104 protein-coding genes and 2 tRNA genes (1 of these 106 only partly in view) are annotated in these 113013 nt (G+C 72.5%); 33 read left to right on the top strand and 73 right to left on the bottom strand.

Features of this window, described 5'->3' with window-relative positions; translation table 11 throughout:
* From LCD35_RS02110 to LCD35_RS02090, 5 genes are all read right to left on the bottom strand, one after another.
* Positions 1-395, bottom strand: partial view of a PLP-dependent aminotransferase family protein gene (locus tag LCD35_RS02110; protein WP_225043627.1) — the beginning only. The gene continues 1180 nt to the left of window position 1, outside the view; the window shows 395 of its 1575 coding nt (coding positions 1-395); it begins with the start codon at positions 393-395; its stop codon lies beyond the left edge, outside the window.
* A gap of 70 nt (positions 396-465) precedes the next feature.
* Positions 466-942, bottom strand: coding sequence for a cysteine dioxygenase family protein (locus LCD35_RS02105; RefSeq protein WP_224959237.1), 477 nt, complete (start codon positions 940-942; stop codon positions 466-468).
* Positions 943-1369: 427 nt separating this feature from the next.
* Entirely contained in the window at positions 1370-2473 is a 1104-nt protein-coding gene (locus tag LCD35_RS02100; protein WP_224959238.1) for a cystathionine gamma-lyase, read from the bottom strand.
* 91 nt (positions 2474-2564) lie between these two features.
* Positions 2565-3584: an NAD(P)H-dependent glycerol-3-phosphate dehydrogenase gene (locus LCD35_RS02095; RefSeq protein WP_224959239.1), complete on the bottom strand. Its 1020-nt coding sequence runs from the start codon at positions 3582-3584 to the stop codon at positions 2565-2567.
* Positions 3571-4356, bottom strand: coding sequence for a 1-acyl-sn-glycerol-3-phosphate acyltransferase (locus LCD35_RS02090; RefSeq protein WP_224967109.1), 786 nt, complete (start codon positions 4354-4356; stop codon positions 3571-3573). The genes LCD35_RS02095 and LCD35_RS02090 overlap by 14 nt, the downstream gene beginning before the upstream one ends.
* 122 nt (positions 4357-4478) lie before the next feature.
* On the opposite strand from LCD35_RS02090, the gene cofC reads away from it, so the two are divergent.
* Positions 4479-5111: a 2-phospho-L-lactate guanylyltransferase gene (gene cofC, locus LCD35_RS02085; protein ID WP_225043626.1), complete on the top strand. Its 633-nt coding sequence runs from the start codon at positions 4479-4481 to the stop codon at positions 5109-5111.
* Positions 5112-5195: 84 nt separating this feature from the next.
* On the opposite strand, the gene LCD35_RS02080 is transcribed toward cofC, so the two are convergent.
* Positions 5196-5729, bottom strand: a complete 534-nt coding sequence (locus LCD35_RS02080) for a hypothetical protein (protein WP_225043642.1) — start codon at positions 5727-5729, stop codon at positions 5196-5198.
* 115 nt (positions 5730-5844) lie between these two features.
* Here LCD35_RS02080 and LCD35_RS02075 point away from each other — a divergent pair, with 115 nt between their 5' ends.
* Complete coding sequence (locus LCD35_RS02075) at positions 5845-7926, top strand: RNA degradosome polyphosphate kinase (RefSeq protein ID WP_258347646.1); 2082 nt, start codon at positions 5845-5847, stop codon at positions 7924-7926.
* On the top strand, positions 7923-9065 hold the full coding sequence (locus LCD35_RS02070; RefSeq protein WP_225043625.1) for an NUDIX hydrolase: 1143 nt from the start codon (positions 7923-7925) through the stop codon (positions 9063-9065). The genes LCD35_RS02075 and LCD35_RS02070 overlap by 4 nt, the downstream gene beginning before the upstream one ends.
* A gap of 353 nt (positions 9066-9418) precedes the next feature.
* Here LCD35_RS02070 and LCD35_RS02065 read toward each other — a convergent pair whose 3' ends face one another.
* The 3 genes from LCD35_RS02065 to leuC form a co-directional block, all read right to left on the bottom strand.
* On the bottom strand, positions 9419-10270 hold the full coding sequence (locus LCD35_RS02065; RefSeq protein WP_225043624.1) for an HU family DNA-binding protein: 852 nt from the start codon (positions 10268-10270) through the stop codon (positions 9419-9421).
* 228 nt (positions 10271-10498) lie between these two features.
* On the bottom strand, positions 10499-11101 hold the full coding sequence (gene leuD / locus LCD35_RS02060; RefSeq protein WP_224959245.1) for a 3-isopropylmalate dehydratase small subunit: 603 nt from the start codon (positions 11099-11101) through the stop codon (positions 10499-10501).
* Positions 11102-11131: 30 nt separating this feature from the next.
* Positions 11132-12535 (bottom strand): 3-isopropylmalate dehydratase large subunit, encoded by a 1404-nt coding sequence (leuC, locus tag LCD35_RS02055; RefSeq protein ID WP_224959246.1) that lies wholly within the window; start codon positions 12533-12535, stop codon positions 11132-11134.
* 96 nt (positions 12536-12631) lie between these two features.
* Here leuC and LCD35_RS02050 point away from each other — a divergent pair, with 96 nt between their 5' ends.
* Positions 12632-13333, top strand: coding sequence for an IclR family transcriptional regulator (locus LCD35_RS02050; protein WP_224959247.1), 702 nt, complete (start codon positions 12632-12634; stop codon positions 13331-13333).
* A 137-nt stretch (positions 13334-13470) separates the two neighbouring features.
* Here the strand turns inward: LCD35_RS02050 and LCD35_RS02045 are convergent.
* The 4 genes from LCD35_RS02045 to gltX all read right to left on the bottom strand — a co-directional run bounded on the left by LCD35_RS02045 (position 13471) and on the right by gltX (position 16303).
* A tRNA-Glu gene (locus LCD35_RS02045) sits at positions 13471-13543 on the bottom strand.
* 31 nt (positions 13544-13574) lie between these two features.
* A tRNA-Gln gene (locus LCD35_RS02040) sits at positions 13575-13646 on the bottom strand.
* Positions 13647-13849: 203 nt separating this feature from the next.
* The gene (locus LCD35_RS02035) at positions 13850-14668 is read right to left on the bottom strand and encodes an HAD family hydrolase (RefSeq protein ID WP_224968628.1); all 819 of its coding nucleotides are present in this window, start codon (positions 14666-14668) and stop codon (positions 13850-13852) included.
* A gap of 141 nt (positions 14669-14809) precedes the next feature.
* Positions 14810-16303, bottom strand: coding sequence for a glutamate--tRNA ligase (gene gltX / locus LCD35_RS02030; protein ID WP_225043623.1), 1494 nt, complete (start codon positions 16301-16303; stop codon positions 14810-14812).
* A 133-nt stretch (positions 16304-16436) separates the two neighbouring features.
* Here gltX and LCD35_RS02025 point away from each other — a divergent pair, with 133 nt between their 5' ends.
* Positions 16437-17672, top strand: coding sequence for an FAD-dependent oxidoreductase (locus LCD35_RS02025; RefSeq protein WP_225043622.1), 1236 nt, complete (start codon positions 16437-16439; stop codon positions 17670-17672).
* Between the two features lie 132 nt (positions 17673-17804).
* On the opposite strand, the gene LCD35_RS02020 is transcribed toward LCD35_RS02025, so the two are convergent.
* From LCD35_RS02020 to LCD35_RS01995, 6 genes are all read right to left on the bottom strand, one after another.
* Positions 17805-18581, bottom strand: a complete 777-nt coding sequence (locus LCD35_RS02020; RefSeq protein ID WP_225043621.1) for a fumarylacetoacetate hydrolase family protein — start codon at positions 18579-18581, stop codon at positions 17805-17807.
* A gap of 61 nt (positions 18582-18642) precedes the next feature.
* The gene (gene cimA, locus LCD35_RS02015) at positions 18643-20310 is read right to left on the bottom strand and encodes a citramalate synthase (protein ID WP_224956489.1); all 1668 of its coding nucleotides are present in this window, start codon (positions 20308-20310) and stop codon (positions 18643-18645) included.
* 317 nt (positions 20311-20627) lie between these two features.
* Positions 20628-21671: a 3-isopropylmalate dehydrogenase gene (locus tag LCD35_RS02010; RefSeq protein ID WP_224956488.1), complete on the bottom strand. Its 1044-nt coding sequence runs from the start codon at positions 21669-21671 to the stop codon at positions 20628-20630.
* A 235-nt stretch (positions 21672-21906) separates the two neighbouring features.
* Positions 21907-23496 (bottom strand): phosphoglycerate dehydrogenase, encoded by a 1590-nt coding sequence (gene serA, locus LCD35_RS02005; RefSeq protein WP_224956487.1) that lies wholly within the window; start codon positions 23494-23496, stop codon positions 21907-21909.
* A 216-nt stretch (positions 23497-23712) separates the two neighbouring features.
* Positions 23713-23973, bottom strand: coding sequence for a DUF397 domain-containing protein (locus LCD35_RS02000; RefSeq protein WP_373690015.1), 261 nt, complete (start codon positions 23971-23973; stop codon positions 23713-23715).
* 111 nt (positions 23974-24084) lie between these two features.
* Positions 24085-24993: a DMT family transporter gene (locus tag LCD35_RS01995; RefSeq protein WP_224968636.1), complete on the bottom strand. Its 909-nt coding sequence runs from the start codon at positions 24991-24993 to the stop codon at positions 24085-24087.
* Between the two features lie 69 nt (positions 24994-25062).
* Between LCD35_RS01995 and LCD35_RS01990 the strand changes: the two genes are divergently transcribed.
* Complete coding sequence (locus LCD35_RS01990; RefSeq protein ID WP_224977489.1) at positions 25063-25920, top strand: LysR family transcriptional regulator; 858 nt, start codon at positions 25063-25065, stop codon at positions 25918-25920.
* Positions 25921-26229: 309 nt separating this feature from the next.
* Here LCD35_RS01990 and ilvC read toward each other — a convergent pair whose 3' ends face one another.
* The 3 genes from ilvC to LCD35_RS01975 all read right to left on the bottom strand — a co-directional run bounded on the left by ilvC (position 26230) and on the right by LCD35_RS01975 (position 29698).
* A complete protein-coding gene (ilvC, locus tag LCD35_RS01985; RefSeq protein WP_224956484.1) occupies positions 26230-27225 on the bottom strand; it encodes a ketol-acid reductoisomerase in 996 nt (331 codons plus the stop codon).
* 125 nt (positions 27226-27350) lie between these two features.
* Positions 27351-27857 (bottom strand): acetolactate synthase small subunit, encoded by a 507-nt coding sequence (gene ilvN / locus LCD35_RS01980; protein WP_224956483.1) that lies wholly within the window; start codon positions 27855-27857, stop codon positions 27351-27353.
* An 8-nt stretch (positions 27858-27865) separates the two neighbouring features.
* Positions 27866-29698, bottom strand: a complete 1833-nt coding sequence (locus LCD35_RS01975; protein ID WP_224956482.1) for an acetolactate synthase large subunit — start codon at positions 29696-29698, stop codon at positions 27866-27868.
* Between the two features lie 574 nt (positions 29699-30272).
* Between LCD35_RS01975 and LCD35_RS30370 the strand changes: the two genes are divergently transcribed.
* Together LCD35_RS30370 and ilvD are read left to right on the top strand one after the other, a co-directional pair.
* On the top strand, positions 30273-31133 hold the full coding sequence (locus LCD35_RS30370) for a PH domain-containing protein (RefSeq protein ID WP_224966759.1): 861 nt from the start codon (positions 30273-30275) through the stop codon (positions 31131-31133).
* A 230-nt stretch (positions 31134-31363) separates the two neighbouring features.
* Complete coding sequence (gene ilvD / locus LCD35_RS01965; RefSeq protein WP_224956481.1) at positions 31364-33208, top strand: dihydroxy-acid dehydratase; 1845 nt, start codon at positions 31364-31366, stop codon at positions 33206-33208.
* A gap of 236 nt (positions 33209-33444) precedes the next feature.
* Here the strand turns inward: ilvD and LCD35_RS01960 are convergent, their stop codons facing one another.
* Positions 33445-34167: a DoxX family protein gene (locus LCD35_RS01960; RefSeq protein ID WP_224956471.1), complete on the bottom strand. Its 723-nt coding sequence runs from the start codon at positions 34165-34167 to the stop codon at positions 33445-33447.
* Positions 34168-34558: 391 nt separating this feature from the next.
* Here LCD35_RS01960 and LCD35_RS01955 point away from each other — a divergent pair, with 391 nt between their 5' ends.
* The 3 genes from LCD35_RS01955 to LCD35_RS01945 all read left to right on the top strand — a co-directional run bounded on the left by LCD35_RS01955 (position 34559) and on the right by LCD35_RS01945 (position 37960).
* Positions 34559-35734 carry a sorbosone dehydrogenase family protein gene (locus LCD35_RS01955; RefSeq protein WP_224966758.1) on the top strand — a complete coding sequence of 392 codons (1176 nt, stop codon included), beginning with the start codon at positions 34559-34561 and terminating at the stop codon, positions 35732-35734.
* A gap of 145 nt (positions 35735-35879) precedes the next feature.
* Entirely contained in the window at positions 35880-37370 is a 1491-nt protein-coding gene (locus LCD35_RS01950) for a potassium/proton antiporter (protein ID WP_374108022.1), read from the top strand.
* Positions 37371-37402: 32 nt separating this feature from the next.
* Positions 37403-37960, top strand: a complete 558-nt coding sequence (locus LCD35_RS01945; protein WP_224977491.1) for a sugar O-acetyltransferase — start codon at positions 37403-37405, stop codon at positions 37958-37960.
* A gap of 63 nt (positions 37961-38023) precedes the next feature.
* Here the strand turns inward: LCD35_RS01945 and gatB are convergent, their stop codons facing one another.
* Genes gatB through gatC form a run of 4 tightly spaced genes read right to left on the bottom strand, consistent with a single transcriptional unit; the run spans position 38024 to position 41557 of the window.
* A complete protein-coding gene (gene gatB / locus LCD35_RS01940) occupies positions 38024-39529 on the bottom strand; it encodes an Asp-tRNA(Asn)/Glu-tRNA(Gln) amidotransferase subunit GatB (protein ID WP_224956467.1) in 1506 nt (501 codons plus the stop codon).
* Positions 39526-39723: a hypothetical protein gene (locus LCD35_RS01935; protein ID WP_224956466.1), complete on the bottom strand. Its 198-nt coding sequence runs from the start codon at positions 39721-39723 to the stop codon at positions 39526-39528. The genes gatB and LCD35_RS01935 overlap by 4 nt, the downstream gene beginning before the upstream one ends.
* A complete protein-coding gene (gene gatA, locus LCD35_RS01930) occupies positions 39723-41258 on the bottom strand; it encodes an Asp-tRNA(Asn)/Glu-tRNA(Gln) amidotransferase subunit GatA (protein WP_224956464.1) in 1536 nt (511 codons plus the stop codon). Before gatA ends, LCD35_RS01935 begins: the two co-directional genes overlap by 1 nt.
* Positions 41258-41557, bottom strand: a complete 300-nt coding sequence (gene gatC / locus LCD35_RS01925) for an Asp-tRNA(Asn)/Glu-tRNA(Gln) amidotransferase subunit GatC (RefSeq protein WP_224956462.1) — start codon at positions 41555-41557, stop codon at positions 41258-41260. Before gatC ends, gatA begins: the two co-directional genes overlap by 1 nt.
* A 391-nt stretch (positions 41558-41948) precedes the next feature.
* On the opposite strand from gatC, the gene LCD35_RS01920 reads away from it, so the two are divergent.
* On the top strand, positions 41949-42602 hold the full coding sequence (locus LCD35_RS01920; protein WP_224956480.1) for an amino acid-binding protein: 654 nt from the start codon (positions 41949-41951) through the stop codon (positions 42600-42602).
* Between the two features lie 257 nt (positions 42603-42859).
* On the opposite strand, the gene ligA is transcribed toward LCD35_RS01920, so the two are convergent.
* The 4 genes from ligA to LCD35_RS01900 all read right to left on the bottom strand — a co-directional run bounded on the left by ligA (position 42860) and on the right by LCD35_RS01900 (position 48157).
* Entirely contained in the window at positions 42860-44974 is a 2115-nt protein-coding gene (gene ligA / locus LCD35_RS01915; RefSeq protein WP_225043639.1) for an NAD-dependent DNA ligase LigA, read from the bottom strand.
* A gap of 250 nt (positions 44975-45224) precedes the next feature.
* On the bottom strand, positions 45225-45908 hold the full coding sequence (locus tag LCD35_RS01910) for a hypothetical protein (protein WP_224966755.1): 684 nt from the start codon (positions 45906-45908) through the stop codon (positions 45225-45227).
* Between the two features lie 66 nt (positions 45909-45974).
* Positions 45975-47039: a DUF6461 domain-containing protein gene (locus tag LCD35_RS01905; RefSeq protein ID WP_224956457.1), complete on the bottom strand. Its 1065-nt coding sequence runs from the start codon at positions 47037-47039 to the stop codon at positions 45975-45977.
* An 86-nt stretch (positions 47040-47125) separates the two neighbouring features.
* Positions 47126-48157 (bottom strand): methionine synthase, encoded by a 1032-nt coding sequence (locus tag LCD35_RS01900; RefSeq protein ID WP_224956455.1) that lies wholly within the window; start codon positions 48155-48157, stop codon positions 47126-47128.
* Between the two features lie 128 nt (positions 48158-48285).
* Between LCD35_RS01900 and LCD35_RS01895 the strand changes: the two genes are divergently transcribed.
* Entirely contained in the window at positions 48286-49254 is a 969-nt protein-coding gene (locus LCD35_RS01895) for an ABC transporter substrate-binding protein (RefSeq protein WP_224956454.1), read from the top strand.
* A 117-nt stretch (positions 49255-49371) separates the two neighbouring features.
* Here the strand turns inward: LCD35_RS01895 and mnmA are convergent, their stop codons facing one another.
* From mnmA to LCD35_RS30270, 3 genes are read right to left on the bottom strand one after another with little or no spacing between them, the layout of a single operon-like run.
* Positions 49372-50460, bottom strand: a complete 1089-nt coding sequence (mnmA, locus tag LCD35_RS01890) for a tRNA 2-thiouridine(34) synthase MnmA (RefSeq protein WP_224956453.1) — start codon at positions 50458-50460, stop codon at positions 49372-49374.
* A 4-nt stretch (positions 50461-50464) separates the two neighbouring features.
* Positions 50465-51697: a cysteine desulfurase family protein gene (locus LCD35_RS01885; protein ID WP_224956452.1), complete on the bottom strand. Its 1233-nt coding sequence runs from the start codon at positions 51695-51697 to the stop codon at positions 50465-50467.
* Between the two features lie 55 nt (positions 51698-51752).
* Complete coding sequence (locus tag LCD35_RS30270) at positions 51753-53324, bottom strand: MFS transporter (RefSeq protein WP_308016867.1); 1572 nt, start codon at positions 53322-53324, stop codon at positions 51753-51755.
* A gap of 140 nt (positions 53325-53464) precedes the next feature.
* Between LCD35_RS30270 and LCD35_RS01870 the strand changes: the two genes are divergently transcribed.
* The gene (locus tag LCD35_RS01870) at positions 53465-54094 is read left to right on the top strand and encodes an SRPBCC family protein (protein ID WP_225043620.1); all 630 of its coding nucleotides are present in this window, start codon (positions 53465-53467) and stop codon (positions 54092-54094) included.
* Between the two features lie 47 nt (positions 54095-54141).
* Entirely contained in the window at positions 54142-54915 is a 774-nt protein-coding gene (locus LCD35_RS01865) for a class I SAM-dependent methyltransferase (RefSeq protein WP_225043619.1), read from the top strand.
* A 115-nt stretch (positions 54916-55030) separates the two neighbouring features.
* On the opposite strand, the gene LCD35_RS01860 is transcribed toward LCD35_RS01865, so the two are convergent.
* Together LCD35_RS01860 and LCD35_RS01855 are read right to left on the bottom strand one after the other, a co-directional pair.
* Positions 55031-55882 carry a 1-acyl-sn-glycerol-3-phosphate acyltransferase gene (locus tag LCD35_RS01860; RefSeq protein WP_224956449.1) on the bottom strand — a complete coding sequence of 284 codons (852 nt, stop codon included), beginning with the start codon at positions 55880-55882 and terminating at the stop codon, positions 55031-55033.
* Positions 55879-56658 (bottom strand): GNAT family N-acetyltransferase, encoded by a 780-nt coding sequence (locus LCD35_RS01855; protein WP_224977495.1) that lies wholly within the window; start codon positions 56656-56658, stop codon positions 55879-55881. Before LCD35_RS01855 ends, LCD35_RS01860 begins: the two co-directional genes overlap by 4 nt.
* A gap of 140 nt (positions 56659-56798) precedes the next feature.
* Here LCD35_RS01855 and rnhA point away from each other — a divergent pair, with 140 nt between their 5' ends.
* The gene (rnhA, locus tag LCD35_RS01850) at positions 56799-57254 is read left to right on the top strand and encodes a ribonuclease HI (protein WP_224956447.1); all 456 of its coding nucleotides are present in this window, start codon (positions 56799-56801) and stop codon (positions 57252-57254) included.
* A gap of 108 nt (positions 57255-57362) precedes the next feature.
* Here rnhA and LCD35_RS01845 read toward each other — a convergent pair whose 3' ends face one another.
* Both LCD35_RS01845 and LCD35_RS01840 read right to left on the bottom strand, forming a co-directional pair.
* On the bottom strand, positions 57363-58322 hold the full coding sequence (locus LCD35_RS01845) for an electron transfer flavoprotein subunit alpha/FixB family protein (RefSeq protein ID WP_225043618.1): 960 nt from the start codon (positions 58320-58322) through the stop codon (positions 57363-57365).
* A gap of 28 nt (positions 58323-58350) precedes the next feature.
* Positions 58351-59133, bottom strand: a complete 783-nt coding sequence (locus LCD35_RS01840) for an electron transfer flavoprotein subunit beta/FixA family protein (protein WP_224956445.1) — start codon at positions 59131-59133, stop codon at positions 58351-58353.
* 306 nt (positions 59134-59439) lie between these two features.
* On the opposite strand from LCD35_RS01840, the gene LCD35_RS01835 reads away from it, so the two are divergent.
* The gene (locus LCD35_RS01835) at positions 59440-60285 is read left to right on the top strand and encodes a DegV family protein (RefSeq protein ID WP_224956444.1); all 846 of its coding nucleotides are present in this window, start codon (positions 59440-59442) and stop codon (positions 60283-60285) included.
* Here the strand turns inward: LCD35_RS01835 and hrpA are convergent, their stop codons facing one another.
* The 3 genes from hrpA to LCD35_RS01820 form a co-directional block, all read right to left on the bottom strand.
* Positions 60286-64236, bottom strand: coding sequence for an ATP-dependent RNA helicase HrpA (hrpA, locus tag LCD35_RS01830; RefSeq protein ID WP_225043617.1), 3951 nt, complete (start codon positions 64234-64236; stop codon positions 60286-60288).
* A gap of 128 nt (positions 64237-64364) precedes the next feature.
* Positions 64365-65123 (bottom strand): tyrosine-protein phosphatase, encoded by a 759-nt coding sequence (locus LCD35_RS01825; RefSeq protein ID WP_225043616.1) that lies wholly within the window; start codon positions 65121-65123, stop codon positions 64365-64367.
* Positions 65124-65220: 97 nt separating this feature from the next.
* Positions 65221-66702: a neutral zinc metallopeptidase gene (locus LCD35_RS01820; protein ID WP_224956441.1), complete on the bottom strand. Its 1482-nt coding sequence runs from the start codon at positions 66700-66702 to the stop codon at positions 65221-65223.
* Between the two features lie 228 nt (positions 66703-66930).
* On the opposite strand from LCD35_RS01820, the gene LCD35_RS01815 reads away from it, so the two are divergent.
* Positions 66931-68088 carry a hypothetical protein gene (locus tag LCD35_RS01815; RefSeq protein ID WP_224977498.1) on the top strand — a complete coding sequence of 386 codons (1158 nt, stop codon included), beginning with the start codon at positions 66931-66933 and terminating at the stop codon, positions 68086-68088.
* A 19-nt stretch (positions 68089-68107) separates the two neighbouring features.
* On the opposite strand, the gene glgP is transcribed toward LCD35_RS01815, so the two are convergent.
* Positions 68108-70657 (bottom strand): alpha-glucan family phosphorylase, encoded by a 2550-nt coding sequence (gene glgP, locus LCD35_RS01810; protein WP_224956439.1) that lies wholly within the window; start codon positions 70655-70657, stop codon positions 68108-68110.
* Between the two features lie 167 nt (positions 70658-70824).
* On the opposite strand from glgP, the gene LCD35_RS01805 reads away from it, so the two are divergent.
* The 6 genes from LCD35_RS01805 to LCD35_RS01780 all read left to right on the top strand — a co-directional run bounded on the left by LCD35_RS01805 (position 70825) and on the right by LCD35_RS01780 (position 76822).
* Positions 70825-72102 carry a neutral zinc metallopeptidase gene (locus tag LCD35_RS01805; RefSeq protein ID WP_225043615.1) on the top strand — a complete coding sequence of 426 codons (1278 nt, stop codon included), beginning with the start codon at positions 70825-70827 and terminating at the stop codon, positions 72100-72102.
* A gap of 471 nt (positions 72103-72573) precedes the next feature.
* Positions 72574-73164: a cysteine dioxygenase family protein gene (locus LCD35_RS01800; RefSeq protein ID WP_224966745.1), complete on the top strand. Its 591-nt coding sequence runs from the start codon at positions 72574-72576 to the stop codon at positions 73162-73164.
* On the top strand, positions 73161-73616 hold the full coding sequence (locus tag LCD35_RS01795; RefSeq protein ID WP_224956434.1) for a rhodanese-like domain-containing protein: 456 nt from the start codon (positions 73161-73163) through the stop codon (positions 73614-73616). The genes LCD35_RS01800 and LCD35_RS01795 overlap by 4 nt, the downstream gene beginning before the upstream one ends.
* 229 nt (positions 73617-73845) lie before the next feature.
* Positions 73846-74613 carry an ABC transporter ATP-binding protein gene (locus tag LCD35_RS01790; RefSeq protein ID WP_224956478.1) on the top strand — a complete coding sequence of 256 codons (768 nt, stop codon included), beginning with the start codon at positions 73846-73848 and terminating at the stop codon, positions 74611-74613.
* A gap of 144 nt (positions 74614-74757) precedes the next feature.
* Positions 74758-75540, top strand: a complete 783-nt coding sequence (locus LCD35_RS01785) for an enoyl-CoA hydratase/isomerase family protein (RefSeq protein ID WP_224956433.1) — start codon at positions 74758-74760, stop codon at positions 75538-75540.
* Positions 75541-75643: 103 nt separating this feature from the next.
* Positions 75644-76822 (top strand): class I SAM-dependent methyltransferase, encoded by a 1179-nt coding sequence (locus LCD35_RS01780; protein ID WP_224956432.1) that lies wholly within the window; start codon positions 75644-75646, stop codon positions 76820-76822.
* Here the strand turns inward: LCD35_RS01780 and LCD35_RS01775 are convergent, their stop codons facing one another.
* The 10 genes from LCD35_RS01775 to nucS all read right to left on the bottom strand — a co-directional run bounded on the left by LCD35_RS01775 (position 76823) and on the right by nucS (position 86952).
* On the bottom strand, positions 76823-77572 hold the full coding sequence (locus LCD35_RS01775) for an alpha/beta hydrolase (protein WP_224956431.1): 750 nt from the start codon (positions 77570-77572) through the stop codon (positions 76823-76825).
* Positions 77573-77688: 116 nt separating this feature from the next.
* Positions 77689-78003 (bottom strand): hypothetical protein, encoded by a 315-nt coding sequence (locus tag LCD35_RS01770; RefSeq protein ID WP_224956430.1) that lies wholly within the window; start codon positions 78001-78003, stop codon positions 77689-77691.
* A gap of 32 nt (positions 78004-78035) precedes the next feature.
* Positions 78036-79007, bottom strand: coding sequence for a DUF3558 family protein (locus LCD35_RS01765; RefSeq protein ID WP_224956429.1), 972 nt, complete (start codon positions 79005-79007; stop codon positions 78036-78038).
* A 251-nt stretch (positions 79008-79258) separates the two neighbouring features.
* Complete coding sequence (dhaM, locus tag LCD35_RS01760) at positions 79259-79930, bottom strand: dihydroxyacetone kinase phosphoryl donor subunit DhaM (RefSeq protein ID WP_224956428.1); 672 nt, start codon at positions 79928-79930, stop codon at positions 79259-79261.
* Complete coding sequence (dhaL, locus tag LCD35_RS01755) at positions 79930-80559, bottom strand: dihydroxyacetone kinase subunit DhaL (protein WP_224956426.1); 630 nt, start codon at positions 80557-80559, stop codon at positions 79930-79932. Before dhaL ends, dhaM begins: the two co-directional genes overlap by 1 nt.
* A gap of 17 nt (positions 80560-80576) precedes the next feature.
* Positions 80577-81572 carry a dihydroxyacetone kinase subunit DhaK gene (gene dhaK / locus LCD35_RS01750; protein ID WP_224956425.1) on the bottom strand — a complete coding sequence of 332 codons (996 nt, stop codon included), beginning with the start codon at positions 81570-81572 and terminating at the stop codon, positions 80577-80579.
* Between the two features lie 386 nt (positions 81573-81958).
* On the bottom strand, positions 81959-83473 hold the full coding sequence (locus LCD35_RS01745) for an aldehyde dehydrogenase family protein (RefSeq protein WP_225043614.1): 1515 nt from the start codon (positions 83471-83473) through the stop codon (positions 81959-81961).
* A 317-nt stretch (positions 83474-83790) separates the two neighbouring features.
* Positions 83791-84057 carry a hypothetical protein gene (locus LCD35_RS01740; protein ID WP_224956423.1) on the bottom strand — a complete coding sequence of 89 codons (267 nt, stop codon included), beginning with the start codon at positions 84055-84057 and terminating at the stop codon, positions 83791-83793.
* Between the two features lie 13 nt (positions 84058-84070).
* The gene (locus tag LCD35_RS01735) at positions 84071-85753 is read right to left on the bottom strand and encodes a sodium:solute symporter family protein (RefSeq protein WP_224966743.1); all 1683 of its coding nucleotides are present in this window, start codon (positions 85751-85753) and stop codon (positions 84071-84073) included.
* A gap of 539 nt (positions 85754-86292) precedes the next feature.
* Positions 86293-86952 carry an endonuclease NucS gene (gene nucS / locus LCD35_RS01730; protein ID WP_224956421.1) on the bottom strand — a complete coding sequence of 220 codons (660 nt, stop codon included), beginning with the start codon at positions 86950-86952 and terminating at the stop codon, positions 86293-86295.
* A gap of 107 nt (positions 86953-87059) precedes the next feature.
* Between nucS and LCD35_RS01725 the strand changes: the two genes are divergently transcribed.
* The 3 genes from LCD35_RS01725 (at position 87060) to LCD35_RS01715 (ending at position 89829) form a co-directional block, all read left to right on the top strand.
* Entirely contained in the window at positions 87060-88448 is a 1389-nt protein-coding gene (locus LCD35_RS01725; RefSeq protein ID WP_224956420.1) for an amino acid permease, read from the top strand.
* A gap of 103 nt (positions 88449-88551) precedes the next feature.
* Positions 88552-89085, top strand: a complete 534-nt coding sequence (locus tag LCD35_RS01720) for an NUDIX hydrolase (protein ID WP_224956419.1) — start codon at positions 88552-88554, stop codon at positions 89083-89085.
* A gap of 99 nt (positions 89086-89184) precedes the next feature.
* Positions 89185-89829 (top strand): LysE family translocator, encoded by a 645-nt coding sequence (locus tag LCD35_RS01715; RefSeq protein ID WP_224956417.1) that lies wholly within the window; start codon positions 89185-89187, stop codon positions 89827-89829.
* Between the two features lie 109 nt (positions 89830-89938).
* On the opposite strand, the gene murA is transcribed toward LCD35_RS01715, so the two are convergent.
* Positions 89939-91195, bottom strand: a complete 1257-nt coding sequence (gene murA, locus LCD35_RS01710) for a UDP-N-acetylglucosamine 1-carboxyvinyltransferase (protein ID WP_224956415.1) — start codon at positions 91193-91195, stop codon at positions 89939-89941.
* Positions 91196-91345: 150 nt separating this feature from the next.
* Between murA and LCD35_RS01705 the strand changes: the two genes are divergently transcribed.
* Entirely contained in the window at positions 91346-91918 is a 573-nt protein-coding gene (locus tag LCD35_RS01705; RefSeq protein WP_224966742.1) for a cob(I)yrinic acid a,c-diamide adenosyltransferase, read from the top strand.
* 4 nt (positions 91919-91922) lie between these two features.
* On the opposite strand, the gene LCD35_RS01700 is transcribed toward LCD35_RS01705, so the two are convergent.
* The gene (locus LCD35_RS01700) at positions 91923-92393 is read right to left on the bottom strand and encodes a GNAT family N-acetyltransferase (RefSeq protein ID WP_224977500.1); all 471 of its coding nucleotides are present in this window, start codon (positions 92391-92393) and stop codon (positions 91923-91925) included.
* 19 nt (positions 92394-92412) lie between these two features.
* Entirely contained in the window at positions 92413-92904 is a 492-nt protein-coding gene (locus tag LCD35_RS01695) for a GNAT family N-acetyltransferase (RefSeq protein WP_224956412.1), read from the bottom strand.
* Positions 92905-92975: 71 nt separating this feature from the next.
* On the opposite strand from LCD35_RS01695, the gene LCD35_RS01690 reads away from it, so the two are divergent.
* Positions 92976-93893 carry a LysR family transcriptional regulator gene (locus LCD35_RS01690; RefSeq protein WP_224956411.1) on the top strand — a complete coding sequence of 306 codons (918 nt, stop codon included), beginning with the start codon at positions 92976-92978 and terminating at the stop codon, positions 93891-93893.
* A 101-nt stretch (positions 93894-93994) separates the two neighbouring features.
* On the opposite strand, the gene LCD35_RS01685 is transcribed toward LCD35_RS01690, so the two are convergent.
* The 12 genes from LCD35_RS01685 to LCD35_RS01630 all read right to left on the bottom strand — a co-directional run bounded on the left by LCD35_RS01685 (position 93995) and on the right by LCD35_RS01630 (position 104496).
* Entirely contained in the window at positions 93995-94447 is a 453-nt protein-coding gene (locus tag LCD35_RS01685) for a DUF2550 domain-containing protein (RefSeq protein ID WP_224956410.1), read from the bottom strand.
* Positions 94448-94460: 13 nt separating this feature from the next.
* Positions 94461-94826 (bottom strand): F0F1 ATP synthase subunit epsilon, encoded by a 366-nt coding sequence (locus LCD35_RS01680; RefSeq protein ID WP_224956409.1) that lies wholly within the window; start codon positions 94824-94826, stop codon positions 94461-94463.
* Positions 94827-95071: 245 nt separating this feature from the next.
* On the bottom strand, positions 95072-96505 hold the full coding sequence (gene atpD / locus LCD35_RS01675) for a F0F1 ATP synthase subunit beta (RefSeq protein ID WP_224956408.1): 1434 nt from the start codon (positions 96503-96505) through the stop codon (positions 95072-95074).
* A 1-nt stretch (position 96506) separates the two neighbouring features.
* Entirely contained in the window at positions 96507-97430 is a 924-nt protein-coding gene (locus LCD35_RS01670) for a F0F1 ATP synthase subunit gamma (protein WP_224956406.1), read from the bottom strand.
* Between the two features lie 10 nt (positions 97431-97440).
* On the bottom strand, positions 97441-99084 hold the full coding sequence (gene atpA, locus LCD35_RS01665; RefSeq protein WP_224956403.1) for a F0F1 ATP synthase subunit alpha: 1644 nt from the start codon (positions 99082-99084) through the stop codon (positions 97441-97443).
* Positions 99085-99147: 63 nt separating this feature from the next.
* Positions 99148-99978: a F0F1 ATP synthase subunit delta gene (locus tag LCD35_RS01660; protein WP_224956401.1), complete on the bottom strand. Its 831-nt coding sequence runs from the start codon at positions 99976-99978 to the stop codon at positions 99148-99150.
* A 72-nt stretch (positions 99979-100050) separates the two neighbouring features.
* Positions 100051-100608, bottom strand: a complete 558-nt coding sequence (locus tag LCD35_RS01655) for a F0F1 ATP synthase subunit B (RefSeq protein WP_224956477.1) — start codon at positions 100606-100608, stop codon at positions 100051-100053.
* Positions 100609-100645: 37 nt separating this feature from the next.
* Positions 100646-100903, bottom strand: a complete 258-nt coding sequence (locus LCD35_RS01650; RefSeq protein ID WP_308011215.1) for an ATP F0F1 synthase subunit C — start codon at positions 100901-100903, stop codon at positions 100646-100648.
* A gap of 62 nt (positions 100904-100965) precedes the next feature.
* Positions 100966-101745, bottom strand: a complete 780-nt coding sequence (gene atpB, locus LCD35_RS01645) for a F0F1 ATP synthase subunit A (RefSeq protein WP_224956399.1) — start codon at positions 101743-101745, stop codon at positions 100966-100968.
* A 231-nt stretch (positions 101746-101976) separates the two neighbouring features.
* Positions 101977-102432: a hypothetical protein gene (locus LCD35_RS01640; protein WP_224956396.1), complete on the bottom strand. Its 456-nt coding sequence runs from the start codon at positions 102430-102432 to the stop codon at positions 101977-101979.
* Positions 102432-103607, bottom strand: a complete 1176-nt coding sequence (locus LCD35_RS01635; RefSeq protein WP_224956394.1) for a glycosyltransferase family 4 protein — start codon at positions 103605-103607, stop codon at positions 102432-102434. Before LCD35_RS01635 ends, LCD35_RS01640 begins: the two co-directional genes overlap by 1 nt.
* Positions 103608-103845: 238 nt before the next feature.
* Positions 103846-104496, bottom strand: coding sequence for an L-threonylcarbamoyladenylate synthase (locus tag LCD35_RS01630; protein ID WP_224956392.1), 651 nt, complete (start codon positions 104494-104496; stop codon positions 103846-103848).
* A 255-nt stretch (positions 104497-104751) separates the two neighbouring features.
* Here LCD35_RS01630 and LCD35_RS01625 point away from each other — a divergent pair, with 255 nt between their 5' ends.
* The gene (locus LCD35_RS01625; protein ID WP_224966735.1) at positions 104752-105621 is read left to right on the top strand and encodes an alpha/beta fold hydrolase; all 870 of its coding nucleotides are present in this window, start codon (positions 104752-104754) and stop codon (positions 105619-105621) included.
* Between the two features lie 62 nt (positions 105622-105683).
* Here LCD35_RS01625 and LCD35_RS01620 read toward each other — a convergent pair whose 3' ends face one another.
* The 4 genes from LCD35_RS01620 to LCD35_RS01605 are packed head-to-tail and all read right to left on the bottom strand — an operon-like array spanning position 105684 to position 109516.
* On the bottom strand, positions 105684-106643 hold the full coding sequence (locus tag LCD35_RS01620) for an ABC transporter substrate-binding protein (RefSeq protein WP_224956474.1): 960 nt from the start codon (positions 106641-106643) through the stop codon (positions 105684-105686).
* Positions 106644-106699: 56 nt separating this feature from the next.
* Positions 106700-107743 (bottom strand): ABC transporter permease, encoded by a 1044-nt coding sequence (locus LCD35_RS01615; protein ID WP_224956389.1) that lies wholly within the window; start codon positions 107741-107743, stop codon positions 106700-106702.
* On the bottom strand, positions 107743-108507 hold the full coding sequence (locus LCD35_RS01610; RefSeq protein ID WP_224966734.1) for an ATP-binding cassette domain-containing protein: 765 nt from the start codon (positions 108505-108507) through the stop codon (positions 107743-107745). The genes LCD35_RS01615 and LCD35_RS01610 overlap by 1 nt, the downstream gene beginning before the upstream one ends.
* A 34-nt stretch (positions 108508-108541) precedes the next feature.
* The gene (locus LCD35_RS01605) at positions 108542-109516 is read right to left on the bottom strand and encodes a LacI family DNA-binding transcriptional regulator (protein WP_224956387.1); all 975 of its coding nucleotides are present in this window, start codon (positions 109514-109516) and stop codon (positions 108542-108544) included.
* Between the two features lie 357 nt (positions 109517-109873).
* Between LCD35_RS01605 and LCD35_RS01600 the strand changes: the two genes are divergently transcribed.
* Complete coding sequence (locus LCD35_RS01600) at positions 109874-110233, top strand: DUF3817 domain-containing protein (RefSeq protein ID WP_225043613.1); 360 nt, start codon at positions 109874-109876, stop codon at positions 110231-110233.
* 108 nt (positions 110234-110341) lie between these two features.
* Here the strand turns inward: LCD35_RS01600 and LCD35_RS01595 are convergent, their stop codons facing one another.
* On the bottom strand, positions 110342-110842 hold the full coding sequence (locus tag LCD35_RS01595) for a MarR family winged helix-turn-helix transcriptional regulator (RefSeq protein WP_224956385.1): 501 nt from the start codon (positions 110840-110842) through the stop codon (positions 110342-110344).
* Positions 110843-110965: 123 nt separating this feature from the next.
* Between LCD35_RS01595 and LCD35_RS01590 the strand changes: the two genes are divergently transcribed.
* The gene (locus LCD35_RS01590; protein WP_224956384.1) at positions 110966-111271 is read left to right on the top strand and encodes an MTH1187 family thiamine-binding protein; all 306 of its coding nucleotides are present in this window, start codon (positions 110966-110968) and stop codon (positions 111269-111271) included.
* Positions 111272-111330: 59 nt separating this feature from the next.
* On the opposite strand, the gene LCD35_RS01585 is transcribed toward LCD35_RS01590, so the two are convergent.
* Complete coding sequence (locus tag LCD35_RS01585; RefSeq protein ID WP_224956382.1) at positions 111331-111591, bottom strand: hypothetical protein; 261 nt, start codon at positions 111589-111591, stop codon at positions 111331-111333.
* Between the two features lie 349 nt (positions 111592-111940).
* On the opposite strand from LCD35_RS01585, the gene trxA reads away from it, so the two are divergent.
* Positions 111941-112858 carry a thioredoxin gene (gene trxA, locus LCD35_RS01580; RefSeq protein ID WP_225043638.1) on the top strand — a complete coding sequence of 306 codons (918 nt, stop codon included), beginning with the start codon at positions 111941-111943 and terminating at the stop codon, positions 112856-112858.
* Positions 112859-113013 lie beyond the last annotated feature (155 nt).

Here is a 113013-nt window from a genome sequence, read left to right as displayed (position 1 = left end):
CACGGGGGCGGCCCCGGCCGCGGGGCCCCCCCCCCCCCCCCCCCCCCCCCCCCCCGGGGGGGGGGGGCCCCCCCCCCCGCCGCGAACTCCGCCGGGGTGCCGGGCGCTCCGGGCGGCGCGGTGGTGACGTAAGTGCCGGAGCCGTGCCTGCCGACGATCCAGCCCTCGGCGTGCAGCTGTTCGTAGGCGGCGGCGGTGACGGTGCGGCTGACGCCGAGGTGCCGGGCCAGCGCGCGCGTCGAGGGCAGCCGATCGCCCCCGCGGAGCTGGCCGAGCGCGGCGGCGCGGCGCAGCGCGTCGGCCAGCTGCACCGCCAGCGGACGGGCGTCGTCGCGGCGCAGTTCGACGGCCGGTTCCAGCAGCGGCGACCTCGCCGCGGGCACCGGATGTGGCATCTCAGGATTCCTCCCGCTCGGCCTCCCGATGATGCCACCGCGCGCCCGCCACGGGGACGGGCGTCCCCGGTCAGAGCCGGGTGAGGCCGCCCACCGGGTGCAGCGAGTACGGCGTCATCCGGGTCCGGCCGGGGCGGTAGACGTGGATGGTGACCGCGGGGTCCGGCCCGTCGTTGCGCACCTGGTGCACGTGGTCGGGGCCGAACACGCGGGACTGCCCGGTCTCCAGCGCGTGCCACTCCTCGACGGGTCCGGTGGGCGTGCTGCGCACGACGCGTTCGGTGACGCTGCCGGAGACGAGGGTGAACGCCCCGGCGGCACCGCCGTGGTCGTGCAGTTCGGTGCGCTGACCGGGCAGCCAGCTCAGCAGCCAGGCCTCGTGGGTGGCGGTGCGTTCCAGCAGTCCGGCCCAGCGCTGTTCGGGGTCGTAGCGCAGCAGGTGCGCCCAGCCGAGCCGGTCGGCGGCGAGTTCGCGGGCGATCCGCACGGGGTGCGCGATGGCGCGGTCGGCGACGGCGGCGATGGTGTCAGGGGGTACGGCGAACACGGGGAATCCTCGGTGGTCGTGCGGTCGGAGGCCGGGTGGTGGCGGTGACGTGTCCCGGCGCGCGATCGGCGGGCCGCCCGGACCTGCCGCCGGGCGGGCGGCGTTCCGGTGGATGTCGCGGATCGGGCGGTGTGGCGGCGCGGTCTCGGGGACGGCGCGGTCCAGACCTCTTCGGGAGGCAGCTGGTTCAGCGGGTCTCGCGGGGTCCGGGTCTCACCACGGCAGCGGGATCGATCACCGCTGCAGACAAAGCGCGCTCGCCACCCGGCGCAGGTCGATGTGACCTCGTCCATCGGTCATGGCTCGCAACACGCCGCGTAGTGAACCAGCGCCGAAGGGAACCCGTCAAGCCGATTGCGCCCGCGTCACACCACCGGGTAAGCGGCACCGAGCGTGATCACTCCGAGGAGGCTCAGGAAGAGGTGGCTCAGGAGAGCGCCGCGAGGACGTCGGCGACGAGGTCGTCCGGGTCCTCGCACCCGGCGGAGAACCGCACGAAGCCCGGCGCCACCGGATCGCCCCACTGGGCGCGCCGGTCCACCGTGCTGTGCAGCCCGCCGAAGCTGGTGGCGGCCACGACCAGCTCGCTGCGGCGGACGAACTCGGCGACGGCGTCGGCGTCGGCGAGCTCGAAGCGGAACACCCCGCCCCAGCGCCGCATCTGCGCGCTCGCCAGCTCGTGCGCCGGGTCGTCCGGCAGCCCCGGCCAGCGCAACCCGGTGACCGCGGGGTGCCCGCGCAGCGCCGCCACCAGCGCGGCCGCGTTCGACGCCTGCCGGGCGAGCCGCAGGTCGAGGGTGCCGAGGCTGCGGTGCGCCAGCCAGGTCTCGAAGGGGCCGGGGATGGAACCGGAGAGGGTGCGGGCCCGCCGCAGCCGCGCCGCCAGCTCCGCGTCGGCGGTGGAGACGTGCCCGAGCAGCACGTCGCTGTGCCCGGTCAGGGCCTTGGTGTCGCTGGCGATCGCGAGGTCGGCGCCGAGTTCCAGGGGCCGCTGCCCGAGCGGCGTCGCGGTGGTGTTGTCCACCGCCAGCAGCGCGCCGGCCCGGTGCGCGAGCCGGGCGAGCGCGGCGACGTCGCAGACGTCGAGGCCCGGGTTGGACGGGGTTTCGAGCAGCACCAGCCGCACCCCGTCGAACAGCTCCGGCGGCCACGGGCCGGTGGTGGGGATCTCCTGCACGCGCAGCGAGAGCTCGGCGAGCTCCTCGTGCACGAACTGCCGGGTCGCGTAGTAGCCGTCGCTGGGCACCAGCAGCCCGTCCCCGGCGCGCAGCACCGCCCGCAGCACGGTGCTGATCGCGGCCATGCCGGAGGGCAGCAGCACGCACTCCCCGCCGTCCAGCTCGCCGATGGCGCTCTCCAGCGCCCGCCAGGTGGGGTTCCCGGCGCGGCCGTAGAAGTCGGCCGCCGGGTCGCCGAGGTGGTAGGGCGCGGCGAACACCGGGCCGGGCGCGAGCGGTGTCCCGGGTTCCGGGTCGCCGTGCCCGCCGTGCACGCAGCGGGTGCCGTCGCCGTACCGGGTGCCGTCGTCCACTGCCGACCTCCTCGCGCTCGTCCGCCCCGAACGGGCGGCCGGTCGCAATCTAACCCCGCAGGTCCGCGAACTCCGCCGGTCGAGCGGAGGGTCACTCCGGTTTCGGGTCGCGCCCCAGCAGCATCGCGGCACCGGGCGCGGGCGCGAGCCCTTCGTGGCAGACGCGGTGCACGACCTCGGTGATCGGCATCTCCACGCCGTGGCGGGCGGCGAGCGCCCGGATGGACGAGCAGGACTTGACGCCTTCGGCGACCTGCCCGTGGGTGGCGTCCTGCGCCTGCTCCAGGGTTTCGCCGCGGCCGAGGCGTTCGCCGAACGTCCGGTTCCGGGACAGCGGCGAGGTGCAGGTGGCGACCAGGTCGCCGAGCCCGGCGAGCCCGGCGAAGGTCATCGGTTCCGCGCCGAGCGCCGCGCCCAGCCGCGTCGTCTCGGCGAGGCCGCGGGTGATCAGCGAGGACATCGTGTTGTGCCCGAACCCGAGCCCGGCGGCCATGCCGCAGGCCAGCGCCATCACGTTCTTGCAGGCCCCGGCGAGTTCGATGCCCACCAGGTCGGTGTTGGTGTAGGGACGGAAGTAGCCGGTGGAGCAGGCGGCCTGCAGCGCGACCGCGCGGTCGTGGTCGGTGCAGGCGACGACGGTGGCGGTGGGCTGCTCGGCGGCGATCTCCTTGGCGAGGTTCGGGCCGGACACCACGGCGACCTGCGCCATCGGCACGTCGGCGACCTCGGCGACGACCTCGCTCATCCGCTTGAGGGTGCTGAGCTCGACGCCCTTGGCGAGGCTGACCAGGGTCGCGCCGGGCGGCAGCAGCGGCTGCCAGCCGGCCAGGTTCTCCCGCAGCGTCTGGCTGGGCACCGCGAGCACCACGGCGTCGGCCCCGTGCATGGCCGCCGCCGCGTCGTCGGTGGCGCGCAGCGATGCGGGCAGCGGCACGCCCGGCAGGTAGCCGGGGTTGTGGTGTTCGGTGTTGATCCGCTCGGCGATCTCGGCGCGGCGGGCCCACAGCGCGACGTCGCTGCCCGCGTCGGCGAGGACCTTCGCGAAGGTGGTGCCCCAGGACCCGGCGCCCAGCACCGCGATCCGCTGCGCGGCGGGCTCAGGCCCGGTCATCGTCGTTCCGGGGTTCGCGGCGGCGCACCGGGGAGTAGAAGCCGGCGGGCGGCTGCTCCTCGCGGATCTCGCCGAGGAGGTCGCGCACCCGGCCCATGGCCAGCTCGCTGATCTCGCGCAGCACCTGCGGGTCGGCGGCACGGCCCCGGTACTCGCCGAGGTCGAGGGGTTCGCCGATGCGCACGTGCACGGTCTTGCGCGGGAACGGGCGGAACTTCTTCGCGTAGTGGTCGTAGATGCCGCGGGTGCCCCAGCGGGCGGCGGGCACGATCGGCACGTCGTGCTCCAGGGCGAGCCGGGCCACGCCCGCCTTCGGCGTCATCGGCCAGCCGTCGGGGTCCCTGGTGACCGTCCCGTCCGGGTAGATGATCACGATCTTGCCGTCTTCGAGGGAGCCGTGCGCGGCTTCCAGGCTCTTGCGCGCGTCCGCGGTCTGCCGGAACACGGGGATCTGCTCGACGCCGGTGAGGACGTTGCGCAGCACGGGCACGTTCCACAGCGTGTTCTTGGCCATGAACCGCGGGATCCGCGCCGCGCGGTGCACGGTGACGGCGTCGTAGATCGGGTCCAGGTGGGACACGTGGTTGAGCACCAGCAGCGCCGGGCCGGTCGCGGGGACGTTCGCCAGCCCGTGCACCCGGACTCGGGAGAGCAGCGCGGTCAGCGGGTAGAACACGATCGCGGCGAGCCGCAGCCAGAACCGGCCCATCGCCGTCGGCGGCCGTTCCTTGGTGTGCTTGCGCGGCCGTTTGAGGCTTGCCGGTTCCACCACGCGCGTCTCCTCTCGCCCTCAAGAGCGGCTGTCAAGTTACCTGGCCCACGCGTTCGCCCGGCGAGCGGTGCGGTCGCGGCGGGCATACTCGAAGATCGACGGGCGGAGCGGAGGATGGCGGGATGAGCCTCGGAGTGTCCTTGCTGGTGCCGATGAAGCCGCTGCACCTGGCGAAGTCGCGGTTGCGCGGCGATCGGCCCGCCGAGCGGCACGCGGACCTGGTCAGCGCGATCGCGCACGACGCGGTGGACGCCGCGCGCCGCACCCGGGGCGTGCGGGAGGTGCTGGTGGTGACCTCGGACCCGCTGCTGGCCGGGTCGTTCGCGGCGGTGGGCGTCGAGGTGGTGCCGGACGATCCGGCGGCGGGCCTGAACCCGGCGCTGGAGCACGGCGCGCGGGTGCTGCGGCGGCGCGGGGCGCGGGTCGGCGCGTTGCAGGCGGACCTGCCCGCGCTGCGCCCGGCGGAGCTGGCCGCGGCGCTGGAGCTCGCCGGACCGCACCGCGCCTTCTGCGCCGATCACCTGGGGACCGGGACGACGCTGCTGCTGGCCGGGGTGGACGGTGCGCTCGATCCGCGGTTCGGGCCGGGGTCGGCCGCGGCGCACGAGGCGTCCGGTGCGCGGCGGCTGGACGGCGGCTGGGAGTCGCTGCGCTGCGATGTGGACACCGCCGAGGACCTGCGGCGGGCGACGGGCATCGGGCTCGGGGAACGCACCTCGGCGTGGCTGGCCGGGGCTGCCGGACACCCGCGCTGACCTGTGTGGTGTTCCCGCCGACAAAGGTCGAACCGCGGCGACCGGATGGGTGAGAATGGGCCCCGTGAGTACCGACAGCAGCGATCACGAGACCACTCCACCAGCGCGCCGCCGGACCTCGTCGACCGCCGGGTCCGCCGGTGCTCGCCGGAACGCGCCGAAGGCCGGCCGCGGGAGCCGGGCGGCGGTTCCGGGAGCGTCCGGTGCGGACGCGACGGGCGGGTCGGCCGGTTCGGCGGGCGCCGCGGAGCCCGCCGCCGGAGCCGGTGCGGTCGAGTCGGAGGCGACCGCACCGGGTGCGCAGCGCCGGAGCGCGGCGAAGTCCGGGACGACCGGCTCGCGGTCCACCGCGAAGTCCACGACCGCGAAGAAGCGGGCCACCGGGTCCACGAGCAGGTCCGGTGCCGCGCCGCGGGCCGGGGCGAAGTCGAGCGGATCGAGCGGGGCGGCCGGATCGAGCGGAACCGCCGGATCGAGCGGGGCGGCGACCTCGGGCGCGGCGGCGACCAGGCGCAAGACCACCGCGGCGAAGTCCGCGCCCCCCACCGGATCCCGCACCACGGGCCGCACCGCGACCACCAGGACCGCGAAGTCCGCGGCGGGGACGACCGCAGGCACCGGCTCCACCGCGCGCCGGGCCGCTGCGGAACCCACCGCGCCGCCGCCCGCCCGCAACGGGGCGAAGACCACGATCGGCGGTGACGGTGCCCGGGTACCGGCCGCTCCCCCCGCGGTGACCCGCGCGGCCGCCAGCACCGACCTGCCCGACGACCGCTACCTGAACCGCGAGCTGTCCTGGCTGGACTTCAACGCCCGGGTGCTGGCCGTCGCCGAGGACCCCTCGCAGCCGGTCCTGGAGCGCGCCAAGTTCCTCGCGATCTTCGCGTCCAACCTGGACGAGTTCTACATGGTGCGCGTCGCCGGCCTGAAGCGCCGGGAGGAGACCGGCCTGTCGGTGCGCAGCGCGGACGGGCTCACCCCGCACGAGCAGCTGACCCGGATCTCGGCGCGGAACCAGGAGCTGACGAAGAAGCTGGGCCGCACGTTCCTCGACGAGCTGCTGCCGGAGCTGGAGGCCAACGGCATCCGCATCCAGCGCTGGAACATGCTCGCCGAAGCCGAGCAGCAGGTGCTGGGCCGGTACTTCGACGACCACATCTTCCCGGTGCTCACCCCGCTCGCGGTGGACCCGGCGCACCCGTTCCCGTACATCTCGGGGCTGTCGCTGAACCTCGCGGTGACCGTCAGCGACCCGGAGGAGGGCCTGCGCCGCTTCGCCAGGGTGAAGGTGCCGGACAACGTGCCGCGGCTGATCCGGGTGGAGGCGGACCGGGAGCAGGAGCGGGCGACGTTCCTGCCCCTGGAGGAGCTCATCGCCGCGCACCTGGACAAGTTGTTCCCCGGCATGGACATCAGCGACCACCACATCTTCCGGGTGACGCGCAACGCGGACCTGGAAGTGGAGGAGGACCGCGACGAGGACCTGCTGCAGGCGATGGAGCGGGAGCTGGCGCGGCGCCGGTTCGGCCCGCCGGTGCGCCTGGAGGTCACCGACACGATGAGCGACACGATGCTCGAACTGCTGCTGCGCGAGCTGGAGGTCGACGAGCACGACGTGGTGGAGGTGCCGGGCCTGCTGGACCTGTCCTGCCTGTTCCAGCTGGACAAGCTGCAGCGCCCCGAGCTGAAGAACCCGCCCTTCGTGCCCGCCACCCACCCGGCGTTCGCCGAGGGGCAGACGCCGAAGAGCATCTTCGCGACGCTGCGCGAGGGCGACGTGCTGGTGCACCACCCGTACGACGCGTTCTCCACCTCGGTGCAGCGCTTCATAGAGCAGGCGGCCGCCGACCCGCACGTGCTGGCCATCAAGCAGACCCTGTACCGCACCTCCGGTGACTCGCCGATCGTGAACGCGCTGATCGACGCGGCGGAGGCCGGCAAGCAGGTGGTGGCGCTGGTCGAGCTGAAGGCCCGGTTCGACGAGCAGGCGAACATCAAGTGGGCGCGCACCCTGGAGCGTGCCGGGGTGCACGTGGTGTACGGCCTGGTGGGGCTCAAGACGCACTGCAAGACGGCGCTGGTGGTGCGCCAGGAGGGTTCGGCGATCCGCCGCTACTGCCACCTGGGCACCGGCAACTACAACCCGAAGACGGCCCGCACCTACGAGGACCTGGGGCTGCTGACGGCGGCGCCGGAGGTGGGCGCGGACCTCACGGACCTGTTCAACGTGCTCACCGGCTACGCCCGGCACAGCACCTACCGGCGGATCCTGGTGTCCCCGCACGGGATCCGGCTCGGCATCGTGGAACGCATCGAGGCGGAGGCGGCGCGCGCCCGCACCGGCCTGCCGTGCGGGATCCGGATGAAGGTCAACTCGCTGGTCGACGAGCAGATCATCGACGCGCTGTACCGCGCTTCGCTGGCGGGCGTGCCGATCCGGATCGTGGTGCGCGGCATCTGCGCGCTGCAGGCCGGGGTGGCGGGCCTCAGCGAGAACATCGAGGTCCGTTCGATCCTGGGCCGGTTCCTGGAGCACTCCAGGGTGTTCCACTTCGTCGGCATCGACGAGCGCTGGATCGGCAGCGCGGACATGATGCACCGCAACCTGGACCGCCGGATCGAGACGCAGGTGCGGGTGGTGGACCCGAAGCTGACCGAGCAGCTGGACGCGATGATGGATTCGGCGCTGGACGCGCAGACGCGCTGCTGGGTGCTCAACGCGAAGGGCGATTGGGAGGCCTCGCCGCGCAGCGGTGAGCAGGTCCAGGACCACCAGGCGGAGATGCTGCGCCAGCACGGGGCGAAGGTGTCATGACGGCCCAGCACGAACCGGAGCGGCGGACGAACAGCAGCGGCAGGCTGCCGGTGACGGTGCGCGCCGCGGGCGCGGTGCTGTGGCGGCCCGGCACCGGTGCGGCGCCCGAGGTGGCCGTGGTGCACCGGCCCCGCTACGACGATTGGTCGCTGCCGAAGGGGAAGCTCGACCCGGGCGAGACGTCGGCGCACGCCGCGGTGCGGGAGGTGTGGGAGGAGACCGGGTTCGGCTGCGTGCTGTCCGGTTTCCTCGGCCGGGTGCACTACGAGGTGCCCGGGCCCGGCGGCCGCACCGGCAAGCGGGTGGACTACTTCACGGCCCGCGCCGGGGACGGCGATTTCGCGCCGAACGACGAGGTCGACGAGCTGGTGTGGGTGGCGCTGCCGAAGGCGCGGGAGCTGCTGAGCTACCCGCAGGACCGGCAGGTGCTGGACGAGTTCGCGGCGCTGCCGGACGATCCGGTGACGGTGTTGCTGGTGCGGCACGCGAAAGCCGGGCGACGAGCGGAGTTCGACGGCGACGACGCGCTGCGCCCGCTGTCGGGCACCGGCCGCAGGCAGCGGGACGCGCTGCACTCGTGGCTGCCGCTGTTCGGGCCGGAACGGGTGTACTCGGCGCCGCGGGTGCGCTGCGAGGAGACGGTGCGGCCGGTCGCCGCGGGCCTGGGCATCGAGGTGGCCGTGGAACCGCTGCTGTCCGAGGAGGGCTACAAGGCCGACCCGGAGGCCGCCGTACACCGGTTCCTGCGCATCGCGGCGGGTTCCGGCACGGCCGTGGTGTGCAGCCAGGGCGGGGTGATCCCGGACCTGGTGGCCCGGCTGGCGCGGTCTGCCGAGCGCGCACCGGAGAACTTCGGGCCGGGGAGTTCCGCGCCGGAGGGTTCGGGGACGGGAGCTCTCGGGCCGGACGGCGCGGATCCGGGCGGCTCGGCGCCGCGGGGTGCCATCGTGCGGAACGGGGTGCTGCGCGACGGTTCGCGCAGCAGGAGCACCGGCCGCGGTGAGCGGGGCGATCCGGCGAGCGCCAAGGGCAGCGTGTGGACGTTGCGGTTCAGCCGGGACGCGCACTCGGGCAACGGTTCGGGACCGCGGCTGCGCCTGGTGTCGGCGGACTATTTGGCGGATCCGTCCGGCCGCTGACCCGAGCTCCGCGGTTCCGCCCGGCCGCTGGTTCATCCGGCCGCTGACCCGTTCGCCGGGATTCGGAGTTCGCCGCACCGGACCGCTCGGGACACCGGCACCGCCGGCGCCCGGGCGGATTCCGCGGAACACCCCGGAACGGCGATGATCCCGGCCCGATCGCACTGGGCGATCGTGCCGGGATCATCGCGGAATGCTCGCGGAGCAGTGCTCGCGCACGGCCGCGGCGCCCGTGGACCGGGTACCGGGGCCGCCCGCCGCTCCGCCGCCGCGCCTGGCGCGGATGACGCCGCGCGGTGTGCGTGAACGCCACCCGTGCCCGCCGTGGTCCGGCTCGCTCAGGCGGCGAGCGCTCACTTCTTGGCGGTCTTGCGCGTGGTCTTGCCGGTGGAGGCCTTGGCCGTCGAGGTCTGGCCGCTGGTCTTGGCCGCCGAGGTCTTCGAGGCGGTGGACTTGGCGGTGGACTTCGACGCGGCGGCCTTCGGCGCGGCCTTGGTGGCGGTGGCCTTCTTCGGCGCCGCCTTGGTGGCGGTGCTCTTGGCGGCCGTGCTCTTGGTCGCCGTGCTCTTGGGGGCGGCCTTGGCGGCGGTACCTGTCTTGGCGGTGCTCGCCTTCGCGGCGGACGCCTTGGTCCCGGTGGACTTGGCCGCGGTGGCCTTGGTGCCCGCGGCGGCCTTCGGCGCGGCCTTGGTGGCGGCCGGCTTGGCGCTGGACCGCGTGGCGGCGGCCTTCTTCGGCGCGGTCTTGGTCGCGGCGGCCGTCTTGGCGGTGCTCGCCTTGGTGCCGGCGGCCTTGGTGGCGGGCGCCTTGGTGGCGGTGCTCGCGGTCTTCGCCGCGGCGCGGCCGGTGCCCGCGGTCTTGGTGGCGGTGGCGCGGGTGCCCGCGGACTTGGTGCCCGCCGACTTCGCCGCGGTCGCGCGGGGCAGTTTCCGGCTGCCGCCGACGACTTCCTTGAACTGGGTGCCGGCGCGGAAGGCCGGGACGTTGGTCTTCTTCACCTTGACGGCTTCGCCGGTCCGCGGGTTGCGCGCGGTGCGGGCGGCACGTGCGCGCTTCTCGAAGACGCCGAAGCCGGTGATGTTGACCTTCTCGCCCTTGTTGACGTTGCGGACGATGAGGTCCACGACGCCTTCCACCGCCTGACTGGCGGTCTTCTTGTCGCCGAGGCGTTCCGCGAGTGCCTCGATGAGTTGGGCCTTGTTCACTTCAGTCCCTCCCAGGACAACAACGGCCCCGTCGGGCCGACTCGAAACCCACGGTAAAGCCCCGAACTGCCGAATGCCATTCGCCACGCCTCATTTTTTCGTTGGGGCGTGGGGGCTTTCGGCGGCTCGGGGCTCGTCGCGCCGGTTTCCCGGTGAGGTTGTGAACACCGGCCGCGAATCGGTTCTTCCCTGCGCAGAAAGGAGAATCCGCTTCGCGGCCGGAGCCGATCAGCCCGCGCGGGCGGGCAGCGTCGCGGGTTTGAAGGAAGGCCGGGTTTTTTCGTACGTGTCGATCGTCTCGGCGTGGCGCAGCGTCAAACCGATGTCGTCGAGGCCTTCCAGCAACCGCCAGCGGGTGTAGTCGTCGATGCCGAACGGCACCGTGAGGTCCTTCGCCTGCACGGTCCGCTCGACGAGGTCGACGGTCACCTCGGTGCCGGGTTCGTTCTCCAGCAACTTCCAGAGCAGTTCCACATCGGACTGCGCGCACTCGGCGGCGAGCAGTCCCTGCTTGCCGGAGTTGCCGCGGAAGATGTCGGCGAACCGGGAGGAGATGACCACCCGGAAGCCGTAGTCCTTGAGCGCCCAGACGGCGTGCTCGCGGGACGATCCGGTGCCGAAGTCCGGCCCGGCGACCAGCACGCTGCCGTTCCGGTACGCGTCGTTGTTGAGCACGAAGGTCTCGTCGCCGCGCCATCCGGCGAACAACGCGTCCTCGAACCCGGTCCGCGCGACCCGTTTGAGGTACACGGCGGGGATGATCTGGTCAGTGTCCACGTTGGACCGCCGCAGCGGAACGCCGACGCCGGTGTGCTCGGTGAACGGTTCCATCGAACGTTGCTCCTTTCGGGTCGTGGTGGCTCAGTCGAGGTCTTCGGGCGAGGACAGGGTGCCGCGGACGGCGGTCGCGGCCGCCACCAGCGGGGAGACCAGGTGGGTGCGCCCGCCCTTGCCCTGCCGCCCTTCGAAGTTCCGGTTGGAGGTGGAGGCGCTGCGCTCCCCGGGAGCGAGCTGGTCGGGATTCATGCCGAGGCACATGGAGCAGCCCGCGGAACGCCATTCGGCGCCGGCCGCGGTGAAGACCTCGTCGAGTCCTTCGGTCTCGGCCTGCAGCCGGACCTTCATCGAGCCGGGGACGACGAGCATCCGCACGTCCTGGGCGACCTTGCGGCCGTCCAGGACGCCCGCTGCGGCCCGCAGGTCCTCGATGCGGCCGTTGGTGCAGGAACCGAGGAAGACGGTGTCCACGGCGACTTCGCGCAGCGGAGTGCCGCCTTCCAGGCCCATGTAGTCGAGCGCCTTCTCGACGGCGTAGCGCTCGGCGTCGTCGCCGATGTCCGCGGGATCGGGGATCCGCTCCCCCAGCGGCAGGCCCTGCCCGGGGTTGGTGCCCCAGGTGACGAACGGGGTGAGCGCGTCGGCGTCGATGGTGACCTCGGCGTCGAATTCGGCGCCCTCGTCGGTCCGCAGCGTCTTCCAGTACTCGACGGCGGCGTCCCAGTCGGCGCCTTCCGGCGCGTGCGGGCGTCCCTTGAGGTATTCGAAGGTCGTCTCGTCGGGGGCGATCATCCCGGCGCGGGCGCCCGCTTCGATCGACATGTTGCAGATCGTCATGCGGGCTTCCATGGACAGCTGCCGGATCGCTTCGCCGCGGTACTCCAGGACGTAGCCCTGCCCGCCGCCGGTGCCGATCTTGGCGATGACGGCGAGGATGACGTCCTTGCTCGTGACTCCGGGGCGCAGCGTGCCCTCGACGTTGACGGCCATCGTCTTGAACGGGCGCAGCGGCAGCGTCTGGGTGGCGAGGACGTGCTCCACCTCGGAGGTGCCGATGCCGAACGCGAGCGCGCCGAACGCGCCGTGGGTGGAGGTGTGGCTGTCGCCGCACACCACCGTGGTGCCGGGCTGGGTGAGCCCCAGCTGCGGCCCCACCACGTGCACGATGCCCTGCTCCGCGTCGCCCATCGGGTGCAGGCGGACGCCGAACTCCTCGCAGTTGCGCCGCAAGGTGTCCACCTGGGTGCGCGAGACGGGGTCCGCGATCGGCAGGTCGATGCCGGTGGTGGGCACGTTGTGGTCCTCGGTGGCGATCGTGAGATCGGGCCGCCGGACGGGGCGGCCTGCCAGCCGCAGCCCTTCGAACGCCTGCGGGCTGGTGACTTCGTGCACGAGGTGGAGGTCGATGTAGAGCAGGTCGGGTTCGTGGCCTTCACCTCGGCGCACGATGTGGCCTTCCCAGACCTTCTCCGCGAGCGTGTTGCCCATCGCTCCTCCCCATCGAGATGTGGTGGTCGCACCCCGGTTCCGGGGCACTGTCCCAAAGAGTGGACTTCTCAGATATCGAGAAGTTAATATCGGTACGTGGGACAGCATAGCGGTATCGGAGTGTTGGACAAGGCAGTGGCCGTGCTGCAGGCGGTGGCCGGTGAGCCGTGCGGTTTGACGGAGTTGTGCGGCCGGACGGGCCTGCCGCGGGCGACCGCGCACCGGCTGGCGGTGGGCCTGGAGGTGCACCGCCTGCTGCGCCGCGGTTCGGACGGCCGGTGGCGGCCGGGCGCCGCGCTGGCGGAGCTGGCCGGTGGCGCGGTGGATCCGCTGCTGGAGGCGGCCTCGACGGTGCTGCCCAAATTGCGGGACATCACGGGCGAGAGCGTGCAGTTGTACCGCCGGGACGGCATGCAGCGCCTGTGCATCGCCTCGGCGGAGCCGCCGAGCGGCTTGCGGGACACGGTGCCGGTGGGGAGCACGTTGCCGATGGTGGCGGGTTCGGGCGCGAAGGTCCTCGCGGCGTGGGCGGATCCGGCCACCCAGCGCGCGGTCCTGTCGGAGGCGGTGTTCGGCGAGCGCACCCTGCTGGAGGTCCGCCGCCGCGGCTGGGCGCAGAGCGTCGCGGAGCGCGAGTCCGGAGTGGCCAGCGTCTCGGCCCCCGTCCGCGATTCCCAGGGCACGGTGGTAGCGGCCATCTCGGTCTCCGGCCCCATCGACCGCATGGGCAGGAGGCCAGGAGCCCGCTGGGCCCAAGACCTCCTAGCAGCCACCGAAGGCCTCCAAAACCGCCTCTGACCCCACCGCCCCACCACGACCCACCCGCCAACGGCCGAGGCCGAGGCCGAGGCCGAGGCCGAGAAACCCAACCCCACCAGAACAACAACCCCAACAAAGGAAAGCCCCGCTTCCCAAAGGAAGCGGGGCTTTCGACGTAGCCCCGACGGGATTCGAACCCGCGCTACCGGCGTGAGAGGCCGGCGTCCTAGGCCGCTAGACGACGGGGCCCTAGAACGAACGATCATTGCTGATCGTTCCGCTGGGGTACCAGGACTCGAACCTAGACTAACTGAACCAGAATCAGTCGTGCTGCCGATTACACCATACCCCATCGGCTTCGGCGTTCAGCGGTGTTGGTCCGGGCTTCTGGAGGAAGTCCGACTCTTTGCCGCTGTCCGCCTTGCTGATGAAAATAGTAGAGCATGGCCCGCGGGGCCGTGACAGCACCCCCCTCTTCGGATGACTTCCCTGGTGGGGGTGGGTCCGGGGCGCTGTCCGGTCGGCGTCGTCGCCGGCGTCGCGGGCCGGGCTCGTTCAGCCGCTGAGCGCGCCGAGGCGCGGTCTCCCGATGTCCGGGTGGGACCGGTCCGCCGGAGTCGGGGCGGGGGCGTGCTGGCCGGGGATCCCGGGCGCGAAGGGCAGTTCGCAGACGAGGAGTTCGGGGAGTTCCGCGAGGCTGGTGATCATGGACACGCCGTCGGGCGGGGTGTGCTCGGTTCCGCCGCGGTTGAGCCAGACGCCGTGCAGTCCGGCGTCAGCGGCGCCGAGGGCGTCGGTGTCGAGCCGGTCGCCGACGTGGACGACTTCGTGCGGGGCGGCGCCGAGGGATTCGCAGGCGGCGTGGAAGATCCGCGGATCGGGTTTGGCGATGCCGAGTTCGCCGGAGATGACGAGGCTGTCGAAGACGCCGGCGAGCCCGGTGCGGCTGATCTTCTTGCGCTGGTAGGCGCTGGGCGCGTTGGTGATGACGGCGAGTTGGAGGCCTGCGGCGCGCAGCCAGTCGAGGCAGGGCACGGCGTCGTCGAAGAGGCACCAGGCGGCTTGCATGGCGGCCATGCGGCGGTTTTCGCGGGCGGCGGCTTCGGCGTCGCTGAGCCGTTCGCCGAAGGCGGCGAAGAAGGCGCGGGTGCGTTCGCGGCACATGGTGGCGAAGTCGAGTTCGCCCGCGACGTAGCGCTCGTAGTGCTCTTCGGTGGTGTGTCGCCACACGGGCCAGGCGGCGTCGTTGCCGATGAGGGCGCGGAGGCCGAGGCGGGAGGAGGCTGCGTTGTCGAGCAGGGTGTCGTCGATGTCGAGGCACACGGCTTTGACGTGGCCGGGTGGGGCGATCTCTGGGTGCGGCGCGGATGTCACCCCGAGAGGCTAGGTGTTCACCGGCGGTGCCCGACTCGGCCAAGCCGGTGATAGTCGTTGGCTGACACGGTTTAGTGCACGCGCCGGTACCGGGTGACGTCCATTGCGGACATCACCCGGTCGCCGGAATCGTGCTGCTGATCAGCCCAGTGCGCGCCGGAGGCGCTGGAGCGAGATGTCCCGCCCGAGCAGTTCCATCGATTCGTACAGCGGCGGCGACACGGTGCGACCGGTGACGGCGACGCGGACGGGCGCGAAGGCCTTGCGCGGTTTGATGCCGAGTCCGTCCACGACGGACTCCTTGAGCGCCGCTTCGATGGCTTCGGTGGTCCAGCCGTCGAGGGCGTCGAGGGCGCCGATGGCGGCTTCGAGGACGGGCCGCGCGTCGTCGCCGAGGGCCTTCTGCGCGGAGGCCTCTTCGGGTTCGAACTCGTCGCCCGCGAACAGGAACCGCATCATGCCGACGGCGTCGGAGAGCACGATGAGCCGTTCCTGCACGAGGGGTGCGGCGGCGCGCACGGTGTCGAGCTGCTGCTCGGTGGGTTCGGCGTCGAGCACGCCGCCCGCGACGAGGTAGGGCACGACGCGCTGCACGAAGTCGTCGGGGGCGAGGGCCCGCAGGTGCGCCGAGTTGATGGCGTCGGCCTTCTTCTGGTCGAACCGCGCGGGGTTGCTGCTCACGCTGCCGATGTCGAAGGCCTCGACCATCTCGTCGAGGGTGAACACGTCGCGGTCGTCGGCGATGGACCAGCCGAGCAGCGCCAGGTAGTTGAGCAGCCCTTCGGGCAGGAATCCGCGGTCCCGGTGGTGGAACAGGTTGGACTGCGGGTCGCGCTTGGAGAGCTTCTTGTTGCCTTCGCCCATGACGAACGGCAGGTGCCCGAAGGCGGGGGTGAAGTCGGTGACGCCGATGCGCTGGAGCGCTTCGTAGAGCGCGATCTGGCGCGGGGTGGAGGAGAGCAGGTCCTCGCCGCGCAGCACGTGGGTGATGCGCATGAGCGCGTCGTCGACGGGGTTGGTGAGGGTGTAGAGCGCGTCACCGCTGCCGCGGACGAGCACCGGGTCGGGCACCGTGCCCGCGCGGAAGGTGATCTCGCCGCGGACGAGGTCGTCGAAGGTGATGTCGTGGTCCGGCATCCGCAGCCGCAGCACGGGGGTGCGGCCTTCGGCGCGGTGGGCGGCCTTCTGCTCGTCGGTGAGGTCGCGGTCGAAGTTGTCGTAGCCGAGCTTGGGGTCGCGGCCGGCGGCCTTGTGCCGGGCTTCGACCTCTTCCGGCGTGGAGTACGCCTCGTAGAGCTCGCCGGCGGCCAGCAGGCGCTGGGCGATGTCGGCGTAGACGTCCTTGCGCTCGCTCTGCCGGTAGGGGCCGTGCTCGCCGCCGACACCGGGACCTTCGTCCCAGTCGAGGCCGAGCCAGCGCAGCGCTTCGAGCAGCGCGTCGTAGGACTCCTGGCTGTCCCGGCTGGCGTCGGTGTCCTCGATGCGGAACACGAGGCTGCCGCGGTGGTGCCGGGCGAAGGCCCAGTTGAACAGGGCGGTGCGGATCAGCCCGACGTGCGGCGTGCCGGTGGGCGACGGGCAGAACCGGGCGCGGACGGTTCCTGGCGCTGGGGTGGCGAACTCTGGCGTGCTCATGACCCGCCCACCATATCGGGCGGGGCGGGGTGGTTGACCAGCGAGTCCGGGAGGAGCACCCTGGAGTTATTCAACGTCCGTTGAATATCGACCGGATGTTCGTGCAGCGCCGCACCGGCTGGGAGTGATCGGGATGGAACGCACCACCTGCTGCGTCATCGGAGGCGGACCCGCGGGCATGGTCCTGGGGCTGCTGCTGGCCCGCTCCGGGGTGCGGGTCACCGTCCTGGAGAAGCACGGCGACTTCCTGCGGGACTTCCGCGGCGACACGGTGCACCCGACGACCCTGCAGCTCATGGACGACCTCGGCCTGGCGGAGCGGTTCGCCGCGCTGCCGCAGCGCAAGGTGGAGACGGTGCGGCTGCCCGTCGGCGAGGACGGCGAACTCGTCACCATCGGGGACTTCCGGCTGCTCCCGATCAAGTACAACCACATCGCGCTGGTCCCGCAGTGGGATCTGCTGGACCTGCTCGCCGAGGAGGCGAAGCAGGAGGACGGTTTCGCGCTGCGGATGCGCACCGAGGTCACCGGGCTCATCCGGGAGGGCGGCCGGGTCAACGGCGTGCACTACCGCGCGGCCGACGGCACCACCGGGGAACTGCGCGCCGACATCACCGTCGCCTGCGACGGACGGGATTCGCTCGCCCGGCGGCTGCCGGAGCTCGGGCTGCGGGACTTCCCCACTCCGATGGACGTGCGCTGGTTCCGGGTGCCGCGCCGGGAGGACGACCCCTCCGGGCTGGTCGGACTGGTCCGGGACCGCACGTTCACCGCGCTGATCGACCGCGGCGACTACTACCAGACGGCCTCGATCATCGCGAAGGACACCGATGCCGACGGCAGGTCCGGGCCGATCGAGGAGTTCAACCGGCGGCTGCGCCACCTCGTGCCCTGGTTCGACGACGGCCGCGAGCTGGTCGGCGAGTGGGCGGACGTGAAGCTGCTGCACGTCACCCTCGACCGGTTGCGCAAGTGGCACGTGCCGGGGCTGCTGTGCATCGGGGACGCGGCGCACGCCATGTCCCCGGTCGGCGGCATCGGCATCAACCTGGCCGTGCAGGACGCGGTCGCCGCGGCCCGGCACCTGGCGCGGCCGCTGCGCGAGGGCCGGTTGCGGCGCAGGCACGTGGCGGCGATCCAGCGCAGGCGCTGGCCGACGACCGTGCTGATCCAGGGATTGCAGAAGGTGTTGCACCGCAACGTGGTCGAGCCCGCGCTGCGCGGTGCCATCGACTTCGGGGGCCGGACCCGGCTGCCGCGCCCGATCCGGTTGATCACGCGGCTGCCCGCGCTGCGCGTGCTCCCGCCCTACCTGCTCGCCTACGGCGCTCTTCGCGAACGCCCTCCGGCTCGCTGGTCGTCTCGTTGAGGGGGTGGGTGGCGGAACCTCAGCTGGTGGTCCGGTTGCGTGCGTGGTCGTTGGCTCAGCGCTTCGCGCTGACAGGAAAGGATCGGGGACGGACACTGCCCGCCGCTCTGGGCGGGCGGCGGGCAGTGCGGGTCACTGCACCGGGTTGGTGAGGGTGCCGAGGCCGTCGATGGAGACGGAGACCGACTGGCCGGACTTCATCGGCCCCACCCCGGCGGGGGTGCCGGTGAGGATGACGTCGCCGGGCAGCAGCGTCATGATCCGCGACACCCAGGACACCAGGCCCGCCACGTCGTGCAGCATCAGCGAGGTCCGCGACTCCTGGTGGAGCTCGCCGTCCAGCTCGGTGCGCAGCCCCAGGTCGGCGGGGTCCACGGCGGTGTCGATCCACGGCCCCAGCGGGCAGAACGTGTCGTAGCCCTTGGCCCGCGTCCACTGCCCGTCGGCCTGCTGCTGGTCGCGCGCGGTGACGTCGTTGGCGATCGTGTAGCCGAGGACCACCTCGGCGCCGCGCGCCTCCGGCACGTCCTTGCACGGCTGGCCGATGACGGCGGCCAGCTCGCCCTCGAAGTCGACGCGCTCCGAGTTCGGCGGCAGCTTGATCGGTGCGTTCGGGCTCGTGACCGAAGTCGACGGCTTCATGAAGATCACCGGGTTCGCCGGCGCCTCCCCGCCCATCTCCTTCGCGTGGTCGGCGTAGTTCTTGCCGACGCAGACGACCTTGCTGGGCAGGATCGGGGCGAGCAGCCGGACGTCGGCCATCGGCCACTTGCGCCCGGTGAAGGTGGGGTCGCCGAACGGGTGCTGGTCGATCTCGATGGCCAGCACCTTCTCCTTCGGCGCGGACGGATCGGGTTCCAGCGCGACGAACGACACCCCGTCGGAGTGGGCGACTCGGGCCAGGCGCACGGCGGACCTCTTTTCGTTCCCGGTTGTTCCACGTGGCCCGCGCGGGGCGGGCCGGACCAGCCTATGCGGTCGCGGCGGCCGGGCCCGTCGCCGGTCGGCCCGCGTTCGCGTTGCGGCGCAACGCCTTGTACGCGAGGGCGTCGCGGAGCGCGAGCCAGCTGGCCTCGACGATGTTGCCGTGCACGCCGACGGTGGTCCACTCCTCGTGGTCGTCCCGGGATTCCACCAGCACCCGGGTGACCGCGTCGGTGCCGGAGGCGTCGGTGAGGATGCGGACCTTGTAGTCCACCAGCGCCACCTCGTCCAGCCACGGCAGGTGCGGCACCAGCGCCTCGCGCAGCGCCGCGTCCAGCGCGTTCACCGGGCCGTTGCCCTCGGCGGTGGCGATCACCCGGGTTCCGGCGACGTGCACCTTCACCGTGGCCTCGGAGACGACGGCGCCGTCGGGGCGGTGGTCCAGCAGCACCCGGTAGGACTCCAGCTCGAACGGCGCCTCCGGTACCGCGGACCGCTCCCCCGCCGCGTCGAGTTCGCGGCGCAGCAGCAGTTCCAGCGAGGCGTCGGCGGCCTCGAAGGACCAGCCGCGCGCCTCCAGCTCCTTGACCCTGCGCACCGCGCCGCCGACCGCGTCGGGCGCCCCGGACAGGTCCACGCCGAGTTCGGCGCCCTTGAGCTCCAGGCTGGCGCGCCCGGCCATCTCGGTGACCAGCACCCGCATCTCGTTGCCGACCACGGCCGGGTCCAGGTGGTTGTACAGCTCCGGGTCGACCTTGATCGCGCTCGCGTGCAGCCCCGCCTTGTGCGCGAACGTGGAAGCGCCCACGTACGCCTGGTGCGCATCGGGGGCGAGGTTGGCGATCTCGGCGAGCGCGTGCGAGACGCGGGTCAGCTCGGTCAGCCGCCCGTCCGGCAGCACCGGCATGCCGAGCTTGGTCCGGAGGTTCCCGACGACCGAGAACAGGTCCGCGTTGCCCGCGCGCTCGCCGTAACCGTTGGCGGTGCACTGCACGTGGCTGGCGCCGGCCTGCACGGCGGCGACCGAGTTGGCGACGGCGCAGGCGGTGTCGTCCTGGCAGTGGATGCCGACGCGGAACCCGGTGCGCGCCACGACCTCCCGCACGGTGTCGGCGAGCCCGGTCGGCAGCTGCCCGCCGTTGGTGTCGCACAGCACGGCGAGGTCGGCGCCGGCGGTGACGGCGGCGTCGAGCACCCGCAGCGCGTGGTCCGGGTCGTGGGCGTAGCCGTCGAAGAAGTGCTCGGCGTCCACGAACACCCGGCGACCCTCGCCGACGAGGTGGCGCACCGTGTCGGCGATCATCGCGCGGTTCTCCTCGGCGCTGGTGCGCAACGCGCGCTCCACGTGCCTGCGGTCGGCCTTGGCGACGAGGGTGATGACGGATGCGCCGGAGTCGAGCAGCGCCCGCACCTGCGGGTCCTCCTGCGCGGGCACGCCCGCCCGGCGGGTGGCGCCGAAGGCGACGAGCGCGGCGTGCCGCAGGTCGAGCTCACCGGCGGCGGCGCGGGCGAAGAACTCGGTGTCCTTGGGCAGCGCGCCGGGCCAGCCTCCTTCGACGAAGCCGACGCCGAGCGAGTCCAGCAGCCGCGCGACGGCGAGCTTGTCGGTGACCGAGAAGGAGATGCCTTCCCGCTGGGCTCCGTCGCGCAGCGTGGTGTCGTAGACGTGGAAGTCGTCGCCGAGCGGGGTGCCGGCCGGGGTCGTGCGGGTCACTTGGGGTCTCCTGCGGGCTGTCGGGTGTCTCGTGCGGCGGAGCCGCCTGGTGCCGAACCGCCCCCGGAACATGAAAAAGACCCCCCGCGTGGATGCGAGAGGTCTGCGCGCCGGGGGTGCGGAATCCGTCACCCGGCGCGCGCTCCGATAATGATCATGGTCGTGGTGGCCACGCCCGCATGCTGCCACACCGCACCGGCCCGGCACCACCCGCCGGTTCCCCGATCCGCCCAGGTGGAACGCGTCCGAGGTCCGCACCCGGAGACGAGGGCGGGGGGCTCCCCGGAGTGGGGAGGCGCCCGTCCTGGACCCGGAGATCAGGGTTGCTGGGCCACCTCGCGGGAGGACACCAGCGCGGCGAGCCGGTCGCCGACGGCGAACGTCGCTCCCGGTGCCGAGTGGTCCCGCGTCGCCAGGTCGAAGGCCACGGAGGCCTCCACCCGGCGTGCCGCCTCGGTCTGCCCGACGTGGTCGAGCAACAGCGCCACCGACAGCACCGCGGCCGTCGGGTCCGCCGAACCGTGCCCGGCGATGTCCGGCGCGCTGCCGTGCACCGGCTCGAACATGCTCGGGTTCCGCCGCGTCGCGTCGATGTTGCCGCTGGCGGCGAGACCGATCCCACCGGTCACCGCACCGGCCAGGTCGGTGATGATGTCGCCGAACAGGTTGTCGGTGACCACCACGTCGAACCGGCTCGGGTCGGTCACCAGGTGGATCGTCGTCGCGTCCACGTGCTGGTAGGCGACCGTCACGTCGGGGTGTTGCAGCGAGACCTCCTCGACCACCCGGGACCACAACGATCCGGCGTGGGTGAGGACGTTGGTCTTGTGCACCAGCGTGAGGTGCTTGCGCGGCCGGGACGCGGCGCGGGCGAACGCGTCGCGCACCACCCGCTCCACGCCGAACGCCGTGTTGAGGCTGACCTCGGTGGCGATCTCGTGGGTCGTGTCCTTGCGCAGCAGACCGCCGTTGCCCGCGTAGGGGCCTTCGGTGCCTTCGCGCACCACCACCATGTCGATCTCACCCGGGTCGTTGACCGGGCTCTTCACCCCCGGGTACAGCCGGGCGGGGCGGAGGTTGACGTGGTGGTCGAGCTCGAAGCGCAGCCGCAGCAGCAGCCCGCGCTCCAGGATTCCGCTCGGCACCGAGGGGTCGCCGACCGCGCCGAGCAGGATCGCGTCGTGCTGGCGGAGTTCGGTCAGCACCGATTCCGGCAGCAGCTCACCGGTCGCGTGCCAGCGGGCGGCTCCCAGGTCGTATCGAGTGATCTCGGTATCGGGAACGACCTCACCGAGGACCTTGAGCGCCTCGGCCACCACCTCCGGCCCGATCCCGTCACCGGGGATCACAGCGAGCCGCATGTACACACCTCCCGACTACCACCCCGACCCGCGGGGCTCGAACTGTTGCGCCGAAGGCTACCGGCAAGGCCACGCGGGCAGGCACGCCGGACCCACCAAGTGGTCGAGGCATCCCGGTTGGCGGGACACCCGAACGAGTGACGCAGGTGAGCGGGGTGGCGAAAAGGGCCGCCCACAGGTGTGCGACGGCCCCTTTTCCGGCAACGGCGAACCCGAAACCTCGCCGGTCAGCCGATCACTCGAAGTCCACGGTCCGGACCGTGCGAGCGCCGACGGCCGCGCCGATCGGCTCCAGCACGCCCGCCTCCACCGGGCGGTCCACCCGCAGCAGCATGATCGCGTCGGAGCCCTCGGCGGTCTGGCTGACCGTGGCCGCCTCGATGTTCACGCCGACCTCGCCCAGCAGGGTGCCGACCTTGCCCATCACGCCCGGGCGGTCCGGGTACTCCAGCAGCAGCACGCTGCCCTCGGCCCGCAGGTCGAAGTGGCGGCCGTTGACCTCGATCAGCTTCTCCACCAGGTCGGTGCCCGACAGCGCGCCCGACACGACCGCCGAACGGCCGTCGGCGAGCGTCGCGCGCACCGAGACGACGCTGCGGTGGTTCGGGCTCTCCGAGGTGGTCTTCACCTCGACCTGCACCCCGAGGTCCTCGGCCAGCTGCGGCGCGTTGACGAAGGTGACCTGGCTGTCCACGGCACCGGAGAACACGCCGCGCAGCGCCGCGAGCTGCAGCACCGAGACGTCTTCGTGCGCGAGCTCGCCGCGCGCCTCGACGGTCACCGAGGTCGGCGTGCTGCCGAGCACGGCGGCCAGCAGCTGGCCCAGCTTCTGGGTCAGCGGCAGGTACGGGCGCACCTCTTCGCCGACGGCACCGCCCTGCACGTTCACCGCGTCCGGCACGAAGTCGCCGCGCAGCGCCAGCAGCACCGAGCGGGCCACGTCGGTGCCCGCGCGGTCCTGCGCCTCGGTGGTGGAGGCGCCCAGGTGCGGGGTGGCGACCACGTTGGTCAGCTCGAACAGCGGGCTGGAGGTGGTCGGCTCCGTCTTGTAGACGTCGATGCCGGCACCGCCGATGTGGCCGCTGCGGATCGCCTCGGCCAGCGCCTCCTCGTCCACCAGGCCACCGCGGGCGGCGTTGATGACGATGAGGCCCTGCTTGGCCTTCTTGAGCTCCTCCGCGCCGATCAGGCCGAGGGTCTCGGCGGTCTTCGGCAGGTGGATGGAGATCGCGTCGGCGCGCGCCAGCAGGTCTTCCAGGCTGACCAGCTCGATGCCCAGCTGCGCGGCGCGCGCGGCCGAGACGTAGGGGTCGTAGGCGATGAGCTTGGTGCCGAAGGCCGCGATGCGCTGCGCGAACAGCTGGCCGATCTTGCCGAGGCCGACGACGCCGATGGTCTTGCCGTTGAGCTCGATGCCGCTGAAGGAGCTGCGCTTCCACTCCCCCGCGCGCAGGCTCGCGTCCGCGGCGGCCACGTTGCGGGCCACCGCCAGCAGCAGCGCCAGCGCGTGCTCGGCGGCGGAGACGATGTTCGAGGTGGGCGCGTTGACGACCATCACGCCGCGCTCGGTGGCGGCGGGCACCTCGACGTTGTCCAGGCCGACGCCGGCGCGGGCGACGACCTTGAGCTTGCCGGTCGCGCCGAGGACTTCGGCGTCCACCTTGGTGGCGGAGCGGACCAGCAGCGCGTCGGCGTCGGCGACGGCCTCCAGCAGCGCCGGCCGGTCCGTGCCGTCGACGTGGCGGATCTCGACCTCTTCTCCGAGGGCTTCCAGCACGGAGGGGGCCAGCTTCTCGGCGATCAGGACGACAGGACGGTTGGTCACGGGCGCGCTCCATTGAGAGGGATCACGGTCGTAGCTGGGCACGGCGTTGTACCCGGACGGTCAGCGAGTTTAACGGGAGATTGAGAACTCGTTCACAAGGGTGTGACGCATCCCAACCCCACCGCGCGCCGCCCCGGGCGTCCGCGCGAGCGGCCCGACCGGATCGAAGGCGGGAGGATGAACCGGCAGCTCAGCGGCTGCGCGTGCGGTCGGGGATCACGGCTCGTCGAATTCGCCGTCCTTGGCCCCCGCGACGAAGGCGTCCCATTCCTCGGGCGTGAACACGAGGACGGGTCCTTCCGGCTCGGCGCCGTTGCGCATGCCGATGTAGCCGTCGACGAAGGCGATCTCCACGCCCGGTTCGTCGTCGTCCTCGGTGCTGGTGATCCACTCGGCGTCGGTGAAGTCCAGCTTGTGCCGGATGTGCGCCTTGTCGTCCACCGGTTCGTCCACGGTGGTGTTGGTCTCTTCGCTCACGCCCGGCACGATACCGCTCACCGGCGGTGCCCTTCGATCGCGTGAACGGGTGGCCGGTCCCCCGGACGCCGACGCGTCCGGGCCCTCCGGTGACGCCCCGCTGCGCGGTCGTCAACGGCGGGCCGCGCGGGGCCCGGCGAGCACGGCGACCGCGTTCGCCGCCACGATCACCCCGATCGCCACCCACTCCAGCGGTCCGGGCCGCTGGCCCAGCACGACGAGGCCGACCACCGCGGCGAGCACCGGGTTGACGCTCATGAAGACGCCGAAGAAGTTCGCGGGCACCCGGCGCAGCGCGAACAGGTCCGCGACGAACGGCACCACCGAGGACAGCACTCCCGCGGCGACCGCGCAGCCGAGCGCGGCGGGCGTCGGCGGGTGCTGCCAGAGCACCGCGATGCCGATCGGCAGGTACAGCAGCCCGGAGACGCCCGCCGCGGCCGCCGAGCCCTGCGCGCCGGGCACCCGGCGCCCCACGGTCCGGTTCAGCAGCACGTAGCAGCCCCAGCAGACCGCGGCCAGCAGCGCCAGCCCGATGCCCGCGTAGTCGGTGCTGGGCTGCGGCCGGGTCAGCACCACCACGGCGGCCCCGGCGGCGAGGGCGCAGCCGAGGTCGACGGCGCGCCGCGAGGTCAGCAGCGCCACCGCCAGCGGCCCGAGGAATTCGAGGGTGACGGCGAGGCCGAGCCCGACGCGGTCGATGGCGGTGTACAGCGAGAGGTTCATGGTGGCGAACACGGCGGCCAGGCCCAGCACCGGCCACCACTGCCGCGCGGTGAACGAGCGCAGCCGCGGCCGCCCGGCGACCAGCAGCACCACGGCCGCCACCCACTGCCGCACCGCCACCACCCCGGCGGGCCCGACGACGGGGAACGCGAGCGCCCCGGTGGCGGCGCCGAACTGGTTCGACAGCCCGCCGCCGAGCATCAGCGCCACCCCGGCCGCCCGCCCGGTTCCCGCGGTCCCGGTGTCCGCGGTGGTGGTCCCGATGGCCGGTTCGAGGCGTTCCGTCGTCGTCATGACCGCGAGCATCGGGCCGCCGCGGCGCCGGGCAAAATGCACCGGGACCACCATCCATACGCTGGAGTCATGGATGTGGAGTTGCGGCAGCTGCGCTGCCTGGTGGCGATCGCGGACGCCGGGACGTTCACCGACGCCGCGATCGAGCTCGGCGTGTCGCAGGCGGCGGTCTCGCGCACGCTGCGCTCGCTGGAGCGCGCGCTCGGCGTCCGGCTGCTGGACCGCACCAGCCGCAGCTGCGTCCCGACCACGGCGGGCGCGCGGGTGCTGGCCCGCGCCCGGCACCTGCTGGCCGAGGCGGAGGAGCTGGCGCGGGAGGCCACCGGCGGCCACGCCCGGCTGCGCCTCGGGCACGCGTGGTCGGCGGTGGGGCGGCACACCAAGGAGTTCCAGCGCCGCTGGGCGGCCGAGCACCCGGACGTTGCGCTGCACCTGGTGCGCACCAACACGCACACCGGCGGCCTCGCCGAGGGCGCCTGCGATCTGGCGGTGGTGCGGGCCGGGGTGGATTCCGCGCGCTACGGGCACGCGACGGTGGGGCACGAGCGGCGCTACGTGGCGCTGGCGGGCGACGACCCGTGGGCGCGGCGGCGTTCGGTGCCGCTGGGCGAGATCCGGGACCGGGTGCTGGTGGTGGACCGCCGCACCGGCACCACCACCGCGGACCTGTGGCCGCCGGAGCAGCGCCCGGTGCTGGAGCAGACGCACGACATCGACGACTGGCTGGCGGCGATCGCGACCGGCCGCTGCGTGGGGATCACCCCGCACGGCACGGTCGCCCAGTACCGCCGCGACGGCATCACCTACCGCCCGGTCCGCGACGCGCCCCCGGTCCCCGTCCAGGTCATCTGGCCCCGCAACGACCCCCACCCCGCGACCAGCGCCGTGGTCGACCTCCTCACCACCCTCTACGCGAAGAAGCCCTGACACCCCCGTCCTGTCAGCGGCGAAGCCGATGAGCGGAGACCACACACGCAGCAGGACCACCCGCGGGTTCTCAGCGCTTTCCTCGCGAGGACAGCGTTTTCTCATGTGGCGGAGCCACCTGTGAAAACGATCCCGCAGCGAGGAAAGCGCTGAGGTTCCGCCACCCCACCCCGGATCAAGAAGACCCCGGGGAAAAAACGCCGAAGGCCCGGTGATCCCTTGTGAGGATCCCGGGCCTTCCCGACCGCTCACCCGCCGTCGATCGGACGGCGCGCGGCGTGCTGGTTCAGTTCAGCGGTGCGCCGATGCTCACTTCCCGGTCCAGGACATGAGGGCGCGGAGTTTCTTGCCGACCTCTTCGATCTGGTGGTCGTTGCCGGCCTGCTGCAGCTTGGTGAAGTGGGGGCGGCCGGCCTCGTCCTCGGCGACCCATTCCTTCGCGAAGGTGCCGTCCTGGATCTCGCCGAGGATCTTCTGCATGGATTCCTTGACGTGCGCGTCGACGACGCGCGGGCCGCGGGTGAGGTCGCCGTACTCGGCGGTGTCGGAGCAGGAGTAGCGCTGCCCGGCGATGCCGCCCTCCCACATGAGGTCGACGATCAGCTTCAGCTCGTGCAGCACCTCGAAGTAGGCGATCTCGGGCTGGTAGCCGGCCTCGACGAGGACCTCGAAACCGGTCTGCACGAGGGCGCTGGCACCACCGCAGAGGACGGCCTGCTCACCGAACAGGTCGGTCTCGGTCTCCTCCTTGAAGGTGGTCTTGATGACGCCGGCGCGGGCGCCGCCGATGCCCGCGGCGTAGGACAGCGCCAGCGCCTGCGCGTTGCCGGAGGCGTCCTGCTCGATGGCGATCAGACACGGCACGCCCTTGCCGTCGACGAACTGGCGGCGCACCAGGTGGCCGGGACCCTTGGGAGCGACCATGGCGACGTCGACGTCCGACGGCGGCTGGATCAGGCCGTAGCGGATGTTGAAGCCGTGGCCGAAGAAGAGCGCGTCGCCGCTCTTGAGGTTGGGGGCGACGTCGTTGGCGTAGATCTCCCGCTGCTTGGTGTCCGGCGCCAGGATCATGATCACGTCGGCTTCGGCGGAGGCCTCGGCCGGGGTCAGCACCCGCAGGCCCTCTTCCTCGGCCTTGGCGCGGGACTTCGATCCCTCGGGCAGGCCGATGCGAACGTCCACACCGGAGTCGCGCAGGCTCAGCGCGTGCGCGTGGCCCTGGCTGCCGTAGCCGATGACCGCGACCTTGCGGCCCTGCACGATGCTGAGGTCGGCGTCGGCGTCGTAGAAGATCTCAGTTGCCATGATGGTTTCCGTGTTCCTTTCGGGACTTCTCGAATTGTTCTGCCCGCGGGGGCCGTCCCGGTCGCGGCGGGACGGCCGCCCGCCGGTGCGCGCCGACGATCTCCCGGCGGCGCCGGGGACCGGGGTCAGCGCACCGCGGTGGCGGTGATGGAGCGGGGTCCGCGGCCGATGGCGATCGCCCCGGACTGCACCATCTCCCGGATACCGTAGGGCTCCAGCATGCGCAGCAGCGCGCCCAGCTTCTCGCCGTCGCCGGTGGCTTCGACGGTCAGCGCCTCCGGGGAGACGTCGACGACCTTGGCCCGGAACAGCTGGACGGTTTCCAGCACCTGGCTGCGCACGGAGGCGTCCGCGCGCACCTTGACCAGGAGCAGTTCGCGCTGGACCGCGACCTCCGGTTCCAGCTCCACGATCTTGATCACGTTGACGAGCTTGTTGAGCTGCTTGGTGACCTGTTCGAGGGGCTGGTCGCTGACCGCGACCACGATCGTCATCCGGGAGATCTCCGGGTGCTCGGTCGGGCCGACGGCCAGGGATTCGATGTTGAAGCTGCGGCGGGAGAACAGCCCGGAGACGCGGGCGAGCGCGCCCGGCACGTTCTCCACCAGCACGCTGAGAGTGTGTCGGCTCATGGGTGCGGTCACCCCTCGTCTTCGTCGAACAGCGGGCGGATTCCGCGCGCCGCCATGATCTCGTCGTTGCCGGTTCCCGCGGCCACCATGGGCCACACCTGCGCGTCCTTGCCCACCACGAAGTCGATCACGACGGGTCGGTCGTTGATCTCCATCGCCTGCTGGATGACGCTGTCGACGTCCTCCCGGGATTCGCACCGCAGGCCCGCGCAGCCGAGCGCTTCGGCCAGCAGCTTGAAGTCGGGGATGCGGTGCTTGTGGGTGCCGAGGTCACTGTGTGAGTAGCGCTCGGCGTAGAACAGGCTCTGCCACTGCCGGACCATACCGAGGTTGCCGTTGTTGATGACGGCCACCTTGATCGGCAGTTCCTCGATGGCGCAGGTCGCGAGCTCCTGGTTGGTCATCTGGAAGCAGCCGTCGCCGTCGATCGCCCACACCTGGGTGCCGGGCAGTCCGGCCTTGGCGCCCATCGCGGCGGGCACCGAGTAGCCCATGGTGCCGAGACCGCCGGAGTTCAACCAGGTCCGGGGGTTCTCGTAGTTGATGAACTGGGCCGCCCACATCTGATGCTGGCCGACGCCCGCGCAGTACACCGCCTCCGGCCCGGCCAGCGCCCCGAGCCGCTCGATGACGTACTCGGGGGCGAGGCTGCCGTCGGCGGGCCACTCGTAGCCGAGGGGGAAGGTGTCGCGCCAGCTGCTCAGCTGCGTCCACCACGGGCCGAGGTCGGCGGTGCCGCCCGCTTCGGTGGCGGTGGCGACGGCGTCGATGAGCTCGGCGATGACCTCCTTGCAGTCGCCGACGATCGGCACGTCGGCGTTGCGGTTCTTGGAGATCTCGGCCGGGTCGATGTCGGCGTGCACGACCTTCGCCTCCGGCGCGAAGGAGGACAGCTGCCCGGTGACCCGGTCGTCGAACCGGGCGCCGAGCGCGATCAGCAGGTCGGAGCGCTGCATCGCGGCGACCGCGGCGACGGTGCCGTGCATGCCGGGCATGCCCAGGTGCAGCGGGTGCGAGTCGGGGAACGCGCCGCGGGCCATCAGGGTCGTGACGACCGGGATGCCGGTGGTCTCGGCGAGCTCGCGGAGCCGCTCGGTCGCCTCGGCCTTGAGCACGCCACCACCGACGTAGAGCACGGGCCGCTGCGCCGCGGTGATCAGCTTCGCGGCTTCGCGGACCTGCTTGCCGTGCGGCTTGCTGGTCGGCCGGTAGCCGGGCAGCTTCATCTCCGGGGGCCAGGAGAAGGTGGTCGCGGTCTGCTGGACGTCCTTCGGGATGTCCACCAGGACCGGCCCGGGACGTCCGGACGAGGCGATGTAGAAGGCCTCGGCGATGGTGCGCGGGATGTCCTCGGCCTTGGTGACCAGGAAGTTGTGCTTGGTGATCGGCAGCGTGATGCCGCAGATGTCGGCTTCCTGGAAGGCGTCGGTGCCGATCAGGCTGGTCGACTGCTGGCCGGTGATCGCGACGATCGGGACCGAGTCCATCTGCGCGTCGGCGAGCGCGGTGACCAAGTTCGTCGCGCCGGGACCGGAGGTCGCCATGCACACGCCGACCTTGCCGGTGGCCTGGGCGTAACCGGTGGCGGCGTGCCCGGCGCCCTGCTCGTGCCGGACCAGCACGTGCCGGACCTTCGTGGAGTCGAGCAGCGGGTCGTAGGCAGGCAGGATCGTGCCGCCGGGGATGCCGAAGACGATCTCGGCGCCGACGGACTCCAGCGACCGGACGAGCGACTGCGCGCCGGTGACCTGCACTGGAGCGTCGTTGGTCGGTGCTGGTTTGGGACGGTGTCCCGGCGGCGGTGCCGGGACCGGGCTCTGCCTGGTGTGGGCGCTGGTCATCGAGTTCGCCTCTGTCCGAACGGTGGTGGTCGGTGAGTGGGCACGAAAAAACCCCCGCCGGGCCGGATAGGACCGTACGAGGGTTGGCGCGTCGTCGCTGCGGAGCTTCCTCAGGCGTCGACGCGCCGGGGAAGTACGAGAATGTCGTGCAGTCGCAGCATGACGAGGACGTTAACGGCCCGGACGCCGCGAGGTCAAACCATGCGGGAAGATCCTCCCGCATGCTGGACACCGGAGGCCCGGGCGGAGCCGCGCACCGCCCGGTGTTCCCGCAGGTCGGGAGCATGCCGCGCGCATTCGGCGGAACCCGGTGTGGCGTACGTCGCTCCGCCGCCGCGGGTCCGCGCGGCCCGGTCGCGACACCGGGCGCACCGCGTCCCCGCACTCCCGCCACCAGCAGGGACGCTGCGGGCGTCCCGCGCGCGGGTGAGAGCATCGAGGGGTGAGCGAGACACCTGCGGCACCCGAGCCGCCCGGCCCCGGCCGCGGCGAGCGCGACACCGGGCGCACCGGCTCCCCCGCGGAGCCCGGGGCCGCGGGGCCGGAACGCGCAGAGGCAGAGGGGACCCGCGAAGTGAGCACGTCCGAGGACCAGGGCACGACCGGCACCGCCACCCGGGAGGACGCGGCGGAACCCGGCGTCGCGCCGGCCACCGAGGCGACCGGCCCCGATGCGCCCGAGGGCTCCGGCGCCGCCGGGCAGCCCCGCACCGCCGAGGGATCCAGCACCGGAGACTCCGGCACCGACGACTTCGGCATCGGGAGCTCCGGCACCGCCGAGCCCGCCGGACCGGCCGCGACGCCCGTCCCGCGCGCCGCCGGGCGTGCCAAGGCGCTGCCGAAGTCGCTGACCTTCCAGCTGACCCGGACCTCGCTGCTCGCGGTGTTCGCGGTGACGATCTCGGTCACGCCGATCGCCTTCGCCGAGCCGTTCCCGCAGCTGCTGCCCACCTACCTGATCCCGCTGGCGCTCGCCTACGTGATCGTGCGGCCGCGCACCGTGGTCACCGCCGAGCGGATCACCGTGCGCCGCTTGTTCGGCCGCACCGGGTTCGGCTGGGACGAGCTGGCCTCGCTGCGCCTGGACGAGCGGCGCTGGGTGCGGGCCGTGCTCGGCTCCGGCGCGGAGATCGCGCTCCCGGCGATCCGGGTGCGGGACGTGGGCCGGCTGGCCGAGCTCAGCGGCGGCCGCGTCCCCGACCCGAACGCCGCGCCGAGCGCTCCGGAGCCCGACGGCGCCACCGCCGAGGCCCGGGACGCGGCGGACGAGGGCACCGGGTCCGCGACCGACGCCGAATCCGCCGCCACCGCTGGAGATGCCGCCTCCGGATCTCCGACCACCGCGGGCACCGAGGCCACCGGTGCCGAGTCCGCCGCCGAGCCGTCCACCGACGAGCCCGGCGCCGACGGCACCTCCCGCGAGTCCGCGGGCTGATCCCCGCTCGCACCGGCGGTGCCCGTTCCGAACCGGGCGCCGCCGGCGCCGTCCGCTCCCCGGTACCGGCCGAGGCCTGCGTCACGAACGCCCGGGGAGCGCGAACCGGTCACCTCCGGCGCCGCCGGGCAGGAGTAGCGTCGAGGTCACCGCAGTTCGTCCCCCCACTCACGAGGTGGGCGTCTTTTCGCCGTCCCGACGCGAATTCAGCGAGAGAACCGAGAAGGACCATGCCCCAGTTGCGCTCCCGCACCACCACCCACGGACGGAACGCCGCAGGCGCCCGTTCGCTGTGGCGTGCCACCGGCATGACCGACGACGACTTCGGCAAGCCGATCGTGGCCATCGCCAACTCCTACACCCAGTTCGTGCCCGGTCACGTGCACCTCCGCGACCTCGGCGACGTGGTGGCCGAGACGATCCGCGAAGCGGGCGGTGTGCCGCGGGAGTTCCACACGATCGCGGTGGACGACGGCATCGCCATGGGCCACAGCGGGATGCTCTACTCGCTGCCCTCGCGCGAGATCATCGCCGACTCGGTGGAATACATGGTCAACGCGCACCAGGCGGACGCGCTGGTGTGCATCTCGAACTGCGACAAGATCACGCCGGGCATGCTGAACGCCGCGATGCGGCTCAACGTGCCGACGGTGTTCGTCTCCGGTGGCCCGATGGAGGCCGGGAAGGCCGTGGTCGTGGAGGGCGTCGCGCAGGCGCCGACCGACCTGATCACCACGATCTCCGCGTCGGCGAACTCCGCGGTCGACGACGACGGGCTCAGCGAGGTGGAGCGCTCCGCCTGCCCGACCTGCGGCTCCTGCTCCGGCATGTTCACCGCGAACTCGATGAACTGCCTCACCGAGGCCTTGGGCCTCGCGCTGCCCGGCAACGGTTCCACGCTGGCCACGCACGCCGCGCGCCGCGCCCTGTTCGAGGAGGCCGGGCGCACCGTCGTGCGGATCTCGAAGCGCTGGTACCAGGAGGACGACGACTCGGTCCTGCCGCGCTCGGTCGCGAACAAGAAGGCGTTCGAGAACGCGATGGCGCTGGACATGGCGATGGGCGGCTCCACGAACACGGTGCTGCACACGCTGGCCGCCGCCCGCGAGGGCGAAATCGACTTCGAGCTCTCGGACATCGAGCGGATCAGCCGCCAGGTGCCGTGCCTGTCGAAGGTCGCGCCGAACTCCGACTACCACATGGAGGACGTGCACCGAGCCGGCGGCATCTCCGCGATCATGGGTGAGCTGGACCGCGCGGAGCTGCTGCACCGCGACGTGTCCTCGGTGCACAGCGCCAGCCTCACCGAGTGGCTGGACCGCTGGGACGTGCGCGGCGCATCGCCCTCCCAAGAAGCGCTCGACCTGTTCCACGCCGCGCCCGGCGGAGTCCGCACCACGCAGGCGTTCTCCACCGAGAACCGCTGGTCCTCGCTGGACACCGACGCCGCGGGCGGCTGCATCCGCGACTTCGAGCACGCCTACACCGCGGACGGCGGGCTGGCGGTGTTGCGCGGCAACCTCGCCGAGGACGGTGCGGTCGTGAAGACCGCGGGCGTCGAGGAGGAGCTGTGGCACTTCCAGGGCCCGGCGCGGGTGCTGGAGAGCCAGGAGCAGGCCGTCGCCGCGATCCTGCAGAAGAAGATCGAGCCCGGTGACGTGCTGGTGATCCGCTACGAGGGCCCCTCCGGCGGACCGGGCATGCAGGAGATGCTGCACCCGACCGCGTTCCTGAAGGGCTCCGGTCTCGGCAAGAAGTGCGCGCTGATCACCGACGGCCGGTTCTCCGGCGGTTCCTCCGGGCTGTCCATCGGGCACATCTCGCCGGAGGCGGGCAACGGCGGCGTGATCGGCCTCGTCGAGGAGGGCGACCAGATCCTCATCGACGTGCGGGAGCGCACGCTGCAGCTGCTCGTCGACGACGAGGTGCTGGCCGAGCGGCGCGCCAAGATGGAGAGCAGCGAGCACCCGTGGCAGCCGGTGTCCCGCGAGCGCAAGGTGACCTCGGCGCTGCGCGCCTACGCGCGGCTGGCCACCTCCGCCTCGCACGGCGCCGTCCGAGACGTCTCCAAGTAGGACCGCGAACGTGCCGAGGGGGGGGGGGGGGCGGGGGGGCCCCCCGGGGGGGGGGGGGGGGGGGGGGCCCCCCGGGCCCCGGGGCGGGGCTGCCCCACCGCCGGGCGCCTGGCGCCCCCCCTACCGGGACCAAGGCGCCCGCCCTTCGGGCCCCGCGGCGGGGTGCGCGTTGGCCCCGGCCCGTCGCTTTTCGTCGGAGGACGCGGAGCCGCCGAGGACCGGCGCTCCGCCGGACATCAGGACCTCAGCAGGACCAGCACCGCCGCCGCGGAACCCGCCGCGATCACCAGGCAGATGAAGCCGCTGACCAGCGGGTGCCGGAACCAGGACCGCCCGTTGTCCAGCGCGACCCGGCCGGGTCCGGTGAACATCAGGCACAGCGCGATGGCGATCAGGACGACCGGGTACTCGTAGCCGCCCTCCTGGTCGAAGAACGGGCCGGGCAGCTTCATCGACACGATGGCGCTGGCCATCACGCCGACGATGCCCGCGGCCGCCAGCGGCGTGAACAGGCCCAGCACGAGCAGTGCGCCCGCGCCGAGCTCGGTCCCGCCGGTGACCAGGGACAGCACCGCGCTCTGCTCGAACCCGGCCTTGGCCAGGCTCTGCGCGAACTTCTCCGGGCCGGAACCGCCGAGCACGCCGAACAGCTTCTGCGCGCCGTGCGCGGCGAAGATGCCGCCGACGACCAGGCGCAGCACCAGCAGGCCCAGATCGGTGCCTGCGTTCCACGCGAACGGCTTGCGGTCGTCGAGCTCTTCGTAGAAGTCGGCACCGGAGCCGCGGTCCACCACGGCGGTCGCGTTCGCATCGCTGTACGCGGCGTCGTCGTAGTAGTCGTAGTCGTAGTCCTGCACGCCGAGGCCCTGGGTTCCCGTAGGCCCGTCGGCGGACTTCTTCCCGCCGCGCTGCGGACGCTCGTCTCGGTGTCCGCTGGGGCGATCGTCGTGAATGCTCACGGCGCAGAAGGTTAAGGCATCACGCACTGCCGAAGCGACCCTTTCGGGTGAACCTTTTCCGAGGGGAATTCCACGGAGATCGCGTTGTTCCGGCATTCGCCAGAATGCGGTACCGGACTCGTGAATTCTTCGTTTCCGCAGGTGCCGGCGATGCGCCGCGCGACTCGGACGGTTCCGGATCGACCGCCCGGACCGGTCTCGCGGCGCGGACCGGTTCCGGATCGGCGACCGCGGTCTCATCCGGAATTGCTGCATTCGGTGGCGCTCGCGCGGCTGCACGGCGGGTTCCGCGGAACGGACGTTCCCGGCGGGTGGGATTCCGGGCGGCGCGACGCTCGGCCCGCCGGGTGCTCACCCGGTGTTCACGGCGCGGCCGATACCCTCGGCACTCGTGGCAGCCCAGCGCACCTCCCCCGCCGGTCGCCGTCCTCGCGCGCGGACGGCGGGAGCGCTGCTGGCCGCGATCGCGCTCGGCGGCTGCGCCCAGTTCCCCGACGAGCACCCCGGTGCCTGGCGCGACCAGCCGTCGCTGGAACCGCAGGCCGGCCCGCAGCCGTCGATCGAGCAGCCCGCGCCGCCGCCACCGCCACCGGGACGGCCCACCGAGGACGTGCCCGCGGTGCCCATCGGCTGCATCGACCCGGACCCGGCGGTCGTCGCGACCTGCCTCGACCCGGTCGGCGCCATCACCGTGCTGCCCGACGGCCGCGGCGCGCTGGTCGGCGAACGCGCCACCGGCCGCATCCTGCGCGTCGAGCAGGACGCCGAACCCGTCGAGATCGCCCGGGTGCCGGTGGACCGCTCCGGCGGTGGCGGGCTGACCGGGCTGGCGCTGTCCCCGAGCTACCAGGAGGACGAGCTCGTCTACGCGTACGCCAGCGTCGGCGGCGAGAACCAGGTGCTGCGGGTCGCGCCGGGCGACAGCCCGAAACCGGTGCTCACCGGCATTCCGAAGGGCTCCACCGGCAACGCGGGGGCGCTGCTCGACGACGGGCGCGGCGCGCTGCTGGTCGCCACCGGCGACGCGGGCGACCGCGCGAACGCGGCGAACCCGGGATCGCTGGCGGGCAAGGTGTTGCGCATCGACGGCTTCGGCGCGCCCGCCGCGGGCAACCCCGACCCGAAGTCCCGGGTGGTCGCCTCCGGCGTCTCCGATCCCGGCGGGCTGTGCGGGGCGGCCGAGACCGGCGGCTACTGGCTGACCGACCGCGGCGCGACCCGGGACGCGCTGCACCGCGTCGAGTTCGGCACCGCGCTCGGCGAACCCGCCTGGAGCTGGCCGGACCGGCCCGGCGTGGCCGGTTGCGCCGCCGGACCGGCCTCCGTGGTCGTGGCGCTGACCGACGCGGCGGCGCTGTACGCGCTCAACCCCGGCCCGGACGGCACCTTCACCGGCCAGCCCGCCAAGGTGATGGAGAAGACCTACGGGCGCTTCTCCGCCGCCGCGAACGGCCCGGACGGGCTGCTGTGGCTGGGCACCTCGAACAAGTCCGGCGGCGCGCCCGTGCCCAGCGACGACCGGGCGATCCGGATCGAACCTCCCTCCGGCGACACCGGCAAGGACTGACCCGGGGCCGAAGGCCTGACGGGTCCGCCCCCTCGCCGCTGCGAGGGGGTGACCGGAGCAGGACGAACCCGGCCATGGTCCACTCAGGACGCGTCCCGGCCCGAGGCCGGCGGCGCGCCGGTGGCGGAACGGAACAGCGATGACCTTGGAGCAGCTGTACACGACGCTGCTGGCGGGTGGGCTCGTGCTGCTGGCAGCCATCCTCGCCACCCGCGCGGCGGCGCGCTTCGGCCTGCCCGCGCTGCTGCTGTTCCTCGCGCTGGGCCTGGTCATCGGCGAGGACGGGCTCGGCCTGCACTTCGACGACGCGCAGCTCGCGCAGGACCTGGGCACCGCCGCGCTCGCCGTCATCCTCGTCGAAGGCGGCCTCACCACCCGCTGGTCGGACGTGAAACCGCTGCTCGCGCCCAGCGGGCTGCTCGCCACCGCCGGGGTCGCGGTCAGCGTCGTCGTCACCGCCGCGGGCGCGCACCTGCTCATCGGGCTCCCCTGGCAGGCTTCGCTGCTGCTCGGCGCGGTCGTGTCCTCCACCGACGCGGCCGCGGTGTTCTCGGTGCTGCGCACCCTGCCGGTGCCGCGTCGGGTCTCCGGGATGCTGGAGGCCGAATCCGGCTTCAACGACGCGCCGACGGTGATCCTGGTGCTGCTGTTCAGCACCGTGCCGCTGGAGTTCCACCCGCTGGAAGTGGCCGGGGACGTGCTCTACGAACTGGGCGCGGGCGCCGTGATCGGCCTGCTCGTCGGCCGGGCCGGGGCGTGGGTGCTGCACCGGGTGGCGCTGCCCGCGTCCGGGCTGTACCCGGTGGCGATGTTCGGGCTCGGCGTGGTCGCGTTCGCCGCCTCCGGCGCGGTGGACGCGTCCGGGTTCCTCGCCGCGTTCCTGTCCGGTCTGGTGCTCGCGAACTCCGGGCTGCCGCACCGCGCCTCGGTGCGCTCGTTCGCCGAAGGGCTCGGGTGGCTCGCGCAGATCGGGCTGTTCGTGCTGCTGGGCCTGCTGGTCACCCCGCACGAGCTGCTGCCGGAGCTGCTGCCCGCGCTGGTGGTGGGGCTGGTGCTGCTGCTGGTGGCGCGACCGCTGTCGGTGCTGGTGTCGCTGCTGCCGTTCCGGGTGCCGCTGCGGGAGCAGGCGTTCGTGTCCTGGGCAGGCCTGCGCGGCGCGGTACCGATCGTGCTGGCCACCTTCCCGGTGGTGGCGGGCGTGCCGGGCAGCGACCGGGTGCTGAACGTGGTGTTCGTGCTGGTCGCGGTGTTCACCCTGGTGCAGGGCCCCGGGCTGCTGGGCCTGGCCCGCGCGCTCGGGCTGGTGCGGGCGGACGCGGCGCGGGAGATCCAGGTGGAGGTGGCGCCGCTGGACGTGCTCGACGCGGAGCTGCTGACCGTGTCGGTGCCGCCGGGCTCGCAGCTGCACTACGTGATGCTGCGGGAGCTGCGGCTGCCGGACCCCAGCGCCATCACCCTGATCATCCGCGGCGGCACCTCCTTCGTGCCGGAACCGGGGACGCGGCTGCGCACCGGCGACGACCTGCTCATCATGACCACCGCGGGAGCGCGCACCGCCACCGAGCACCGGCTGCGCGCCGTGAGCCGCCGCGGCCGCATGGCCCACTGGTTCGGCGAGGACGGCGCCCCCGACTGACCCGCGCGGCACCGCGACGGGACGATGCGGGCATGGGTGAGCACAAGGAGCGGATGCTGCGCGGGGAGCCGTACCAGGACGGCGATCCGGAACTCCTCGCCGAGCGCAGGCGCTGCCAGGAACTGCTGGACGACTTCAACGCGACGAGGGCAGGTGAGGAGCAGCGGCGGCAGGACGTCCTCGGCAGGCTGCTCGGGCGGCTGGGCACCGGATCGTGGATCATGCCGCGCTTCCAGTGCGACTACGGGTACTTGATCAGCCTGGGGGACAACAGCTTCCTCAACTACGACGCGATCCTGCTGGACTGCGCGCCGATCAGCATCGGGGACGACGTGTCCATCGGGCCGCGCGTCCAGCTGCTCACCGCGCTGCACCCGATGACCGACCACCAGGCCCGGCGGGAGCGCTGGGAGACGGCGGCGCCGATCAGCATCGGCAACAACGCGTGGCTGGGCGGCGGTGTGATCGTCTGCCCGGGCGTGACCATCGGCGACGACGTGGTGATCGGCGCGGGCAGCGTCGTCACCCGAGACGTCCCAGACCGCGTCTCCGCAGCGGGAAACCCCTGTCGCGTGATCCGCGCGCTCTAGCCCTCAACGCCGAACGGGCCGCCCGTCCCGGAGGACGAGCGGCCCGCTGCCGGTCGGACGGTGCTACTGGCCGCAGGCGGCGAGGATGAGCTCGCGGACCCGCTTGGCGTCGGCCTTGCCGCCGGTGGACTTCATGACCGCACCGACGACGGCGCCCGCGGCCTGCACCTTGCCGCCGCGGATCTTGTCCGCCACGTCGGGCTGCGCGGCCAGGGCCTCGTCGATCGCGGCCTGCAGCGCGGAGTCGTCGGAGACGACCTCCAGGCCCTGCGCGGCGACGACCTCGTCCGGCTCGCCCTGCCCGTCGAGCACGCCGTCGACGACCTGGCGGGCCAGCTTGTTCGTCAGCTTGCCCTCGGCGACGAGCGCGATGACCCGCGCCAGCTGCGCCGGCGTGATCGCGAGCTCGGTGAGCTCGACGCCGCGGGTGTTGGCCTGCTGCGACAGGTAGGCCACCCACCAGGACCGCGCCTCGGCGGGCGGGGCTCCGGCGTCCACGGTGGCCGCGACGAGGTCGAGCGCCCCGGCGTTGACCAGGTCGCGCAGCTCCTCGTCGGAGAGCTTCCACTCGTCCTGGACGCGCTTGCGGCGCTCCCAGGGCAGCTCGGGCAGGGTCCGGGACAGCTCCTCGACCCACTCGCGGGACGGCGCGATCGGAGTCAGGTCCGGCTCCGGGAAGTACCGGTAGTCCTCGGAGGTCTCCTTCTTGCGCCCCGCCGAGGTCGTCGCGGTCGACTCGTCGAAGTGCCGGGTCTCCTGGCGGATCTCGCCGCCGGAGGTCAGCACCGCGGCGTGCCTGCGCATCTCGTGGCGCACCGCGCGTTCCACGCTGCGCAGCGAGTTGACGTTCTTCGTCTCGGTGCGGGTGCCGAACTCGGTGGTGCCCTTCGGCATCAGCGAGACGTTCGCGTCGCAGCGCAGCGAACCCTGGTCCATCCGCACGTCGGAGACGTCCAGCGAGCGCAGCAGGTCGCGCAGCGCGGCCACGTAGGCCCGCGCCACCTCGGGAGCGCGCTCCCCGGCGCCGACGATCGGCTTGGTGACGATCTCCACCAGCGGCACGCCCGCGCGGTTGTAGTCCAGCAACGAGTGCTCGGCGCCGTGGATGCGGCCGGTGGCACCGCCGACGTGCAGCGACTTGCCGGTGTCCTCCTCCATGTGCGCCCGCTCGATGTCGACGCGGAAGGTCTCGCCGTCGTCGAGCACCACGTCGAGGTGACCGTCGAAGACGATCGGCTCGTCGTACTGCGAGGTCTGGAAGTTCTTCGGCTGGTCCGGGTAGAAGTAGTTCTTCCGCGCGAACCGGCACCACTCGGCGACCTGGCAGTTCAGCGCCAGCCCGATGCGGATCGCCGATTCCACCGCCTTGCCGTTGACGACGGGCAGCGCGCCGGGCAGGCCCAGGCACACCGGGCACACCTGCGTGTTCGGCTCGGCGCCGAACTCGTTGGCGCAGCCGCAGAACATCTTGGTGGCCGTGGACAGCTCCACGTGCACCTCGAGGCCGAGGACCGGGTCGAACCGCTCCAGGACCTCGTCGTAGTCCATGATCTCGGCGACCGCGGTCACTGGCCGTCCTCCCCCTTGCGCAGGGTGCGGATGGCGAGCGCGGTGCCGGTGATCAGGCCGAGCGCGGTGATGATCGAGTCGGCCATCGCGAGCCGGTCGCCGTTCGCCTTGGCCTCGCGGAGGCTCGCGCGCAGGCCGTAGGCCGCGGAGAGCACGGATGCGAGCTGGAACGCCGCCTTCAGTTTCTGGTTCATCACGCCACCTCCAGGGCGGGGACACGGTCGAGCAGCGGGCCGCCCTGGGCGGCGTCGCGCGCGGTCTCGTAGGCGGCGCCGACCCGGTAGAGCCGGTCGTCGGCCAGCGCCGGGGCCATGATCTGCAGACCCACCGGCAGGCCGTCCTCATCGGACAGTCCACTGGGGAGGCTCATGGCCGCGTTGCCCGCCAGGTTCGACGGGATGGTGCACAGGTCCGCCAGGTACATCGCCAGCGGGTCGTCGGTGCGCTCGCCGATCGGGAACGCCGTGGTGGGCGTCGTCGGCGACACCAGCACGTCCACCTGCTCGAAGGCGGCGGCGAAGTCGCGGGTGATCAGCGTCCGCACCTTCTGCGCCTGCCCGTAGTAGGCGTCGTAGTAGCCGGAGGACAGCGCGTAGGTGCCGAGCATGATGCGCCGCTTCACCTCGGGCCCGAACCCGGCTTCGCGGGTCAGCGACATGACCTCTTCGGCGCTGCGGCTGCCGTCGTCGCCGACGCGCAGGCCGTAGCGCATCGCGTCGAACCGGGCCAGGTTCGAGGAGCACTCGCTCGGCGCGATCAGGTAGTAGGCGCCCATCGCGTACTCGAAGTGCGGGCAGGAGACCTCGACGACCTCGGCACCCAGCTTCGCGAGCTGCTCGACGGCGGTGCGGAACGAGCGCTCCACGCCGGGCTGGTAGCCGTCCCCGGCGAACTCGCGGACCACGCCGACCTTCACCCCGGTGAGGTCCCCGGCGGCGCCATCGCGGGCGGCGGCCACGACCTGCGGCACCGGCGAGCTGATCGAGGTCGAGTCCATCGGGTCGTGCCCGGCGATCACCTCGTGCAGCAGCGCCGCGTCCAGCACGGTGCGCGCGCACGGCCCCGGCTGGTCCAGCGAGGACGAGAACGCGACCAGGCCGTAGCGGGACACCCCGCCGTAGGTGGGCTTCACGCCGACGGTGCCGGTGACGGCGCCGGGCTGGCGGATGGAACCGCCGGTGTCGGTGCCGATGGCCAGCGGGGCCTCGAACGCGGCGAGCGCCGCGGCGGACCCGCCGCCGGACCCGCCCGGGATGCGCTCGGGGTCCCACGGGTTGCGGGTCGGTCCGTACGCGGAGTTCTCGGTGGAGGAGCCCATCGCGAACTCGTCCATGTTGGTCTTGCCGAGGATGACCACGCCGGCCTCGCGCAGCCGCCGCGTCACCGTCGCGTCGTACGGCGGCGTCCAGCCCTCCAGCATCTTGGAGCCGCAGGTGGTGGGCATGTCGCTGGTGGCGAACACGTCCTTGAGCGCCAGCGGCACGCCGGCCAGCGGCGAGGCGGCCTTCCCCGCGGCGCGGTCCTCGTCGGCCTGCCTGGCGGCGGCGAGCGCGCCGTCCGCGTCGACGTGCAGGAACGAGTGCACCACGCCGTCCACGGCGGCGATGCGGTCCAGGTGGGCCTGGGCGGCCTCCACCGAGGTGACCTCGCCCGCGGCGAGGCGGTCGGCGAGGTCGGCGGCGGACAGGCCGGTCAGGGCCGGGTCACCTCCGGTCGCGGTCGTCGTCATCACGCCTCCTCACTCAGGATCCGCGGAACGCGGAACCGGTTCTCCTCGGCCGCGGGCGCGCCGTCCAGCGCAGCCTCGCGCGGCAGGCTGGGCCGCACCACGTCGTCGCGGAACACGTTCGTCACCGGCACGGCGTGGGAGGTCGGCGGGATGTCCTCCGCGGCGACCTCACCGACCCTCGCGACCGATTCCAGGATGACGTCGAGCTGCCCGGCGAACGTGTCGAGCTCCTGTTCGGTGACCGCCAGCCTGGCGAGGCCGGCGAGGTGCGCGACCTCGTCGCGGGAGATCTTGGACACTACGAAGGCTCCCTGGTCATGTCCGGTATCACGGTTGCTCCTCAGTCTATGGCGGAGCCCGCGCCCACCCGCCCAGGGGGCGATCGGGCGCGCCGGGCACCCGGTCGCTCCGCGCGATCGGGCGACCGCGCCGGGTCCCGGCGAACTCCCACATCGTGGACGAACGCGGGCACATCGTGGACATCGACCGGGGCGGCGCGGACCTGGGCGGGAACCCCGCGAATGCCGTGCTCGTTCCACTACACGAACGCCGGTCGCACCGATAGGGTGCGGTGTCTGCCACAATTTGCCCCGCCTGCCGGGCGCACGGTGGCCTCCGCGTGCGGCCGTGTGCGGTGCGGGGAGCGCGGACGGCGAGGTTCCGCGCACGAAGCTGGAGGCGTTGAGTCCGGTGTCCTTCCTGATCCGGGTGCAGATACCGGACCGTCCGGGCGTGCTGGGGGCGGTCGCGTCCGCACTCGGCGAGATCGGCGCCGACATCCTCAGCGTCGACGTCGTGGAGCGCGGCGGGGACGTGGCGATCGACGACATGGTCGTCGAACTGCCCTCGGGCCGCCTCCCGGACATCCTGATCACCGCCGCGGAGTCCGTGGACGGCGTCGAGGTCGACGCGGTCCGCCCGTACGCGGGCGTGCTGGACACCCACCGCGAGCTGGAGCTCGTCGAGGACATCGCCGCGGAACCCGGCAACGGGCTGCAGATCTTCGCCGAAGGCGTCCCGAAGATCATCCGGTCGGGCTGGGCGATCGTGTTCGGCCACCACGCGGGCGGTGCCGAGCAGCTCGCCGCGAGTTCGTCGGCCCCGCAGGAGGGCTACCTGGAACTGCCGTGGTTACCGCTGCCGCGGGCCACGATCCTGGACGGCGACGAGCTGTGGGTGCCGGAGACCTGGCAGGAGCTGGGCACCGAGCTGGCCGCCACGCCGATCGGCAAGCCGGACCGCGTCCTGCTCGCCGGCCGCCCCGGCGGCCCCATGTTCCGCGCCGCCGAGGTCGCCAGGCTGGCCCACCTCGCCGGAATCGTCTCAGTAGTCCTGGACGGCTGACCAGCGACGGAGGTCGTCACTCACCTCTTGTCAGCGACGAGGCCGCTGAGCGGCGCCCCCAGCGGCCTCGTCATTTTCCTGTCAGCGGCGAAGCCGATGAGCAGCGACCACCAGAGCAAAAGGACCACCCGCGGGTTCTCAGCGCTTTCCTCGCGAGGACAGCGATTTCCCTCGTGGCGGAGCCACTTGGGAAATCGATCCCGCAGCGAGGAAAGCGCTGAGGTTCCGCCACCCGCCCCTATCGCAGGGCGATCCGATCACTCAACCTCAAGCGCCGCGGAGGCTGCTGCTTCTGGGCCTTGTTCCAGGAGCACCCGGAACCCGTCCTCATCCAGCACCGGCACCTTCAGCTGCACGGCCTTGTCGTACTTGGAGCCGGGCGAGTCGCCGACGACCACGAACGCGGTCTTCTTCGACACCGAGCCGGCGGCGCGGCCGCCGCGGGCCATGATGAACTCCTTGGCCTCGTCCCGGGAGTAGGTCTCCAGCGAGCCGGTGACGACGATGGACAGGCCGGTGAGGGTGCGCGGCACCGACTCGTCCCGCTCGTCGGCCATCCGCACCCCGGCGGCGCGCCACTTGCGCACCACTTCGCGGTGCCAGTCCACCTCGAACCATTCGCGGACGGCGGTGGCGATGGTGGGGCCGACGCCGTCGACGGCGGCGATCTCCTCCTCGGCGGCGTCCTCGATGCGCTCCAGGGAGCCGAATTCGCGGGCGAGCGCTTGTGCCGCGGTGGGGCCGACGTGCCGGATGGAGAGCGCCACGAGCACCCGCCACAGCGGCTTCTCCTTGGCGGCGGCGAGGTTCTTGAGCAGCTTGGCACCGTTGGCGGAGAGGTTGCCCTCCTTGGTGCGGAACAGCTCGGTGCGCAGCAGCTTGTCCTCGCCGAGGTCGAACACGTCGCCTTCGTCGACGAGCACGCCGGAGGACAGCAGCGCCACCGCGGATTCGTAGCCCATGGCTTCGATGTCGAAGGCACCGCGCCCGGCCAGGTGGAACAGCCGTTCCCGCAGCTGCGCCGGGCAGGACCGGGAGTTGGGGCAGCGGATGTCGACGTCGCCCGCCTTCTGCCGGTGCAGGGTGGCGCCGCACTCGGGGCATTCGGTGGGCATCACGAATTCGCGTTCGCGGCCGTCGCGGACGTCGACGACGGGCCCCAGCACTTCGGGGATCACGTCGCCCGCCTTGCGGATGACGACGCGGTCGCCGATGAGCACGCCCTTGCGCCGCACCTCGTCGGAGTTGTGCAGGGTGGCCATGGAGACGGTGGATCCGGCGACCTTGACGGGTTCCATCTCGGCGTAGGGGGTGACGCGGCCCGTGCGGCCGACGTTGACCTTGATGTCGCGCAGCGTGGTCGTCGCCTGCTCCGGCGGGTACTTGTAGGCGATGGACCAGCGCGGGGCGCGGGAGGTGGTGCCGAGGCGGCGTTGCAGCGAGACCTCGTCGACCTTGACGACGACGCCGTCGATCTCGTGCTCGGCGGTGTCCCGGTTCTCGCCCCAGTACCGGATGTGCGCCACGATCTCGTCCACTGTGGACAGAACCCGGGTGTGCCGGGACACCGGCAGGCCCCAGGCCTTCAGCGCCGCGTAGGACTCGGACTGCCTGCTCGGTTCGAAGCCCTTCCGCTTGCCGAGGCCGTGGCAGATCAACCGCAGCGGGCGGCGCCGCGTGACGCGCGGGTCCTTCTGCCGCAGCGAACCGGCGGCCGCGTTGCGCGGGTTCGCGAACGGGGATCCGCCCGCGTCGACCAGGGCGGCGTTGAGCTCGGCGAACTCCTCGACGCGGAAGAACACCTCGCCGCGGACCTCCACCAGCGCGGGCACCGGGTACTCGTCGGTGCCGTGCAGCTCGGTGGGCACGTCGCCCATGGTGCGCACGTTGAGCGTCACGTCCTCGCCGGTGCGGCCGTCGCCGCGGGTGAGCGCGCGTGCCAGCTTCCCGTCCCGGTACAGCAGGTTGATCGCCAGCCCGTCGATCTTCAGCTCGCACAGGTAGTGCACGTCGGTGCCGACCTCGCGCTCCACCCGGTCCACCCAGGCGCGGAACTCCTCGGTGTCGAAGGCGTTGTCCAGGCTGAGCATCCGCTCCAGGTGGTCCACCGCGGTGAACTCGGTGGAGAAGGTGCCGCCGACGGTCTGCGTCGGCGAGTCGGGGGCGCGCAGCGCGGGGTGCTCGTCCTCCAGCCGCTGCAGTTCCACGAACAGCTCGTCGAACTCGGAGTCGGCGATCGTGGGCGAGTCGAGCACGTAGTAGCGGAACTGGTGACCGCGGACCTCGTCGGCGAGCGCCGCGTAGCGCTCCCGCACCTCGGCGGGCACGTCCTCCACGCCCTCCGCCTGCGCGACGGCCGGGTCGGCGGGCAGCTCGGCGTCCGGCCGCGCGGCGGTTCCGCCCTGCTCGGGGCCGGTCGCGTCCGGACTGGTGGGAGCGGTCTTCTCGCCGGAGGCCGTGCCGGCGCGGTCCTTGCTGGTCACGCACTGAGCCTAACGAGCCACCCCGACAGCTCGCGCGGATCACCCGGCCCCGCGGCGCGCCCGGGCCGCGACCCGGCCGGTGCGGTCACCGCGGGCTACCGGGCGGCGGCTCCGCCACCGGTCCGGGTGGGGCTCGGAATCACCCCGCGTCGTCCGGCCGGGCCGCGGCGCCCACGCCGCGGACCAGTTCGCGGAACTCCAGCAGCCCGATCGCGCCCTGTGGTTCCCGCTCGGCGGTCTCCACCCGGCCGAGGCGGTCCGCGGCGAGCCGCTCGCCGAGCGCGGCGTCCAGCGGCAGGAAGGTCAGCGCCGAGCGGGCCGCGGGCTCCATCGCGGCGAAACCCGGGTGGTACACGGCCACGTCCACCACGCCCTCGGCCTCGTCGACCTGGGCGAACACCCGCACGTCGGCCAGCGGCCAGCGCTCACCCGCCAGGTTCACCACGACCTGCGTCGGATCCGGCACCGGCGGCACCGCGTCGTGGTACTCGAACAGCGAATCGCCGGTGGGAGCGGCGGCCAGCCACGCGTCGGTGTAAGGCCGCACCCGCGGATCGGCCTGGCCGCTGACGACGAGCGCGTAAGGGGTGCGCCCACCCTGCTCCAGGGAGAACGCCAGGTCCGGGTGCAACGCCGTGACGGCCGCCGCCAGCTCCGCGTCCAGCTGCTGCGGGGCACCTTCGCCGAGGGCCGCGGCCACTCGCGGCAGCAGTTCGTCCCAGCGGCGCCAGAACTCCGCCGCCTTCGCCCGCGCGTCGGCGGCCACGTCGTCGACCTCGTCGGGCGCGTCCTGGGCGGTGCGGCGGCGGAAGAACCTCAGCATGCGGCCATTGTGCCGCCCCGGCCCCGATTCCCGCGGCCGTTCCGGAAGATCCCGTCCCGCGGCCGATCAGGTCAGGGCCGCGGTCACCAGGTCGGTGAGGTCGCGGCGTTCGATCCGCAGCCTGCCCGCCTCGGCCAGCGCACCGAGCAGCGCGGTCAGCGGATCGCGGTTCGTGGCCTGCCGCAGCACTTCCAGCGCCCGCACCCGCGCGCGGTCCACGCTCGTCACCGGTGCTCGGTGCAGCTCCCACCGGCGCAGCCGCACCACTTCGCCGATGGCGGTGCCGTCCGGTTCGGCCCCGTCCTCCAGCCCGCGCAGCGTCGCGGCCACCACCAGCTGGTCGTGGCCCGCGGTCAGGTCCAGCACGTGCCGCGCCACGTTCACCGCAGCCCGCCGGCACCGGGCGGGACCCGCGCTGCGCACCAGGTCGAGCAGTTCGGTGGGTTCGGCCTCGAAGTCCTCGGCGGCGGGCCGGATGCCGATCTGGCCCAGCCCCACCTCGTCGAGCAACGCCTCCGGGGAGCTGGGCAGGTCCAGCGGCCAGGCCGCGACCGGGTAGGTGGCGAAGTCCCCGTCGAACCACTCCGGGGTCAGCGGTTCACCGGTGATGCGGGCGGCCAGCGCCAGCATCAGCTCGATGGTGTCCGCCCCGCGCTCCCCCGGTCCGCTGCCCGCCCACGGGAGTCCGGCGCGGACCTCTTCGAGCCCGTCGGGCCGGGTCCCCTGGCGGAACGCGGGCATCAGCGCTTCGAAGGACGTGCGCACCTCGCCGTCGACGGCGTGGCTGAACTGGGTGAGCGCGTTGACGTTCCAGAACGCCGAGACGACTTCGGTGCCGCGGCTGACCTGGCGCAGCACCTCCGGCCTGCTGCCCTGGAAACCGCCGTCCTCGGCGACCAGCGTCCACTCCCCGGCGCTGCGCAGCCCGATCACCGGATAGCGGTCCTGGTGGGCGAAGGCCTCTTCGCAGTACTCGTCGAAGTCGAGGGGGCGCCGGTGTTCGGTGATGGCGCCGAACCGCCCCGCGATCGCGTCGAGGCCGGTGCCGCGCACGAAGGTCAAGCACGCGGCGTCCTGGACGGTGCTGCGGTGCACCCATCCGAACCGCTCGACTTCCCCGGTGTTCGACACGTCTGGTTTCTTACCATCGCTGGGACATCCAGGTGATGTGAACGGCACTAACGATCTTGCTCATCGGGGCGAACCTCGCGCCACCGCTAGCGTTCGGCCGCTTCCGCGAACACTTCGTTGACCTGTCGCGCCACCGCGGGCGCCCGCCGCGCCCACTCCGGGGAGGCCCCGGCCAGCCCGCAGGACGGGCTCACCGCGGCGCGTTCCAGCAGCGCCTTCGGCGCGAAACCGAGGCGGGCGGCCAGTTCCAGCCCGGGCCGGGCGAGTTCCCGCGGATCCGGGCGGTGTTCCGGGTCGACGGCGGGGACCAGGCCGAGCAGCAGCCGGGTGCCCTCCTCCCACGCTTCGCCGAGCTCGTCGGCGAACGCCCCGGTGACCGAGCCGAGCCGAGTGGCGTCCAGCGAGATCGTCCCGGCGCCCGCGCCGCGCAGCAGCCGCACCGGCGGCCGGGACGCGCAGCAGTGCACGATCACCGGCTGCCCGGTGGCGGCGGCGAGACCGTCGATCAGGTCCGCGAGCAGTCGCTGCGCCTCCGGCCCGGGCACCGCGGGCACCTGGCCGTAGCCGGACGGGGTGGGCAGGTTCCCGGCGAGCACCGCGGGCAACGACGGTTCGTCCAGCTGCACCACGACGGGTGCGCCGGTGCGGGCGGCGACCTGCGCGGCGTGCACCCGGAGTCCTTCCCCGAGGGATTCGGCGAAGTCCCGCAGCGCGCCCGGGTCGGTGAGCACCCGGTGCCCGCGCTCCAGCTCGATGCCGGCCGCGAGCGTCCACGGTCCGGCGGCCTGCACCTTGACCGCGCGCGGCGCACCGGCTTCGGCGACGGCCTGCTCGACGGCGTCCAGGTCCCACCGCAGCAGGTCCAGGGCGCGGCGGTGGTCCCGGCCGGGGCGGCCCGCGACGCGGTAGCCGGAGGGCACGACCTCGACGGCGAGGTCGACGAGCAGCCCGGCGGTGCGGCCGAGGATGTCGGCACCCACTCCGCGCGCGGGCAGCTCCGGGAACGGCATCAGGTCCGGCAGCTCGCCCAGCACGACGCGGGCGGCTTCCAGCGGATCCGTTCCCGGCATCGAGCCGATGGCGGTGGCGATCCCGGGGTTCCACGCTGCGTCACTCACGCCCCCATTATCGGCGGCGCCCACGGGCGGACCGGCAGGCGGGATGCGCACGCTAGGTTAGGCTAACCATGCTTACCGTCCTTCGGTGTCACCCGCTCGGGCGCGCCGGTTCTGCGAAGGAGTACTCCATGCCCCTGTCGTCCGGGACGTCCGCGCTCTCGCGCCGCGGGTTGCTGCAAGCCGCGGGGGTGCTCGCCGTGCTGGGCGCCGCGGGCTGCGCGGGAGGAGGCGGCGCCGCCGAACCCGAAGGGGCGACCCGCAGCGTCGACTCGCACCTGGGCCCGGTGACCATCCCGGCCGACCCGCAGCGCGTCGTGTGCCTCGACCAGTACGCCACCATCGCGCTGCTGGACGTCGGCATCCGGCCCGCGGCCACCGTCGACGGCCTCGACGACTGGATGCCGCAGCAGCACAAGGCGGCCTACGAGCAGCTGCCCCGCGTCGGCGGCTACCAGCCGGAGATGGAACGGGTGATCTCCATGCACCCCGACCTGATCATCGGCAACAGCGCGTTCACCCTCACCGGCGGCAGCACCTACGAGCAGCTGTCCGGCATCGCGCCGACCGTCATCCTCACCTCCCGGGTGTCCGGCGAGTGGCAGGAGATGGCGTTGCAGGCCGCGAACATCGTGAACCGGCCGGAGCCGATGAACCGGCTGCGCGACGACTACCTCGCGCGGGCGAAGAAGATCCGCGAGACCTACGCGGACGCGCTGGGCCGCACCCGGTTCAACCTGGTGGCCTCGTTCAGCTCCGGCAGCTGGAACCTGTGCCTGCCGGACTCGTGGAGCGGCGTCGTGCTCGCCGAGGCGGGCGCCCGGTTCGGCTCCGCCGCGGAAGGCAAGACCGGCAGCGCCGTCGAGCACTCCTACGAGCAGCTGGGCGTGCTCAACGACACCGATGTGCTGCTGTACCAGGTGAACCCGGACGGTTCGGCGGAACCGGCGATGGAGGCGCTGCTCGGGCAGGGCGCGTTCCAGAACCTGCCCGCCGTTCGCGAGCGGCGCGGGATCCCGTTCCACAACCTGTACGTCTTCGGCTACTCCCAGGCCGTCGCGGCCCTGGACGAGCTCGAAGCGATCCTCAAGACCCGCTGACGCACCGGCTGCACGGCGGCCCGAGGGGATCCGGCGCGGCGGCCGCTGCTCGGCTGAACGGCCCACCGGCCCGAGATCGGGCGGGTGGGCCGTTCAGCCGAGCGGGCCGGAGGATCCTCAGCGGGTCGCCGAGATGAGGCCGCTGCCGAGGACCAGATCGCCCTCGGGTTCCGGGCGGTACAGCACGATCGCCTGGCCAGGGGCCACGCCGCGCAGCGGTTCGGTGAGCTCGACGCGCAGGCCGCCGTCCGCGACCTCGGCGACGGCCCCCGCCGTGCCGCCGTGCGCGCGCACCTGCACCACGCACTCGGTGGACCCGTCCAGTTCCCGCTCGGACGGCCAGATCGGCCGCTTCGCGTCGATCCCGGTCACCCCGAGGTGGTCGGCCGAGCCGACCTTCACGGTGCCCGACACCGGTTCCAGCGACAGGACGTAGCGCGGTTTGCCGTCCGGCGCGGGGGCGTCGATGCCGAGGCCCTTGCGCTGCCCGACGGTGAACCCGTGCACGCCGGTGTGCTTGCCGAGGACCGCGCCGGTCTCGGCGTCCACCAGCTCACCCGGGGTCTGCCCGAGCTTCGACTCCAGGAAGGAGCGGGTGTCGCCGTCGGGGATGAAGCAGATGTCGTGGCTGTCCGGCTTCTGCGCGACGGCCAGGTCGCGGCGCTCCGCCTCGGCCCGCACCTCGGACTTCAGCGAGTCGCCCAGCGGGAACATCGAGTGCCGCAGCTGCTCCGCGGTCAGCGAGGCCAGCACGTAGGACTGGTCCTTGCCCTCGTCGCGGCTGCGGCGCAGCTCCGGCACGCCGTCCTGCACGACGAGCCGCGCGTAGTGGCCGGTGCACACGGCGTCGAAGCCGAGCGCCATCGCCTTCTCCAGCAACGCCTCGAACTTGATCTTCTCGTTGCAGGTGAGGCACGGGTTCGGGGTGCGGCCGGCGGCGTACTCGCCGACGAAGGTCTCGATGACCTCCTCGGTGAACCGCTCGGCGAAGTCCCACACGTAGAACGGGATGCCGAGGATGTCGGCGGCGCGCCGCGCGTCGCGGGAGTCCTCGATGGTGCAGCAGCCGCGGGCGCCGGTGCGCAGCGTCCCCGGTTTCGCCGACAGCGCCAGGTGCACGCCGGTCACGTCGTGGCCGGCCTCCACCGCGCGGGCGGCGGCGACCGCGGAGTCCACCCCGCCGCTCATCGCAGCCAGTACTCGCACTGCCTCACACCTCCGTCGTGGCGGTCGTCCGCGCCGCCGCACGGCGCAACCCGGTCAGCCCGGCGTTGCGCGCCCGTTCCACCACCGGCCCGATGGCCTCGGTCAGCGCCCGCACGTCGGCGCCGGTGGAGTCGTGTCCCAGGGAGAACCGCAGCGAGCCGCGCGCCGCCCGCGGTTCGGCCCCCATCGCCAGCAGCACGTGGCTCGGTTCGGCGACGCCCGCGGTGCAGGCGGAACCGGTGGAGCACTCGATGCCGTGCGCGTCCAGCAGCATCAGCAGGCTGTCGCCCTCGCAGCCGGGGAAGGTCAGGTGCGCGTTGCCGGGCAGCCGCGCCGGCGCCGGTCCGGTCACCGACAGGTCCGGGTCGCCGTTGAGCACCACGTCCGGCACCGCCGCGCGCACCCCGGCGAGGAGTTCGTCGCGCAGCGCGGCGACCGCGGGCACGTGCGCGGCGCGCTGCTCGACGGCTTCGCGGGTCGCGGTGGCCAGGCCGATCACCCCGGGCACGTCGAGCGTTCCGGAGCGCACCTCCCGCTCCTGGCCGCCGCCGTGCTGCAGCGGGGTGCACGGCACGTCGCGCGCCAGCAGCAGCACGCCCGCTCCGTAGGGGCCGCCGACCTTGTGCCCGGTCATGGTGAGCGCGGCGGCGCCGGAGGCGGCGAAGTCGACCGGCACGGTGTCCACGGCCTGCACCGCGTCGGTGTGCAGCGGCACCCCGTAGCGGTCGGCGATCGCGGCGAGCTCCGGGATCGGGTTGACGGTGCCGACCTCGTTGTTGGCCCACATCACGGTGGCCAGCGCGACGCGGTCGGGATCGGCGCGCAGCGCCTCCTCGAACGCCTCGGGGCGCACCCGGCCGTGCTCGTCGACGGGCAGCCAGGTGACGTCGGCGCCTTCGTGCTCGGCGAGCCACTCCACGGTGTCGAGCACCGCGTGGTGCTCCACCGCGGAGGCCAGCACCCGGTCGCGCGCCGGGTCCGCGCCGCGGCGGGCCCAGAAGATGCCCTTCACCGCGAGGTTGTCGCTCTCGGTGCCGCCGCCGGTGAACAGCACTTCGGAGGGCCGGGCGCCGAGGGCGGTGGCGATGGTCTCGCGGGACTCCTCCACGGCGCGGCGGGCCCGGCGGCCCGAGGTGTGCAGGGACGAGGCGTTGCCCAACCGGGCCAACGCCCCGCTCATCGCCGTGACCGCTTCCGCCCGCATGGGCGTGGTGGCCGCGTGGTCGAGGTAAGTCATCGCCCCACCAGGGTAATGCAGGCTCATCACCCGACTCGCCGTGCCAGGTGCTCGGTCACGCCCGGCCGCTGCGGAACACGCGGACGGCACCGAGCACGGCGATCACCGCCAGCCCCAGGTCCAGCGGCACCACCCCCGCGGGGGGGGCCCCCCCCCCGCCCCCCCCCGCCCCCCCCCCCCCCCCCCCCACCCCCCCCCCCGGCCCCCCCCCCCAATGGGGGGTGTTAACCGCCCCCGGGGGGGGCCCCCCCCCGGGCCGCCCCTCTCCCCGGCCCCCCCCCCCCCCCCCGCGCCCCCGCCCCCCCCCCGCGGGGGGGCCCCCCCGGGGGGGGCCCGGCGCCGCCACCAGGACGCCGCCGAGCGCCACCAGCAGGGCCTGCCCGAGCATGTCGGAGATCTGCAGCGCCGAGGAGTGGAACCCGCGCTGCTCCGGCGCCGACAGCGCCAGCACCCGCACCGAGGTGCTGGCCACGCCGAGCCCCATCCCCACCCCGCCGAGCGACCACAGCACGAACACCGGCCACGCCGAGCCGCCGGCCGGGGCGATCAGCACCAGCCCGGCCACCGCGATCGCCACCAGCACCAGCCCGGACCCCACCAGGTGCTCCCGGCGCGCACCGGCCCGGCGGCTCTGCCACAGCGCCCCGACGCTCCAGCCGAGCGAGCCGACGGTCAGCGGGACGCCCGCCGCGGTCGGCGAGAACCCGTGCACCACGGACAGGGTCAGCGGCACGAACGCCTGCGCGGTGAAGAACACCCCGGCGAGCAGGCCGCGCGCGAGCACCATCACCGGGATGCCGGGCCGCCCGGTCCCGGTACCGCTGGGCAGCAGCACCCGCAGCGACGGCACCAGCACCAGCAACCCGACCAGTCCCGCGACCAGCACCGGCAACTGCACTCCCCCGGCCGAACCGGACAGGTCCTGCGCCGCCCAGTTCAGCCCCACGGTCCCGGCGGCGGCGCCTACCGCCGCCAGCGGCAGCCCCGGAACGGGCGCGGCGTCCGGTTCGCCCTCGGAACCGATCCGCCGCACCGTCGGCACCAGCAGCAGCGCCCCGAGCACCATCAGCGGCGCCAACCCGAGGAACACCCAGCGCCAGCCCACGTGCTCGGTCAGCGCCCCCGCCACCACCGGCCCGAGCAGCGCGGGCACCACCCAGGCCGCGGACAGCGCGCCGAACGCGGCAGGTCGGTCCCGCTCCGGGTAGACGCGGGCGATCAGCACGTACAGCGCGACGATCTGCGCCCCGGCACCGAGCCCCTGCAGCGCGCGGGCCACCAGCAGCACCGGCATCCCCGGCGCGAACCCGGCGAGCACCAGGCCCGCCGCGAACGTCGGCATCGCCACCAGCAGCGGGACCGCGGGACCGCGCCGGTCGCAGATCCGGCCCGCGACGACCGTGCCGATGGCGCTGGCCGCCATGAAGATCGTGAACGGCCACGAGTACCACTGCTCGGCGCCCCATTCGCGCACGATCGTCGGCAGCGCGGTCCCGATGCCCATCGCCTCGAACGCGGCGAGGGTGATGACGAGGACCAGTCCGGCGGTGAAGTTCCGCCGCTGCGGGCTCCACAGCGCGCTGGTCGAAGGACGGGCGGACTCGGTGGCTTCGTCGTCGATCGTCACCCGGTGAGCCTGCAACCCGCACCCCGGTCGAAGTCCAGCCGGGTCCACCGTTCGGCGGTGCGCGACCTGCGCCGGGCCGGACGCCGGCGGTCGCTCCTAGGCTGGCCCCGGAGCGAGCCGCCACCACGGAGGAGCAGGTCATGGTCGACGCCCAGCAGCAGTTGGCCGCGGTGCGGCGCACCGTCGGCACCCGCGAACTGGAGACCGGTCCCGCGCGGGTCGCGGTGCTCGCCGAGCGGCTGGACGCGCCGCTCGACGAGGTCTGGGACGCGGTGACGAGCGCCGAGCGGATCCCGCACTGGTTCCTGCCGATCAGCGGGGAGCTGCGGCTCGGCGGCCACTACCAGCTGGAGGGGCACGCGGGCGGCACCGTGCAGCGCTGCGATCCGCCGCGCTCCTTCGCCGCGACCTGGGAGTTCGGCGGCGAGGTGAGCTGGATCGAGGTGCGGCTGCGCCCCGCCGACGGCGGCACCGAACTGGAGCTGGAGCACGTGGCGCACGTGTCCGAGCAGCGCTGGGCGCAGTACGGGCCGGGTGCGGTCGGGCTCGGCTGGGACTCGATGCTGCTCGGCCTCGCCTCGCACCTGGCGCCGGAGGGCGGGATCACCCCGGAGGAGGGCCCGGAGTGGCTGGCGTCCGAGGAAGGCCTGCGGTTCCTGCGCGCCGGCTCCGAAGCCTGGTACGAGGCGAGCGTGGCCGCGGGCACCCCGGAACCGGAGGCGCGCGCCGCCGCCGACCGCACCCTCGCCGCCTACACCGGCCAGGAGTGACCCGGGCACCGGAACGTCCGGACGGCCCACGACGGCGGAAGAGGACGATGGAGAAGTACGGCGACACCCTGTTCACCCTGGACGCCGACGAGGAGGTGCGGCTCGGCCTGCTGTGCCGGATCTTCGACCCGGAGACCACCCGCCTGCTCGCCGAACTCGGCACCCGGCCGGACGCCCGCTGTCTGGAGGTCGGCGCCGGCTCCGGGTCGATCGCCCGGTGGTGGTGCGAGCAGGTCCCCGACGGCGAGGTGGTCGCGACCGACGTGCAGACCTCCCTGCTGGAGCGCGACCCGCGCCCGAACCTGACCGTGCTGCGCCACGACGTGGTCCGCGAGGTGTTCCCGCCGGAGTCGTTCGACGTGATCCACGCCCGGCTGGTGCTGTCCCACCTCCGCGAGCGCGACGAGGTGCTGCGCCGGATGCGGGACTGGTTGCGGCCCGGGGGCGTCGTGCTGGTCGAGTCGTTCGGCTGGTTCCCGCTGGGCGGTTCGCCGAACCCGGTCTACAGCGAGGTGCTGCGGCGGTGGAGCGACCTGCTGCGGGAGGTCGTGGGCACCGACAGCGGCTGGTCCCGGCGCCAGCCCGGATCGCTGCTGGAGCTCGGCTATCGGGACGTCGGGGCGCGCTCGGCCACCTGGCACCTGCGCGGCGGCACGGACCTCACCGAGTTCTGGCGGCGCGGCGTGGCGATGTCGGCGGAGCGGCTGCTCACCGACGGCCGGGTGTCGGCGGACGAGCTGGCGGAGTTCCACCGCCTGCTGCGGGACCCGGGTTTCTGGGATCTCTCCCCCGCGTTCGTGCAGGCGTGGGGCCACCGCTAGCGGCCCCCGGGGCCCTTCCGCCAGGACGGTGCCGGGTCGCCGTTCAGCGGCCGCGCCGCTGACGAGGAGCGGACGTCCCCGACACCGGCCCGCTGCCGCGTTCGTCCAGCGGTGATCAGGCCGCCGACGGGAGCGGGTGCGGGGCGCAGCGGTGCCGGTGGGCGGGGTGCCGTTCCGCTGCGGAGGTGGCTCGGGCGACGGCGTGCCGTGCGCGGCGGGCCAGCTCGGCCCGGCTGCCGGTCGCCAGCTCCGGCAGCACCTCGAACTCCACCACCAGGTCCCGCGCCCGCGCCACCGCGAGCACCGAGTCCAGCAGGGTCGCCGCCCCGACGAACGCGGCGACCGTGGTGGGCTCCCCGGCCCCGGTGCGGAACCGCAGGGCCACCGGCCGCACCGGCACCCCCGCGTCCAGCGCCGCCTGGAACACCGCGGGCCGGTAGCGCCCGGAGGCCCGGCCGCACCAGGTGGTGCCCTCCGGGAAGGCGCCGACGACGGCACCACCGCGCAGCGCGTCGGCGAGCGCGCCGATCGCGGCGGGCAGCGCCGAAAGCCGCTCCCGGTCGATGTAGAGGGTGCCGACGCGGGTGGCCAGCGGTCCCACCACCGGCCAGGCCCGCAGTTCGATCTTCGCCAGCAACCGCATCGGCCGCACCGCCATCAGCGCCACCACGTCCAGCCAGGACACGTGGTCGGTGACCACCAGGCAGCCGGAGCTCCCGAGCTCGCCGCGCACCACGAACCGCACCCCGAACGCGCGCAGCAGCGCCCGGAACCAGGCCCGCACCAGCGCGGTGCGCAGCGAGCCGCGCAGCAGCGCGAACACCACCGCCAGCGCCACGCCCAGCAGCAGCAGCGCCACCGCGCGGGACAACCGCAGCACCACCAGGTGGGTGCCGGCCCGCGGGCTCCCCGGCCCGGGCAGGCATCCGGGACCGCACGGGGAGTCCGGGAACCACGGGTGCGTCATGCCGACGCGCCCAGGAAGAACCGCAGGTACCGCTGGTCGATCTCGGTGAAGTTGAGCAGCACGAAGAAGTCCGCGACCCCGAACTCCGGGTCGTGCGCGGGCGGCCCGCACACCCAGGCCCCGAGCCGCAGGTAGCCCTTCAGCAGCGGCGGCAGCGGCCCGCGGTGGGTGCGCGGCACCCCGTCCGGGTCCCACGGCAGGTAGGGCCGCACCTGCAGCTCGGGCGGCGAGGCGTGCTTCGCGGACACGGTGTCCCACACCTTCGCCGCCAGCGGCCCGCCGTCGTCCAGCGGCACCGAGGCGCACCCGGCGAGCCAGGTGTGGCCGGACAGCAGCATGTAGCGGGCGATCCCCGCCCACACCAGGCTCACCACCGCGCCGGAGCGGTGGTCGCGGTGCACGCAGGACCGGCCGGTCTCGACCAGGGCCGGGCGCAGCGAGGTGAGCGAGCCCAGGTCGAACTCGCCCTCGGAGTACAGCTTCCCGGCGGCGTGCGCGCGTTCCGGCGGGAGCATCCGGTAGGTCCCGACGACCGCCCCGGAGCGGTCGCCGCGGACGATCAGGTGATCGCAGAAGTCGTCGAACGGATCGGTCTCCACGCCGGGCAGGTCGGCGTGCACGGTGGCGCCCATCTCCTCGGCGAACACCTGGTAGCGCAGGCGTTGGGCGGCCCGCACCTCCTCGGTGTCCCTGGCGACGAGCAGCGAGTAGTGGGCGCCGTCGGTGGCGGGCGATCCTGCGGGCGCGGTGCTGGCAAGCAGCTGCGACTCGGACATGCCTGAAGGTGTATCGCCGCGCGCAGGAAGCGCAGTAGATCGGACGAGGGCACGCAGCAGGAACTTTCGGTGAATGCGCGGTACTCGATCGATGCGGTCCGCCTCGCGGGTCGCCGCGGCCCGGGAAGTAGGTTTGCGGGATGCCTGAGCCCGACCGGAACCTCGTGGAACTGTTCACCGACGGCGCCTGCAGCGGCAACCCCGGCCCCGGCGGGTGGGGCGTGGTGCTGCGCTACGGCGACCACGAGCGCGAGCTGCACGGCGGGGAGCCCGCCACCACGAACAACAAGATGGAGCTCACCGCGGTCATCGAGGGGCTGGCCGCGCTGACCCGCCCGATGCCGCAGGTGCGGGTGTTCAGCGACAGCACCTACGTGCTCAAGGGCATCTCGGAGTGGATGCGCGGCTGGAAGCGCAACGGCTGGTTGACCTCGGCGAAGAAGCCGGTGAAGAACGCGGACCTGTGGCAGCGCCTGGACGCCGAGGTGCAGCGGCACGGCGAGGTGACGTGGAACTGGGTGAAGGGCCACAACGGCCACCCGGAGAACGAGCGCGCCGACAAGCTCGCCTGCCAGGGCCGCGACGAGCACCGCTGACCCGCGGCCGGGCTCCGGCGGTGGCCGCCGCCGAGGAGCCCGTCCGTACGACGAGAACGGGCCGCGCCCCGGTGCGGGGTGCGGCCCGTTCTCGGCTCAGCGGAGGGCTCAGCCCTTGCGCTTGCCGACCTCGTCGGTCAGCTGCGGGGCGACCTTGAACAGGTCGCCCACGACGCCGTAGTCGGCGATCTCGAAGATCGGCGCCTCGGCGTCCTTGTTGACCGCCACGATCGTCTTCGAGGTCTGCATCCCGGCGCGGTGCTGGATGGCGCCGGAGATCCCGAGGGCGATGTAGAGCTGCGGCGAGACGGTCTTGCCGGTCTGCCCGACCTGGAACTGGTGCGGGTAGTAGCCGGAGTCGACCGCGGCGCGGGAGGCGCCGACGGCGGCGCCGAGCGAGTCGGCGAGCTTCTCGACGACGTCGAACGACTCGGCCGAACCGACGCCGCGGCCCCCGGAGACGACCACGGACGCCTCGGTGAGCTCGGGGCGGTCCCCGGCCTCGGCGGGCTGCACGCCGGTGATCTTGGCGTTCTTCGCGGCGTCGACCGCGGGCACCTCGACCGCTTCCTGGGCACCGGCGCCGGCGGCCTGCTCGGCCTCGACGCTGCCGGGCAGCACGGTCACGACCGGCGTGCCGGTGGTGACCTGGGCCTTGGCGTTGTAGGTGCCGCCGAACAGCGAGTGCGAGCCGATCCCGTCGCCGTCGATGTCGACGACCTCCGAGAGCAGACCCGAACCGAGCCGCACGGCCAGCCGGCCCGCGATCTCCTTGCCGTCGATCGAGCCCGGTACCAGCACCGCGGCCGGGGAGGCCGAGCCGACCAGCGACGCGAGCACGTCGACGGCCGGGGTGACCAGGTAGGACGCGGTGTCGGCGGACTCGGCCGCGTACACCTTCTCGGCGCCGTAGGACGCCAGCACATCGGCCAGCTTGCCCGCTTCACCGGGCTCGCCGACGACGACCGCGGACGGTGCGCCGAGGCGGCGGGCGGCGGTCAGCAGCTCCAGGGTGACCTTCTTGACCTCACCGCCGGAGTGGTCGACGAGGACCAGAACCTCAGACATGTCTTTCATCTCCTCGCGAACCTAGGACTCAGACCAGCTTCTCGGCGGCCAAGAACTCGACGATCTTGGTGCCGCCGTCGCCCTCGTCGTTGACGCGCTGGCCGGCCTGCTTCGGCGGCTTCGGCGCGGACTCCACGACCTTCGACCCGGCACCGGCCAGTCCGACCTCGGACGCGTCGATGCCGGCGTCGGCCAGGGTCAGCACGGAGACCGGCTTCTTCTTGGCGGCCATGATGCCCTTGAAGGACGGGTACCGCGGCTCGTTGATCTTCTCGGTGACCGACACGACCGCGGGCAGGTTCGCCTCCAGGCTGATGATGCCCGCGTCGGTCTCGCGCTCGATGCTGATGGTCGAGCCGTCGGTGGTGACCTTGCGCGCGTAGGTCAGCTGCGGCAGGCCCAGCAGCTCGGCCAGCATCGCCGGGACCGCGCCCACGCGGCCGTCGGTGGCCTCGTTGCCCGCGATCACCAGGTCCACGGAGTCGACGGTGCCGACGACCTTGGCGAGGGCCTTGGCGGTGGAGACCGCGTCGGAACCGGCCAGCGCCTCGTCGGAGAGGTGCACCGCCTTGTCCGCGCCCATCGACAGCGCCTTGCGGATCGCGTCGGTGGCGCGGTCCGGACCCATCGCCACGACGGTCACCTCACCGCCCTGCGCCTCCTTGATCAGCAGCGCCTCTTCCACCGCACGTTCGTTGATCTCATCCAGCACGGCGTCCGCCGACTCGCGGTCGAGCGTGTGGTCGGAGTCTTTGAGCTTGCGCTCGGACCACGTGTCGGGCACCTGCTTCACCAGGACGACGATGTTCATGGGTCCTCTTCGACCTCCTGCGGACTTCACGTCGGCTTCGCTTGCGTTTCGCGCGGTTGCGCGGGGCTTCCGTTCGGTGCGATGACACCGCTACCGGGAAGTTCGACCTTGCCACGGCGCACTGGTGGTGGCACAGTGACGCCGCCCACCCCGGATGTTACTTGCCGGTAGCCCCTGCACAACCGAGGTTTCCCGTGACGGTACTCACGTCGTCGCCAGGACTTTCCACCAGTCCCGCGGAAGTCCGCCCCGGAACTTCCCCCGGCCAAGATCTGAAAACTTTCACAAGTGACTAGCCTGCACGCCATGAAGCACCACGTCGCCATCGTGACGGACTCCACCGCCTCGATCCCGCCCGACGTCGCCGATCAGCTGAACATCTGCGTGATCCAGCTGGAACTCACGATCGGCGACCAGGAGAACGACGAACGCCGCATCCCGCACTCGGAACTCGCGCAGGCGATGCGCGACGGCACCCACGTCGAAACGGGACCGCCGCCGCCACCAGCGTTCTTCTGGAACTACAACGACGCCGCCTCCTCCGGGGCCGAGGCGATCGTCTCCGTGCACATCTCCGAAGGCCTCTCCCAGACCTGCCAGTCCGCGCGCACCGCCGCGGAGGAGATCAGCCTGCCGGTGTTCGTGGTCGACTCGCGGCTGTGCGGGCTCGGCATGGGGTTCCCGGTGATCGCCGCCGCCGAGGCCGCCGCCGCGGGCGGCAGCACCCAGGGCGTGCTCGGCGTGCTGGACCGCAGGCTGCGCAGCACCACCCAGATGATCTACGTGGACACCCTGGAATACCTGCGCCGCAGCGGCCGCGTGGGCCGCGCCCAGGCCTTCTTCGGGCAGGCGCTGTCCATCAAACCGGTGCTGGTGCTGCGCGAAGGCATCCTGGAACCGATGGTCAAGGGCCGCGGACCGGAGCGGGCGCTGAAGAAGGCCGTGCGCGAAGCCGTCGCCCGCGCCGGCGACGGGCCGGTGGACATCGGCATCGAGCACTTCCAGTACGGCGAACGCGCCCACGAGATCGCCGAGCAGCTGCGCTCGCAGCTCCCGCAGGCCCGCCGCGTCGTCGTCGCCGAGACCAGCGCCATCATCGGCGCCCACGCCGGGCCGGGGGCGCTCGGGCTCACCGTCTCCCCCGCCACCTGATCAGCGCAGCGCCTTGTCCAGGGCCCGGTGGATCCGCTTGGCCGACACCGCCTTCGGGGTGCCGATCGACTGCGCGAACAGGGAGACGCGGAACTCCTCGATCATCCAGCCGACGTCGAGGAGTTCCGGCGCGGGCGCGTGCCCGTCCGGCACCGCGTCCAGCGCGTCCAGGTAGCGGTCCCGCACCTCGTCGACCTGCGCCATCCACTGCCGGTCCCGCTGCGGGTGGTGCTGGACCTTCTCCAGCCGCTGCTCCACGGCCCGCAGGTAGCGCTCCAGGTCCGGCAACCGCGCCCACCCGGCCTCGGTGACGAACCCCGGGTGCAGCAGGCCGGAGAGCTGCTCCTCGACGTCGGCGCGCGAATCGGCCGGCATGGTCGGCGCCCGGTCGGCGAGCGCCGAGCGGGCCCGCTGCGCCGCGTCGAGGACCTTCTCCACCTTGGCGGCGGCGTCGGCGGTGACCGGGCCGAGCCCGGCGCGCACCTTCGCCTGCAGCGCCGCGAACCCGTCCTGGCTCCACACCGGGCCGCCCGCGTCGGCGACGAGCTTGTCCACCGCGCAGCTCGCGCAGTCCTGCAGCAGCAGCCCCAGATCGCCGTGCGGGGCGGTGCCCAGCACCACGCGGGTGCGGGCGTTCATGCCGCGCTGCAACGACTTCACCGGCGACGGCAGGTTCAGCAGCAGCAACCGGCGGGTGCCGTCCCACAGCGCGCGGCGCTGCTCGGCCTCGGTGTCGAACATGCGGACCGCGACGGAATCGCCCTCGTCCACCAGCGACGGGTAGGCCTTCACCGCGTTCCCGCCGCGATCCTGCTCGAAGGTGCGGGGCAGTTCCCCGAAGTTCCACGAGTCCAGCCCGGCGCGTTCCACGGTGCCCGCGGCCGCGGAGATCTCGGCGCGCAGCTTCGGCCGCAGCCGCCGCTTCAGCTCCTCCAGGTCCTTCGACTCGGCGAGCTTCTTCCCGTCGCCGTCGATGACGCGGAACGACATCGACAGGTGGTCGGCCAGCGAGTCCACGTCGAACTCGCCCGGCGGCACCGTCACCCCGGTCATCCGCCGCAGCTGGTCGCTGAGCGCCCCGACCAGGTCGCCCTGCAGCGCGGGCATCCGGGACAGCGCGGCCTTCGCGTGGTCGGGCACCGGGACGAAGTTGCGCCGCAACGACTTCGGCAGCGATTTGATCAGCGCGACGACGAGTTCCTCGCGCAGGCCCGGGATCTGCCAGTCGAACCCGGCCGGTTCGATCTGGTTGAGCACCGCCAGCGGGACGTGCGCGGTGACGCCGTCGGCGTCCGCGCCCGGCTCGAACTGGTAGGTCAGCTCCAGCCGGTGCCCGCCCTGCTGCCAGGCGTCCGGGTAGTCGTGGTCGGTGACCCGCGCCGACTCCTGGTTGATGAGCATGGACTTCTCGAAGTTGAGCAGGTCCGGCTGCTCGCGGCGGGTCTTCTTCCACCAGCTGTCGAAGTGCCTGCCGGAGACGACCTCGGCGCCGACCCGCTGGTCGTAGAACTCGAACAGCGTTTCGTCGTCGACGAGGATGTCGCGGCGGCGGGCCCGTTCCTCCAGGCCCTCCACCTCGGCCAGCAGCGCGCGGTTGTCGTGGAAGAACCGGTGGTTCGTGTCCCAGTCGCCCTCCACCAGCGCGTGCCGGATGAACAGCTCCCGGCACAGCTCCGGTTCGACGCGGCCGTAGTTCACCTTGCGGTCGGCGACCAGCGGCACCCCGTACAGCGTGACCTTCTCGGCGGCGACGACGGCGGCCCGCTTCTTCTCCCAGTGCGGTTCGCTGTAGCTGCGCTTCACCAGGTGCCCGGCGAGCTGCTCCACCCACTCGGGTTCGACGCGGGCGTTGACCCGCGCCCACAGCCGGGAGGTCTCGACGAGCTCGGCGGACATCACGAACCGCGGTGGCTTCTTGAACAGGGCCGAGCCGGGGAAGATCGCGAACTTGGCGCTGCGCGCTCCCAGGTATTCGGTGGCGCCGCGCTGGCGCTTGCCGCTCTGCTTCTTCTCGTCGACGTCCTTGAGCCCGATGTGCGACAGCAGCCCGGCCAGCAGCGAGCGGTGCACCAGCTCGGGCGCGGCCGGGTTGTCGTTGAGCGTCATGTCCAGCGACTTCACCATCTGCCGCAGCTGCGAGTACAGGTCCTGCCACTCGCGCACCCGCAGGTGGTTGAGGAAGTCCGCCTTGCACTGCTTGCGGAACTGGTTCGACGACAGCGCGCGCTGCTGCTCCCGCAAGTGGTTCCACAGGTTCAGGAACGCCAGGAAGTCCGAGCCCTCGTCGGTGAACCGGGCGTGCTTCTCCCCCGCCGCCTGCTGGTGCTCGGCGGGGCGCTCCCGCGGGTCCTGGATGGACAGTGCGGCGGCGATGACGAGCGTCTCGTGCAGGCAGCCGTTGCGGTCCGCGGCCAGCACCATCCGCGCCAGCCGCGGGTCGACGGGCAGCTGCGCGAGGGTGCGGCCGACGGGGGTGAGCGTGCGCTTCCCGTCCTGCTCGCCGGTGTCCAGCGCGCCCAGCTCGTGCAGCAGGTTCACGCCGTCGGTGATCTGGCGGCGGTCCGGCGGCTCCAGGAACGGGAACTCGGCCACGTCGCCGAGGCCCAGCGAGGTCATCTGCAGGATCACCGAGGCGAGGTTGGTGCGCAGGATCTCCGGGTCGGTGAACTCCGGCCGGGACTCGAAGTCCTGCTCGGAGTACAACCGGATGCAGACGCCCTCGGACACGCGGCCGCAACGGCCCTTGCGCTGGTTCGCCGACGCCTGCGACACCGGCTCGATCGGCAGCCGCTGCACCTTGGTGCGGAAGCTGTACCGGGAGATGCGGGCGGTGCCCGGGTCGATCACGTACTTGATGCCGGGCACCGTCAGCGAGGTCTCGGCGACGTTGGTGGCGAGCACGACGCGCCTGCCGGTGTGCGGTTGGAACGCGCGGTGCTGCTCGGCGGCGGAGAGCCGCGCGTACAGCGGCAGCACCTCCGTGTTCCGCAGCTTCAGCTGCTCCAGCGCGTCGGCGGTGTCGCGGATCTCCCGCTCACCGCTGAGGAACACCAGCACGTCCCCGTCGCCTTCGGCGCCGAGCTCGTCGACGGCCTCGCAGATCGCCTGCGTCTGGTCCCGTTCGAGCGCGGGCAGGTCCGGGTCGTCCGGTTCCTCCACCAGCGGCCGGTAGCGGACCTCGACCGGGTAGGTGCGGCCGGAGACCTCCACGACGGGGGCGTCGTCGAAGTGCCGGGAGAACCGCTCCGGGTCGATCGTCGCCGAGGTGATGATCACCTTGAGGTCGGGGCGGCGCGGCAGCAGCTGCTTGAGGTAGCCGAGGATGAAGTCGATGTTGAGGCTGCGCTCGTGCGCCTCGTCGATGATGAGCGTGTCGTAGCGGCGCAGCAGCCGGTCCCGCTGGATCTCGGCGAGCAGGATGCCGTCGGTCATCAGCTTCACCAGCGTCGACTCGCCCGCGCGCTCGGTGAACCGCACCTGGTAGCCGATCGCCTCGCCCAGCTCGGTGCCGAGCTCCTCGGCGACGCGTTCGGCGACGGTGCGGGCCGCGATCCGGCGCGGCTGGGTGTGGCCGATGCCGCCCTGGATGCCGCGCCCCAGCTCCAGACACATCTTCGGCAGCTGGGTCGTCTTCCCGGAGCCGGTCTCGCCCGCGACGATCACCACCTGGTTGTCCCGGATCGCCGCCAGCAGGTCGTCGCGGCGCGCGCTGACCGGCAGCTGCTCGGGGTAGGTGATGCGCGGGACCGCGGCGCGGCGGCGCTCGACCCGCTGTTCGGCGGCCGCGACCTCGGCGGTGATCTCGCCGGTGACCGAGTCCAGCGCCGCGGCGTCGCGGATCTTGCGGGCGCCTTCGATGCGGCGGCGGAGCCTGCGCTGGTCGTTGAACATCAGCTCGGGCAGGCGGCCGCGCAGATCGGCCAGCGGGGAGCTCACAGGTGACGTACCCATACTTCGTTCCAGGATAGAGAACGCCGCCACCGGTTTTCCGCCGGTCAGGCTGTGACGCGGCGGACGCCCCGCCGGTCGGCTCCCGCCGCGGTGCGGCAGCACGGCCCGGCAGCGCGGGAGGGGCCGGCTCAGCCGTGCAGGAACGGGGTGTCGATGGGGCGGGCCGGGCGGACGCGGCCGAGGGCGCGCTCCCGCGGCGCGGTGAGCTCCCCGCCGGTCAGGCCCGCCGCGAGCAGATCGGCGGCCAGGTCGCGGGCCTCGACGACCTCGCGGACCACGGCGGCGGTGCTGCTGCCGTGGGCGGCGAGCAGCCGCCGGATCTCCGGGGCGTCGTCCGGTCTGCCCTCGGCGGCGGCGACCGCGCGCAGCGGGGCGTGGCTGAGCGCGTGGTCGGCGGCGATGACCTCGGCGGAGGCGCCCAGCAGGCCGAGCAGCACCAGCACCACCAACCCGGTCCGGTCCCGCCCGCTACCGCAGTGCACCAGCACCCCGCCCGGGCGGGCGGTGGCGATCGCGCCGACCACCTCGGCCAGCCGCCGCGGGTAGCGCCGCACGAACGCCGGGTAGTACAGCGGGGTGCAGGACAGCGCGCCGCCCCAGCGGTCCCGGAACTCGGCGTCCCCGGGATCGTCCAGCGGCAGGTGCAGCGTGCTGAGCCCGGCGGGCCGCGGCGCCCGGTCCGGGCCGTCCTCGACGCCGTCGGTGAGGTCGACGACGGTGCGCACCCCGTGCGCCCACAGCGCCGCCCAGCCCTCGGCGCTCAACCGCACCGGGTTCCCGGCGCGGACGACGGCGCCCCAGCGCACGTAGCCGTCGCGCACCGGCACGCCGCCCAGCTCGCGGCCGTTGATCAGTCCGTCCCACCCGAGTTCCCGCCATCCAGCCATGTCCGGAGGACGCGCGGACCCGGCCGCCGTTGCACGCCGAACGGCGCAACCACCGCCCGTCGTTCGCCGCCCGCCGCAATGCTCCCGCGGTCGCGTCTCAGGCGGGTCCGGCGGAGTACTGGGTGCTGCAGGGGGAGAAACCGTCCTGGAAGCCGAGGCGGAAGGCTTCGACCCGGGCGAAGCCCGCGGGCACCTGCCGGCCGTCGACATCGGCGGCGATGAGGCTGTCGTCGCCGAGCAGCGCGGCCACCCCCTCGTCGATGTCCCCGGGCGCCATCCGCAGTTCGCCCACCGGGTTGCGCCGCCCGATCGGGTCCTCCACCAGCAATCCGCTCCAGGCGCCGACCATGCACGCGGTGCGCAGCCCCGCGTTCTGCCCGGTCAGCGGCAGCCCGGCGGCGTCCTGCACGGACAGCGCGTAGCGGGACGCGACCTGGGCGTACGCGGCGAAGTCGCCGTAGCCGGAGTTCGCGTCGTCCTTCGCGGGCGGGGTCGCGATCCGCTGCAGGTCGTCGAGGCTCAACGACACCGTGTTGGTGCCGGGGCAGTAGGCGACGGGGCTGGTGCTGCGCACCCCCGCGCAGGCGAGCGGTTCGGTCACCAGGTGCGGCGGCAGCGCCCCGGTGTCCTTGAAGACCAGCCGGAGGCTCTCCTGCACGGCGGCCAGGTTCTTCTCGTCGACGGGCAGGTCGGTCTCCTGCGCCTGCTTCCAGAACCGGAACTGGGTGGTGCGCTGCTTGACGTCCTCGGCGTCCATCTCGGCGCAGCGCTTCGGCCCGTCGCTGAAGCCGTACTGGAAGGCGGTGACCCGGTCGAAGGCGCTGCCGTGCGCGTCGGCGCCGGTGAAGTCGCTCTCGCCCGGGGTGTCGCGGATGTAGCTGAGCACGCCCATGACCTGGTTCAGGCCGTCGCCGGTGGAGACCTGGAAGTGCTGCGCGCCGCCTTCGGCGACGTGCCGGAAGAAGGAGCCGGTGAAGCAGTCGGCCTGCTGCTCGGAGACCAGCGTCGAGTCCTGCTCCCCGACGGTCCCGGCGCGCTGCTGCACGGCGTGGCCCATCTCGTGCGCGAGGACGGTGACGACGGCGATCGGCCCGAAGCTGTTGCTCAGCCGCGGCAGCAGGTCCGCGCGGTCCCAGGCGACGAGGTCCTCCTCGCCGCAGTAGAACGCGTTGGACAGCCCGCGGGTCTGCTGGCCGCAGAGCGCGCCGCCGAGCGCCGTGGAGTCGTAGGAGACGAACTTGCCGACCGGGTCGAACTCCTTGCCGTCGAAGGCGTCGGGGAACTCGGCCTTCCAGTAGTCCTGGACGTCGGAGACGGCGTTGCGGGCGAGCCCGTCGATCTCGCCGCGGTCGGTGCCCTCCACCACCAGGTCGGCGTCGGCGACGCCCGCGCGGGGCCCGGTGGGTCCGTCGTTCACGGGCAGTCCGGCCACGTCGTCGGCGGCGGGCCCGCCTTCCGCGGTGGGGGTGCCGCTGATCACCCGCGAGCACCCGCTCACCAGCGAGATGCACGCGAGCAGCGCGAGGACCGCGCCGCCGACCCGGGTGCCGCGCGGAGCGCCTGCCGAAACCGGTGCCACAGAAGTTCCTCATCCTGTTCGAAGGTCCGTTGGCGGCGGCGGATCCGCGTCCCCGAGCTCGGTCCACCGGCCGCGCGGATCAGCCTATCGGGTGGCCGGTGCGGCCCGGTTCTCCGCGCCGCGCCCGGAATCCGGTGCCGCGCACGGCGTCCGCGCCGCGGATCGAGACGGGCTCCGCACCGGAAACCGCCGTGGTGGCGGCGATCGTTCCCGTAAGGTCCTCTGCCCATGGGGACGTTGCGTCAGTGGTTTCGGCCGTGGGTGGTGGCCGCGCTGTCCGGCCTGGTGGCCGTGGGGGTCGTGGAAGGCGTCGCGGGCAGCGGTCCCGGCGGGTTCGGGTGGGGCGTGCTGGGCGCGCTCGCCGGGGTCGTCGCACTGCCGATGATCACGCAACTGGGGTTGCTGACCGGGGCGGCGGTGTTCGGGCTGCGCATCCGGCACGTCGTGATCGGTTCGCTGCGCGGCATCGCGACCTGGCGGGTGGGGCGCACCACGATCACGTTGCGGGCGCTGCCGCTGGAACTGGCCTCCGAGATCGGGCCGTGGCGCAGCCCGGTGATCCTGCGCTGCTGGCTGGCGGGCGTGACGTCGGCGGTGGCCGGGATCGGTGCCGTGCTGGCGTGCTGGCTGCTGGCGGAGGGATCGTTCGGACGCGGGCTGCTGATCGCGGTGACGCCGCTGATGCTGCACAAGTTGTGGCCGCGGCGGGCGCCGCTGGCCACCTCGACCGGCTGGCTGCTGTTCGGGTTGCCGCGGATGGAGGAACCGCGGCGCACCGAGTTCCTGGCAAGCCCGCTGGCGGCGCGCGCGCACGAGGCGTTGCAGGACGGGGACGTGGCCCGCGCGCAGGTGGTGGTGAACCGGCTGGCCGCGCTGCACCCCGGCCTGGACACCACGATCAACTGCCAGATCACCATGCACGAGGCGCGCGGCGAGTACGCGGAGGCGGTGCTGAAGCTGGTGGGGCACATCGCGGCGGCCGACCTGCCGCCGCGCGAGCTGTCCTACGTGCTGGCGGGCCTCGCCGGGTTGGGCTGCTGCGCCGCGGAATCCGGCCAGCTGCCCGCCGACGAGGTGCTGCCGATCGCGCGGAAGGCGATGGAGGACGCCATCTCGCTCGGCTACCCGGCGTACCGGCTGAACGGGACGAAGGGGTTGCTGGCGCTGCTGGAGGGCGACGCGGACGAGGCGGCGCGGCTGGCCGCGTCCGGCGCGGACCACGCCACCTCGCCGCTGTCCAAGGCGGACGACTTCGCGACCTTGGCCCGCGCGCACATGGCCCGCCGCGACAACGCCGCCGCCCGCACCGCGCTCGCCGCCGCCGAACGCCTCGCCGCCTGGTGGCCGCGGGTCCGCGACGTCCGCGACCGCCTGCACGTCGCCTAGTTCCCGGCCGCGAACCGGGTCAGGCGAGCACGATCCGGCCCAGTTCCGCCGGACCGGACAGCAGGGGGTGCTTCGGCAGGACGCGGACCGTGTAGCCGGCGGGTCCGGCGTGCGGCAGGGTCACCGTCGCCTCGTAGTCGCCGTCCGGCCCGGGCCGCATGGATCCGGTGCTGAACTCGTGCAGCTGGTCCGCGTCGTCGACGCGGCCCACCACCACCTCGACGTCCACATCGGACGGTGCGAGCCCGGCGAGGTCGACCTGGGCGCGCACCGTGATCCGCCCGCCCAGCAACGGGGTCGCGCCGTCCGGCACCGACATCCGGGTGGAGCCGATCCGCACCGAACCCCACGCCGACCCGAGCCGCGCCCCGTACTCGGCGAGCTCCTTCGCGCCGCGGTGGTCGTGCTCGGTCATCGCCTGCGCCGACCGCGCCGCCGGCCCGTAGTAGCGGTCCACGTACTCGCGGACCATCCGGGACGCCTGCACCCGCGGGCCGAGCGTGGCGAGGGTGTGGCGCACCATCGACATCCACTTGCCGGGCACGCCGTCGGCGCTGCGCTCGTAGAACGTGGGGGCCACGCCGGTGGCGATGAGCTCGTACAGCGCGGCCGCCTCCAGGTCGTCGCGCCGGTTCTGGTCGGTGACGCCGTCGGCGTTCGGGATCGCCCACCCGTTCTCGCCGTCGAACAGCTCGTCCCACCAGCCGTCCCGCACCGACAGGTTCAGCGCGCCGTTCAACGCCGCCTTCATCCCGGAGGTGCCGCAGGCCTCCAGCGGTCGCACCGGGGTGTTCAGCCACACGTCGCAGCCGGACACCAGGTACCGGGCCAGCGACATGTCGTAGTCCGGCAGGAACACGATGCGGTGGCGCACCTCGGGGTCGTCGGCGAACCGGGTGATCTGCTGGATCATCGCCTTGCCGCCCTCGTCGGCCGGGTGCGATTTGCCCGCCACGACCAGCTGGACGGGCCGCTCCGGGTCGAGCAGCAGCCGCCGCAACCGCTCGGTGTCCCGCAGCATCAGCGTGAGCCGCTTGTAGGTCGGCACCCGGCGGGCGAAGCCGATGGTGAGCACGTCCGGGTCGAACACCGAATCGCACCAGCCGAGCTCCAGGTCGGAGGCGCCGCGCTGCAACCACGCCTGCCGCAGCCTGCGCCGCACCTCGTCCACCAGCCGCTGCCGCAGCGAACTGCGCAGCTCCCACAGCAGCGGGTCGCTCACCGGTTCCATCCCGCGCAGCCCCGCGCCGCTGTCCATTTCGGACTCGCCGAGCAGCTTGCCGAGCTCCCGCGCCGACCAGGTGGGCCCGTGCACCCCGTTCGTGACCGACCCGATCGGCACCTCCTCCACGCCGAAACCGGGCCACAGCCCGCGGAACATGGTGCGCAGCACCCCGCCGTGCAGCGCCGACACCCCGTTGGCGCGCTGCGCGAGCCGCAACCCCATGTGCGCCATGTTGAACATGCCGGGCTTGTCCTCCGCACCCAGCGCCAGCACCCGTTCCGTCGGCACCCCCGGCAGCAGCGCCCCGGAGGAACCGTCGCCGAAGTAGTGCCGCACCAGGTCCACCGGGAACCGGTCGATGCCCGCCCGGACCGGGGTGTGCGTGGTGAACACGGTGCCCGCGCGCACCGCCGCCACCGCCTCGTCGAAGTGCAGCCCGGGCCCGCCGTGCAGCTCCCGGACCCGTTCCAGGCCGAGGAAACCGGCGTGCCCCTCGTTGGTGTGGAACACCTCCGGCTCGGGGTGCCCGGTCAGCTCGCAGTAGGCGCGCAGCGCCCGCACCCCGCCGATCCCGGCGAGGATCTCCTGCCGGATCCGGTGGTCCGCGTCCCCGCCGTAGAGCCGGTCGGTGGTGCCGCGCAGGTCGTCGTCGTTGTCCGGCAGGTCGGTGTCCAGCAGCAGCAGCGGAACCCGGCCGACCTGCGCCTTCCAGATCCGCGCGCGCAACTCCCGCCCGGCGGGCATCGCCACCCGCACCAGCAGCGGCGATCCGGACGGCTCGGTGAGCACCTCCAGCGGCAGGCCCTTCGGGTCCTGCACCGGGTAGTGCTCCTGCTGCCAGCCCTCCGCGGACAGCGCCTGCCGGAAGTAGCCGGAGCGGTAGAACAGGCCCACCCCGATCAGCGGCACCCCCAGGTCCGACGCCGACTTCAGGTGGTCGCCCGCGAGCACGCCGAGCCCGCCCGAGTAGTTCGGCAGCGCCTCGCTGACCCCGAACTCCATCGAGAAGTACGCCACCGACGACGGCAGCCCGGCGCCTTCGGCCTGCCGCTGCTGGTACCAGCGCGGCACCGACAGGTAGTGCCGCAGGTCGTCGTGCACGGCGCGGGTGCGGGCCAGGAAGTCGTCGTCCTGGGCTAGCCCGCGCAGCCGCTCCGCGGGCACCTCCTCCAGCAACCGCAGCGGATCACCGCCCACCCGCGACCACACCTGCGGGTCCACCGCGGCGAACAGGTCCTGCGTCGGCGGGTGCCAGGTCCAGCGCAGGTTCGTCGCCAACGTCCCCAACGCCGCCAGCTGTTCCGGCAGGTGTGCTCGAACGGTGAATCGGTGGACGGCTTTCACGGCGGCTGATCCCATCTCGCGGTCTGGTCGGTCGCGGGAACCGGCGCGGCGTCGCACAGCTCCGACGAGTTCCGCGCCGCCCGCGGGCGAACGCGTGCCCGCCAGTCTCGCAGGCCGGAGACGCGGCCGCGGACGGCTGATCCACCCGGTGGTGCGAAGCTGGCGGGGTGCGCATCTTCCCGTCCGCCGTGCTGGCCCTCGTCCTCGGGGTCGCGGGTTGCTCGCCCGCGGCACCGCAGCCGCAGCCCGCGCCCGCCGGGGAACCGGCGAACCGGGCGGTCGACCCGGGTTTCGTGCACGGCACCGACGGCGGCGACACCGACCGGCTCGCCGCCACCGTCCTCACCGACGTGCGGGACTTCTGGAGGGCGAACCTCCCGGCCGTGGCGGGCGAGGAGTGGCACGACCTCGACGGCGGCTACTTCTCGGTGGACACCTCGAACGGCACGGGGCGCCCGCCGCCGTGCTCGGGCACCGTCGCGAACCTGGAGGGCAACGCCTACTACTGCGCCTCGGTGGACGCCGTCGCCTGGGACCGCGCGGCGCTGCTGCCGGTGCTGCGGGAGCACTACGGGGACGCGGCGGTCGCCGTGGTCCTCGCCCACGAGATCGGGCACGCGGTGCAGCAGCGCACCGGGGTGGACGTGGGCGCGGGCGGCGACGCGGCGCGCACCGAAGCCGGGGCGGACTGCTACGCGGGTGCTTTCCTGCGCGCCGCCGCCGACGGGCGCACCGCGCACCTGCGGTTCTCGCCGCAGGACCTGGACGGGGCGTTGCACGCGCTGATCGTGTTCCGCGACCCGATCGGCACCGACGCCGCCGCCGGGGACGCGCACGGCACCTCCTTCGACCGGATCTCCGCGTTCCAGGACGGCTACCGGGACGGGCCCGGCGGCTGCGCCGACCCCGACGTCGAACGCGCCCCCACCGGCGACGGGCCCGACGGTCCCAACGCTCCCCTGGACGCCGCGGTCGCGCGGGCGGAGACGACGACCCGCGCGTTCTTCGGCGCCAGGGTCGCCGCCGCCGGGCGCGGCTGGACGCCGCCCGCGGTGCGCGCCGGGGACTGCCCCGGCGACCCGGTCGGCCTCTGCGCCGACCGCGGGATCGTCGGCTACGATCCGCCACGGCTCGACGAGCTGCACCGCGACATCGGCGACCAGGCCACCGCGACGCTGCTCGCCTCCCGGTACGCGCTCGCCGCGCTGGAACCGCTGGGACTGCCGACGACCGGTCCGGCCGCGGGGACCGCGATCAGCTGCCTCACCGGGGCCTACACCGCCGCCGAGCGGGTGTCCGCGGGCGATCTGGACGAGGCCGTCGAATCGCTGCTGGTCACCGACGCCGCGTCCCGCGACGCAGGCGGCGGGCAGGAGCTCACCGGTGCGCGGCGCGTCGAGGCCTTCCGCGACGGGCTGCTGCACGGCCCGGACCGCTGCGGCTGACCGCCGGGCCGCCGGCACGACCGGGGACCGGGGTCGGAGGCACCGGCGGACCGGGACAACCGGATCGGCCGCACCGGACTCGGGGACACCGGGATCGGGACACCGGGATCGCGGGCGCCGGATCGGCGGCCCGGACCGATCGCAGCGGGTGATCACCGCGGTCGCACCCGCACCCCCGGCCCGGCGCCCACATCGTGGGAGGCACCGGCCGGGGTATGGCCGAGAAACCCGGTGACGTGCCACGATCCGTCCGTGCCGGATTCGTTGCTGACTCGTGATCGCGTGATCGACCTGTTCCTGGTCGTCACCTCGGCCTGTCACTGACCGCAACTCCCCGTGGACCCGCTCGGGTCGACGGCGCGGCACCACCTGATCCCCGGACCCGCCCGCCCTGCCGCGGACGCATGCGGTCCGGCCCCGCCGATCGGCCCGTTCCCGATTCAGCTCTCGAACGAAGGAACGGAAACACCCATGTCCGCACCCACGCACATCTCGCAGTACACCCCCACCGAGGAGATCCCCGAACTCGGTGCGTTCGAGCTGCACCCCGCCCTCGACCTGCCGCTGCTGCGGGACTGGATCCGGCCCGACCACGACCTGTGGACGCCGAAGGAGCTGCGCGACCTCACCACGCTGGCCATCACCGAGCTGACCGGCTCGCTGCTGGACCTCGTCGAGGTGCACGACGAGGAACGCTGGTGGGCGCGGCTCGGCCTCACCGCGGGCGTCGAGCTGTGGCTGCTGTCCTGGGCGCCCGGCCAGGGAACCCACCCGCACGACCACGGCGGCGCCTCCGGCTCGTTCGCCGTGCTGTTCGGCGAAGTCCGCGAGGACTACCGCTACCCGTCCGGCCCGATCCGCACCGCGCAGCACGGCACCGGCGCCTCCATCGGCTTCGGCGCGGGCCGCGCCCACCAGGTGCGCAACACCGGTTCGGTGAACGCGGCCAGCGTGCACGCCTACTCGCCGCCGCTGCTGCCGGTGCGGCACTACGCCGACCTGGCCGACGTGCCGCCCGTCGCGCCGCAGCCGGCGGGCCCGATCCGGAAGGCAACCCGATGAGCGAGGTCACCGTGCCCCAGCAACGCGTCCACCCGGAGGACACCCCCGGATTCGGCCCGTACGGCATCGACCACCTGCTCGGCGACGCCCGCGACGAACTCGACCGGGTCGACCCGCAGCGGGCGGCGGAGCTCCAGCGCGACGGCGCCCTGCTGATCGACATCCGCCCGCAGGCGAACCGGCTCTCCGAAGGCGAGATCCCCGGCGCCCTGACCGTGGAGCGGATCGTCCTGGAGTGGCGGCTGGACCCGTCCAGCCCGCACCGGCTCGACGGCCTGCGCGTCGACCAGCCGGTCATCCTGGTCTGCAACGAGGGCTACGCGTCCAGCCTCGCCGCCGCGCAGGCCCGCGACCTCGGCCTCGGCCGGGCGACCGACCTGGTCGGCGGGTTCCGGGCGTGGGCCGCGGCCGGGCTGCCCGTCGTCGAAGGCGGCCACGCCCCCGTCGGCTGAGCACCCAGGTGAACGGACCGTTCGTCCGGTCCGGTTGGACGAACGGTCCGTTCCCGCGCGTCCACCGCCCCCTCGGGTCGGCCCCGGCGCAAGCCCGTGGTGCGGGACCGGAAGAATGAGCACCGGAGGGGACCCGCCGGTGATCGCAGGCGGTCCGAACGCGCCCGGAACCGTGCGCAGAGCGGCCGGAAACGGCTGGGAGGTGGACGTGGACGACCTGGTCATCCGGATGGACGGTGTCGGAGTCCGGCGCGGCGGGAACGCGCTGCTGTCCGACGTGAACTGGTCGGTGGAGATCGACGAGCGCTGGGTGGTGCTCGGCCCGAACGGCGCGGGCAAGACCACGCTGCTCAAGCTGGCCGCCGCCGAACTGCACCCGTCGGACGGCACCGTGGACGTGCTCGGCGAACGCATGGGCCGCGTCAACGTCTTCGAGCTGCGCCCGCGCATCGGCCTGACCTCGGCGGCGCTCGGCTCCCGCGTGCCCGGGGACGAACTCGTGCGCGACGTGGTCGTCAGCGCCGGGTACTCGGTACTCGGGCGGTGGCGCGAGGAGTACGACGACATGGACACCGACCGGGCCGGGGAGCTGCTGGAGCTGCTCGGCGTGGCGCACCTGGCGGACCGCTCCTTCGGCACGCTGTCCGAAGGGGAGCGCAAGCGCACCCTGATCTCCCGCGCGCTGATGACCGACCCGGAGCTGCTGCTGCTGGACGAACCGGCCGCCGGGCTGGACCTCGGCGGCCGCGAGGACCTGGTGGCACGGCTGTCCGCGCTCGCCCTCGACCCGGACGCGCCGGCATCGGTGCTGGTCACCCACCACGTCGAGGAGATCCCGCCCGGGTTCACCCACGGGCTGCTGCTGCGCGACGGCGCGATCGTCGCGCAGGGACTGCTGGACGACGTGCTCACCGAGGACAACCTGTCGAAGACCTTCGACCAGGACCTGGAGCTGCAGCGCAGCGGCGACCGCTTCTTCGCCCGCAGGCGCGCCTGACCGCACCCGCGAACCGGGCCCCGCTCCCCAGCCGGAGCGGGGCCCGTCGCGTCCCGGACCCGACGTGAGATCAGCGCCACTGACGGTGCCCGCCGCTCGGGATAGCCTGCGGGCAAGCAGCGGTTTCGACGAGGAGGTTGCGGCGTGGGCGAGTTCGTCAGGCTCGAAGTGGAAGGCGCCATCGGCACGATCCGGCTGGACCGGCCGCCGATGAACGCGCTGAACCAGCAGATCGAGCAGGAGCTGAAGGCCGTGGCCGCCGAGGCCGCCGCGCACCCCGACGTGCGCGCGGTGATCGTCTACGGCGGCGAGAAGGTCCTCGCCGCGGGCGCCGACATCAAGGAGATGGCCGGCATGTCCTACGCGGACATGGCGGGCAAGGAAGCCGACGGGCTGTCCGCGGCGATGAGCGCCGTCGCCGCCATCCCGAAGCCGACCGTCGCCGCCATCACCGGCTACGCCCTCGGCGGCGGGTTCGAGCTGGCGCTGAGCTGCGACCGCCGCATCGCCGGAGAGGGCGCGAAGGTCGGCCAGCCGGAGATCCTGCTCGGCGTCATCCCCGGCGCGGGCGGCACCCAGCGGCTCGCCCGCCTCGTCGGCCCCAGCAAGGCGAAGGACATCATCTTCTCCGGCCGGTTCGTGAAGGCCCCCGAGGCGCTGGAACTCGGCCTCGTCGACGAGGTCGTCCCCGGTGACGAGGTGTACGCGGCCGCGCGGAAGTGGGCCGAGCAGTTCGCGAACGGACCGGTGCACGCGCTCGCCGCCGCGAAGGCCGCCATCGACGGCGGACTCGACGTGGACCTGGCCAGCGGGCTGAAGCTGGAGACGCAGATCTTCGCCGGGCTGTTCGCCACCGAGGACCAGAAGATCGGCATGCGCTCGTTCGTCGAGAACGGGCCCGGCAAGGCCGAGTTCACCGGCCGCTGACCGGCACTCCCGCGGACGCCCCGCTCGCCCCCCCCGGCGGGCGGGGCGTTCGCGCGGACTAGAGTGCTGCGCGTCCGAGCAGCGCGTGGCAGGGAGACCCGGAGTGGCGTACGCCTTCGACCTGGACGACGTGGCGTTCCTGCGCTCCCCCGCCGGGACCGAGGCCGTCGCCGCGCTGTCCGGGCGGCCGCTGACCGCGGACACCCGCCTCGCCGACGTCGCCGCCGCCCGCGCCACCGCGGGCCCGCGGTTCGCCGCCGCCGCGCTGGAGACCGCGGTGCTGCGCGGCAAGGCCGCGGCGAAGCTCGACGGCACCGCGGACTGGTTGTTCACCGGCGACGCGCTGCAGCAGGCCACCGCGGCCGCCGTCGCCCGGCACCGCGCGCGCCGCCTCGCCGGGCGGGACGTGCACGACGTGACCTGCTCGATCGGCGCCGATCTCCGGGAGATCGCCCGCGTCGCCCGGCGCTGCCTCGGCTCGGACCTCGACGAGGTGCGGCTCGCCATGGCCCGGCACAACCTCGCCGCCGACGGCGCCACCGCCGCGTTCGCCCGCGCCGACGCGCTGCGGCCCACCAGCACCGGCACCGCGATCACCGCGGACCCGGCGCGCCGCGACGGCAGCGGGCGCCGCCGCTGGAACCCCGCCGACCTGGTACCGCCGCTCGACGAGCTCCTCGACGTCTACACCGGACGCGACCTCGTCGTGAAGTGCGCGCCCGGCCTGGACTTCGACGCCATCCCCGCGCACGCCGAAGTGGAGGTCGTGTCGCTGGCCGGGCAGGTGCGGGAGGCCGCGGTGTGGCTCGGCGGGCTCGCCGACCCCGAAGTGCGCCGCCGCGCCACGGTGCTGCGCGCCGACGGCACCCGCGACGAGCTCACCGACCGCGAACCCGACGACTGCCCCACCCGCGACGCCGGGCAGTGGCTGGTCGACCCGGACGGAGCGGTGGTGCGCGCCGGGCTGGTGCGGCACTACGCGGCGCGGCACGGGCTGGGGCAGCTCGACCCGCGCATCGCCTACCTCACCGGCGACGCGCCGCCGCCCGGCATCCGCGCCTTCCGGGTCCTCGACCACGGCAAGTACTCCGAGAAGGCGCTGCGGGCGCTGCTGCGCGCGCACGACGTGGGGCGGCTGGAGATCATGACCCGCGGGGTGGACGTCGACCCGGACGCGCTGCGGCGCAGGCTCAAACCGCGCGGCGCCGGCGAAGCCACCGCGGTCCTCACCCGCGTCGGCAGCACCCCGCGCGCCTACCTGTGCCGGGCCGAACGCACCTGATCACTGCCCGACGATGGTGACCTGGCGGGTCTCGTGCGGGCCGTCCCAGGTGCGCGGCAACGGCGTCGTGACCTCCGGCGCGACGACGTCCACGATCGCGTCCAGCGCGGCCTCCGCCTTGCCGACCCACAGGTGCTTGGTGTCGCCGAAGCCGTGCACCCGGGCCTGCGGGATCGCCGCGAACCGTTCCCGCGCCTCCGCCGGGCGCAGGTAGTCGTCGAACTCCGGAACCAGCGCGTGCACCGGCTTCCCGGACTCGCCCCAGGCCCGCAGGTGCTCCTCGGTGCTCCAGCGCAGCGGCGGCGAGATCAGCACCGCGCCGCGCACCAGCGGATCCAGCCCGTGCACCAAGGTCAGGTCGGTGCCGAACGACCAACCGACCAGCCACACGTTCGGCAGGTCGTGGAACTCGGCGTACTCCAGGGCGGCGGCCACGTCGAACCGCTCCGCGCCGCCCGAGTCGAACTCGCCCTCGCTGCGCCCCGCCTCGCTGGCCGTACCGCGCGTGTTGAACCGCAGCACCGCCAGATCGGCGAGCGCGGGCAGCCGGAACGCGGCCTTGCGGAACAGGTGCGAATCCATCATGCCGCCGTGCGTCGGCAGCGGGTGCAGGCACACCAGGGTGGCCCGCGGCGCGCCGGTCTCCGGCAGCGACAGCTCACCGATCAACCGCAGCTCGTCCGCGGTGTGCAGGGTGATCTGCTCCCGCTTCGCGGGCAGCACGGTGTTGGCGCGGATCTCGGTGCTCATCCCCGCGATCCTCCCACGCGAGCACGCACCGATCGTTGTGAGCTTCCCGGCAACCGGGCCCGCCAGTACCGGCCGCAGCGGTGCGGTCGCCGAGGCACCGCCCCGCGCGAACCGGCTCAGGACCACCGGCGCGTCGGGCCGCGCCGGGCGCGGGCCTGCCAGCAGGAGCTGTGCCAATGCCTCCGGTCCGCCACGTCCCCCTGCTCGTCGGCGGGCCACGCCACCACGTGCCCGACACCGGGCCGCACCTCGTGGTCGCAGCCCGGGCAGCGGTAGGTCTTGGTGGCCTGCGCGGCGGGCACCGTGCGCACCACCCACTCGCCGTCGGGACCCTCTTCGACCCTGGACCAGCCGAAACCGGCGCCCAACGGGCGCGGGGACTTCCCCGGCTGGCCTCCGGCGGGACGTTGTTGGCGGTTGCGGCGCGGCACGCCCCACACCGTAACCGCCCGCGCCGCCGCCCCTAGCGCGGTGGCAGCCCGGGCCAGGCGCGCTCCGCGAGGCCCCTCGCGAACTCGCACGCGTCCAGGCCGGTCCCGTCCGGGTAGGCGACGACGAGCATCGCCACCTCCACCTGGCCGTCGCCGGCCGGGCCGAACGGCAGGTGCCCGGTCTCCGCCGAGCACAGCGGGGTCGCCGGATCACCACCGACGACGCTGGTCACGGTGCGCCGGCCCGCGATCTGCTCCTCGACCGCCGTGCCGTGCAGCACCGCAGGCGGGTCACCGGCCGTGTGCACCAGCCGGACCCGCGGCGCGGACGCGTCGTCCGGCCCCCACTGGCACTGGTGGCCGCCCGGCGCGGCCACCGGCTCGGCGTTCTCCAGGCCCGGGACCTGCCGCACCACGTCGGTGGACAGCACCCGGCACGGATCCAGCACGGCCAGCGAGTTCGCGGGGAAGTTCCGGTGCGACACCCGGTGTTCCCGGATGGCGGCGGCGACCTGTTCGGCACCCGCCTGCGCCATCCCGCACAGCTCGACACCCGGACCACCGGCCAGCTGGTCGGCGCTCACCAGCACCGACCGGTCGCCGAGCAGCACCCGCCGGGTGCAGTGGCCCGGCAGCGGCGCCTCCTGCGCGATGCGCGGCTCGGCCTCGCCCACCACCGGATCCGACTGGCCGGGGTCTTCCGGCGCGAGTTCGCCGACCTTCACCTGCGCGAGGGCACCGCCGTCCGCGCGCACCCGCAGCAGGCAGTAGTCCAACGAGACGGTGCCCGCGTCGCGCACCTCGCCGAAGCGCGCCAGCGCGGCATCGTCGACCAGCGAACACGGGTCGACCGTGCGGGGATCGCCGAGGGCCGCCGCCCGATCGGCGGACTCGCGGTCCGGCGCGGGTTCGGGGAGCTGCTGCGCGACACCGCTGCACCCTGCGGCCAACAGCAGCGATAGCAGCAGCACCGGCAGGCCTCGGAAGCGGGGGCGCGACGGCATCGACTCACCCTAACCGCCCGGCGACCCGCTCCCGCGACGATGGGGGCGGGCCGCGCGGAACTCCCGGTCGCCGCGCCTCGACTCGTCGCACGGTCCCCGGACGGCAGGACGTCCGCGGCCGTCCGGTGGACCGCTTTCCGGGCGCGGGCGCGGATTTCCGGCCCGAGCTGCGAGGTCCCGGGCGGCGGTCCTCCGGGCGAAGCTGCCGATCCCCGAGCCGGGCGGGGCCGTGATCTCCCGGGCAGGCCCGGTCACTCGCCGAAGTTGCCCTCCACCAACTCCAGCACGCGCCGCACCGCCTCCCCGGCGTCGGCGCCGCTGGCGACGAGAGTCACCCGGTCGCCCTTGCGGGCACCGAGCCCCATCAGCCCCAGCACGCTCGCCGCATCGGCCTCCGCGTCGCCGAGCCGCACCCGCACGTCCGCCTGCAACCCGGCGAGGCTGCGGGCCAGCAACGCCGCCGGGCGGGCGTGCAACCCGACCTCGTTGCGCAGCTCCAGCTCCTCGGTGATCGTCTCCCCGGCCGGAGCGGCCTGCTCGATGTCCGACCCGACCCCGGCGGCGACCGCGGCGCGCGCCACCGCGTCCAGGTCCTTGCCGCCCTGCGCCTCCACGGCCGCGGCCACCGCGCCCTCCACCAACGGGGCGTCCGCGACGATGGCCCGCGTCGGGTCGCCCAGCGTCTCCACCGCCAGCTCCGCCGTCATCTGCGCGCTGCCCAGGTCGTAGAGCAGCACCACCCCGGAACCCGAGTCGGCGTCCGAGAGCGCCGCGGACACCTTGTCGAAGTCGGTGCCGAGAGCACCCCCGGCCAACCCGCCCGCGGGCAGCACCACCACGTCCGGCGCCATCTGCGCGGCCAGCTCCGCCACCCCCGCGGCGAGCCGCTCGCTGTGCGACACGACGACCAGTCCGACACCCATCACGACCTCGATTCGGCGAACGCGGACAACAGCAGCGCGGTCGAACGGGCGCCCGGGTCGACGTGCCCCGCGCTGCGCTCCCCCAGGTAGGACGCCCGGCCCTTGCGGGCGACGAGCGGTTCGGTGGACTCCGCACCCGTGCGCGCGGCGGCCGCGGCCACCGCCAGCACCCGGTCCGGGCCCGCGCCCTCCGCGGCGGCGGCCGTCGCCGCGTCCACCGCCGGGACCAGCGCGTCCACCATCGTCTTGTCCCCCGGCTCGGCCCTGCCGCGGGCCACCACGCCCTCCAACCCGGACTGCAGGGCCGCCGCGACCGCCATGCCGTCCAGCTCGGTCGCGTCCCCCACCGCGGACGCCGCCCGCAGGAACGCCGTGCCGTACAGCGGACCGGACGCCCCGCCGACCGTGGAGATCAACGTGGTGGCGACCTGCTTGAGCACCGCGCCCGGCGTCTCCGGCGCCGCCGTGTCCAGCTTCGAAGCGACCGCGCGGAACCCGCGGTCCATGTTCTCGCCGTGGTCCGCGTCGCCGATCACCCGGTCCAGCTCCACCAGCTCGTCCCGGTGATCGCCCACCACCGCCGCGCCCGCCCGCAGCGCGGCGATCACGTCCTGTGCCGTGCAACCCATCAGTTCACCCGTCCTCGTCACCAGTGCAGTGCGGCCGTGCGCACCGGGTCGTCCCACAGCTCGGTGAGCTCGTCGTCCAGCTTCAGCAACGTCAGGCTCATGCCCTGCATGTCCAGGCTCGTCGTGTACGGGCCGACCAGCCTGCGGCGCACCCGCACGCCCCGCTCCGCCAACAGCCGCTCCGCGACGCCGTGCGCCAGGTACAGCTCGATCAGCGGCGTCGCGCCCATCGAATTCGTGAACAGCAGGACCTCGTCGCCCGCCTCGAACGGCAGGTCCGCCAAGATCGGCTCCAGCAGCCTCGCGACCAGGCCGTCCGCGTCCTCCATCGGGATGCGTTCCCGGCCAGGCTCCCCGTGGATGCCGATGCCGATCTCCACCTCGTCGTCGCCGAGCGTGAAGCTCGGGGAGCCCGCGTGCGGAACGGTCGGCCCGGTCAGCGCCACGCCCATCGACCGCACCCAGCCCACCACGCGCCGGGCGATCGCCTCGCAACCCGCCAGGTCCACGCCGCGCTCCACCGCCGCGCCGACGATCTTCTCCACCAGGACGGTGCCGCCCACGCCGCGGCGGCCCGCGGTGTGCGTGGAGTCCTTCACCGCCACGTCGTCGTCGACGATCACCGCGCGGACGTCGGTGCCCTCCAGGCCCGCCAGCTCCGCCGCCGTCTCGAAGTTCAGCACGTCACCCGTGTAGTTCTTCACCAGCAGCAGCGCACCCGCGCCCGCCTCGGTCTCGGCGATCGCCGCCTGCACCGCGTCCGGCGTCGGCGAGGTGAACACCGCGCCCGGCACCGCCGCCGTGAGCATGCCCCGCCCCACGAAACCGCCGTGCAGCGGCTCGTGGCCCGAACCGCCACCCGAGATCAACGCCACCCGGCCCGCCAGCGGCGCGTCGGCGCGCACGATCAACGCCGGATCGGTGCGCACCCGCAGCAGCTCCGGGTGCGCGGCGGCCATGCCGCGCAGCGCGTCGCCGACCACCGCGGCCGGATCGTTGATGATCTTCTTCACCGTTGCTCTCCTCGCCGCCGGATCGCGACCGCGGCGCCGCCTGCTCGACGACCGGTCTCGCTGGAACGTTCGGGCGCACCGACCACACGCGCCCGGAGCGACCGCCTCCGCACAATCCTCACCCCCACCGGGGCCGCGCGGCACCTCTCGGCCCGCCGCGACGCGCATTCGATCACTCCGAGCGGGCAGGTTACGCGGCGCGACGCACCAGCACACCGAGCACCGCCGGTGCGAGGAAGGGAGCCTTCCTGTCACGGGTGCGAGGAAGGGAACCTTTCTGTCACCAGCACGGCCAAGGGAACCTTCCTGTCACCGGCGCGAGGAAGGGAACCTTCCGGTCACCGCACGCGGGGCGCGGTGACCGGAAGGCCCTCGTGCTCAGCCCGTCAGAGCCCGCGGGTGAGGCGGATCAGCCGAACGACCGCGCGCACCGTGCCCTTCGAGCGGGCGAAGCTCATCGGGTTCAGCGGGATGCGGAACTTGGTGCGGGTCATCGACTGCGGGCGGGCGAACTCGCGCAGCCCGTCCTCGCCGTGGATGCGCCCGAACCCGGAGTCGCCGACGCCGCCGAAGGGCAGCGCGGGAACCGCGGCGAACGCGATGACCGAGTTGACCGCGACCATCCCGGCCCGCAGCTTCCGCCCCAGCTCCACCCCGCGGGACCGCGAGAACACGGTGCCGCCGAGGCCGTAGTTCCCCTGGTTGGCGCGCTCGACGCCTTCGTCCGCGTCGCGCACGCGTTCCACGACGAGGGTCGGGCCGAAGGTCTCGTCGACCGCCGCCGCCGAGCCGGCCGGGACGTCGACGAGCACCACCGGTTCCACGAACGGGGGCCGCACCGAGTCCTTGCCACCGACGACGGCCCGCGCGCCCCCGTCGAGTGCTTCGTCGACGTGCCTGCGGATGACCTCGACCTGGGAGGGCATGGTGATCGGCCCCAGGTCGGCGCCCGGCTCACCGCCGGGCCGCAGCTTCTTGGCGCGTTCGGCGACGAGTTCGAGGAACCGGTCCGCGACGGCCTCCACCACGAACACCCGCTCCACGCCGATGCAGGTCTGCCCGGCGTTGGACATGCCGCCCCAGACGGCGGCTTCCGCGGCGGCCTTGAGGTCGGCGTCGGAGTCGACGATGAGCGCGTCCTTGCCACCGCACTCGACCAGCACCGGGGTCAACGTCTCCGAGCAGGCCGCCATCACGCGCTTGCCGGTGGCCGTGGAGCCGGTGAACGCCACCTTGTCGACGCCGGACGCGCACAGCGCGGCACCGGTCTCGCCGAATCCGGTGGTGAGGGCCAGCACGGGGTGCTCCGGTACGACCTCGGCGAAGCTGTCCACCAACCAGCGACCGACGCCGGGGGTGAGTTCGCTGGGCTTGAACACCACCGAGTTGCCCGCCGCGAGCGCGTAGGCGATCGATCCCATCGGAGTGAACGCCGGGTAGTTCCACGGGCCGATCACGCCGACGACCCCGAACGGCACGTACTCGACGGTGGCGGCCTGGTTGGCCATCAGCACGCCGGACCCCACCTTGCGCCTGCGCAGCACCTTCTCGGCCTTGTTCGCCGCCCAGTGCAGGTGGTCGATCACCAGGACCAGTTCGAGCCGGGCGTCGTCGAGCGGTTTGCCGGTCTCCGAACAGATCACCCCGGCCAGCTCGTCGATGCCGCGCACCAGCAGGGCGCGCCACTGGTCCAGTCGTTTCTTGCGCTCCGCGAAGCCGAGCTCCGCCCACCACCGCCCGGCGACCCGGGCGGATTCGACGATCTCGTTGACCTCGGTGGCGTCGTGCAGCGGGTACCGGCCCACGACTTCGCCGGTACGCGGGTCGAGCGAGTCGAACGTGGTCTGCGCTGAGCTCGCTGCGGCCATCGGCTCGGCCTCGCCGCTGGCGGTCCGGGTCATGTGCTGCCTCCCACCGTGTCAATGGTCGTTGTGAATCGGCAGCCTACGGAAATCCCGCGCTCAGCGGCAGGTTCTGCGAACTAATGCCGGGTTCGCATGTGAACGGCGCGAAGTCCTCGCCCGCCCGCGCGGCCGCGGCAGCGGGCTCCCGGGTTCGCGGCGCACCGCCGTCGGACCGCACCTCGGTCGGCGCGGCGGCGGTCGCGCGTCCCGGGCCCGGACGTGCGAACGCGGCGCCGCCGACCAGGCCGAAGCCGTGGTCGACGACGCCGCGCGGACGGGCCGTTCCGCCCGGTGACCGGGCGGGAAGGTCCCGGTCAGTGTTCGGTCGCGGTGTCCTCGGAGACGTCCGCGGGCACCACGATGGGCCGCAACCGGACCCACAGGGCGAACAGGACGGCGAAGACGAGCATGCCGACGCCGCTCCACAGGTTGATGTTCATGCCCGCGGCCTTCGCCACGTCCTCGGAGCTCGCGGTGGCCCCGAGCACGGTGAGCACCAAGCCGTACAGGAAGAACAGCACGGCGATGATCAGCCGGATGTCGAAGGCGCCCGCGGTGCGCTTGCTTGTCTCAGTAGCCATGGGGTTCCTCCGGTCAGCCGAAGACGATGTTGAGCACGATGGTGATCACCAGGACGATGCCCGCCATCAAGCCGGGCTTGCGGTACCAGCCCGCGTCCTCACCCGAGTTCGAGGCCTGGAGCTTGGTCCGCGGCGTGAGCGAGTACACCAGACCGACCAGCTCGGCTTCGGGCTTCGGCCGGGTCACCACGCTCACCAGCACGCTGACCACGATGTCGACGACGAACGCGGCACCGGCACCGACGAAGCTGGCGCCCTGGCCCGGCAGGTCCAGCACCCCGGCCTCGGAGAGGCCGAACACCGCGACCGCGGAGACGGTACCCAGCACCAGGCCGAGCCAGCCCGCGGTCGGGGTCATCCGCTTCCAGAACATGCCCAGGATGAACGTGGCGAACAGCGGCGCGTTGAAGAACGAGAACAGCTGCTGCAGGTAGTCCATCAGGTTGGAGTAACCGGAGGCGATGAACGCGGTGCCGACGGCGATCACGGTGGCACCGACGGTGACCCAGCGACCCATCTTCAGGTAGTACTGGTCCGGCCGGTCCTTGGCGATGTACGCCTGCCAGATGTCGTAGGTGAAGACCGTGTTGAACGAGCTCAGGTTCGCCGCCATGCCGGCCATGAACGAGGCGAGCAGACCGGCCAGCGCCACGCCGAGGATGCCGTTGGGCAGCAGGTCGCGCATCAGCAGCAGGATCGCGTCGTTGTAGTCCACGCTGCCGGTCTCGGTCGCCTTGTAGGCGACGAGTTCCTGCACCGCGACGCCGGCGATCATGCCGGGGATGATGACGATGAACGGGATCAGCAGCTTGGGGAAGGCACCGATGATCGGGGTGCGCTGGGCCGCGGACATGCTCTTGGAGGCCATGGCGCGCTGCACCTCGACGAAGTTCGTCGTCCAGTAGCCGAAGGCCAGCACGAAGCCGAGGCCGAACACGATGCCCAGCACGCTCAGGAAGCTGTTGGTGAAGCCGGTGAGCTCGGTGCCCGGCCACGCCGAGAGCTGCTCGGCCCCGCCCGGGCTGGCGCTGATCTTCTCGACCAGGCCGTCCCAGCCACCGACCTTGTGCAGGCCGACCAGCGTCAGCGGCAGCAGTGCCGCGACGATCACGAAGAACTGCAGCACCTCGTTGTAGATCGCCGCCGACAGCCCGCCGAGCGCGGTGTAGGTGAGCACGATCGCGGCGGCCACCAGCACGGAGACCCACAGCGGCCAGCCCAGCAGCACGTTCACGATACTCGCCAGCAGGTACAGGTTGACGCCCGCGATGAGCACCTGGGCGACGGCGAAGCTGATGCCGTTGACCAGGTGGGCGGGCTTGCCGAACCGGCGCAGCATGAACTCGGGAACGCTGCGGACCTTCGAGCCGTAGTAGAACGGCATCATCACGATGCCGAGGAACAGCATCGCCGGGACCGCACCGACCCAGAAGTAGTGCATGGTCGGCATGCCGTACTCGGCGCCGTTCGCCGACATGCCGATGATCTCGATCGCGCCCAGGTTGGCGGCGATGAAGGCCAACCCCGTCACCCACGCCGGCAGCGCGCGCCCGGACAGGAAGAAGTCCAAGCTCGTGGAGACCGAGCGCCGGGCGAGATAGCCGATTCCGAGCACGAACGCGAAGTACAGCGCGAGCAGCACGTAGTCGACCGCACTGGCATCGAGCCGCAACTCTTCTTGGGCTAGCACGTCCACGGCTACCCCACCTCCAGACCCAACAAAGTCCAACGATAATCACCACCCGATCGGCGGCAGACGGACACTACCGCACAGTGGGACCACTCACACTGGACCGATACCAATTCGTTGAGCGTCACCTTTCGGAGGTATCGACACTCCCCCGAGCAGCGGAAACATCACGGACAGTCAGCCGCAGCAGCGGCACCGGAAACCCACCACGAACCGACGCCGAACCAACGCGGACGGTGAATCCACCACGCCGCACCGGACCAGTCCACAGGAGAAAACGGAAATCAACCCGAGCCGCCGGAGGCGCACCGAGCCGGTTCGCGCACCGGCGGAGCGCCGGGGCGGGCGGTGCGCGCAGGTGGGCCGCCGAACCCGGCCGGCCACGCCGAACACCGGCCGTCGACACGGCCGGCAGGACGAGGAGCAGGAGCGGAGGCGCGGAGCGCTAGGCTGATCATGCCTCCAGTGTTCCGCGCCCCACCGCGGAAATCATCACTCAGCGGAGTGAACACACGTTCGAAAGTCGGGTTTCACCCGGTGGCGGATCAGAACAGCCGGAACTCGTCCGGCTCGATCCCGCGCAGCTGGTCGTAGTCCAAGGTCACGCACCGGATGCCGCGGTCCTCGGCCAGCGTCCGCGCCTGCGGCTTGATCTGCTGCGCGGCGAACACGCCCGTCACCGGGGACAGCAGCGGATCCCGGTTCAACAGCTCCAGGTAGCGGGTCAGCTGCTCCACCCCGTCGATCTCGCCGCGGCGCTTGATCTCGACCGCGACGCTGGAACCGTCCGAATCCCGGCACATCAGGTCCACCGGACCGATCGCCGTCGGGAACTCGCGGCGCACCAGCGACCACCCGTCGCCGAGCGTCGTGACGTGCTCGGCCAGCAGTTGCTGCAGGTGCGCCTCGACGCCGTCCTTGACCAGGCCCGGTTCCGGGCCGAGCTCGTGCTTGGAGTCGTGCAGCACCTCTTCGAGGCTGATCACCAGCTTCTCGCCGGCCTTGTTCTGCACCGTCCACACGCCGGGATCCTCGATGAGCCAGCACGGCGGGCTCATCCAGTTCAACGGCTTGTAGGCGCGGTCGTCGGAGTGCACCGAGACCGAACCGTCCGCCTTCACCAGCAGCAGGCGCTGCGCCATGGGCAGGTGCGCGGTGAGGCGGCCGACGTAATCGACCTTGCAGCGAGCGATGACAAGACGCACCCGGCACAGGGTACGGGCGACGATCACGATGTCGAGCACCCATGCCGGTTCAGGGCAGGCGAACCTTCGAAAGATCACCAGTCGCACCGGGTCTACCGTGCGTTCCCGTGTCGTACGCCCAGCTGTTCACCCGAGTCAAACCGGTCGAGCGCCTCGCCGACGACGGCTCGCACACCGCGCTGCACCGCACGCTCGGACTCGTGCCGCTCATCGCGCTGTCCGTCGGCGCGACCCTCGGCACCGGCATCTTCGTGGTGCTCGCCGAAGCCGCGCCCGCCGCGGGCCCGGCCGTCGTCGTGTCGTTCGTGCTGGCCGGTCTCGCCGCGCTCTGCTCCGCGCTGTCCTACGCCGAACTGGCGGGCAGCGTGCCCGTCTCCGGATCGGCCTACTCCTACGCCTACGCCACGCTCGGTGAACTCGTCGCCTGGATCTGCGGCTGGTGCCTGCTGCTGGAGTACGGCGTCTCGGTGGCCGCGGTCGCCGTCGGCTGGGGCGGCTACCTCAACGAGTTCCTGCGCGGCACCATCGGGCTCACCCTGCCCGACGCGCTGTCCGCGCCACCCGGTGAAGGCGGCGTGGTCAACGTGCCCGCCGTCATCGTGGTGCTGCTGGCCACCGCCGTGCTGATGATGGGCGTGCGGGAGAGCGCCGCCGTCACCACCGCCACCACGCTGCTGAAGATCGGCGTGCTGGTGTTCTTCGTCTGCGTGGCGCTGACCGCGTTCCGCTCGGACAACCTCACCCCGTTCGCGCCCGCCGGCATCGCCGGGATCTCCGCCGGGGCGTCCGCGGTGTTCTTCTCGTTCATCGGCTTCGACGCCGCCTCCACCGCGGGCGAGGAAGCGCGCAATCCGAAGCGGGACCTGCCGCGGGCCATCATGATCTCGCTCGCGATCGTCACCCTCGTCTACGTCGTGGTCGCGTTCGCCGCCGTCGGCGCCGTCGGCACCGACGTGCTCGGCGGGTCGGACGCCTCGCTGGCCACCGCGCTGGAGATCGTCACCGGCCAGGGCTGGCCCGCGGTGCTGCTCGCCTTCGGCGCCGTCGTCGCCATCGCCTCCGTGGTGCTCACCGTGCTGTACGGGCAGACGCGGATCCTGGTGTCGATGTCCCGGGACGGGTTGATGCCCGCCAAGCTGTCCGCGGTCAACCGCCGGGCCGTGCCCGCGCACAACACCATGATCGTCGGACTGCTGGTGGCCGCCCTCGCCGCCGTGGTGCCGCTGAGCAGCCTCGCCGACGCCACCAGCATCGGGACGCTCGTCGCGTTCGGCGTCGTCAACATCGGCGTCATCGTGCTGCGCCGGCGCAAACCCGACCTGGAGCGGTCCTTCCGCACCCCGCTGATGCCGTGGGTGCCGCTGCTCGGGGTCGCGCTGTGCGCCTACCTGATCCTCGGATTGGACCGGGTGACCTGGCTCGTCTTCGCGATCTGGATGGTGGCGGGGCTCGCCGTGTACCTCGGGTACGGGCTGCGGCGGTCCAAGCTCAACTGAGCCCGGGTCGACGGGAAGGGAACCTTCCGCGCAGCCATGACCGGAAGGTTCCCTTCCGCACACCGCGCGACCGGCGCGCGGCGGGGCGGTGGACGATGGTCGGATGCGCATGACGAGCAGCCGCGAGGTGTACGCCAACGCGTGGATGACCGTCCGGGAGGACGGCATCCGCCGCCCCGACGGGTCCGACGGCATTTACGGCGTGGTGGACAAACCGGACTACGCGTTGATCATCCCGCTGGACGGCGACCGGATTCACCTGGTCGAGCAGTTCCGCTACCCGCTCGGGCAACGCCGCTGGGAGTTCCCGCAGGGCACCGCGCCCGACCGCGCCGAAGTCGAGACCGCCGAACTCGCCGCCCGCGAACTGCGCGAGGAAACGGGCCTGCGCGCCGAGCGGCTCACCGAGCTGGGACGCCTGGACGTGGCGCCGGGCATGTCCAGCCAGCGCGGTCGCGCATACCTGGCGACCGGGCTCACCGCGGGCGAGCACGAACGGGAACCGGAGGAGCAGGACATGCGGGCGGCGTGGTTCGAACGCGCCGAGTTCGAGCGGATGATCCGCGGCGGCGCGGTCACCGACGCCCAATCCGTGGCCGCCTACCAACTGCTCTGCTTGCACGAACGGGGGGTTTGACCGGTATCGCACCGGTCCCGGTCACGCGCGGCTGTGGCGCCCGTCGCGGGCGCCCGGAATCACGTGACGGAACCCGCCCCGGCTCCTTATCCTGCGCTGGTGCCAGCTCAACTCGTGCCCTTCGTGCTGTTCGTGATCGTGGTGACCCTCGCCCCCGGGCCGGACATGGCGCTCGGGCTGCGCAACAGCATCCGCGGCGGCTCGACCGGGATGTGGTGGACCGGGCTCGGCTGCTGCGCCGGCCTGCTGGTGCACGCGGCGATCTCGGTGGCGGGGCTCTCCGCGCTGCTGGCGGCCTCCGCCGTCGCCTACACGGCGCTCAAGCTCGGCGGCGCCGCCTACCTGGTGTGGCTCGGCGCGACGACGCTGTGGAAGAGCATCCGGAACCGGCACGAGGCGCCCGCGGCGGCGCTGCCGGAACCGCGGCCGGTCGCCGGGGGGCTGACGCGGCGCGCGGCGTTCCGGCAGGGCCTGGTGAGCAACGTGCTCAACCCGAAGATCATCCTGCTGTTCCTGACGCTGCTGCCGCAGTTCATCTCGCCCGGCGAACCGCGCGCGCTCACCTCGATGATCCTCACCGTGGCGTTCCTGGCCGTGGCGCTGGTGTACTGGCGGCTGGCGTCCTGGCTGGTCGGCGGCCTGCGCGAACTACTCAGCCGCCGGAAGGTGAAGCTCGCGCTGGAACGCGCCACCGGCACCGTGATGATCGCCCTAGGCCTCCGGGTGGCCTTCGAGAGCGGCTGATGCAGACTCCACTTCGGCCACGTGGTGCTCGGGTGGCGGAACCTCAGCGGCGGCCGAACCGCGGAGCCGTCGGGAGCTGCTGAGCCGCGAGGAGTCCGCCGCCGGTCGGTCAGTCCGTGACGCGCTCGATGTAGGCACCCAGGCTGCGCAGGTTCTCCACGAAGTTCGGATAACCCCGGTCGATGTGGAACACGTCCCACACCTCGGTCACGCCGTCCGCGCACAACCCGGCCAGCACCAGGCCGACCCCGGCGCGGATGTCCGACGCCCACACCGGGGCGCTGGAGAGCCGCTCCAACCCGCGCACCACCGCGTGGTGCCCGTCGGTGCGCGCGTCCGCGCCCATCCGCACCAGTTCCTCGATGAACCGGAAGCGGGACTCGAACAGGTTCTCCGTGATCATCGACGTGCCGTCGGCCACCGCCGACAGCGCCAGCGCCATCGGCTGCAGGTCCGTCGCGAACCCCGGGTACGGCAGCGTCACGTAGTCCACGGCCAGCGGGCGGCGGTCCGCGACCACGCGGAACTCCTCATCGCCCACCACGACCTCGGCGCCCGCGCTGCGCAGCTTCTCCAGCACCAGGTTCACGTGGTGCGGGTCCACCCCGCGCACCTTGATGTCTCCCTGGGTGGCCACCGCGGCGAACGCCCAGGTGGCGCCGACGATGCGGTCGCCGATGACGCGGTGCTCCACCGCCTTCAGCGAGGTCACCCCGTGCACGGTGAGCGTCGAGGTGCCCGCGCCCTCGATCTTCGCGCCCATCTGCTGGAGCATCACGCACAGGTCGACGATCTCCGGCTCCCGCGCCGCGTTGTCGATCATCGTGGTGCCTTCGGCGAGGACCGCGGCCATCAGGATGTTCTCCGTGGCGCCCACGCTCGGGAAGTCCAGCCAGATCTGGGCGCCGCGCAGGTTCTCCGCCTCCGCCACCACCGCGCCGTGCTCGATGTGGCTGGTCGCGCCGAGCTGCCGCAGCCCGCTCTGGTGCATGTCCAGCGGACGCGAACCGATCGCGTCGCCGCCCGGCAACGTCACCACGGCCTTGCGGCACCGCGCCACCAGCGGGCCCAGCACGCACACCGAGGCGCGCAGCTTGCCCATCGACGGCGACACCGCCTCGTGGCTGATCTCCGCGGGCGTCGTGATGTACGCGGTGCGGCCCTCGATGGCGACCTCGCAGCCCAGGCTGCGCAGCACGTCGCCCATCAGCGGGACGTCCAGGATCTCCGGGCAGTTGGTGATCGTCGTCGTGCCCTCGGCCAGCAACGCGGCCGCCATCAGCTTCAGCACGCTGTTCTTCGCGCCGACCACATCGACTTCGCCGACGAGGCGCGCCCCGCCGTGCACGCGGAAGTGCTCACTCACGAACAGCAGGTTACGGGCCGGGCGCCGCCCCGTCCGTGGCGGGTGCGCCGGGCCGCGGCCGGGCGATGAAGGGAACCTTCCTGCCACCGGTGACCGGAAGGTTCCCTTCATCCCACGATCAACCGGCGCGCAGCACCTACCCTGGAAGGCATGGCCGTACACCTGACGAAGATCTACACCCGGACCGGCGACGCCGGCACCACGCGGCTCTCGGACAACTCGCAGATCAGCAAGACCGATCCGCGGCTGGTCGCCTACGCCGACGTGGACGAGACGAACTCGGTGCTGGGAGTGGCGCTGGCCACCGCGAGCTTCGACGCGGCGATCGTCGAGGTGCTGCGGACCGTGCAGAACGACCTGTTCGACGTGGGCGCCGACCTGTCCACCCCGGTGGTGCCGAACCCCGAGTTCCCGCCGCTGCGGGTCACCCAGGACTACATCGACCGGCTCGAAGGCTGGTGCGACGAGTACAACGCGCAGGTGCCGAAGCTGAACTCGTTCATCCTCCCCGGCGGCACCCCCGGCGGTGCGCTGCTGCACCAGGCCCGGTGCACGGCGCGGCGGGCGGAGCGCTCTGCGTGGGCGTTGCTGGAGGTCGACGCCGAGCGCAGCAACGCGCTCGCCGCCAAGTACCTGAACCGGCTCTCCGACCTGCTGTTCATCCTCGCCCGCGTCGCCAACCCGGACGGTGACGTGCTGTGGCGCCCGGGCGGCGGCGCCTGACCGGTCACAGCCGCTTGGCGAAGCACACCGAATCTGGATCGCCGCGGTACGGGCCGAACGCCGGGATGCCGGAGTAGCCCGCCGAGCGGTACAGCGCGATGGCCTCCGGCTGCCGGTTCCCGGTCTCCAGCAGGATCCGCTTGTGCCCGGCCGCCGCGGCCCGCTCCTCCAGCTCGGCCAGCAGCCGCCGCGCCAGGCCGCGGCCCCGCGCGCCGGGCGACACGTACATCCGCTTGAGCTCGACGTCGCCGTCCGCGAATTCCGACTCCGCCGGGTCGTACACCCGCCAGCCGCCGATGGCGACCGGTTCCGCCGCGAGGTAGCCGAGCAGGAACGTGCCGCGCGGGGCGCTGAACTGCCCGGAGTCGATCGGTGTCTCGTCCCGGCGCCCGTAGCGGCCCACGTACTCCTGCTGGACCTCCTCGATCAGCCGCTGCGCGTCGGGATGGTCGAACTCGGCGATCTCGATGTGCATGCGACCAGCTTAGGAGCGCTCAGCCCAGCACCTTCTCGAACCAGTGCCGGGCGTACTCGTTGTCGTTGTAGGCGGGGATCTCCGCGTAACCGGCCGAGCCGTACAGGGCGCGCGCGGCGTGCAGCTCGGCGGCGGTGTCCAGGCGCACCACTCCGCACCCCAGCTCCGCCGCGCTGCGCTCCAGCTCGGCCAGCAACGCCCGGCCCGCGCCGCGACCGCGCAGCACCGGGGAGATCCACATCCGCCGGATCTCCGCGATGCCGGGCTCCAGCACCCGCACCGCGCCGCAGCCCCGCACCGCGCCCGCCGCGTCCCGGACCAGCAGGAAGCGGCCGCGCGGCGGCGCGAAATCGCCCGGTTCCGGCGGGGCCGCCCGGCCCGGGTCGAACCCGGCGGGGAACACCTGCGCCAGCTCGGCGACGTACTGCTCCAGCGCGGCCGTGGCGTCCGCACCGGCGATCGATTCGGCGGTGATCGTGAACCGGCCGCTGTCCGGGGTCGCGTCCATCATGCGCCCAGTCTTTCCGAGCCGAAGCCTTCACCGCCAGTTACTCCGGCTTCCGATGGCTAAAGTGGAGCTTCATGGACCCGGTGAAGTTGCTGCTGCTGTTGGCGTTGCGCGAGGGCGGCAGCGTCACCCGTGCCGCCGAGCTCACCGGGCGCACCCCGCCCGCGGTGTCCCAGCAGCTCGCCCGGCTGGAGCGGGAAGCGGGCACCGCGCTCGTCGAACGCCTCCCGCACGGCGTCCGGCTCACCTCGCTCGGGGAGCAGCTCGCCGAACGCGCCGACCGGATCGCGCACGCCCTGCGCGGCGCCGAAGCGGACCGGGCGCGGCACCTGCGGCTGCACCGCACCAGGCTGCGGCTCGGAGCCTTCCCCACCGCGGGCGTGCGGCTGCTGCCCGAAGCCCTGGCCGCGCTGAACCGGCTGCACCCGGACAGCGAGCTGTCCGTCGTGGACCTCGGCCCCACCGAGGGCAACGCGCTCGTCGCCGAACGCGAACTGGACCTGGCGCTCGTCGCCTCCTACGGCGAACCGCTGCACCCGCCCGCCGGGGTGCGGCTGGTGCCGCTGCTCGACGACCCGGTGCTCGCCGTGCTGCCCGAACGCCACCCGGCCGCCACCGGTGGATCCCCGCTGGTGCTGCGGGACTTCGCCGCCGACGCGTGGGCGTGCGCGCCGCGGGAACTGCCGAACCGGCGCCAGCTCGACGACCTGGCCCGCACCGCCGGGTTCACCCCGCACGTCCCGTTCGAATCCGAGTCGTACGCCGTCGCGCAGGCCGTGGTGTCCGCCGGAGTCGCCGTCGCCTTCCTGCCGCGGCTCGCCATCGGCGACGTGCCGGGCACCGTCACCCGGGAACTCGACGAGTCCGCGCTGTTCCGGCGGGTGCACGCCGTGCTGCCCGCGCACTCCCCCACCGAGCTCGCCGAGGTGTTCCTCGGCCTGCTGCGCGACGTCTGCGCCGAACACGGCGGCACCGCGCACCCGGTGCGATGAAGGGAACCTTCCGGTCACCGGTGACAGGAAGGTTCCCTTCCTCCGGACCCGGCGCGCGAAAAAGCGCCCCCTCCGAAGAGGGGGCGCTGGACGCTGCGGGCTCAGGAAGCCCAGGGCACGGAACGCCCGGGCGGAGCGGACTCCAACCAGGACAGGAAGCCGGTGAGCGCATCCGCGCCCATCGCGACCTCGATCTCCTCGCCGCGACCGGTCAGGTGCAGCACGGTGGCCGCCTGCGGCAGCGCGTACACCTCGGACGCCGAGGGCTCGCGGCGGGTGGCGATCTCCACCTCCCGGCGGTTCACCACCCAGTTCGGGCCGGAACGCAGGCTCAGCACCCGGTACCAGGTGAACTCCTCACCGCGGTAGTGCGCGACGCCGAGGTGCCAGCCCCGCCCGCGGTCGTCGGTGCGCAGCCGCAGCGCCACGTCGATTCCGCCGGCGCGCAACTGCTGCAACCGCCGGCGCGCGGCCAGCACCACGCTCAGGGCCGCGGCCGCCAGGAGCAGCACCAGCCCGAAAACGATGATCGACCACACGCCCGCGGAGCCCATGTTCTGCGGCCCGTCAGACCGACTGCCCGGCCGCCCGAAGTCGACTCAGCGCTCTCGTGCGCGCTTCCTCGTCGTCGCTCTTGGCGTCGGCGCGGGCCTGCGCGACGTCGATCTCCTGGGCGAGTTCGGCCGACTCGGCGAGGACGCTGACGCCATCGGCGGTGACGGACAGGAATCCGCCCTGCACGGCGGCGGTGACGGTGTCGCCATCGGTCGTGGTGATCTTCACGACGCCACCCTCGACGAGCTGGCCGAGCAGCGGCTCGTGCCCCGGCAGGATGCCGATCTCGCCTTCGGTCGTCTGGGCCACGACGGTGGTCGCCTCACCGGACCACAGGCGGCGCTCGACAGCGACCAGCTGGACGGACATGTTGGCCACGCGCGTCTCCTTTGTCGGGTGTACAGCCCGCAGTCTAGCCAACGCCAGGCGGGCCCTGGTGACGGGCCGAGCAGGGCCGCGTCACATCCGGAGGGGTGCGAGCAGGGGAACCTTCCGATCACGGGTGACCGGAAGGTTCCCTTCCTCGGGGAAGGGCGAAAAAGAAGGCCGGGGCCCGTGACCGGACCCCGACCCGCTGCCGGTGGGTCTTCGCCGCGGTGGTGCACCGCGACGAAGACCGGGGCTCACTTCTCGGTGAGCTTCTTGTAGGCCTGCTCCAGGTCCTCCAGACCACCGATGGACAGGAAGGCCTGCTCCGGGTAGTGGTCGAAGTCGCCCTTGCAGAGCTTGTCGAACGCCTCGATGGTCTCCTTCACCGGCACGAAGGAGCCGTCCTGGCCGGTGAACTGCTTCGCCACGAAGAAGTTCTGGGACAGGTAGCGCTGGATGCGCCGCGCCCGCTGCACCGTCACCTTGTCCTCTTCGGACAGTTCGTCCATGCCGAGGATGGCGATGATGTCCTGCAGCTCCTTGTACTTCTGGAGGATCCGCTTGACCTCCTGGGCGACGCGGTAGTGCTCGTCGCCCACGACGGCCGGGTCCAGAATGGTGGAGCTGGAGGTCAGCGGGTCGACCGCCGGGTAGATGCCCATCTGCGAGATCGGCCGGGAAAGCTCCGTCGTCGCGTCCAGGTGGGCGAAGGTGGTCGCCGGCGCCGGGTCGGTGTAGTCGTCCGCGGGCACGTAGATCGCCTGCATCGAGGTGATCGAGTTGCCGCGGGTCGAGGTGATCCGCTCCTGCAGCTCACCCATCTCGTCGGCCAGCGTCGGCTGGTAACCCACCGCGGAAGGCATCCGGCCCAGCAGGGTGGACACCTCCTGACCCGCCTGGGTGAACCGGAAGATGTTGTCGATGAACAGCAGCACGTCCTGGTTCTGGACGTCGCGGAAGTACTCCGCCATGGTCAGCGCCGACAGGGCGACCCGCATGCGGGTGCCCGGCGGCTCGTCCATCTGCCCGAAGACGAGGGCGGTGTCGGCGAGCACGCCGGACTCCGCCATCTCGACCCAGAGGTCGTTGCCCTCACGGGTGCGCTCGCCGACGCCGGCGAACACCGAGGTGCCACCGAAGTTCTTGGCGACGCGGCGGATCATCTCCTGGATGAGCACCGTCTTGCCGACACCCGCACCGCCGAACAGGCCGATCTTGCCACCCTGCACGTACGGGGTGAGCAGGTCGATCACCTTGATACCGGTCTCCAGCACCTCGGTGCGGCCTTCGAGCTGGTCGAACGCCGGAGCCTTGCGGTGGATGGACCAGCGCTCGGCGTCCGAGGCGTAGCCCGGCTCGTCGAGGCAGTGCCCGAGGGCGTTGAACACGTGGCCCTTGACCACGTCGCCCACCGGCACCGAGATGCCCTCGCCGGAGTCGCGCACCGCGACGCCCCGGACGAGGCCCTGGGTCGGCTGCATCGACACGCAGCGCACCACGCTGTCGCCGAGGTGCTGGGCGACCTCGAGCGTCAGCGTCTTCGCCATGGCCTCGGCCGTGATGTCCACGGTGAGGGAGTTGTTGAGGTCGGGCACCTGGTCGCGCGGGAACTCGACGTCCACGACCGGGCCGAGAACCCGGACGACGCGGCCGGTGCCAGTAGCCGTGCTAGTGGCAGTCGCAGTCATGTCACTCACTTCCTGCTGACGAGAGCGCCTCGACACCACCGACGATCTCGCTGATTTCCTGGGTGATCTGGGCCTGGCGGGCCTGGTTGGCCTCACGGCTGAGGTTGCGGATCAGTTCGTCCGCGTTGTCCGTGGCCGCCTTCATCGCGGTACGACGCGCCGCGAAGACGGACGCCGCCGAGTCCAGCAGCCCGGCGAAGATCCGGGTGTTGATGTACTTCGGCAGCAGGGCGCGGAACAACGTGTCCGCGTCCGGTTCGAAGTCGTACACCGACCGCGGCTTCTTCGGCTCGTCGGAGTACTCGACCTCCAGCGGGGCGATCCGCGTGACGGTCGGCCGCTGAGTCAGCATCGAGACGAACTCGGTGTGCACCACGTGCAGCTCGTCCACGCCCAGCGTACCGTCCGGCCCGCCGTCGTCGGGGTAGTCGTCGGCGCCCGCGAGGAACGCCTTGACCAGGGTCTCCCCCACTTCGGCGGCGTCCGAGTAGGCGGGCTTCTCGGCGAAGCCGGTCCAGCTGGCCGCGACCGGGCGCTGGCGGAACCGGTAGTACGCGTCGCCCTTGCGGCCGATCACGTACAGCACCGGGGTCTTGCCCTGCTCGCGCAGCAGGCTCTGCAGCTCCTCCGCCGCGCGCAGCACGTTGGAGTTGTAGCCGCCGCACTGGCCGCCGTCACTGGTCACCACGAGCACCGCGGCCCGCTTCGGGTTGTCCCGCTCCACCAGCAGCGGGTGGTCCAGCGAGCTCGCGCCTGCCAGCTCGGACAGGGACTTGGTGATCTCGGCCGCGTACGGCCGGGATGCCTCGACCCTGGTCCGGGCCCGCATGATGCGGGAGGTGGCGATCAGTTCCTGCGCCTTGGTGATCTTCCGGATCGACTTGACCGACCGGATGCGGTCTCGCAGTTCTCGAAGATTGGCCATGGCTACCCGGTCACTTCTTCGGGGCGGGCTTGTTGACCTGGACGGTTTCCTTGCCCACCGCGTTCGCGTCCATCGCCTCGGCGTCGGCCTCCTGCGTGAGCGAGGTGCCGTCGGAGGTCGTGAACTGCTTCTTGAACTCCTCCACCGAGTCCACGATCAGCTTCTGGCCGTCGTCGGAGAGCTTCTTGCTCTCGACGATGTCCTTGAGCAGCGACTCGTGGGTCCGGCGCAGGTAGGCGAGGAATTCCGACTCGAAGCGCCGCACGTCGTTCACCGGAACGGTGTCGACGTGGCCCTTCGTCCCCAGGAACAGGGACACGACCTCTTCCTCGACGGGCAGCGGGTCGCCTGCGCCCTGCTTGAGCAGCTCCATCAGGCGGGCACCGCGGTCCAGCTGCGCCTTCGACGCGGCGTCCAGGTCCGAGGCGAAGGCGGAGAACGCCTCCAGCTCGCGGAACTGCGCCAGGTCGATCTTCAGCGAGCCGGTGACCGACTTCATCGCCTTGATCTGCGCGGAACCACCGACGCGGGACACCGAGATGCCGACGTCGATCGCGGGGCGCTGACCGGAGTTGAACAGGTCCGACTGCAGGAAGCACTGGCCGTCGGTGATCGAGATGACATTCGTCGGGATGTAGGCCGACACGTCGTTCGCCTTGGTCTCGATGATCGGCAGACCCGTCATCGAGCCGGCGCCCATCTCGTCCGACAGCTTCGCGCAACGCTCCAGCAGGCGGGAGTGCAGGTAGAAGACGTCACCGGGGTAGGCCTCGCGGCCCGGCGGGCGGCGCAGCAGCAGCGAGATCGCGCGGTACGCCTCGGCCTGCTTGGTGAGGTCGTCGAACACGATCAGGACGTGCTTGCCCTGGTACATCCAGTGCTGGCCCAGCGCGGAACCCGCGTACGGCGCCAGCCACTTCAGACCCGGCGAGTCCGAGGCGGGGGCGGCGACGATGGTGGTGTACTCCATCGCGCCCGCGTCCTCGAGGGACTTCTTCACGCCGGCGATCGTGGAGCCCTTCTGGCCGATCGCGACGTAGATGCAGTGCACCTGCTTGGCAGGGTCACCGCTGTCCCAGTTGCCCTTCTGGTTGATGATCGTGTCGACCGCGACCGTGGTCTTGCCGGTCTTGCGGTCGCCGATCAGCAGCTGGCGCTGGCCGCGGCCGATCGGGGTCATCGAGTCGATGGCCTTGATGCCGGTCTGCATCGGCTCGGCGACGCCCTGGCGCTGCACGACCGTGGCGGCCTGCAGTTCCAGCGCGCGCTGGCTCTCGGCCTTGATCTCGCCGAGGCCGTCGATGGCCTCGCCCAGCGGGTCCACCACGCGGCCGAGGAAGCCGTCGCCGACCGGCATGGACAGCACCTTGCCGGTCCGCTTGACCTCCTGGCCCTCTTCGATGCCCGCGGACTCGCCCAGGATGACCGCGCCGATCTCCTGAGCCTCCAGGTTCATCGCCACGCCGTAGACGCCACCGGGGAACTCCAGCAGCTCTTCGGTCATCACCGAAGGCAGGCCCTCGACATGGGCGATGCCGTCACCGGTATCGGTGACGACGCCGACCTCCTCGCGGCTGACCTCCGGGGAGTAGCTGGAGACGTACTTCTCGATCGCACTGCGGATCTCGTCCGACGAGATCGTCAGCTCCGCCATGTCTCGTTCCTGCTCTCGGTTCGTTCTGGAAGGAAGTTCGTGTCCGGGCCGCGGCCCCCGCCGTCAGTCGGCGAGGTCGCGCCGGAGGGACTGCAGGCGCCCCGTGGTCGTCCCGTCGATGACCTCGTCACCGACCTTGATCAGCAGGCCGCCGCCGACCGCAGGATCCACTTCCAGGTGGACCGCGATGGGCCGCGAGTAGATCCGCTGCAACGTGGCCGCGAGCCGCTGCTGCTGCTGCTCGGTCAGTTCGACGGCGGACCGCACGTGCGCCACCGAACGCTCCCGGCGCTTCGCCGAGAGCTCCGCGAGCTCCTCCAGGCCTTCGCTGACGTGTCCGCCGTGCGGGTGCGCCACCAGCTGGCGCACCAGGGCCTGGGTGACCGGTTCGACCTTGCCGCCGAGCAGCTGGTCGACCAGCGCGGTCTTGCCGTCGGGGGCAGCGGCCGGATCGGCCAGCAGCCGCTCCAGCTCCAGTTCGGCGCCGATGATGCGGCCGAGGCGGAACAGCTCGTCCTCGACCGCGTCCAGCCGGCCCGCCCGTTCCGCCTGCACCAGCAGGGCGACCCGGGCCAGCCGCTCCAGACCTCCGACCAGGTCCTTCGCGCTCGACCAGCGGGAGCGGACGGCTTCGACCACCACGGGCAGCGCCCGGGCGCCGAGCTTGCCGGCCAGCAGCTGCTTGGCCAGTTCCTCCCTCGAACGGGGTTCGGTGGAGGCGTCCGCCAGCGCCCGGCGCAGGGTCGACTCACGACCCAGCAGGGCGGCCACGCCGAACAGTTCGTCGGCGAGGCCGGTGATCTCCGCGGCCCCGGCCCCGTCGGTGGCCTGCAACAGCTGCAGCTCGGTGGCTGCCAGCGCATCGCGGCTCGCGGCGTTCACGAGGGTGCTCAACTCTCCAGGGCCTTTCGTTCTGGGGGAACCTTCGGGGACCACATCATGTGCGTGTCCATCGCACCGGCTCCGTCAGGACCTGCTGGACCCGGACGGTGCCGACGTGGATTCCAGTTCCTCCAGGAACCGGTCCACGGTGCCGCGACGACGGGTCTCGTCCTCGAGGGACTCACCGACGATGCGACCGGCCAGATCCACGGCCTGCCGGCCGAGGTCGCCGCGCAGCTCGGCGACGATCTGCGAGCGCTGCGCGGCCAGCTGGTTCTGGCCTTGCGTGACGATGCGCTCCGACTCGGACTGCGCCTGCGCGCGCATCTCCTCGACGATCTGCTGGCCCTCGGCCCGCGCGTCGTCCCGGATCCGCGCCGCTTCGGCACGTGCCTCGGCCAGCTGCGACTTGTACTGCTCCAGCGTCCGCTGCGCCTCGGCCTGGGCCTGCTCGGCGCGGGCGATGCCGCCTTCGATCCGCTCGCTGCGCTCCGCGTAGAGCTTCTCGAAGCGCGGCACCGCGTACTTCCACAGTACGAAGAGCAGGATCAGGAAGGCGATCAGGCCGACGACGATCTCGGACGGCTCGGGGATGACGGGACTGTGCCCGCCCTCGGCCGCCAACAGCATCTGTGTCTTCACCACGACGTCTCCCAACGCTTTCCAGCCGTGAACAAGATCAGGCGGCGGAGGCGATGAAGTACACGACCAGGCCGATCAGGGCGAGCACCTCGACCAGGACGAAGGAGATCCAGGCGATGCCCTGCAGCTGGCCCTGGGCCTCCGGCTGGCGGGCGGTGCCGTTGATGACCGCGGCCCAGATCAGGCCGACGCCCACGCCCGGGCCGATGGCGCCGAGCCCGTAACCGATCGCGGCCAGACCGGGGTTGATGTTCCCAGCGGTTTCAGCGGCCTGCGCAAGAACGATGTTGCTCACTTTCACTACCTTTCAACTCGGTCCGCGCGAGTCGGCGCGGATCGGAGGTCTTGGTCTTGCTCTCAGTGCTCCTGGGCCAGCGCACTGCCGATGAAGTTCGCGGTCAGCAGCGCGAAGATGTACGCCTGGAGCACCTGGATCAGGGCTTCGACGAACGTCAAGGCAATGGAGAAGGCGAAAGCGACGATGGAGACCGGCTTCAACCCCGCACTCGCCTCCATGAGCAGGTACTCCCCGCCCAGGGTGAACACCAGCAGGATGAGGTGACCGGCGAACATCGCGGCGAACACCCGGATCGCCAGCGCGACCGGCTGAGCGATGAACTTCTGGAAGAACTCGATCGGCGACAGCAGCAGGTAGATCGGCTTCGGCACGCCCGGGGGGAACATGACGTGCTTGAAGTAGCCGAGGAATCCGTGCCTGGCGAAACCGACCGTGTGCATCACCACGTACGCGACGATGAACAGCGCGATCGGGAACCCGATGCGCGACATCGTGGGGAACTGGATCAGCGGGATGATCCCGAAGATGTTGTTCACCAGGACGAACGTGAACATCGCGAAGATCAGCGGGACGAACTTGCGGAAGTCCTTCGCCCCGATCTGCTCCCGCGCGATGTTGTTGCGGCTGAACTCGTAGAGGAACTCCGCGACGAACTGGGACTTGCCCGGTACCAGCTTCAGGTTGCGGGTCGCCATCACGAAGTACGCGCCGACGATCACCACCGACAGTGCGATCAGCACCATCGGTTTGGTTACGCCGCCGAAGATCGGCGGGAGGTCAAAAGCATCGGCACCCGGCGGTACGAACTGTCCGCCTTGGGCCAGCACCAGCGCGCCCAACTGGGCTCCTTCCGGTTCTCCCGAGGTTCACACCACCGGGGGAATCGTCATGATTTGCACGTAACGTACCCGATACGCGATCTGGCACGTTCGCCGACCCCACCCTAGTGAGCGCGAATACGTTCAGTAAGAGGTGGACGGTCGCCACACTGATGGGCGACCTGGCCGAAGCGGACAATACCAGCGGGTAACAAGTTTCGGGAAGCTACCCGCTGCAGATCAGCGACACCGTCACTGACCAGGAACGATGGTCGGAATCTTGGTCTTGCGGAAGGCAACGACCTCGGCTCCGGCCCACACCATGATGGTGGCCAGCATGGTGAGCGCCAGCGATGTCGGATGCAGCGCGTCGACCCCGCCCAGCAAGGTCATCACGATGAGTAACACCAGCATCTTGCCGACGTACCCGCCGAGCGCCACCGCCATCACGAACATCGGGTGCAACCCACCCGTCCAGCGCATCAGGAAGATCGTCAGCAGCGACGACCCGAACGCCACCGCTCCGCCCACCACCGCGCCGAACGCACCGGTCGCACCGACCAGCACCGCGGACACCACGACTCCGAGCAGCACCGTCACGGCGCCCGGCACCAGCGCGGTGCGCAGCATGGCATCGGCCAGCTTGCGCACCGTCGCAGCATGCGGGTTCTCCGCGGACTGCTCGGTGGACTGCTCGGTCTCGCTCATCAGGCCCCTCGATCGGATCGCCATCGTCCGGCCATTCTCGGAATCAGCGAAATGATAGCTGCCGCCACCACGCCCAATCCGGCGACCCAGCCGACGACGGCCGCGCTGAACAGCGTCAACGACACCGCACCGAACGCGAGCACGCCCGCCCACAGGTAGATGAGCAGCACCGCGCGGCGCTGCGAGTGCCCGATCTCCAGCAATCGGTGGTGCAGGTGCATCTTGTCCGCGTGGAACGGGCTCTTGCCCGCCGCGGTCCGCCGCACCACCGCCATGATCAGGTCGAGCAGCGGGACGAACAGCACCGCGGCCAGCACCAGCAGCGGCGACAGCAGCGCCAGCAGGTCCTTGCCGCCGAAGCCCGCGTAGTCCGCCTTGCCCGACGCCGAGGTGCTCGCCGTCGCCAGCATCAAGCCGATCAGCATCGACCCCGAATCACCCATGAAGATCCGCGCCGGCTGGAAGTTGTACGGCAGGAAACCCATGCAGGCGCCGGCGATCGACGCCGCGATCAGCGCCGGCGGGTAGGCGGTCACGTCGCCGCCGTGCTGCTGGAGCAGGCTCAAGCAGAACGCGCAGGTCGCGCTGGCCGCGATCAGGCCGATGCCGGAGGCCAGCCCGTCCAGGCCGTCCACGAAGTTCATCGCGTTGATCATCGTGACGACCAGCAGCACCGTCAGCAGCTGGCCCTGGTTGCTGTTGAGCACCATCAGCTGGCCGATGTGCCCCTCGTCGCCGCCCCACGGCACCCAGAAGCCGAACCACTGCACGCCGAACAGGACCAGGATCCCCGCCGCGGTCACCTGCCCCGCGAGCTTGGTCAGCGAATCGAGTTCGAAGCGGTCGTCCAACGCGCCGACCAGCACGATCAGCCCACCGGCCACGATCGCGGCGGCGGCATCGTTGGAGAAGTCGAAACCCCGCGACAGCGCGGGCAGGTTGCTCGCCAGGAACATCGCCGCGAGCACCCCGCCGAACATCGCCACCCCGCCCATCCGCGGGATCGGCGTCAGGTGCACGTCGCGCTTGCGCGGGTAGGCGACCGCGCCCACCCGGATCGCCAGCAGCCGGACCAGACCGGTCAGCAGGAACGTCACCGCCGCCGCGGTGAGCAGAACGAGCAGGTATTCGCGGACGGGCAATCCCGCCGGCGCCCACAGAGGTGCGTTGTCCATGGCGGCTCTACCCTCGCGGGGCGACGCCCCGCGGAAGGTCGATGTCCGGCCACCGGAACGGCGTCTTCAAGCTCGGCGCTCCTCATCGCTGTCCACGTTGCGCATCCGGGTGCTAACGCTATCGGCAAACAGCCGCGCCACGACCACCGGTCCGGATCAGCGAAGATCGTCCGTCCTGTCCGCCTCCTCCCGCTCCCGGCGAACTCCTCACCGCGGGAGCGGGACGGGCGGACAGCGGTCAGGCGAGCGGTTCGACCTCGACGCCCAGGACCTCGGTGAGCTGCTCCAGGGTGATCTCGCCCTGGCGCAGCACGCGCGGCGTCGCCTGGGTCAGGTCCACGATCGTCGAGGCGACCGGCTCCCCGGTCGGGCCGCCGTCCAGGTACACCTGCACCGAGTCACCGAGCTGGTCCTGCGCCTGCTGCGCCGTCGCGGGCGGCGGGTTGCCGGTGCGGTTCGCGCTCGACACCGCCATCGGGCCGACCTCGCGGAGCAGGTCCAGCGCCACCGGGTGCAGCGGCATCCGCAGGTTCACCGTGCCGCGGGTGTCGCCCAGGTCCCAGGCCAGTGACGGCGCCTGCGGCAGGATCAGCGACAGGCCACCCGGCCAGAACGCCTCCACCAGCGCGCGGGCCTGCTTCGACACGGACTGGACCAGGCCGTCGATCGTCGACCACGAGCCGACCAGCACCGGGACCGGCATGTCGCGGCCGCGGCCCTTCGCCGCCAGCAGCGCACCCACCGCCTCCGCATCGAAGGCGTTCGCGCCGATCCCGTACACGGTGTCGGTGGGCAGGACCACCAGGCCACCTGCTCGGACGGTGTTGGCGGCGGCGGCGAGACCGGATTCCCGGCCGTCCGGACGGTTGCAGTCATACGCGGTGCTCACGCTCCGAATCCTGGCACGCCCCGCGCGCAGCACGGCGGGTGGTGCCCGTCCGCACCGGCGCGGGCCTATCCTGCCGAGTAACACCGGCGCCCCCGCACGAGATCTGAAGGGGTGCGCCCGTCCCCGGCGGAGTCGTCGCCCCCAGCACGCTCGAACGCGGCCACGCGACGGACCCGCCCACGTCTGCTCGAACGATCGGCAGGTCCGCGTCGCCGCACCGGACTGCCGCACGCCGGTCCCGAACAAGGAGTACAGATGACCGCCCCGCCCCAGGGTGTCGAGGTCGACCACGTCGAGTTCCCTGCCGGCAAGATCCGCTACTACCGCGCGGGAGCCTCGGGGCCCGCGATCGTGCTGCTGCACGGCGGCGGTCTGGACAACGCGATGCTGAGCTGGCGGCACGCCATCCCGGTGCTCGCCGCCGACCACCGGGTCTACGTCCCCGACCTGCCCGGCCAGGGCGGCAGCCTCCCGTGGCACGGCCGCGCCAACCAGCGCACCTGCGAGGAGGTGCTGCGCTGGCTGCTCGACGCGTGGGGAGTGCGGGACACCATGATCGTCGGATTGTCGCTGGGCGGCAGCATCGCCACCGGCTTCACGCTGCGGCACCCGCGGCGGGTGCGCGGCCTCGTGCTCGTCGGCTCCGGCGGGCTCGTGGCCCGGCTCGACCGGCACCTGCTCAGCTACCTCGCCACCCGCGTCGACCTCATCGGCACCACCGGCGCGAAGCTGCTGGCGCGGCACCGCGGACTGGCCCGCCGGATGCTGGCGAAGCGGCTGTTCACCGGCGACCGTCCGGTGCCCGACCTGGAGAGCATCGTCGACGAGGTCGCCGCCGAAGCCGCGCAGCGCGACTCGGTGTTCGCCGACTGGCAGCGGGACTCGCTGGGGCGGCGCGCCATGCGCGTCAACCACGGGCCGCACCTCGACCAGCTCCGCTGCCCCGTGATGTTCATCCACGGCGAGCAGGACTCGGTGGTGCCCGTCTCCTCGTCGCGGCAGGCCGCCACCGCCATCTCCGGCGCGCAGCTGCACGTGATCCCCGGCGCCGGGCACTGGCCGAACCGGGAAAAGCCGAACGAGTTCAACGCGCTGCTGCGCGAGTTCGTGAACGCGCGGGCGTGAGGGGGGGAAGGGAACCTTCCGGTCATCGGTGACCGGAAGGTTCCCTTCATCGCACCCCCTCGTCAGCAGGTGGCGCGGTAGAAGTGCTGCGTCTGCTGCTCCATCGAATCCCGGGTGAGCGCGATCATGTCGGTCTTCGTCTCCCGCTCCACCGGCTCGCCCTTGATGGCGGCGATCGCCCGGTTCACGCCCTCCCGGCCGATCTCGGCGGGGTTCTGCGCGATGAGCGCCTGCACCCGCCCGCTGCGCAGGTCGTCGACCTGCTTGGGGCTGGCGTCGAAGCCAACGAGCTGCACCTGACCGGACCGCCCGGCGTTGGCGAGCGCGGTGCCCGCCCCCTCACCGGTGTTGAGATTGGTGCCGAACACGCCCACCAGGTCCGGGTTGGCGGCCAGCGTCGCGGACACGATCTGCGCGGCGGTGGCCGGTTCGTTCTCGGTGTACTGCGTGGGCAGCAGCTTCAGGTTCGGGTGCTTCGCGATCTCCTCCTCGAAGCCGCGGGCCCGCTCGTCGGTGGTGGAGGTGCCCGCCTTGGTGTTCAGCGCCAGCACCGAACCGGGCCGGTCCCCGACGAGCTCGGCGAGGGTCTGCGCGGCCAGCACGCCGCCCGCGTGGTTGTCCGAGGACAGCGAGCTCACCGCGATCGACCGGTCCTCCAGCGCGGTGTCGACCTCCACGACCTGCACACCGTTGTCCTTCGCCTGCTGCAGCGGGGTGGCGAGCGCCTTGTCGTCGGTCGGCGCGATGATCACCGCACCGGGCCGGGAGCTGACGACGCCGTTGAGCAGCTGCGCCTGCTCGGCCTGCTCGAACTTCTCCGGGGCCTGCGCGTTGAGCTCGTACCCGGCGGCCGCGGCCGCCTCCTTCGCCGCGCACTCGATGGAGACGTAGAACGGTTCCCCGCGCATGCCGGTCAGCAGCGCCAAGTTCTTGTTGCCCGGGTCGGTGGCCGCTCCCCCGCCGTCCCCGATCTGCCCGGATCCGCAGCCCGCGAGCAGAGCGCCCGCCGCCAGCACGACCATCACCTTCGACTTGATCTTCACTTGTTCCTCCACACACCGTTGTGCTGCAAAGCGGGTCAGCGGCTGCTGCGCGCCCGGCGGCGCCGCTGGTCGAGCCAGACAGCGGCGACGAGCACGGCACCGACCGCGATCGGTTGCCAGAACGGCCGGACCCCGGCCATGACGAACCCGGCGTCGAGCACGGCGGGGATGAACACGCCGATCACGCTGCCGAGGATGGTGCCCACGCCGCCGAACAGGCTGGTCCCGCCGAGGACCACCGCGGCGATGGCGTTGAGGTTGTCGTTGCTGTGACCGCTGATCGTCGTGGTGCCGAAGTAGGCCAGCGACATGAACCCGGCGAGCCCCGCCAGCACCCCGGTCAGCGCGTACACCGCGACCAGGTGCCTGCTGACGTCGATGCCCGCGCGCCGCGCCGCCTCCGCGTTGGAACCGATCGCGTAGGTGTGCCTGCCGAACCGGGTGGTGTGCAGCGCCCAGCCGGCCAGCAGGGTGACCGCCGCGGCCAGCAGCACCAGGTTCGGCACCACCCCGAACGAGGTGCCGGTGCCGAAGGTCTCGCGCAGCGCCGCGGGCACGGTCCGCACGTCGATGCCGTTCGTGAGCAGCTGCGCGGCGCCGAGAGCCGCGCCGAACGAGCCGAGCGTGACGATCAGCGCCGGTACCTTCGCCACCGCCACCAGCAGCCCGTTGAGCACGCCCCACGCGGCACCGCCGAGCAGCGCCACCACCAGCCCGACCGCGATCACACCCCACCCGGCACCGGTGGCGTCGCCGCCGCTGACCGCCTCCATCGTCTGCGCGGACACCACCCCGGCGAACACCAGCACCGAACCGACGGACAGGTCGATGCCGGAAGTGATGATCACGAAGGTCATGCCGACGGCCAGCATCAGCAGCGGCGCCGCCTGCACCAGCAGCGTCTGCAGGTTGAACAGGGTCGGGAAGGCGTCCGGGCGCACCGCGCTGAACAGCACGCACAGCGCCACCAGCACCAGCCCGGTCCACAGCGTCGGCGAGGCGGCCAGCCGGGCGCGGAAGCCCTTCGGGGTCTCGGCGAGCTCTCCGGTGACCTCGGAGTTCGGTGTCGTCGCGGGCATCAGCTCTCGTCCTCCTGGGTCAACGCCCCGGTCATGGCGCCCACGAGCTCTTCCAAGCTCACGTCGGCGGCGCGGAAGCGGGCGACGCGGCGGCCCAGCCGCAGCACCTCCACGCGGTCGGCGACCGACCGCACCTCCGGCATGTTGTGGCTGATCAGCACCACTGAGATCCCGGTGTCGCGGACGCGGCGCACCACATCGAGGACCCGCTCCCGCTGCACCACGCCGAGCGCGGCGGTCGGTTCGTCGAGGAACACCAGCTTGTCCGCCCAGGCCACCGAGCGGGCCACCGCGACGCTCTGCCGCTGGCCGCCGGAGAGCGCGCCGATCGGCACGTCCAGGTCCGGCAGCGAGACGCCGAACGTGGCGAACTGCTCGGCGGCGCGGCTGCGCATGGCCTTCTTGTCCAGCATCCCGAGCTTGCCGAGCAGGCCGGGGCGGCGGATCTCCCGCCCCAGGTACAGGTTCGCCGCCGGATCGAGGTCGGGAGCCACCGCCAGGTCCTGGTAGGCCGTCTCCACCCCGTGCGCGCGGGCGGCGACCGGCGAGTCCAGCTCCACCGGTTCGCCGGAGATCAGGACCTGCCCGGAGTCCGGGCGCTCCACACCGGACAGGCACTTGACCAAGGTGGACTTCCCGGCGCCGTTGTCGCCGATGAGGGCGACCACCTCGCCGGGGTGGACGGTGAACGAGGCGCCGCGCAGCGCTTCCACGCCGCCGTACCTCTTGGTGAGTTCGCGTGCTTCCAGCAGCGGTTCGGACATCAGACCTTCCCGGGTTCGAGGGGGTGGTTCCGGTTCACGCCGACACCTCGCCGGATCCGCGCGCCAGCAGCCGCGTCGGCAGCACCAGCCGCCGCGGCGGGGCGGTGTCGCCGCCGAGCCGCGCGTACACCGCCCGCGCCGCCGAAGCGCCCAGCTCCCGCACGTCGTAGGTGATCACCGTGATCGGCGGGTCCAGCAGATCCGCCAGTTCGAAGTCGTCGAAGCCGACCAGCGCCGGGCGCGCCACCCGGCCCGCCAGCGCCCGCAGCGCGTGCACCGTGATCCGGTTGTTCCCCGTGACCAGCGCGGTGGCCGCGCGCAGCGGCCCGGCCAGCGCGTCCGCCACCGACTCCGCGGTGTGCGGCCCCATCCGCACCAGCTCGGCGTCGAACGGGACACCGGCCTGCGCGCAGCCCTCGCGGAACCCGCGGAGCCGCTCCGCCGCGGTGCTGATGCCCGGCGCGTCCCCGAGGAACGCGATGCGCCGGTGCCCGTGCTCGGCGAGGTGCCGTGCGGCCAGCGCGGTGCCGCCCACGTTGTCGACCAGCACCGTGTCCGCTTCCACCCCGCCCGCCGGCCGGTCCACGAACACCACCGGGGTGCCGGTGCCGACCTCCCGCGCCAGGTAGCCGTGCCGGTCCCCCGCGGGCACCACCAGCAGGCCGTCGACCCGGCGGGACAGGAATTCCAGCACCAATTCCCGCTCCCGCGCCGGATCCTCGCCGGAAGAACCGGTCAGCACCTGGGCGCCCTGCGCGCTCACGACCTCTTCCACGGCGCGCGTCAACATCGAGTAGAACGGATTCGCCACGTCCTCCAGGACGAGGCCCACGATTCCGGTCTCGGCACCACGCCGCAGATTTCGCGCCCCCAGGTTGCGGCGGAAACCGAGCTGGTCGATCGCGACGAGAACGCGGGACGCCGTGCCCGGATGCACCCCGCGCTCCCCGTTGACCACCCGAGACACCGTTTTGATGCTCACCCCGGCGAGGCGCGCCACATCGTTCATCGTGGCGCGCCGAACATTCCCGGAATCAGACAACGTTGTCATGATCTGGCGGATTCCACCGGGCCGGGCCAGCGGTGTCAATGCTCGACCGCACCGCTGCATACCGACGGGCGCAGAAATGCGGCCGAACGGCGCAGCGGAACCGCGGAAATCATTCGTCCGCGATCGGCCCCGCACTTTTCCGAATCAAGATCGAAACCAGCGGAATCCACCGGGAGGACAAGGTTGTCACAATTCCGTTTCGGGATCGATCACGACGCGACGCCCGTCACCGGTGGCCGTGTGACCGCGCGCACCCGGCACACTCGAAGACGTCGAGCGCCGACCGGCGGCGCCGCGCGGAAAGGCTGGTTCACGGTGTTGCGCACCTACGCGGGGTGGTTCCGCCTCGTCGCGATCGCCGAAGCGTGCTCGTGGGCGGGGCTGCTGATCGCGATGGCGTTCAAGTACGGCCTCGGCATGCCGACGGGCGTCACCGTCCTCGGCTGGGTCCACGGGCTCGTGTTCACCGGCTACGTCGTGACCTGCCTCGTGGTGTTCAGCCCGCTGCGCTGGTCGTTCCCCGTCCTGGTTGCCTCGCTGGTGTCGTCCATCCCGCCGCTGGCCTCCGTCGCCTTCGAACGCTGGGCGAGCCGGCGCGGACTGCTGACGTGGCGCGACTCGGCGGAACCGACGTTCTGGGGGCGGGTCGCCCACGTCCTGCGCACCCTCAACTGATCATGCGATGAAGGGAACCTTCCGGTCACCGGTGGCAGGAAGGTTCCCTTCATCGCACCGGGACGCGCGGGGCAGCCGCGATGATCGAGAGGTACCGGCGGGTGCGCCTCAGAAGTCCCCGGCCGCGTGGCGGACCCTGCCGAGCAGTTCGGTGAGCTGCTGGGTCTGCCGCTCGGTCACCCCACCCAGGCCGAACTCGATCTCGGTGACCGATTCGGTGGCGCGCTTCATCAGGTCCCGCCCGCCGTCGGTGATCTCCACCAGGGTGGTGCGCCGGTCCGTGGGGTGCGGCACCCGGCGCACCAGCTCGTCGTGCTCCAACCGGTCCACGATGTTGGTGACGCTGGTCGGGTGCAGCTGGAGGCGGTCGCCCATCACGCGCATCGGCAGGCTGCCGCGCCGGGAGAAGGTGAGCAGCACGAGCGCCTCGTAGCGGGCGAACGTCAGGTTGTGCGGCCGCAGCGCGGTGTCCACTGCGGACTGGAGGATCTGCTGGACCCGCATCACGCTGGTGACCGCGGCCATCGTCGTCGACGGTCCGATCCGCTCCGACCACAGCTCGGCCGCTCGTGCGATGGGATCGAAGGGCAGCGGACTACGAGCGCTCATGCCCCGACGCTAGCAGCGGGCGTCGCGGAGACGAATGACCATTCGCCCGCCGATGCGCGAGGTCCCGGCCGGATCGCGCATGATCGTGCTGAATCTGCCCGAACAGCGCAGGAGGAAGAGCGAATGCTGGTGGCGTTCAGCGTGGCCCCGTCCGGTTCCGGCGAGGACGGCGGCGTGAGCGAGGCGGTCGCGGCGGCGGTGCGGGTGGTGCGCGAATCGGGCCTGCCGCACGAGACGACCTCGATGTTCACCACGATCGAAGGTGACTGGGACGAGGTGATGGACGTGGTGAAGCGGGCGACCGAAGCGGTGTCGTCGCGCTCGCCGCGCACCAGCCTGGTGCTCAAGGCCGACATCCGGCCCGGGCACACCGGGCAGCTGCAGGAGAAGGTGCGCCGCGTCGAAGAGCACCTGTCGGCCGGGGAATGAACGAACCGGCCGGGGAGCCCTCGCGGACTCCCCGGCCGGTCGTGTTCGCACTGGGTCGATCAGCCCTTGATGGAGGGGTGGTCGACGACCGGCGCGTTGGTGCAGTCGCTGGTCTGCGGCGACAGGACCGGCACCACGACGCCGATGGCGGCACCGACGTTGTTGCCGCAGGCCTGCACCGGCACCGCGCTGATGTTGTTGTCGTCGACCAGGTTCACACCTTCGTTGCCGGCGGTGTCGGCGAAGGCGGTCGAGCCGAGGGACACCATGCCGAGGGCTGCGATGCCGGCAGCGCCGGCGACGCGGGTTGCAATACGCACGTTCTGAAACCTCTCCTAGAACTTCGGGCAGGGAGCTCGGTCCCGGCTCTTTCCCGGGGCTCCCCTCGCACCGATCGAGACAAGATCCCGACCAGGCACAGTGGCTCCTTCGGCGACCACCCCGGGAAAACCTGAGGGGAATCCACGTAACCTCAGCCTTTCGAGTGGTCATCAACACTCGTTCAGGTTGATCTCTCAGGTAGAGCTAGCGGACCGTCACCGGCCGTGCGGCGCAGCTCCCGGCCCTGCCGGACAACCCTTGCCCACGCACCGCGCGCGAGGCGCCGCGTGTCAGGATGGAGAGGTGACGAGGCCCGATCCACGCCAGAACGCAGCCATGCCCGCCGCGATGGCGGGCGCAGTCGACCTGTCCGCGCTGAAGACCAAAGCGGACAACGCCTCCCGGCAGCCCGCCGGAGGCGGCCCCGCCGAGCACACCTCGGCCCCCGGGACCCCGACGGTCATCGACGTCACCGAATCGACCTTCCAGGCCGAAGTCGTGGACCGCTCCATGCAGGTCCCCGTCGTCGTCGACCTGTGGGCCGAGTGGTGCGGCCCCTGCAAGCAGCTCTCCCCCGTGCTCGAACGCCTCGCGGCCGAAGGCGGCGGCAGCTGGGTGCTGGCGAAGGTCGACGTGGACGCCAACCCGCGGATCGCGCAGCTGTTCCAGGTCCAGTCCATCCCCACCGTGATCGCGATCGCGGGCGGCCAGCCCGTCGAAGCCTTCGCCGGCGCGCAGCCCGAACCGCAGATCCGGCAGTGGATCACCCAGCTGCTCGACGCGCTGCGCGAACAGCTCCCCGGCATCAGCGCCGCCGAGCAGGGCGCAGCCGATCCCGGCGAGCAGGAAGAACCGGAAGACCCCCGGTTCACCGCCGCCGAAGACGCGCTGGAGAACGGTGACTTCGCCGCCGCCGAAGCGGCCTACCAGCGGATCCTCGACGCCGAACCCGCCAACGAGCAGGCCAAGGCCGCGCTCGCCCAGGTCCGGTTCAGCGCTCGCGCCGAGAACGCCGACCCGGCCGCCATCGAGCGCGCCGACGCCGCGCCCGACGACGTCGACGCTCAGCTCGCCGCCGCCGACGCCGAACTCGCCGGGCAGCAGGTGGAAGCCGCGTTCGACCGGCTCGTGCGCACCGTCAAGCGGACCTCCGGCGACGAGCGCAACCGCGTCCGCCAGCACCTCATCGACATGTTCGAGCTGTTCCCCGACGGTGACCCGCGGGTCACCCAGGCCCGGCGGGGGCGGGCCCGCGCGCGGGTGTGAGCGTCGCCGCCCCCCCCCCCCCCCCCCGCCGCCGGGGGGGGGGGGGGGGGGGGGGGGGGGGGGGGGGGGCGGCGGGGGGGGGTGGGGGGGGGGGGGGGGGCGCGTAACCGGCGTGGTGGCCGCGGCGGGCGAGGACCGGGCGGACGCCCTCGCCG

The organism is Saccharopolyspora sp. 6V (genome assembly GCF_020176785.1).
GTDB lineage: Bacteria > Actinomycetota > Actinomycetes > Mycobacteriales > Pseudonocardiaceae > Saccharopolyspora_C > Saccharopolyspora_C gregorii.
This window is presented reverse-complemented; position numbering and strand designations above follow the sequence as displayed.

What these genes read in the sequence shown, in the direction of transcription:
- LCD35_RS01845 (WP_225043618.1), bottom strand. Translation starts at nt 58,322, where the DNA reads ATGTCTGAGGTTCTGGTCCTCGTCGACCACTCCGGCGGTGAGGTCAAG.
- LCD35_RS01835 (WP_224956444.1), top strand. Translation starts at nt 59,440, where the DNA reads ATGAAGCACCACGTCGCCATCGTGACGGACTCCACCGCCTCGATCCCG.
- LCD35_RS01765 (WP_224956429.1), bottom strand. Translation starts at nt 79,007, where the DNA reads ATGCCGTCGCGCCCCCGCTTCCGAGGCCTGCCGGTGCTGCTGCTATCG.
- LCD35_RS02010 (WP_224956488.1), bottom strand. Translation starts at nt 21,671, where the DNA reads ATGCGGCTCGCTGTGATCCCCGGTGACGGGATCGGGCCGGAGGTGGTG.
- LCD35_RS01590 (WP_224956384.1), top strand. Translation starts at nt 110,966, where the DNA reads ATGCTGGTGGCGTTCAGCGTGGCCCCGTCCGGTTCCGGCGAGGACGGC.
- LCD35_RS01910 (WP_224966755.1), bottom strand. Translation starts at nt 45,908, where the DNA reads ATGCTGAGGTTCTTCCGCCGCCGCACCGCCCAGGACGCGCCCGACGAG.
- LCD35_RS01975 (WP_224956482.1), bottom strand. Translation starts at nt 29,698, where the DNA reads ATGACCAGCGCCCACACCAGGCAGAGCCCGGTCCCGGCACCGCCGCCG.
- LCD35_RS01935 (WP_224956466.1), bottom strand. Translation starts at nt 39,723, where the DNA reads ATGAACCAGAAACTGAAGGCGGCGTTCCAGCTCGCATCCGTGCTCTCC.
- LCD35_RS01860 (WP_224956449.1), bottom strand. Translation starts at nt 55,882, where the DNA reads ATGACGCACCCGTGGTTCCCGGACTCCCCGTGCGGTCCCGGATGCCTG.
- LCD35_RS01745 (WP_225043614.1), bottom strand. Translation starts at nt 83,473, where the DNA reads ATGACCCGGACCGCCAGCGGCGAGGCCGAGCCGATGGCCGCAGCGAGC.
- LCD35_RS01705 (WP_224966742.1), top strand. Translation starts at nt 91,346, where the DNA reads ATGGCCGTACACCTGACGAAGATCTACACCCGGACCGGCGACGCCGGC.
- LCD35_RS01775 (WP_224956431.1), bottom strand. Translation starts at nt 77,572, where the DNA reads ATGAGCACCGAGATCCGCGCCAACACCGTGCTGCCCGCGAAGCGGGAG.
- dhaM (WP_224956428.1), bottom strand. Translation starts at nt 79,930, where the DNA reads ATGGGTGTCGGACTGGTCGTCGTGTCGCACAGCGAGCGGCTCGCCGCG.
- LCD35_RS01865 (WP_225043619.1), top strand. Translation starts at nt 54,142, where the DNA reads ATGGAGAAGTACGGCGACACCCTGTTCACCCTGGACGCCGACGAGGAG.
- atpD (WP_224956408.1), bottom strand. Translation starts at nt 96,505, where the DNA reads ATGACTGCGACTGCCACTAGCACGGCTACTGGCACCGGCCGCGTCGTC.
- leuC (WP_224959246.1), bottom strand. Translation starts at nt 12,535, where the DNA reads ATGGGCAACACGCTCGCGGAGAAGGTCTGGGAAGGCCACATCGTGCGC.
- LCD35_RS01895 (WP_224956454.1), top strand. Translation starts at nt 48,286, where the DNA reads ATGCCCCTGTCGTCCGGGACGTCCGCGCTCTCGCGCCGCGGGTTGCTG.
- LCD35_RS01610 (WP_224966734.1), bottom strand. Translation starts at nt 108,507, where the DNA reads ATGTCCGAACCGCTGCTGGAAGCACGCGAACTCACCAAGAGGTACGGC.
- gatA (WP_224956464.1), bottom strand. Translation starts at nt 41,258, where the DNA reads ATGACGACGACCGCGACCGGAGGTGACCCGGCCCTGACCGGCCTGTCC.
- LCD35_RS01825 (WP_225043616.1), bottom strand. Translation starts at nt 65,123, where the DNA reads ATGGCTGGATGGCGGGAACTCGGGTGGGACGGACTGATCAACGGCCGC.
- LCD35_RS01945 (WP_224977491.1), top strand. Translation starts at nt 37,403, where the DNA reads ATGGGTGAGCACAAGGAGCGGATGCTGCGCGGGGAGCCGTACCAGGAC.
- LCD35_RS01870 (WP_225043620.1), top strand. Translation starts at nt 53,465, where the DNA reads ATGGTCGACGCCCAGCAGCAGTTGGCCGCGGTGCGGCGCACCGTCGGC.
- LCD35_RS01840 (WP_224956445.1), bottom strand. Translation starts at nt 59,133, where the DNA reads ATGAACATCGTCGTCCTGGTGAAGCAGGTGCCCGACACGTGGTCCGAG.
- LCD35_RS01795 (WP_224956434.1), top strand. Translation starts at nt 73,161, where the DNA reads ATGAGCGAGGTCACCGTGCCCCAGCAACGCGTCCACCCGGAGGACACC.
- LCD35_RS01685 (WP_224956410.1), bottom strand. Translation starts at nt 94,447, where the DNA reads ATGGGCTCCGCGGGCGTGTGGTCGATCATCGTTTTCGGGCTGGTGCTG.
- LCD35_RS01690 (WP_224956411.1), top strand. Translation starts at nt 92,976, where the DNA reads ATGGACCCGGTGAAGTTGCTGCTGCTGTTGGCGTTGCGCGAGGGCGGC.
- LCD35_RS01640 (WP_224956396.1), bottom strand. Translation starts at nt 102,432, where the DNA reads ATGAGCGAGACCGAGCAGTCCACCGAGCAGTCCGCGGAGAACCCGCAT.
- dhaL (WP_224956426.1), bottom strand. Translation starts at nt 80,559, where the DNA reads ATGGGTTGCACGGCACAGGACGTGATCGCCGCGCTGCGGGCGGGCGCG.
- LCD35_RS01990 (WP_224977489.1), top strand. Translation starts at nt 25,063, where the DNA reads ATGGATGTGGAGTTGCGGCAGCTGCGCTGCCTGGTGGCGATCGCGGAC.
- LCD35_RS01595 (WP_224956385.1), bottom strand. Translation starts at nt 110,842, where the DNA reads ATGAGCGCTCGTAGTCCGCTGCCCTTCGATCCCATCGCACGAGCGGCC.
- LCD35_RS01620 (WP_224956474.1), bottom strand. Translation starts at nt 106,643, where the DNA reads ATGGTCGTGCTGGCGGCGGGCGCTCTGCTCGCGGGCTGCGGATCCGGG.
- LCD35_RS02025 (WP_225043622.1), top strand. Translation starts at nt 16,437, where the DNA reads ATGGAACGCACCACCTGCTGCGTCATCGGAGGCGGACCCGCGGGCATG.
- hrpA (WP_225043617.1), bottom strand. Translation starts at nt 64,236, where the DNA reads ATGGGTACGTCACCTGTGAGCTCCCCGCTGGCCGATCTGCGCGGCCGC.
- LCD35_RS01790 (WP_224956478.1), top strand. Translation starts at nt 73,846, where the DNA reads ATGGACGGTGTCGGAGTCCGGCGCGGCGGGAACGCGCTGCTGTCCGAC.
- LCD35_RS01605 (WP_224956387.1), bottom strand. Translation starts at nt 109,516, where the DNA reads ATGAACGATGTGGCGCGCCTCGCCGGGGTGAGCATCAAAACGGTGTCT.
- atpA (WP_224956403.1), bottom strand. Translation starts at nt 99,084, where the DNA reads ATGGCGGAGCTGACGATCTCGTCGGACGAGATCCGCAGTGCGATCGAG.
- LCD35_RS01670 (WP_224956406.1), bottom strand. Translation starts at nt 97,430, where the DNA reads ATGGCCAATCTTCGAGAACTGCGAGACCGCATCCGGTCGGTCAAGTCG.
- LCD35_RS01635 (WP_224956394.1), bottom strand. Translation starts at nt 103,607, where the DNA reads ATGGACAACGCACCTCTGTGGGCGCCGGCGGGATTGCCCGTCCGCGAA.
- LCD35_RS01695 (WP_224956412.1), bottom strand. Translation starts at nt 92,904, where the DNA reads ATGATGGACGCGACCCCGGACAGCGGCCGGTTCACGATCACCGCCGAA.
- ilvN (WP_224956483.1), bottom strand. Translation starts at nt 27,857, where the DNA reads ATGAGCCGACACACTCTCAGCGTGCTGGTGGAGAACGTGCCGGGCGCG.
- LCD35_RS01855 (WP_224977495.1), bottom strand. Translation starts at nt 56,658, where the DNA reads ATGTCCGAGTCGCAGCTGCTTGCCAGCACCGCGCCCGCAGGATCGCCC.
- LCD35_RS01995 (WP_224968636.1), bottom strand. Translation starts at nt 24,993, where the DNA reads ATGACGACGACGGAACGCCTCGAACCGGCCATCGGGACCACCACCGCG.
- LCD35_RS01740 (WP_224956423.1), bottom strand. Translation starts at nt 84,057, where the DNA reads ATGGCTACTGAGACAAGCAAGCGCACCGCGGGCGCCTTCGACATCCGG.
- gltX (WP_225043623.1), bottom strand. Translation starts at nt 16,303, where the DNA reads ATGAGCACGCCAGAGTTCGCCACCCCAGCGCCAGGAACCGTCCGCGCC.
- LCD35_RS02070 (WP_225043625.1), top strand. Translation starts at nt 7,923, where the DNA reads ATGACGGCCCAGCACGAACCGGAGCGGCGGACGAACAGCAGCGGCAGG.
- rnhA (WP_224956447.1), top strand. Translation starts at nt 56,799, where the DNA reads ATGCCTGAGCCCGACCGGAACCTCGTGGAACTGTTCACCGACGGCGCC.
- LCD35_RS02095 (WP_224959239.1), bottom strand. Translation starts at nt 3,584, where the DNA reads ATGACCGGGCCTGAGCCCGCCGCGCAGCGGATCGCGGTGCTGGGCGCC.
- LCD35_RS01700 (WP_224977500.1), bottom strand. Translation starts at nt 92,393, where the DNA reads ATGCACATCGAGATCGCCGAGTTCGACCATCCCGACGCGCAGCGGCTG.
- LCD35_RS01800 (WP_224966745.1), top strand. Translation starts at nt 72,574, where the DNA reads ATGTCCGCACCCACGCACATCTCGCAGTACACCCCCACCGAGGAGATC.
- LCD35_RS01720 (WP_224956419.1), top strand. Translation starts at nt 88,552, where the DNA reads ATGCGCATGACGAGCAGCCGCGAGGTGTACGCCAACGCGTGGATGACC.
- LCD35_RS01625 (WP_224966735.1), top strand. Translation starts at nt 104,752, where the DNA reads ATGACCGCCCCGCCCCAGGGTGTCGAGGTCGACCACGTCGAGTTCCCT.
- trxA (WP_225043638.1), top strand. Translation starts at nt 111,941, where the DNA reads ATGGCGGGCGCAGTCGACCTGTCCGCGCTGAAGACCAAAGCGGACAAC.
- leuD (WP_224959245.1), bottom strand. Translation starts at nt 11,101, where the DNA reads ATGGAACCGTTCACCGAGCACACCGGCGTCGGCGTTCCGCTGCGGCGG.
- LCD35_RS01815 (WP_224977498.1), top strand. Translation starts at nt 66,931, where the DNA reads ATGGGGACGTTGCGTCAGTGGTTTCGGCCGTGGGTGGTGGCCGCGCTG.
- cofC (WP_225043626.1), top strand. Translation starts at nt 4,479, where the DNA reads ATGAGCCTCGGAGTGTCCTTGCTGGTGCCGATGAAGCCGCTGCACCTG.
- LCD35_RS01885 (WP_224956452.1), bottom strand. Translation starts at nt 51,697, where the DNA reads ATGACTTACCTCGACCACGCGGCCACCACGCCCATGCGGGCGGAAGCG.
- ilvC (WP_224956484.1), bottom strand. Translation starts at nt 27,225, where the DNA reads ATGGCAACTGAGATCTTCTACGACGCCGACGCCGACCTCAGCATCGTG.
- LCD35_RS01615 (WP_224956389.1), bottom strand. Translation starts at nt 107,743, where the DNA reads ATGCCCGCGACGACACCGAACTCCGAGGTCACCGGAGAGCTCGCCGAG.
- ilvD (WP_224956481.1), top strand. Translation starts at nt 31,364, where the DNA reads ATGCCCCAGTTGCGCTCCCGCACCACCACCCACGGACGGAACGCCGCA.